Origin of the sequence: Granulicella sp. L56, assembly GCF_009765835.1 — a bacterium.
In the GTDB taxonomy this organism is placed as follows: domain Bacteria; phylum Acidobacteriota; class Terriglobia; order Terriglobales; family Acidobacteriaceae; genus Edaphobacter.
This window is the reverse complement of the sequence record NZ_LMUS01000001.1, coordinates 858,198-973,540: the sequence shown is the minus strand read 5'-3', so window position 1 is coordinate 973,540 and position 115,343 is coordinate 858,198. Positions and strand designations below refer to the sequence as shown.

95 protein-coding genes and 3 tRNA genes (1 of these 98 only partly in view) are annotated in these 115,343 nt (G+C 57.1%); 43 read left to right on the top strand and 55 right to left on the bottom strand.

Features of this window, described 5'->3' with window-relative positions:
* Positions 1–576: the 3' end of a phosphomethylpyrimidine synthase ThiC gene (gene thiC / locus GSQ81_RS03950; protein ID WP_158909387.1), read on the top strand. 909 nt of this gene lie to the left of the window's left edge; 576 of the gene's 1,485 nt are visible here — the last part of the coding sequence; the start codon falls outside the window, past its left edge; the stop codon is at positions 574–576.
* Between the two features lie 88 nt (positions 577–664).
* Here thiC and GSQ81_RS03945 read toward each other — a convergent pair whose 3' ends face one another.
* Entirely contained in the window at positions 665–1,225 is a 561-nt protein-coding gene (locus tag GSQ81_RS03945; protein ID WP_158909386.1) for a hypothetical protein, read from the bottom strand.
* Positions 1,226–1,400: 175 nt separating this feature from the next.
* On the opposite strand from GSQ81_RS03945, the gene GSQ81_RS03940 reads away from it, so the two are divergent.
* On the top strand, positions 1,401–2,555 hold the full coding sequence (locus tag GSQ81_RS03940; RefSeq protein WP_158909385.1) for an acyl-CoA dehydrogenase: 1,155 nt from the start codon (positions 1,401–1,403) through the stop codon (positions 2,553–2,555).
* A 110-nt stretch (positions 2,556–2,665) separates the two neighbouring features.
* Here the strand turns inward: GSQ81_RS03940 and GSQ81_RS19970 are convergent, their stop codons facing one another.
* The 3 genes from GSQ81_RS19970 to GSQ81_RS03925 are packed head-to-tail and all read right to left on the bottom strand — an operon-like array spanning position 2,666 to position 4,173.
* Positions 2,666–3,013, bottom strand: coding sequence for a DUF488 domain-containing protein (locus GSQ81_RS19970; protein WP_254059975.1), 348 nt, complete (start codon positions 3,011–3,013; stop codon positions 2,666–2,668).
* Between the two features lie 17 nt (positions 3,014–3,030).
* Positions 3,031–3,747 carry an FAD-dependent oxidoreductase gene (locus tag GSQ81_RS19965; RefSeq protein WP_158909384.1) on the bottom strand — a complete coding sequence of 239 codons (717 nt, stop codon included), beginning with the start codon at positions 3,745–3,747 and terminating at the stop codon, positions 3,031–3,033.
* Positions 3,748–3,765: 18 nt separating this feature from the next.
* Positions 3,766–4,173 carry a cupin domain-containing protein gene (locus GSQ81_RS03925; protein WP_158909383.1) on the bottom strand — a complete coding sequence of 136 codons (408 nt, stop codon included), beginning with the start codon at positions 4,171–4,173 and terminating at the stop codon, positions 3,766–3,768.
* A gap of 98 nt (positions 4,174–4,271) precedes the next feature.
* On the opposite strand from GSQ81_RS03925, the gene GSQ81_RS03920 reads away from it, so the two are divergent.
* From GSQ81_RS03920 to GSQ81_RS03890, 7 genes are all read left to right on the top strand, one after another.
* Positions 4,272–4,667: a cupin domain-containing protein gene (locus GSQ81_RS03920; protein ID WP_158909382.1), complete on the top strand. Its 396-nt coding sequence runs from the start codon at positions 4,272–4,274 to the stop codon at positions 4,665–4,667.
* A 65-nt stretch (positions 4,668–4,732) separates the two neighbouring features.
* Positions 4,733–6,196, top strand: coding sequence for a dipeptidase (locus GSQ81_RS03915; RefSeq protein ID WP_158909381.1), 1,464 nt, complete (start codon positions 4,733–4,735; stop codon positions 6,194–6,196).
* A gap of 2 nt (positions 6,197–6,198) precedes the next feature.
* Entirely contained in the window at positions 6,199–6,903 is a 705-nt protein-coding gene (locus tag GSQ81_RS03910) for a molybdenum cofactor guanylyltransferase (protein WP_158909380.1), read from the top strand.
* A 243-nt stretch (positions 6,904–7,146) separates the two neighbouring features.
* Entirely contained in the window at positions 7,147–7,974 is an 828-nt protein-coding gene (locus GSQ81_RS03905; RefSeq protein ID WP_174237942.1) for an ABC transporter ATP-binding protein, read from the top strand.
* Positions 7,975–8,280: 306 nt separating this feature from the next.
* Positions 8,281–9,795, top strand: coding sequence for a sugar transferase (locus GSQ81_RS03900; protein ID WP_158909378.1), 1,515 nt, complete (start codon positions 8,281–8,283; stop codon positions 9,793–9,795).
* A 144-nt stretch (positions 9,796–9,939) separates the two neighbouring features.
* Positions 9,940–11,625: an NAD+ synthase gene (locus GSQ81_RS03895; protein WP_158909377.1), complete on the top strand. Its 1,686-nt coding sequence runs from the start codon at positions 9,940–9,942 to the stop codon at positions 11,623–11,625.
* 43 nt (positions 11,626–11,668) lie between these two features.
* Positions 11,669–12,691, top strand: coding sequence for a thioredoxin domain-containing protein (locus GSQ81_RS03890; RefSeq protein WP_254059974.1), 1,023 nt, complete (start codon positions 11,669–11,671; stop codon positions 12,689–12,691).
* 70 nt (positions 12,692–12,761) lie between these two features.
* On the opposite strand, the gene purU is transcribed toward GSQ81_RS03890, so the two are convergent.
* From purU to GSQ81_RS03865, 5 genes are all read right to left on the bottom strand, one after another.
* Positions 12,762–13,649, bottom strand: a complete 888-nt coding sequence (gene purU / locus GSQ81_RS03885; RefSeq protein ID WP_254059973.1) for a formyltetrahydrofolate deformylase — start codon at positions 13,647–13,649, stop codon at positions 12,762–12,764.
* A 615-nt stretch (positions 13,650–14,264) separates the two neighbouring features.
* Positions 14,265–14,744, bottom strand: a complete 480-nt coding sequence (locus GSQ81_RS03880; RefSeq protein WP_158909376.1) for a hypothetical protein — start codon at positions 14,742–14,744, stop codon at positions 14,265–14,267.
* A 132-nt stretch (positions 14,745–14,876) separates the two neighbouring features.
* The gene (locus GSQ81_RS03875; RefSeq protein WP_158909375.1) at positions 14,877–15,245 is read right to left on the bottom strand and encodes a metal-sensitive transcriptional regulator; all 369 of its coding nucleotides are present in this window, start codon (positions 15,243–15,245) and stop codon (positions 14,877–14,879) included.
* Positions 15,242–17,680, bottom strand: coding sequence for a heavy metal translocating P-type ATPase (locus GSQ81_RS03870; RefSeq protein ID WP_371715216.1), 2,439 nt, complete (start codon positions 17,678–17,680; stop codon positions 15,242–15,244). The genes GSQ81_RS03875 and GSQ81_RS03870 overlap by 4 nt, the downstream gene beginning before the upstream one ends.
* 18 nt (positions 17,681–17,698) lie before the next feature.
* Positions 17,699–17,878 carry a heavy-metal-associated domain-containing protein gene (locus GSQ81_RS03865; protein WP_371715223.1) on the bottom strand — a complete coding sequence of 60 codons (180 nt, stop codon included), beginning with the start codon at positions 17,876–17,878 and terminating at the stop codon, positions 17,699–17,701.
* Between the two features lie 332 nt (positions 17,879–18,210).
* On the opposite strand from GSQ81_RS03865, the gene GSQ81_RS03860 reads away from it, so the two are divergent.
* A complete protein-coding gene (locus GSQ81_RS03860; protein ID WP_158909373.1) occupies positions 18,211–20,682 on the top strand; it encodes a beta-L-arabinofuranosidase domain-containing protein in 2,472 nt (823 codons plus the stop codon).
* An 80-nt stretch (positions 20,683–20,762) separates the two neighbouring features.
* Here the strand turns inward: GSQ81_RS03860 and GSQ81_RS03855 are convergent, their stop codons facing one another.
* The 4 genes from GSQ81_RS03855 to GSQ81_RS03840 form a co-directional block, all read right to left on the bottom strand.
* A complete protein-coding gene (locus tag GSQ81_RS03855) occupies positions 20,763–22,316 on the bottom strand; it encodes an esterase family protein (RefSeq protein WP_158909372.1) in 1,554 nt (517 codons plus the stop codon).
* Positions 22,316–22,930, bottom strand: coding sequence for a carboxymuconolactone decarboxylase family protein (locus GSQ81_RS03850; RefSeq protein ID WP_158909371.1), 615 nt, complete (start codon positions 22,928–22,930; stop codon positions 22,316–22,318). The genes GSQ81_RS03855 and GSQ81_RS03850 overlap by 1 nt, the downstream gene beginning before the upstream one ends.
* Positions 22,927–23,559, bottom strand: coding sequence for a carboxymuconolactone decarboxylase family protein (locus GSQ81_RS03845; RefSeq protein WP_158909370.1), 633 nt, complete (start codon positions 23,557–23,559; stop codon positions 22,927–22,929). The genes GSQ81_RS03850 and GSQ81_RS03845 overlap by 4 nt, the downstream gene beginning before the upstream one ends.
* An 87-nt stretch (positions 23,560–23,646) precedes the next feature.
* Positions 23,647–26,832 carry a TonB-dependent receptor gene (locus GSQ81_RS03840; RefSeq protein ID WP_158909369.1) on the bottom strand — a complete coding sequence of 1,062 codons (3,186 nt, stop codon included), beginning with the start codon at positions 26,830–26,832 and terminating at the stop codon, positions 23,647–23,649.
* 257 nt (positions 26,833–27,089) lie between these two features.
* Between GSQ81_RS03840 and GSQ81_RS19955 the strand changes: the two genes are divergently transcribed.
* From GSQ81_RS19955 to GSQ81_RS03825, 3 genes are read left to right on the top strand one after another with little or no spacing between them, the layout of a single operon-like run.
* Entirely contained in the window at positions 27,090–28,415 is a 1,326-nt protein-coding gene (locus tag GSQ81_RS19955) for an APC family permease (RefSeq protein WP_158909368.1), read from the top strand.
* Positions 28,315–29,001 carry a carboxymuconolactone decarboxylase family protein gene (locus tag GSQ81_RS03830; protein WP_256369653.1) on the top strand — a complete coding sequence of 229 codons (687 nt, stop codon included), beginning with the start codon at positions 28,315–28,317 and terminating at the stop codon, positions 28,999–29,001. The genes GSQ81_RS19955 and GSQ81_RS03830 overlap by 101 nt, the downstream gene beginning before the upstream one ends.
* A gap of 55 nt (positions 29,002–29,056) precedes the next feature.
* Complete coding sequence (locus GSQ81_RS03825) at positions 29,057–29,605, top strand: carboxymuconolactone decarboxylase family protein (protein ID WP_158909366.1); 549 nt, start codon at positions 29,057–29,059, stop codon at positions 29,603–29,605.
* A gap of 221 nt (positions 29,606–29,826) precedes the next feature.
* On the opposite strand, the gene GSQ81_RS03820 is transcribed toward GSQ81_RS03825, so the two are convergent.
* The 4 genes from GSQ81_RS03820 to GSQ81_RS03805 form a co-directional block, all read right to left on the bottom strand.
* The gene (locus tag GSQ81_RS03820; protein ID WP_216846377.1) at positions 29,827–31,047 is read right to left on the bottom strand and encodes a tetratricopeptide repeat protein; all 1,221 of its coding nucleotides are present in this window, start codon (positions 31,045–31,047) and stop codon (positions 29,827–29,829) included.
* A 115-nt stretch (positions 31,048–31,162) separates the two neighbouring features.
* Positions 31,163–34,657 carry a TonB-dependent receptor gene (locus GSQ81_RS03815; protein WP_254059971.1) on the bottom strand — a complete coding sequence of 1,165 codons (3,495 nt, stop codon included), beginning with the start codon at positions 34,655–34,657 and terminating at the stop codon, positions 31,163–31,165.
* Positions 34,658–35,252: 595 nt separating this feature from the next.
* Positions 35,253–36,785: an aldehyde dehydrogenase family protein gene (locus GSQ81_RS03810; protein ID WP_158909364.1), complete on the bottom strand. Its 1,533-nt coding sequence runs from the start codon at positions 36,783–36,785 to the stop codon at positions 35,253–35,255.
* A gap of 166 nt (positions 36,786–36,951) precedes the next feature.
* Positions 36,952–37,779 (bottom strand): 2-oxoadipate dioxygenase/decarboxylase family protein, encoded by an 828-nt coding sequence (locus GSQ81_RS03805; RefSeq protein WP_371715215.1) that lies wholly within the window; start codon positions 37,777–37,779, stop codon positions 36,952–36,954.
* Between the two features lie 489 nt (positions 37,780–38,268).
* On the opposite strand from GSQ81_RS03805, the gene GSQ81_RS03800 reads away from it, so the two are divergent.
* The 4 genes from GSQ81_RS03800 (at position 38,269) to GSQ81_RS03785 (ending at position 47,045) form a co-directional block, all read left to right on the top strand.
* Positions 38,269–39,168 carry a LysR family transcriptional regulator gene (locus GSQ81_RS03800; RefSeq protein WP_158909362.1) on the top strand — a complete coding sequence of 300 codons (900 nt, stop codon included), beginning with the start codon at positions 38,269–38,271 and terminating at the stop codon, positions 39,166–39,168.
* A 299-nt stretch (positions 39,169–39,467) separates the two neighbouring features.
* The gene (locus tag GSQ81_RS03795; protein ID WP_158909361.1) at positions 39,468–43,172 is read left to right on the top strand and encodes a TonB-dependent receptor; all 3,705 of its coding nucleotides are present in this window, start codon (positions 39,468–39,470) and stop codon (positions 43,170–43,172) included.
* A gap of 372 nt (positions 43,173–43,544) precedes the next feature.
* Positions 43,545–44,930, top strand: a complete 1,386-nt coding sequence (locus tag GSQ81_RS03790; RefSeq protein WP_158909360.1) for an acetyl ornithine aminotransferase family protein — start codon at positions 43,545–43,547, stop codon at positions 44,928–44,930.
* 546 nt (positions 44,931–45,476) lie between these two features.
* On the top strand, positions 45,477–47,045 hold the full coding sequence (locus GSQ81_RS03785) for a glycoside hydrolase family 32 protein (protein WP_158909359.1): 1,569 nt from the start codon (positions 45,477–45,479) through the stop codon (positions 47,043–47,045).
* Positions 47,046–47,453: 408 nt separating this feature from the next.
* Here GSQ81_RS03785 and GSQ81_RS03780 read toward each other — a convergent pair whose 3' ends face one another.
* Both GSQ81_RS03780 and GSQ81_RS19770 read right to left on the bottom strand, forming a co-directional pair.
* On the bottom strand, positions 47,454–48,485 hold the full coding sequence (locus GSQ81_RS03780; RefSeq protein WP_158909358.1) for an aldo/keto reductase: 1,032 nt from the start codon (positions 48,483–48,485) through the stop codon (positions 47,454–47,456).
* Positions 48,482–48,652, bottom strand: coding sequence for a hypothetical protein (locus tag GSQ81_RS19770; RefSeq protein ID WP_216846376.1), 171 nt, complete (start codon positions 48,650–48,652; stop codon positions 48,482–48,484). The genes GSQ81_RS03780 and GSQ81_RS19770 overlap by 4 nt, the downstream gene beginning before the upstream one ends.
* Positions 48,653–48,722: 70 nt before the next feature.
* On the opposite strand from GSQ81_RS19770, the gene GSQ81_RS03775 reads away from it, so the two are divergent.
* Complete coding sequence (locus GSQ81_RS03775; RefSeq protein ID WP_158909357.1) at positions 48,723–49,628, top strand: LysR family transcriptional regulator; 906 nt, start codon at positions 48,723–48,725, stop codon at positions 49,626–49,628.
* Positions 49,629–49,693: 65 nt separating this feature from the next.
* Here GSQ81_RS03775 and GSQ81_RS03770 read toward each other — a convergent pair whose 3' ends face one another.
* Entirely contained in the window at positions 49,694–50,665 is a 972-nt protein-coding gene (locus GSQ81_RS03770; protein ID WP_158909356.1) for an AraC family transcriptional regulator, read from the bottom strand.
* Between the two features lie 191 nt (positions 50,666–50,856).
* On the opposite strand from GSQ81_RS03770, the gene GSQ81_RS03765 reads away from it, so the two are divergent.
* The 7 genes from GSQ81_RS03765 to GSQ81_RS03735 all read left to right on the top strand — a co-directional run bounded on the left by GSQ81_RS03765 (position 50,857) and on the right by GSQ81_RS03735 (position 56,499).
* On the top strand, positions 50,857–51,747 hold the full coding sequence (locus tag GSQ81_RS03765) for an SDR family oxidoreductase (protein ID WP_158909355.1): 891 nt from the start codon (positions 50,857–50,859) through the stop codon (positions 51,745–51,747).
* A 294-nt stretch (positions 51,748–52,041) separates the two neighbouring features.
* Positions 52,042–52,560, top strand: coding sequence for a MarR family winged helix-turn-helix transcriptional regulator (locus tag GSQ81_RS03760; protein ID WP_254059970.1), 519 nt, complete (start codon positions 52,042–52,044; stop codon positions 52,558–52,560).
* Positions 52,561–52,619: 59 nt separating this feature from the next.
* Complete coding sequence (locus GSQ81_RS03755) at positions 52,620–53,183, top strand: isochorismatase family protein (RefSeq protein ID WP_158909354.1); 564 nt, start codon at positions 52,620–52,622, stop codon at positions 53,181–53,183.
* A gap of 2 nt (positions 53,184–53,185) precedes the next feature.
* Complete coding sequence (locus GSQ81_RS03750) at positions 53,186–53,515, top strand: hypothetical protein (RefSeq protein WP_158909353.1); 330 nt, start codon at positions 53,186–53,188, stop codon at positions 53,513–53,515.
* Positions 53,512–54,747: an MFS transporter gene (locus tag GSQ81_RS03745; protein ID WP_158909352.1), complete on the top strand. Its 1,236-nt coding sequence runs from the start codon at positions 53,512–53,514 to the stop codon at positions 54,745–54,747. The genes GSQ81_RS03750 and GSQ81_RS03745 overlap by 4 nt, the downstream gene beginning before the upstream one ends.
* 191 nt (positions 54,748–54,938) lie before the next feature.
* Complete coding sequence (locus GSQ81_RS03740; protein WP_158909351.1) at positions 54,939–55,721, top strand: hypothetical protein; 783 nt, start codon at positions 54,939–54,941, stop codon at positions 55,719–55,721.
* Positions 55,711–56,499: a tetratricopeptide repeat protein gene (locus GSQ81_RS03735; RefSeq protein WP_158909350.1), complete on the top strand. Its 789-nt coding sequence runs from the start codon at positions 55,711–55,713 to the stop codon at positions 56,497–56,499. The genes GSQ81_RS03740 and GSQ81_RS03735 overlap by 11 nt, the downstream gene beginning before the upstream one ends.
* Positions 56,500–56,677: 178 nt before the next feature.
* Here the strand turns inward: GSQ81_RS03735 and GSQ81_RS03730 are convergent, their stop codons facing one another.
* The gene (locus tag GSQ81_RS03730; protein WP_158909349.1) at positions 56,678–57,544 is read right to left on the bottom strand and encodes a LysR family transcriptional regulator; all 867 of its coding nucleotides are present in this window, start codon (positions 57,542–57,544) and stop codon (positions 56,678–56,680) included.
* A gap of 154 nt (positions 57,545–57,698) precedes the next feature.
* Here GSQ81_RS03730 and katG point away from each other — a divergent pair, with 154 nt between their 5' ends.
* Positions 57,699–59,984 carry a catalase/peroxidase HPI gene (gene katG, locus GSQ81_RS03725; RefSeq protein WP_158909348.1) on the top strand — a complete coding sequence of 762 codons (2,286 nt, stop codon included), beginning with the start codon at positions 57,699–57,701 and terminating at the stop codon, positions 59,982–59,984.
* 316 nt (positions 59,985–60,300) lie between these two features.
* Here the strand turns inward: katG and GSQ81_RS03720 are convergent.
* Positions 60,301–60,375 (bottom strand) — tRNA-Cys (locus GSQ81_RS03720).
* Positions 60,376–60,447: 72 nt separating this feature from the next.
* Positions 60,448–60,522 (bottom strand) — tRNA-Gly (locus tag GSQ81_RS03715).
* A gap of 153 nt (positions 60,523–60,675) precedes the next feature.
* Between GSQ81_RS03715 and GSQ81_RS03710 the strand changes: the two genes are divergently transcribed.
* On the top strand, positions 60,676–62,127 hold the full coding sequence (locus GSQ81_RS03710) for an ATP-binding protein (protein ID WP_254059969.1): 1,452 nt from the start codon (positions 60,676–60,678) through the stop codon (positions 62,125–62,127).
* Here GSQ81_RS03710 and GSQ81_RS03705 read toward each other — a convergent pair.
* The 6 genes from GSQ81_RS03705 to smc form a co-directional block, all read right to left on the bottom strand.
* Positions 62,102–64,024 carry a hypothetical protein gene (locus GSQ81_RS03705; RefSeq protein ID WP_158909346.1) on the bottom strand — a complete coding sequence of 641 codons (1,923 nt, stop codon included), beginning with the start codon at positions 64,022–64,024 and terminating at the stop codon, positions 62,102–62,104. The genes GSQ81_RS03710 and GSQ81_RS03705 overlap by 26 nt on opposite strands.
* Positions 64,025–64,051: 27 nt before the next feature.
* Positions 64,052–64,330: a helix-turn-helix domain-containing protein gene (locus GSQ81_RS03700; protein WP_121472479.1), complete on the bottom strand. Its 279-nt coding sequence runs from the start codon at positions 64,328–64,330 to the stop codon at positions 64,052–64,054.
* A gap of 51 nt (positions 64,331–64,381) precedes the next feature.
* Positions 64,382–64,924, bottom strand: a complete 543-nt coding sequence (locus GSQ81_RS03695) for a CvpA family protein (RefSeq protein ID WP_254059968.1) — start codon at positions 64,922–64,924, stop codon at positions 64,382–64,384.
* On the bottom strand, positions 64,921–65,814 hold the full coding sequence (locus GSQ81_RS03690; protein ID WP_158909345.1) for a phosphoribosylaminoimidazolesuccinocarboxamide synthase: 894 nt from the start codon (positions 65,812–65,814) through the stop codon (positions 64,921–64,923). The genes GSQ81_RS03695 and GSQ81_RS03690 overlap by 4 nt, the downstream gene beginning before the upstream one ends.
* Positions 65,815–65,858: 44 nt before the next feature.
* Positions 65,859–66,491, bottom strand: a complete 633-nt coding sequence (locus tag GSQ81_RS03685; RefSeq protein ID WP_158909344.1) for a hypothetical protein — start codon at positions 66,489–66,491, stop codon at positions 65,859–65,861.
* 147 nt (positions 66,492–66,638) lie between these two features.
* On the bottom strand, positions 66,639–70,502 hold the full coding sequence (gene smc, locus GSQ81_RS03680; RefSeq protein ID WP_158909343.1) for a chromosome segregation protein SMC: 3,864 nt from the start codon (positions 70,500–70,502) through the stop codon (positions 66,639–66,641).
* A gap of 608 nt (positions 70,503–71,110) precedes the next feature.
* Here smc and GSQ81_RS03675 point away from each other — a divergent pair.
* Positions 71,111–72,427 (top strand): hypothetical protein, encoded by a 1,317-nt coding sequence (locus tag GSQ81_RS03675; protein WP_254059967.1) that lies wholly within the window; start codon positions 71,111–71,113, stop codon positions 72,425–72,427.
* 102 nt (positions 72,428–72,529) lie between these two features.
* Here the strand turns inward: GSQ81_RS03675 and GSQ81_RS03670 are convergent, their stop codons facing one another.
* The 5 genes from GSQ81_RS03670 to GSQ81_RS03650 form a co-directional block, all read right to left on the bottom strand.
* Positions 72,530–75,775: a glycoside hydrolase gene (locus GSQ81_RS03670; protein WP_158909341.1), complete on the bottom strand. Its 3,246-nt coding sequence runs from the start codon at positions 75,773–75,775 to the stop codon at positions 72,530–72,532.
* Positions 75,776–75,874: 99 nt separating this feature from the next.
* Positions 75,875–76,192, bottom strand: a complete 318-nt coding sequence (locus tag GSQ81_RS03665; RefSeq protein ID WP_158909340.1) for an ATP synthase F0 subunit C — start codon at positions 76,190–76,192, stop codon at positions 75,875–75,877.
* Positions 76,193–76,320: 128 nt separating this feature from the next.
* Positions 76,321–77,052: a F0F1 ATP synthase subunit A gene (gene atpB / locus GSQ81_RS03660; protein WP_158909339.1), complete on the bottom strand. Its 732-nt coding sequence runs from the start codon at positions 77,050–77,052 to the stop codon at positions 76,321–76,323.
* 54 nt (positions 77,053–77,106) lie between these two features.
* Positions 77,107–77,517 (bottom strand): hypothetical protein, encoded by a 411-nt coding sequence (locus GSQ81_RS03655; protein WP_254059966.1) that lies wholly within the window; start codon positions 77,515–77,517, stop codon positions 77,107–77,109.
* A 20-nt stretch (positions 77,518–77,537) separates the two neighbouring features.
* Complete coding sequence (locus GSQ81_RS03650; RefSeq protein WP_158909338.1) at positions 77,538–77,795, bottom strand: AtpZ/AtpI family protein; 258 nt, start codon at positions 77,793–77,795, stop codon at positions 77,538–77,540.
* Between the two features lie 85 nt (positions 77,796–77,880).
* On the opposite strand from GSQ81_RS03650, the gene GSQ81_RS03645 reads away from it, so the two are divergent.
* Both GSQ81_RS03645 and GSQ81_RS03640 read left to right on the top strand, forming a co-directional pair.
* Positions 77,881–78,243: a lysozyme inhibitor LprI family protein gene (locus tag GSQ81_RS03645; protein ID WP_158909337.1), complete on the top strand. Its 363-nt coding sequence runs from the start codon at positions 77,881–77,883 to the stop codon at positions 78,241–78,243.
* Between the two features lie 78 nt (positions 78,244–78,321).
* The gene (locus GSQ81_RS03640) at positions 78,322–80,232 is read left to right on the top strand and encodes an amino acid--tRNA ligase-related protein (protein WP_158909336.1); all 1,911 of its coding nucleotides are present in this window, start codon (positions 78,322–78,324) and stop codon (positions 80,230–80,232) included.
* 119 nt (positions 80,233–80,351) lie between these two features.
* Here GSQ81_RS03640 and GSQ81_RS03635 read toward each other — a convergent pair whose 3' ends face one another.
* Positions 80,352–80,726 carry an Rrf2 family transcriptional regulator gene (locus GSQ81_RS03635; RefSeq protein ID WP_158909335.1) on the bottom strand — a complete coding sequence of 125 codons (375 nt, stop codon included), beginning with the start codon at positions 80,724–80,726 and terminating at the stop codon, positions 80,352–80,354.
* A 90-nt stretch (positions 80,727–80,816) separates the two neighbouring features.
* Between GSQ81_RS03635 and GSQ81_RS03630 the strand changes: the two genes are divergently transcribed.
* Positions 80,817–81,611: a TIGR00282 family metallophosphoesterase gene (locus GSQ81_RS03630; protein WP_158909334.1), complete on the top strand. Its 795-nt coding sequence runs from the start codon at positions 80,817–80,819 to the stop codon at positions 81,609–81,611.
* A gap of 42 nt (positions 81,612–81,653) precedes the next feature.
* Here GSQ81_RS03630 and GSQ81_RS03625 read toward each other — a convergent pair whose 3' ends face one another.
* From GSQ81_RS03625 to GSQ81_RS03555, 15 genes are all read right to left on the bottom strand, one after another.
* Positions 81,654–83,147 carry an NADH-quinone oxidoreductase subunit N gene (locus GSQ81_RS03625; protein WP_158909333.1) on the bottom strand — a complete coding sequence of 498 codons (1,494 nt, stop codon included), beginning with the start codon at positions 83,145–83,147 and terminating at the stop codon, positions 81,654–81,656.
* Positions 83,147–84,727: a NuoM family protein gene (locus tag GSQ81_RS03620; RefSeq protein ID WP_158909332.1), complete on the bottom strand. Its 1,581-nt coding sequence runs from the start codon at positions 84,725–84,727 to the stop codon at positions 83,147–83,149. Before GSQ81_RS03620 ends, GSQ81_RS03625 begins: the two co-directional genes overlap by 1 nt.
* A gap of 19 nt (positions 84,728–84,746) precedes the next feature.
* Positions 84,747–86,711: an NADH-quinone oxidoreductase subunit L gene (gene nuoL / locus GSQ81_RS03615; protein ID WP_254059965.1), complete on the bottom strand. Its 1,965-nt coding sequence runs from the start codon at positions 86,709–86,711 to the stop codon at positions 84,747–84,749.
* Positions 86,708–87,019, bottom strand: a complete 312-nt coding sequence (gene nuoK / locus GSQ81_RS03610) for an NADH-quinone oxidoreductase subunit NuoK (protein ID WP_158909331.1) — start codon at positions 87,017–87,019, stop codon at positions 86,708–86,710. The genes nuoL and nuoK overlap by 4 nt, the downstream gene beginning before the upstream one ends.
* 4 nt (positions 87,020–87,023) lie before the next feature.
* Positions 87,024–87,533, bottom strand: a complete 510-nt coding sequence (locus GSQ81_RS03605) for an NADH-quinone oxidoreductase subunit J (RefSeq protein ID WP_158909330.1) — start codon at positions 87,531–87,533, stop codon at positions 87,024–87,026.
* A 90-nt stretch (positions 87,534–87,623) separates the two neighbouring features.
* Positions 87,624–88,697, bottom strand: a complete 1,074-nt coding sequence (gene nuoH / locus GSQ81_RS03600) for an NADH-quinone oxidoreductase subunit NuoH (protein WP_158909329.1) — start codon at positions 88,695–88,697, stop codon at positions 87,624–87,626.
* Between the two features lie 17 nt (positions 88,698–88,714).
* A complete protein-coding gene (locus GSQ81_RS03595; protein WP_158909328.1) occupies positions 88,715–91,102 on the bottom strand; it encodes a molybdopterin-dependent oxidoreductase in 2,388 nt (795 codons plus the stop codon).
* Between the two features lie 139 nt (positions 91,103–91,241).
* Positions 91,242–92,561 carry an NADH-quinone oxidoreductase subunit NuoF gene (gene nuoF / locus GSQ81_RS03590; RefSeq protein WP_158909327.1) on the bottom strand — a complete coding sequence of 440 codons (1,320 nt, stop codon included), beginning with the start codon at positions 92,559–92,561 and terminating at the stop codon, positions 91,242–91,244.
* The gene (gene nuoE / locus GSQ81_RS03585; RefSeq protein WP_158909326.1) at positions 92,561–93,070 is read right to left on the bottom strand and encodes an NAD(P)H-dependent oxidoreductase subunit E; all 510 of its coding nucleotides are present in this window, start codon (positions 93,068–93,070) and stop codon (positions 92,561–92,563) included. The genes nuoF and nuoE overlap by 1 nt, the downstream gene beginning before the upstream one ends.
* Positions 93,063–93,365, bottom strand: coding sequence for a transcriptional regulator (locus GSQ81_RS03580; RefSeq protein WP_158909325.1), 303 nt, complete (start codon positions 93,363–93,365; stop codon positions 93,063–93,065). Before GSQ81_RS03580 ends, nuoE begins: the two co-directional genes overlap by 8 nt.
* A gap of 42 nt (positions 93,366–93,407) precedes the next feature.
* Positions 93,408–94,664, bottom strand: a complete 1,257-nt coding sequence (gene nuoD / locus GSQ81_RS03575; protein WP_158909324.1) for an NADH dehydrogenase (quinone) subunit D — start codon at positions 94,662–94,664, stop codon at positions 93,408–93,410.
* Positions 94,664–95,146 (bottom strand): NADH-quinone oxidoreductase subunit C, encoded by a 483-nt coding sequence (locus tag GSQ81_RS03570; protein ID WP_158909323.1) that lies wholly within the window; start codon positions 95,144–95,146, stop codon positions 94,664–94,666. Before GSQ81_RS03570 ends, nuoD begins: the two co-directional genes overlap by 1 nt.
* On the bottom strand, positions 95,146–95,553 hold the full coding sequence (locus GSQ81_RS03565) for an NADH-quinone oxidoreductase subunit A (protein WP_158909899.1): 408 nt from the start codon (positions 95,551–95,553) through the stop codon (positions 95,146–95,148). The genes GSQ81_RS03570 and GSQ81_RS03565 overlap by 1 nt, the downstream gene beginning before the upstream one ends.
* Positions 95,554–95,619: 66 nt before the next feature.
* Positions 95,620–96,540 carry an A24 family peptidase gene (locus GSQ81_RS03560; RefSeq protein ID WP_158909322.1) on the bottom strand — a complete coding sequence of 307 codons (921 nt, stop codon included), beginning with the start codon at positions 96,538–96,540 and terminating at the stop codon, positions 95,620–95,622.
* Between the two features lie 20 nt (positions 96,541–96,560).
* A complete protein-coding gene (locus GSQ81_RS03555) occupies positions 96,561–98,006 on the bottom strand; it encodes a carbohydrate porin (RefSeq protein ID WP_254059964.1) in 1,446 nt (481 codons plus the stop codon).
* A 156-nt stretch (positions 98,007–98,162) separates the two neighbouring features.
* Between GSQ81_RS03555 and GSQ81_RS03550 the strand changes: the two genes are divergently transcribed.
* Positions 98,163–98,435 (top strand): metal/formaldehyde-sensitive transcriptional repressor, encoded by a 273-nt coding sequence (locus GSQ81_RS03550; protein ID WP_158909321.1) that lies wholly within the window; start codon positions 98,163–98,165, stop codon positions 98,433–98,435.
* Between the two features lie 21 nt (positions 98,436–98,456).
* Here GSQ81_RS03550 and GSQ81_RS03545 read toward each other — a convergent pair whose 3' ends face one another.
* Positions 98,457–98,678, bottom strand: a complete 222-nt coding sequence (locus GSQ81_RS03545) for a DUF3185 domain-containing protein (RefSeq protein WP_158909320.1) — start codon at positions 98,676–98,678, stop codon at positions 98,457–98,459.
* Positions 98,679–99,053: 375 nt separating this feature from the next.
* The gene (locus tag GSQ81_RS03540) at positions 99,054–100,364 is read right to left on the bottom strand and encodes an MFS transporter (protein WP_216846375.1); all 1,311 of its coding nucleotides are present in this window, start codon (positions 100,362–100,364) and stop codon (positions 99,054–99,056) included.
* Positions 100,365–100,608: 244 nt separating this feature from the next.
* On the opposite strand from GSQ81_RS03540, the gene GSQ81_RS03535 reads away from it, so the two are divergent.
* The 4 genes from GSQ81_RS03535 (at position 100,609) to GSQ81_RS03520 (ending at position 104,493) form a co-directional block, all read left to right on the top strand.
* Positions 100,609–101,379 (top strand): thiazole synthase, encoded by a 771-nt coding sequence (locus tag GSQ81_RS03535; protein WP_158909319.1) that lies wholly within the window; start codon positions 100,609–100,611, stop codon positions 101,377–101,379.
* A 229-nt stretch (positions 101,380–101,608) separates the two neighbouring features.
* On the top strand, positions 101,609–102,118 hold the full coding sequence (gene ruvC / locus GSQ81_RS03530; protein WP_158909318.1) for a crossover junction endodeoxyribonuclease RuvC: 510 nt from the start codon (positions 101,609–101,611) through the stop codon (positions 102,116–102,118).
* Positions 102,115–102,828 (top strand): hypothetical protein, encoded by a 714-nt coding sequence (locus GSQ81_RS03525; RefSeq protein WP_158909317.1) that lies wholly within the window; start codon positions 102,115–102,117, stop codon positions 102,826–102,828. Before ruvC ends, GSQ81_RS03525 begins: the two co-directional genes overlap by 4 nt.
* Positions 102,829–102,885: 57 nt before the next feature.
* Entirely contained in the window at positions 102,886–104,493 is a 1,608-nt protein-coding gene (locus tag GSQ81_RS03520; RefSeq protein WP_158909316.1) for a FecR family protein, read from the top strand.
* 283 nt (positions 104,494–104,776) lie between these two features.
* On the opposite strand, the gene rsmA is transcribed toward GSQ81_RS03520, so the two are convergent.
* Complete coding sequence (rsmA, locus tag GSQ81_RS03515) at positions 104,777–105,586, bottom strand: 16S rRNA (adenine(1518)-N(6)/adenine(1519)-N(6))-dimethyltransferase RsmA (RefSeq protein WP_158909315.1); 810 nt, start codon at positions 105,584–105,586, stop codon at positions 104,777–104,779.
* A 74-nt stretch (positions 105,587–105,660) separates the two neighbouring features.
* Between rsmA and glgA the strand changes: the two genes are divergently transcribed.
* On the top strand, positions 105,661–107,109 hold the full coding sequence (gene glgA / locus GSQ81_RS03510) for a glycogen synthase GlgA (RefSeq protein WP_158909314.1): 1,449 nt from the start codon (positions 105,661–105,663) through the stop codon (positions 107,107–107,109).
* Positions 107,110–107,354: 245 nt separating this feature from the next.
* On the opposite strand, the gene GSQ81_RS03505 is transcribed toward glgA, so the two are convergent.
* The gene (locus GSQ81_RS03505) at positions 107,355–107,492 is read right to left on the bottom strand and encodes a hypothetical protein (RefSeq protein WP_158909313.1); all 138 of its coding nucleotides are present in this window, start codon (positions 107,490–107,492) and stop codon (positions 107,355–107,357) included.
* A 128-nt stretch (positions 107,493–107,620) separates the two neighbouring features.
* On the opposite strand from GSQ81_RS03505, the gene GSQ81_RS03500 reads away from it, so the two are divergent.
* The 6 genes from GSQ81_RS03500 to GSQ81_RS03475 all read left to right on the top strand — a co-directional run bounded on the left by GSQ81_RS03500 (position 107,621) and on the right by GSQ81_RS03475 (position 112,251).
* The gene (locus GSQ81_RS03500; RefSeq protein WP_158909312.1) at positions 107,621–108,259 is read left to right on the top strand and encodes an IS630 family transposase; all 639 of its coding nucleotides are present in this window, start codon (positions 107,621–107,623) and stop codon (positions 108,257–108,259) included.
* 105 nt (positions 108,260–108,364) lie between these two features.
* Positions 108,365–108,451, top strand: a tRNA-Leu gene (locus tag GSQ81_RS03495).
* A gap of 130 nt (positions 108,452–108,581) precedes the next feature.
* The gene (locus GSQ81_RS03490) at positions 108,582–109,592 is read left to right on the top strand and encodes a site-specific integrase (protein ID WP_158909311.1); all 1,011 of its coding nucleotides are present in this window, start codon (positions 108,582–108,584) and stop codon (positions 109,590–109,592) included.
* Between the two features lie 78 nt (positions 109,593–109,670).
* Positions 109,671–110,009, top strand: a complete 339-nt coding sequence (locus tag GSQ81_RS20320) for a helix-turn-helix domain-containing protein (RefSeq protein WP_371715214.1) — start codon at positions 109,671–109,673, stop codon at positions 110,007–110,009.
* Positions 110,010–110,182: 173 nt separating this feature from the next.
* On the top strand, positions 110,183–111,067 hold the full coding sequence (locus tag GSQ81_RS03480) for a site-specific integrase (protein WP_158909309.1): 885 nt from the start codon (positions 110,183–110,185) through the stop codon (positions 111,065–111,067).
* Positions 111,068–111,084: 17 nt separating this feature from the next.
* Positions 111,085–112,251, top strand: a complete 1,167-nt coding sequence (locus GSQ81_RS03475) for an IS91 family transposase (protein ID WP_158909308.1) — start codon at positions 111,085–111,087, stop codon at positions 112,249–112,251.
* A 426-nt stretch (positions 112,252–112,677) separates the two neighbouring features.
* Here GSQ81_RS03475 and GSQ81_RS03470 read toward each other — a convergent pair whose 3' ends face one another.
* Positions 112,678–114,930 (bottom strand): CHAT domain-containing protein, encoded by a 2,253-nt coding sequence (locus GSQ81_RS03470; protein WP_158909307.1) that lies wholly within the window; start codon positions 114,928–114,930, stop codon positions 112,678–112,680.
* Positions 114,931–115,343 lie beyond the last annotated feature (413 nt).

The following is a 115,343-nucleotide window of genomic DNA, read 5'->3' as shown; positions in this document are numbered from 1 at the left end:
GGGCCGGGGCACGTGCCGCTGGACAAGATCAAGGAGCAGGTGGACAAGGAAGTCGAGCTTTGCGACGGCGCTCCGTTCTATGTGCTGGGGCCGCTGGTGACCGATATCGCTCCGGGCTATGACCACATTACGTCGGCGATTGGCGCGGCGCTTATTGGATGGCATGGCGCGGCGATGCTCTGCTATGTGACTCCGAAGGAGCACCTGGGACTGCCGAATGAGAAGGACGTGAAGGACGGCATCATCGCTTACAAGATTGCTGCTCATGCGGCGGACATTGCGCGGCACCGGCCGGGTGCGCGTGATCGCGACGATGCGATCTCGCATGCTCGTTATACGTTTGATTGGGACAAGCAGTTTGCGTTGTCGCTCGATCCGGATACGGCTCGCGGGATGCACGATGAGACGCTACCGGATGACTACTACAAGGAAGCGGCGTTCTGCTCAATGTGCGGACCGAAGTTCTGCAGCATGAACTGGTCAAGCAAGGTCGACAAGTTCAACGAAGAGCAGCATGGACTGAAGAAGCCTGACCTGACTCAGATTGTCACCGAGCAGATGGCGCTCCGAGGGTAGTTCGCGGTTTCTAATATTGTGAAAAGGCCTAGCGTTCGCGCTGGGCCTTTTTCTTGCTTCCAAAAACTCAGAAGAGAAGGTAGATGCGCTAAGTGCAGTGATCCCAATCGGTGTCGGTGTAGAAATAGACGGCGTACCAGTCGCTCTCCAGTCGCCGGACCTTGAAAATTTCGCAGGGGATGCCGTTGAATCTTCCGTAGGAACGGCTTTTGGCTGCGGCAGCGAGTGAATCCTTCGGGTCGAAGACCAGATACCCCACTGTGTCGCTTCCAGCAAAACCCCATCCGTCCCATTCCACATGCTTGAATTGGCCATTTATGGGGTTTGGGAGAGCAAGTACTTCAGTCTTATACGCTTTCGAATGGACGAGCCAGCGCGCTGTCGTGCGCACGCCATCAGAGGCTCGGAATAAGAGCCAAGACGCGGCGCAGAAAAGCGCGATCATCAACAGAGTCGCCAAACTTTGCTGAGGGAGTGATCGGGTGAGAACAATCAACAAGATCAAAGCGACAATGGCGGCAGTAGGAATCGTGATCAAAAAACCGATGTCTTTGCTGAAGATCATCATCGGAAGTATGGCGACCACCGCTCCCAATACACCATAAAAGGGAAGCCACCAGTTGAACCATGGAGTCGTTCTCTCGACCATTCAAGCAGTGTATGGTTCTGGAGTGTTTATAGGAAACGTTGAGTTCAAGGCTGGCCAATATCACTCAAAAGCAGGCCCTCCGCTGCGCGAAGGATGAGAAGGGTGGAGGGAAGTGCAGAAGTATGCGTGGATGTGATAGCGTGATTAGTTTTAGTTATGGTTTGGAGGTGCGCCGATGTTTGGACTGACCGAGGAACAGGAGCAGTTGCGGAAGGAAGTGCGGGCCTTTGCGGAGCGGGAGATTGCGCCGCATGTCTCGGAGTGGGATGAGAAGAGCCTGTTTCCTGCCGAGGTGGTGAAAAAGCTTGGGCCGATGGGATTGATGGGAGTGATCTTTCCCGAGGCGCTGGGCGGCGCGGGCATGGGCTATGTGGAGTATGTGCTGGCGGTGGAGGAGCTGTCGCGGGTCGATGGAAGCGTGGGGATCATTGTGGCTTCGCATAACTCACTCTGCACCAACCACATTATGCTGGCTGGCAATGATGAGCAGCGGCAGAGGTGGGTCTCGAAGCTGGCGCGCGGGGAGTGGCTGGGAGCCTGGGGACTGACCGAGCCGGGGTCAGGATCGGATGCGGCGGGGGCGCGGACGACGGCGGTGAAGCGTGGGGAGAAGTGGGTGCTGAACGGAAGCAAGACCTTCATTACGAACGGCAGCTATGCGGACTGTACGGTGGTACTGGCGGTGACTGACCACGCGCAGGGGACGCGGGGGATCTCGGCGTTTGTGGTGGAGAAGGGGACGAAGGGTTTTCGCGCGGGGAAGAAGGAGAACAAGCTGGGACTGCGGGCGAGCGATACTTCGGAGCTGATCTTTGAGGAGTGCGAGATTCCGGCGGAGAACCTTGTTGGGAAGTTAGGGGAGGGCTTCAAGGACGCCATGCGGGTGTTGGATGGCGGTCGAATTTCGATTGCGGCGTTGAGTTTGGGAATGGCGCGGGGAGCGCTCGATGCGGCGATGAAGTATGCGCAGCAGCGGCGGCAGTTTGGCAAGGCGATTAGCGAGTTTCAGGCGATCCAGTTCAAGCTGGCAGATATGGCGACCCAGCTTGACGCGGCGTGGCTGCTGACGATGCGTGCGGCGCAGATGAAGGACAAAGGGCTGCGGGTGACGCGGGAGTCGGCGATGGCGAAGCTGTTTGCCAGCGAGGCGGCTTGCCGGATCTGCGACGAGGGGGTGCAGATTCATGGCGGCTATGGGTTTATCAAGGACTATCCGGCGGAGAAGTTTTATCGCGATGTGAAGCTGTGCACGATTGGGGAAGGGACGAGCGAGATTCAGCGGATGGTGATTGCGCGGGAGCTGCTGGGGACGGCTCCCAGCCGGGGGTAAGGGCGGGGGCTGGCGAACGGCTTAACACCGATTTTCACCGATGACACCGATCAAAAGGCGGCAAAGGGCGAAATATAGTTCAATATCTAATAGTTTAGTATCCGAATAGTTTAGTGTTGAACTAATTTTTGGAGGATGACAGCTTCGTTGTGCTGCTCGTCCTTTGCTCCGTAGAGGAGGGTTGTTGGACCCTTCGCTACTTCTTTCCTCAGAAGCGCTACTTGTTCGGGATTATTTTTCAGCTCGGATTTGTAACGGGTCTGAAATTCGTGCCATTTGGCTGGGTCGTGGGCGAACCATTTTCTTAGTTCGGTGCTGGGAGCGACTTCTTTCAGCCAGAGATCCACCTTTGCCTTTTCTTTGGTCAGGGCGCGAGGCCAGAGGCGGTCTACGAGAATGCGGGTGCCGTCTGCTTTGGCGGGAGCTTCGTAGACTCGCTTGAGCTTGATTTTGATCAAGGCTTCTATTTTTGAAATTAATAGCCTGAAAATTCTTCGGCACGGATGTTGGCTTCTTTCACACCGGCGTTTTTGAGAAGCTTTTGCATGGCGGCGACCATCTCGGGTGGCCCGGTGAGGTAGTAGATGGGGCGGCTCAGGTCGGGCAGATGCTTTTTGAGCATGGCTTCGGTGATGTAGCCTGTTTCGCCGCTCCATTGAGCGTTGTTCACCTCTGTCATGGTGGCGATGAGGGTGAAGTTGGGATTCGCTTCCTGTGCTGCGGCCAACTCGTCGAGGAAGGCAGCATCATTCGGGGTTCGATTGGAGTAGAAGGCGAAGAGTGGGTGGGCCAGCTTATCGTGCGCGGCCTGAAGGACGATGCTTCGGACGGGCGTGATGCCGATGCCTCCGGTGAGGAAGACGGCGGGGATGCGAGCGTCGTCGTGGAGGGTGAGTTCGCCCCAGGGTGCTTCGAGATCAAGTTCGGTGCCGAGGTCGATGAGCTTCAGGGAACGCTTGAAGGCAGTGTCGCGCATGCGTGTGGCGATAAAGAGTTCGTTCTCGTAAGGCGCGGCGGCGATCGAGAAGCTGCGCTTGTTGCCTTCGGCGTCGTTCTGAGGTGGATTTGGGAGGGTGAAATCGCCGCATTGACCGGGCTCGAAGGTGAAGCCGTCTGGCTTTTCGAAGTGAAAGGCCATCGTGCCGGAGGCTACTTCGCTGCGACGCTTCAACTTGATCTTATAGGTTGCCACTTGGCGGGTTCCTTTCGGTTAGGTGCCGTAGCCTCGGTGCTTCATGGCTGCGAGTTCTTCATCGCTGGGCCAGGAGATGGTCAGCAGGAAGGCGGAGTCTTCGACAGCTTCGACGTCGTGTCGGATGGAGGCGGCCAGCGTGAAGAGGTTGCCGGGACTGAGATCGTGGGGATGGTTGTTGACGTTGAGACGAATTTTCCCCTTGAGGACCTGAATGGAGATGGTTCCGTCGGCGTGGTGCTCCTTCATCTTCGCGGCTTTTTCAATTGTGATGAGGACGATGCGGAAGTCGTGCTTCTTGAAGAGGGTTTTGGCGTAGAGGCCGGAGGGCCAGGGTTTCTTCTGCTCGGAGTCGGCTATCTCCTTGAGTAGATCGAACTGCGCCTGCTTGTCGATCATGGTGCCGTCTTGCTGGGAAGTGGTCATGTCTCATCTCCCTTCGATGGCTATGTGACTCTTCTACTTCTAACTTGGATGCAGGAATGTTCCTGTGGGGGTAATTCGCTGATGGGTAGAATGTGGGGATGGAGATCAAACGTATTGGTTCGCAGCCCTCAGGGAATGGTCCGGCAGACTGGTTTACCGGCACGGTGCGGATCGACCCTCTCTTTCAAGCGCCCGATCCGGCGATGGTGGCAGGCGCCAGCGTCACGTTTGAGCCGGGAGCACGTACTGCGTGGCACACGCATCCGTTGGGACAGACCTTGATTATTACGGCGGGATGCGGATGGGTTCAACGGGATGGCGGTGCGCTTGAGGAAGTTCATCCTGGAGATGTGGTTTGGTTCTCTCCGGGAGAGAAGCATTGGCACGGAGCTACGCAGACGACGGCCATGAGCCACATCGCTATTCAGGAACGGTTGGACGGCAAGGTTGTGGATTGGATGGAGCATGTCAGCGAGGAGCAATACCGTCGGTGAATCGGTGCAAACTGACCTGTTGCCGGTTGATGCGGGTTTCGAAAGATTGATTTGGGGGTGGAGTGGTGACGACGAATACGACGACGGCGGCGGTTGGGTTTGCGAAGGAAAATCAGGTGCGGTTTGTGGAGGAGCTGAAGGCTTTGTTGCGGATTCCTTCGATCTCCACACTGCCGGAGCATGTGGGGGATGTGCGCCGGGCGGCGGAGTTTGTGGCGGCTGAGTTGAAGCGGATTGGGATGGAGAATGTCCGCCTGATTGAGACGAGCACGCCGGAAGAGATGATTGTGGATGAGGCGGGACAAGCCCGGGTGGTGCCGTTGCGGATTGGGCATCCGCTGGTCTATGCAGATTGGCTCCATGCAGTACCTGCAGCGGATGGGACAGCCGCGACGACTGTGCTTTGTTACGGTCACTACGATGTGCAGCCGCCCGATCCTCTGGATGAGTGGAAGACGCCGCCGTTTGAGCCGACCGAGAGGGATGGGAACATCTATGCGCGTGGGGCGGTGGATGACAAGGGGCAGATGTGGATGCATGTGAAGGCGCTGGAGTCGTTGATGGCGGCAGGGGGTGGAACGCTGCCGGTCAATGTGCGCGTGATTGTCGAGGGCGAGGAAGAGGTCGGCGGTGAGGGGATTGCCGCGTTTGTGCGGAAGCAGGGCGAGGAGTTGAAGGCGGATGTCGCGCTGGTGTCGGATACGGAGATGTTTGCACCGGAGTTGCCTACGCTGTGTGTCGGGCTGCGGGGGATGATCTATACCGAGATTGAGGCGTGGGGGGCACGGACCGATCTGCACTCGGGAATGTATGGCGGGGCGGCTCCGAATCCGTTTGTGGCGCTGGCGCAGGTGATCGCGAAGCTGAAGGATGAGGATGGAAGGATTCTGATTCCGGGATTTTATGACAAGGTGCAGAAGCCCACGGATGCGGAGTTGAAGGCGTGGAAGGCGCTGCCGTTCGATGAGGAACACTATCGCGAGACTGAGGTGGGCTCGGTCGCGCTGACCGGGGAGCCGGGGTATAGCGTGCTGGAGCGGACGTGGGCGCGGCCTACGCTCGATGTGCATGGGATGCCGGGTGGATTTACCGGGGCGGGCGCGAAGACGGTGATTCCGGCGAAGGCCTTGGCGAAGGTGAGCATGCGGCTGGTCCCGGACATGACGCCGGCGGAGAGCTTTATGCAGTACAAGGCTTATGTGGAGTCGATCTGCCCGAAGGGAATTGAGCTTGAGGTGAGGTTGATCCACGCGGGGGATGCCATCGTGGTGAGTACGGACAATGAATATGTTCATGCGGCCACGGAGGCGATGCACGAGGTCTTCGGCAAGGAGACGGTGTTTGTGCGCGGGGGTGGATCGATCCCGATTGTGGGGGACTTTGAACGGGAGTTGAAGATTCCTACGGTGATGATGGGATTTGGGCTGCCCGATGACAATCTTCATGCTCCGAATGAGAAGTTCCATCTGGCGAACTTTCATCGCGGAATCGAATCGATTGTGCGGTTCTTTGCGCGACTGGGAGCCTGAGGGTGAGGACGGCTCCGACTGACTTGAGCGGGTATGTGCTGGCGGGTGGGAAGAGCTCGCGCATGGGACGGGACAAGGCGTTGCTGGAGCTGGCGGGGAAACCGCTGGTGCTGCGCGCGGTGCAGAAGCTAAGGCGGGTTTGTGCGGAGGTTTCTATCCTTGGCAACAGAGAGGAGCTGGAGGCTTATGCTCCGCTGGTTCGGGATTTACATGAAGGGTGTGGGCCTCTGGGTGGAATCGAGGCTGCGCTGGCGCATTCGACCAGGGCGTGGAACCTGTTGATGGCTGTGGATATGCCGTTTTTGCCGGTGGGGTTTCTGGATGCGTGGATCGGGAGCGTAATTGAGCGGCAACATACCCGGGTGGCGTTGTTTACGGTGGATGGGCGGCCACAGCCTGCACTTTGTCTGGTGCACAAAGAGGTTGCGCCGTTTGTGAATGGGGCGATACAGCGAGGGGAGTTCAAGCTATTTCCCGTGTTGATGGATGCCGCGATGCAGTTGGCGGGACGGTTTGGAGTGGAGCTGAATGAGACGCTTTTGAACTTTCCCTGGAGCGGAGATTTGGAGGCCGTTGAAGGTGGCCTGAACGGATGGGTTCCGACGGAGGCGCAGCGGGGTGCAGCGCATCTGTGGTTTGCCAATCTGAATACGCCCGAGGAGTTTGGCGCTGCTGAGTCTTTTGCCGGAGTGCTGGCGGCTGATTAATTCAGGATGAGCTGCATAGCGGTGGGGCGGTCATGCATCTGATAAGACTAAGACAAGAGCCAGCATGGAAGGCAGGGGACGATGGCAGAGCAGGATGACGAGAGAGACCCGCGGAATAAAAATAAGCGGCCCGTCGAAGCGACGGACAGTGAGGGATCGGAACATGTCGCAGACTCTGGGGCTGCGGAGCGGGCGGATGGTGAGGACTCGCTGATTTCGGAGGTGTCGCCGGATGTGGCGCCTATGGTTGAAGAGTTTATGGAGCAGGCGGCGGCGCAGAATGAGGCTGCGGCCGAGGCTGTGCCGGATGTCAGGAATAAGCCGGGGTCTTATATCTCGTTCGAGCATGTGCATAAGTCGTTTGGCGACTTTGTGGTACTGGACGATGTGAGTTTTTGCGTGAATTCGGGAGAGACGCTCTGCATTATGGGACGCAGCGGCGTGGGCAAGTCGGTGTCGCTGCAGATGCTGCTGGGGTTTCTGAAGCCGGATAAGGGAATCATTCGGGTGGCGGGGGAGGATATCTGCGGGCTCAACGAGCGGGAGCTGCAGGTGATCCGGCGGAAGGTGACGATGGTGTTTCAGAATGGGGCGCTGTTCGACTCGGTGACCGTGGGCGAGAATGTCGCGTTTCCGCTGCGAGAGCGGGGAGAGCTGGCGGAGGAACAGATTCTGCAGGTGGTGAAGGGATTGTTGGAAATGGTAGGTGTGGCGGGGATGGAAGATCTGCTGCCCTCGGACCTGTCCACGGGGATGAAGCGGTCGGTGGCGATTGCGCGGGCGCTGGCGGCCCAGCCGGAGGCCATCCTTTACGACGAGCCTACGACCATGGTCGATCCCCTGATGGCCCATTTGTTAGGAAATCTGATCGAGCGGCTGAAGCAGCAGCTTCATCTGACGAGCATTGTCGTGACTCACGATACGCGGTTTGCGAAGAAGCTGGCGGACAGGGTGGTGTTGTTGCATGGAGGGAAGGCGCATTTCTTTGGGACGATGGAGGAGATGGAGCAGAGCGACGACCCCGTGCTGAAGGAGTTTCTTGCAATGGATGAGCTGGTTGTTCCGGCCTAGGGTAGCGAAGAGGACGGCAATAAAAGCAACTTATATCAATAATTTGCGTTAATGATAACGCAAAAGTTTGCAGATTTAGGGTTGCCATGTTGCATGGGGCAACGTATCCTTAAGCCACGGACACGTCGCTTCCGCAGATTTCTGTTTGCTGCTGAATCTAATTGGGTTAGCAGGGATCTGATGTTCTGAACCGTGTTTTTTTTCTTGGAGCAATTGATTTTTTTGATCGTGCAACATGCCTGGGTTATTTCTGGCATCTTACCGACTGTGAAGTCAAAGGGATATCACAGTAAAGAGGCGTTCGCTATGGCGACACCGGATTATCTGCAGCAGGTTATTGTTTCGGCAAAAGCACGGGCTGTTCGAGACAGACGCACTTATTCGACCCGATTTGGATTGTTTCGCCGTCCTTCGATGACCAGCATGGTATGGGCATCGTTGGATCTGTTAACTGTTTTTGTAGCGGTGATTCTGGCACTGCGTGTCCGGGTCGCTTTGCCCCCGCAGGCCCCTGTGCTGCATATGCTGCCGGACCTGATTGAGGCGTCGCCTCGGACACTGTTCTTATATATCGGCTGGTTTGCGGCCTGTCTGATCTTCTTCGCGCGATCGTATGGGCTGTATGGGCCCATCCAGAATCGCAGCGGCCTGCATGAGCAGAGGATGACGGTGCAGGCGGTGCTGGTCTCCGGGCTGCTTCTGTGCGGTGCACTCTACCTGTTCAATGGAGTTGCGGTCTCACGGATTGTTGTCGCGTTGGTGGTCGTGTTTTCCGTGGTCATTCTATGCGTGCGGCGTGCGGTGTGGCGGCGGATGGTTTACAAGCGCTTTCGGGAGGGGATAGAGACGCGCAATGTGCTGATTGTAGGCGCCGGCCGGGTGGGATATGCGTTGCGGAACCATCTGGAGTCGCTGAACCATCTTGGGTTTCGCTTCAAAGGCTTTGTGGCGCTGACGGAACGGGAGGCGGAGTCCGGGGACGCGGAGGTGATTGGCGATGTGCGCAACTGCCTTTCTCTGGCGCGATCGCTCTTCGTGGATGAGATTTTTTTCTCGGTCCCAGCAGATAAGAAGCTGGTGATTGGCATGGTGGAAGAGGCACGGACGGCTGGGATCGATGTCCGGGTCGTGCCGGACATGTATGACGGACTGGCGTGGAATGCGCCGGTCGAATATATCGGCCAGTTTCCGACGATTCCGTTGCACCGGCGGGACTTCCCCATGGGAGCATTTCTGCTGAAACGCGCACTGGACATCGTGCTGGCGTCGTTTGCGCTGCTGGTAACGTCTCCGGTAATGCTTGGCATTGCGATTGCCGTTCGAATGGACTCCAAGGGCTCCATCTTTTATGGCGCGGAGCGTATTGGGCGAAAGGGCCGGACGTTTTCCTGCTATAAATTCCGCACCATGGTGCAGGATGCCGACAAATTGAAGGCCGACCTGGAGCACATGAACGAAAGGGACGGCATTCTCTTCAAGATTGCCAACGATCCTCGCATTACGCGGGTGGGGGCCGTGCTGCGAAAGTATTCGCTGGACGAGTTGCCGCAGTTCTATAACGTGCTGCGCGGGGATATGAGTCTGGTTGGGCCACGGCCGCCGATGGCAGCCGAGGTGGAGCAGTACGATCTGGCCCACCTGCGAAGGCTGGATGTATTGCCGGGAATCACCGGGTTGTGGCAGGTGGAGGCTCGGCAGGACCCCTCGTTCGATAGCTATATCTCTCTGGATACGGCTTATGTGGAGAATTGGAGCCTTTGGCTTGACCTGAAGATCCTGGCGCGGACGGTGCATGTGGTGTTAAGCGGAACCGGCACCTAAGCGGCTCTCCTGCAAGAGCAACGACGAAAGGGGTCTCTCCACTGCGGCGGCAAAAGCGCCGCCTTCGGTCGAGATGACGTTGTTTGAGTTCGAGATGGGCCTTTTAGAGTTTTAGACGGGGTTTCAAGCGGTAGACTTAAGGCTGTGAAGATAGCTCTCGCGCAGATTAATCCGACGGTTGGGGACTTCGCCGGAAATACGAAAAAGATACTTGAATATGCGATGCGCGCTCACGAAAAGGGCGCATCGCTTGTCGTCTTTCCCGAGCTTGCCGTGTGCGGATATCCTCCGGCGGATTTTCTGGAGAAGGCTTCCTTTATCGCCAGGGCTGGCCAGGCGGTGGCTGAGATCGCTGCGTGGACAGCCGGGAGTGGGCGTCCTGCGATTTTGTGCGGGACGGTGATGGCGGCAACGTCGTCCGTGGGCAAGCGGGTGCGCAATGTCGCGGCTCTGCTGCGCGTTGGAGAGGTGAGTTTTGTACAGCAGAAGATGCTGCTTCCGTTCTATGACGTGTTTGACGAGCAGCGCTACTTTGAGCCAGCCGTGGAGCAGGCGCTGACCGCCCTCGATGGACAGCCGCTGGCGATCACGATCTGCGAGGATGCCTGGAATGACAAAGGCTTCTGGCCGAGGCCGATATATCAGGTCGATCCCGTAGAGGCCTTGATGGGGAAGTGGCGGGCGCAGCCGGAAGATCTGGCTGGACGTTCGCGCATCATTTTGAATATTTCGGCTTCGCCATACTGGCAGAGCAAGCCGCAGGTGCGACAGAAGATGCTGGCAGCGCTGGCGGAGCGGCACGGCGCCTATGTGGCCATGGTGAACCAGGTAGGTGGCAATGATGGGTTGGTCTTCGATGGCTCTTCGCTGGTGATTGGCCCGAAGGGACGTGTGGTGGCGCGGGGAGCTTCGTTTGCCGAGGACCTTGTGATCTTCGATACGGAGGCAGTCGATGGAGTGAAAGCTGCGAGCGGCCCTGTGCTGGATGAGGTGGAAGAGGTTTGGAAGGCGCTGGTGTTGGGGACTCGGGATTATGTGCGCAAGTGCGGGTTTTCAAAGGCCGTGGTGGGATTGAGCGGAGGCATCGATTCGGCGCTGGTGGCTGCGATTGCGGTGGAGGCGCTGGGAGCGGAGAACGTGCTTGGGGTGGGAATGCCGAGCGAGTATTCTTCGCTGGGCTCGATCGAAGATGCGCGGGCTCTGGCAAAGAACCTTGGCGTGAGGTTTGAGCTGTTGCCGGTCCATGATGTGTTTGCCCAGTATCAGCAGACGCTGCGGCCTTTGTTTGAAGGCACGCCGTTCGGTCTGGCGGAGGAGAATCTGCAGGCGCGGATACGCGGAGCATTGCTGATGGCGCTGGCGAACAAGTTTGGCTCGCTGGTGTTGACGACCGGCAACAAGAGCGAGATGTCGACGGGATATTGCACGCTGTATGGCGATATGGTGGGCGCGCTGGCGGTGATCGGCGACGTGATGAAGACCAGGGTCTATGCCATCAGTCGATATGTAAACCGTAAGCGCGAGGTGATTCCGTGGGCGACAATCGAGAAGCCGCCTTCGGCGGAGCTTCGGCCGGAGCAGCGGGATACGGACTCGTTGCCTCCGTATGAGGTGCTTGATCCGATTTTGGAGGCTTATGTGGAACGATACTGTTCTGCCGAGCAGATTGCGGAGGAACAGGGCGTGGATGTTGCGCTGGTGAGGTCGATCCTGCAGTTGGTCGAGCGCAGCGAATATAAGCGGCAGCAGGCCGCCCCGGTGCTGAAGGTGACAAAAAAATCGTTCGGAACGGGACGCCGGTTTCCCATAGCGGTCAAGGTTCAGGTGTAATAGAAGTGTTGCGCGCGTAGAGCGGCGGCGGAGGAAGGATTCTTTGAAGATTTCAAAATGGATGTTGGCAGGATTGGCGTCGGTTCTTAGCGTTGCGGTAGTCGCGGGAGCCCAGACAGGGACGACAGATACAGCACCGAAGGCAACAGCGCCTGCTCCGGCGTTGCAGTTGAATGATTTAGGACAGGGGCCTAAAGCAGATCCATTTCCTCCGGCGAATCCGAAGTACTTTACTGCGGCGTCGCCGACGGTCGATACCGTGAATGCTTTTCTAAAAGCGTTGTGGGGATACGATTCCAACCGCATCTGGCGGGTTGAGGCGATTCAGACGACGGCTGCTCCGGGCGTGAACAAGGTGGTGGTCTTTATATCGGACAAGTCGCCGAATGCAAAGGTGCAGACCGCGGCGTTCTTCGTGACGCCGGACGGCAACCATGTCATTGCAGGCGACGGTGTGGTTCCGTTTGGTGCGACCCCGTTTGCAGCGTTGCGCAAGACGCTGGAGGCACAAGCCGATGGCGCAACGCGTGGTGCGGCAGGCAAAGACCTGTTACTGGTTGAGTTCGCCGACCTGGAGTGCCCGCATTGCAAAGAAGCGCAGACGACGATAGACCAGTTGGTGAAAGATTTTCCCAATGCCCGCGTGGTCTTTCAGCCCTTTCCGCTGACGCAGATTCACCCGTTCGCACTCAAGGCGGCAGAGTATGGGTATTGCGTGCAGAAGCATAGCGACGCTGCCTTTTTCACCTATGCTTCGGCGGTGTTCGACACGCAGGCCGGTTTGACCGCGGAGACTGCCGATGCGACGCTGAAGAGCGCTGTCACCAAGGCTGGATTGGATCCGGCTGCGATTGATGCGTGTGCGGCTACACCGGCGATCAAAGCCCAGGTGGATGCTTCGGTTAAGCTGGCCGAGGACTCCGGCGTGAACCAGACTCCGGAGCTAGCTGTAAATGGTCACCTTTTGCCAATTACACAGGTCCCCTATGAGACGCTGAAAAAGATCATTTCTTATCAGGCCCAGTTGGATGGGGTCAGCACGGGTGAGAGTTCGGCTGCGAAGTAGTTTTTTAATATTTCAAAGAAGAGAAGCGCACCCAGATTTGGGTGCGCTTTTTTATGTGCGTCATCCTGCGCTAAGCGAAGATGACTGTTTTGTTCGCGTAGGAGAGGATGCGGTCGCCGAGGTGCCAGCGGACGGCGCGAGAGAGTACCAGGCGCTCGAGGTCGCGCCCCTTCTGGATCAGGTCGGGGAGCTGATCGTTCTGCGAGATGCGGGTGACGTCCTGCTCGATGATGGGCCCTTCATCGAGGACTTCGGTGACGTAATGGCTGGTGGCGCCTATCAGCTTGACTCCTCGGGCGAAGGCGGCGTGGTAGGGGCGGGCTCCGGTGAAGGCAGGCAGAAAAGAGTGGTGCACATTAATGATGCGCTGAGGGTAAGCGCGGACGAATTGTGGCGATAGGACCTGCATGTAGCGAGCGAGGACGGCCAGGTCGATGGAATGATCGCTCAGGAGAGTCATTTGTCTCTGCTCGGCCTCGGCCTTGTTGGCGGCGGTGACGGGCAGGTAGTGGAAAGGGATCTTGTAGAAGTCGGCGAGTGGCTTTGCTGCCTCGTGATTGCTGATGATAAGCGAGAGATTGCAATTCAGCTCACCAGTCTGATGACGGTGGAGCAGGTCGGCCAGGCAGTGGAGATAGTGTGAGACAAAGATGGCGACGTTCTGGGGCGGCGTGGCGAAGGTGAGGCGCCAGTTCATCTTGAACTGCAGGGCCAAGGGAGTGAAGGCAGCACTGAAATTCGATTCGTCGCAATGGGCGTCGTCGGTGGCGAACTCGATGCGCATGAAGAAGAGGCCGAGTTCGGCATCCTGATGCTGGTCGGCATTGAGAATATTGGCGTCGCACTGCTGCACGAGGAAGTTGGCGATGGCTGCGACGAGACCTTTGCGGTCGGGACAGTCGATGAGGAGAACGGCGATCTTGGGCATGGCGCTGATATTGATTAGAGCATTTTTCAAATTAATAGCCACGGCAAATGTAAGAGGGAGAACAGGCAATGGCAATGAGGGAGCTTTGGCTGATTGGATTTCGACTTATATTTAGGGCGGCGATTTCAAGGAGTGCTAATTTTATTAGCTGTCACGGGTGGACTGGGGAAGACACTATGCTGCGAATTGATTTGTCAGTTACACATATATGTCAGAATAACGAGTCGGAAGAGTTCTTCCCGACAGGAGATTTGCAGGATGAAATGCCCGGTTTGCCAACATGCGTCCGTGAGACGCTCGAGGCGGCGGTGGTATGAACGGATTTTGAAGCATTTGGGCATTGGCCCGTTTCGTTGTGATGGTTGCACTGCCCGGTTCTACCGCTCTACCGTCGTAGAAAAATAATCTCGGCCCGATTGACCTTGGCTGAACAGTAGGATTGACTCGCCCCGATACTAAAGGCTTGTATAGGGTTTTGTTGTCCTTTTTAGGAAAGAGAGAGCAGGATGGTATCGCCCGAAGCAGGCGAATGCAAAGGATTTTAGCTAGCGAAGAGCATAAGTCGAGAAGCGGGTTTTGTATCGAAGTGGCTCACGATGATGCTGTGAGCCGCTTCGGCTGAAATGCTCGGAGTTTTTGCATTGCTTAAGCCATGCGCTGAAATGGTCTGGACATTGGCTGCTTTACATGGGTTGCGTTGATGAAGCTTTCGCGCTCAATCTTCTGCCTGCTCTCCGCATTGCGCGCGGCGACCTTAGGCTTTGCGGGACCAGCCCATGACTCGTCTTCAATCATCGCCGCAGTCGCGCGGTCGTAGCCCATGCGCTGAAGGATGGGCATATCGTCCCGGTCGATCACTTCTGCTGCGGGCTTCTCCACTGCTTCGGCAACCTTAGCAACCTCATTTACATTGCTTGAGGACATTACAGACGCAGTGAAGTTGGCGGTGAGACGTTGGGCGCACTTTTGTCCGCACAGATGCTTTACATCCTTTCGGGATTGTTTTGGCGATTCCCATCCGCGCAGCTTCAGCTCTCCGCCTTGCTCATAAGCCACAAACCAGTGACTCGTGGTCTCCTGTTTTTCCGCTCCGCACATATCGCAATTGATCGCCTGCCGGATCATCTCTCTATCTCCCCAAAGCCGCCGTTTTAAGTTGTGCGTTGCGGCACAATACTTTCATCGGCGGAGAAGAGAGAGAGATGAGCGAAAAAGATTGCTGATTGAGTTAGTGGCCCTTGCTTACTGGTCTTAGTTCTAGCGGGCATTCTTGTAGATGATGTCCAGAAGCTCGTCGTACATGGCATGTCTCACCTCATCCGAACCACTACGAATTGCGTGGGTAGCGCAGTGTGTGAGATGGTTTCGCATGAGCGCACGAGCGACGGCCCGCAGCGCCTCCTGCGCTGAAGAGATCTGGGTCAGCGTGTCGGCACAATAGCGATCGTTCTCGACCATGCGCTGTATCCCGCGAATTTGTCCTTCGATGCGGCTTAATCGACGGAGGTTGGAAGCCTTGATCTCGTCATCAACACCTACTGCTTTGCGTTCGAGTGAATGGTTGCCGCGGGGGACAGCGTTGGTTTTAGATAGGGCGGCTTTCGAAGATATTTTTTTTGTTGTCATATTAGTCCTTTAACCAGCTTCAACCGTCGAAGCCGTAAGCTGTTGGCTACTACGCTGAATGAGCTGAGAGCCATCGCGGCGCTTGCCAGTACCGGGCTCAGCAATAGCCCAAAGAATGGATATAGCACCCCTGCTGCGAGTGGAATGCCGATAACGTTGTAGATGAAGGCCCAGAATAGATTCTGGCGTATCACACGCATAGTGCTGCGCGATAGCGTAATGGCCGTGGCCACGGCGGCGAGGTCGTTGCGCATCAGCGTTACGTCTCCCGCATCCATTGCAATGTCGGAGCCATTAGACATGGTGAGACCTATGTTGGCTTGCGCCAGTGCCGGTGCATCATTGACGCCATCTCCAACCATGGCCACAATGCGGTGCTCCCGTTGCAGGCGAATGATGGCATCTACTTTGCCAGCAGGGAGTATCCCCGCAATGACCTCATCGATGCCTACCCTGCGGGCAATGGCGTTTGCTGTGCGTTCATTGTCTCCGGTCAGCATGACTACTCGAAGCCCTTGCGCACGCATCAGCTGAATGGCCTTAGCGGAAGTTGGCTTCACCGTATCCGCGACGGCAATGATACCGGCCAGCTTGCCATTGATCGCAATCCAAAGTGGCGTCTTGCCATCTGCTGCGAGGTGCGTTGCTGATCTTTCTAAGGACCCTGTGTCGATACTGTAATTTTCCATCAACGCGAGATTGCCGATAAGCGTTGCGTTTCCGTCGACAATGCCAATAACGCCGAGCCCAGGCATTGAGTTGAAGGTTTCAGGTTGTGCAAGACTTAGCCGCCGCTCTTGAGCATAACGGATGATTGCTTCGGCCAGAGGATGCTCGCTGGCGCGTTCCAAGGCCGCCGCGAGATTGACGATTCGGTCCTCGTAGTTGGTTGATTCTTCCTGGTTGAGATCATTGCGATCTTGTTCAGCAACGATGACATCTGTAACTTGAGGGGAGCCCGTGGTGATGGTGCCTGTCTTATCGAGTGCAACAGTGTCTACCTTCTCCAGGAGTTGGAGAGCCTCGCCGCCTTTGATGAGAATGCCAAGGGCTGCTCCACGTCCAGTAGCTACCATGACGGCCGTGGGTACAGCCAACCCCATGGCACAGGGACAGGCGATCACAAGAACGGTGACTGCAGCGGCGAAGGCCTGCATGATTCCAGCATGAGGAGCGAAGACTCTCCATGTAAAAAAAGTGACGATGGCGATGCCGAGCACCGTTGGCACGAAGATTGCGCTGACGCGGTCAGCTATTCGCTGGATGGGAGCTCGGGAGCCTTGAGCGTCACGTAATAGCCGGACAATCTGAGAGAGTGCGCTGCTTGTTCCTAACGTTGTTGCGAGATATTGAAACGATCCATTCTGGTTGAGCGTTCCTCCTATTACACGGGACTGCGGCGTCTTCTCGACGGGTAGCGATTCCCCTGTGAGCATGGACTCGTCCACACTGCTTTTGCCTGAAGCAACCAAGCCGTCAGTAGGGATTCGTTCGCCAGGGCGTACCAGAATGAGATCGCCCTTCTGGATAGACTCAAGAGGAAGTTTTGTTTCGATGCCTTCTTTTAATATGGTTGCCGTCTTGGGTTGCAGCTGCACGAGTTTATGCAGGGCAACTGCCGTTTGTCCCTTTGCCCTGCTCTCAAGGGCGTTGCCAGTCAATACCAATCCAATGATCAGTATGACCGCTTCAAAGTAGATGTCGGGAGCAATGCCGTGGGCGATGAAAAATTGAGGAGCGATGGTGCTTGCTGCGGAATAGAGAAATGCAGAACCGGTCCCGAGAGCAACGAGCGTATTCATGTCGGCAGTCTTGTGCAGCAATGCTGACCAGGCTTTGATGTAGAAAGAGCGTCCTGCCCAAAGAATGACGAATGAAGCCAGCGCGAAGAGAAGCCAGCGCATTGTGTTGTCATTAATTTCGTAGATCCAAGGCAGCACGTTGCGCAGGACTGGATCGAGCACCCGCATGCTCCAGCTCGTGAAGGGATCTTTCATGTGCTCCGCTGCTCCGGCATGGCTCATGCTCATGAGCGGCATTGGCAAGACCATTGCCACAATTCCAGCGGTCAGGCTGATCGCAGCCTTCAGGCGAAATTCTTTATATTCATGCAACTGCTCCTGATCGTGCCTTTCCTGCTCTTCGAGCACCGATGCATCGATAAGTGGGACGGCTGCGCCATAGCCGATGCCCTGAACAGTGTCTACCAAGGCTGGAGCAGAAGTAATACTCGGATCAAACGTTACCGTCGCATTGTGCAGCATGAGATTGACGATTGCATCTTTTACTCCGGCCCCGGATGCAAGCGTTCGCTGAATGAAGGACTGGCACGCCGCGCAAGTCATCCCGGTGATGGAGAGGGTGACGCGATCCGATGCCCCCGAATCTTCGATAGCGGCTGTTACGATTTCTTTTTTGATTTTTGTACTCAGCAATGGATGAACTCTTCCGGCTTATTGATCGATATGCGCATGAAAGCCAATGCCGTTTACGACGGCAGCAATGTTGTCTGCGGTGGTTTCTGCTGGATTGAATGCCATTTTCGCTGAACCTACTTCCACTGAATCCAGTTGGAGCCCAACAACCCTCTGAAGCGCATCAGTAACCCTGCGCACGCACGCTGCGCAATGCATTCCATCGATCGATAACATAAGGGGTTCTTTCATCTCGTTCATCTCCTGTGTTGATTATATGCCTATACCCCCTATAGGTATTTAATTGCTTCAATCTTTTTGGGGATCGAGTGGTGGGTTACGTTGATTTTGTCTTTTCTCATGACTGGAACGTATCATTCTGAAAATTGATGGGAGGACATATTGGCGGCTCTCGAATGAAAGCGGATTTGGCAATTCCTTGATGATTTGGTTCGCGCGAATTTTTGAGTGAGTAATGGCTCGTTAAACATTGATGACTCAGGATTAAACAATCAGACGCGGAACCGTCTGGGAGAGACAGGAACAACACGATGAGCTTCACACGACGCAAACTTCTGGCGAACACGACCTATAGTGCTGCGGGACTCCTGGTGGCAGGCGTGGCAAAGCCGGCGATGCTGTGGGCTGACCCCACCTCGTCCACACCGGCGCCCTATTTGACTGGTTTGCGAATGGCGGCAACTCCGGCGACTGCTTATCGTGCGTATCGCTCGAAGCGAGTTGCCAATCCTGACAGCACGACATGGATTCAGTTGGATCTAGGGTCAAGCGTGGCGATCGAGGCAATTCGGCTATTCCCGGCCTCCGAGAAAATGTATCCGGGACGCGATCAGTATTACGGCGGTGAAGGCTTTCCGCTGCGCTTCAAGATTGAGGCGGCAGATGATGAGGGATTTAGCCAGCCGAAGGTGATCGCCGATTTCACGAAGACAGATTTTCCCGATCCGAAGGACAACATCACACAATATCCCGCGCACGGGGTGCAAGGGCGCTACGTGCGCATATCGGCGACCAAGCTGCGGCCTGTAAGAGTGCAACCGCCAAGGGAGTCTGCCGCCGTTGGTGGACAGCTAGTGGACAGCAAGGATTTCACTCTCACGATTGCTAAGGTCGGAGTGTTGTCGGGCGGCCACGATATCGCGCTGGGCTGTAAGGCCACGGCCGATGCGGAGTACGGGAATACGGAAGAAGAGCTGAAGCAACTGACACGGCCGCTCCGGCAGGATGGAGAAGAGATACGCCGTGATAATCCCCATGCGATAACCGACGCTGCAATTTGGAAACCGGCGCAGTTTAAGGCGCGTGTCCCCAAGACGGGAGTAACGCTTGGTGGCGGTGTGTTTGAGACTGCGATGCGAAATAACATCGAGTACCTGTTGAACTCTTACTCCACAGATGATCTTTTGCGTCAGTTCTATGAGCGGACGGGCAAGATTAAGAACTTCAAGGCCACCGGCTCGCAGATTTTTTGGGAAGAAGATCTGGCCGGTTCGAACGCAGGGCGCTTCCTGATGGGCGCGGGAAATACAGTGCGGTGGATCGACCATCCAGAACTTCAACGGCGATTGAATGTTGTCGTTGATGGCATAGAGGAGTGTCGTCAGCCAAACGGCTACATCATGGCCTATCCGGAAGACACGATTTTCTACTCCGAGCGCGCAGCCTACACACGCGCGTGGCTTACACATGGCTTATTGGAAGCTGCATACAGCGGCAACACCAAAGCATTGCCGATGCTCCGCGGTTATTACGATTGGTTCAATCAGCAGGCATTTCTGCCGGAGATGTTGCGCGGCGCAATCCAGGGTGGTCAAGGCATGGTGGCTAATACCCGAGTCGGAGCGAGTCCGATGGGTAAGCCAGCCGATGCTCAGGTGATACAGCGCTATTACCAGGAAGACGCCTGGCTGCATGGTCTTGCAAAATGTGAGAAAGAGCAGGTGTGGCAGTATCCGTATGATCGGCCGCATTGTTATCTGCTGACCAATCTGGAAGCCTACCTCGACATGTATCTCATCACGGGAGATCCGCTCTACTACGATGCTGTTCTAGGTGCCTGGGAACTCTATCGTTCTCACTGGCAGCAGGCTGGTGGCAGCATTTCCATTATTGAATTTGAGAAGGATCCACCCGACAGCAACTATCTGAAACAACCTTTGGGCGAATTGTGCGGCAGCAGCTTTTGGGTTTTTCTGAGCCAGCGCTTCCAGATGTTGCATCCTGACGATGAAAGATTTGCAACTGAAATCGAAAAGTCTATCTATAACGTTGGCATGGCCAACCAGGATGGCGGCGCGGGATTGCGTTATCACACCATCCTTGAAGGAAAGAAAGAAAAATCCACGCACCAGAATACGTGTTGCGAGGGGCAGGGAACGCGGTTGCTCGGCTCTCTGCCAGAACACATCTATTCCATCGCCTCAGATGGGTTGTACGTCCATCTTTACGAGCCCTCGACGATTCGTTGGCAACAGGAACACCAGCCCATGCAGTTGACGATCAAGACGAATTTTCCGATGGAAACGAAGGTCCTCGGCACGATAAAGACTGAGGTCCCCACGCAGGCCAATCTTCGAATCAGGGTCCCTTCCTGGGCCATCAGCGAGATGAAGATTTCGGTCAACGGCAAGTCCGCCGGTGTTGGCAATGCAGGAACCTACGTGGCGCTCAATCGCAAATGGCGTGATGGTGACATCATCGAGTTCACGCTTCCGGCAGCAGTGAAGATCAAGCGCTATACGGGCGCCGATCAAGTTGAGGGCCAGGCGAGGTACTCGTTTGAGTATGGTCCTATCCTGCTTGCGGCTGTCGGGCGATCCAAAATGGAGCTTTCTTTCAACGGCAGCCATGATCTGGAACACATCGCCAGCCAACTGGAACCGATCGAAGGATCTCCCTTGCACTTTGCTGTTAGAGGAGATCCGGAGATGAGATTTATGCCCTACTGGCAGATATCACAGGAGGAGTTCACTTGCTATCCGTGTATCCCTCTCCTGGCGTGATTCTGGCTGGGTGAGATCGAAGTATGCACATTAAATGCCGGGGCTATGCCGTGGAGATTCCCTGATAAACGATCTCGGGTTTATTTCGGTCGAGCGACGGCATACATCTCTGCAGCAATTTGATCGAAGAGCGCGGAGGGGTCGTCTCCCTGACGGTAGAGGTCGAAGTGGGTTCTCGCAGGAATGAACGTGAAGTGACCTTGCCCATCCAGACGTTCCAATAAAGACTGTAGCCGGTGCGCTGCACCATCAAGATAGAACGTGTCGTCGGTGCCGACATAGAGATGGATCTTGCCGCGCAGGTCGGGCTTTAAGGTTGTCCAATTCGTTTCGATGTAGTGCGAGATGTCGTAGTGATCGCGCCAGTATGCGATCACGGCCGGATCGACATCGCCGGTCTGGCGATTGAACATGGGAAGTGGGCGTCCGTCGGGGCCTCGCGGGGAGAAGACCCATTCGAAGGAGCCCATCTGGCCTCCGTAATCTCCGAGGACCGACTCCATATGGGCCATCTGCTCCATCGTTGCGAGAACGGTCTGGTGCATGCGGATGATGGGTTGGGGAGAGCCGTCCGCATGGCGATACATGTTTGCGCCCGGAGCGTAAAGATCGATCGTGCTGAAGGCGTGGAAGTCGCTCGGGTCGGGTGAGGTGGACCAGGTGCCCCCAAAGATTTTGGGGTAGGTGGTCTGGAGCCAGAGCGTGGCCCATCCGCCGGAGGAGTGTCCCTGCAGAAAACGTCCGGAGGTTCGTGCGTCCATGCGATAGTGGGCTTCGAGTGAGGGAATCAGCTCCGTGGTCAGCGCTGTGCCCCATGGGCCGTTGTTGACGCCGTCGGCGAACTCGTGGGTGCCGGTGGGACTGCTCTCATCGAGCAGGACCCATATCATCGGCGGAATCTTGCCGCTCTTCATGCGCTGGTAGAGGACGGAAGCATTGCGCGCGCGCATGGTCGCGAGATCTCCGCCGAAGCCGTGAGTGAAGTAGACGGCCGGGTAGCGGTCGTGCGGATGGTCGCCGTAGCCGGGAGGGAGAAGCACCCAGGCCTTCATCGTGATATCGCGTCCCCAGAATCGTGAAAGTACGGGGCTGACGAAATTGACAGGCTTGAGCGCGGCGTTGACTTCGGGAAGCTCCGCCAGAGGATCGGGCGGTGGTGGTACGACGGTCGATAAAGTCAGAGTGGGGGCGGCGTCTGTCGGTGGGTTCCACGCTTGCAGATCGACAACGGAGCTGATGAGGTCACCGGATTGGCGGCCAGCGTAGTTGTATGTGTGGGCGACATCGAGGACGGCCTGGGCCTGATAGTCGACCTTCGCAGCCTGCGAGAGCGGTGCTGGAAATACGATGTCGTCTGCGTCGATGTCGATGGTCTGGCCGGGCGCGAGGCTCGCAATTTCTTTTGCCGCAATGTAGACACTGGCCGGCGACATCATGTTCATGTCGACAGCTTTTGCTCCATGCCCCGGCGAAACGAAGAGAAGAAGGCGTCCGGATACAGGGTGCTGAAGCTGCGGCGAGAGCGTGACGTGGAAGAAGAGATGTTGCGGTACTGGCGATTGAGCGGCGGCAAGATTAACTGCAAGAAAGAAAGTGGCAGCAGCAATAATTTGGAGGGAATTGAATTTTTTCATCAGCGTGCGTATCCCGTTTTGGCCATGCGTGAGGCGAGTTGTTTAAATGCGTCATCGCTGACAGGGTGAACTCCACTGGCGGAGACCCAGCGGTTGTAGAAGTTGAACAGGGCACACGCGGAGATGGCGTAGAAGATAGCGGCATCGTCCCATCCGGCTGCATTCAGTTCAACAGTGTCGGCTGTTGTGATGGATGCGGGGGCGAGGGTGACCTTGCGAACGAAGCGGAGCAGAGCTTTCTGCTTGTCGTCGATCTTCGACGATTCGAGGTCGTTGAGAACGCTCCACACGAGAGCTTCGTCATGCAGCAGCTCTGCTGCGACCGCGGCGTGTGCTTTCATGCAGAACTCGCATTGATTAAGCGAGGAGGTGTAGGCGGCGATCAACTCGCGGAGGCCGGCGGTGATGGGAGCTTCGTTGTGCATCAGCGTGTGGGAGAGCGCGGCGAGATGATGGGCAGCTTCGGGATCGAAGGCGAGGAGATGCCAGATCTGCCAGTAGTCGCCGCCCGAGGACTTAGCGTTCTCGATAAGGTCGCGATAGACGCTGGGCTTTGGGTCGTTTTCGACTCCGCGAAGAAACATTGGCTGCTGCGAGGGGTGCGTTGTGTTCATGCGTTTTCCTTTGCGGACGAGAGCTGTGTCAGGTCACGATGAAACAGGTGCTGCGAAGGCAGCCCAAAGGCGTTGGCCACTCGGTTGAAGCAGGCAAACAGCGCGGTGATATGGATGGTCTCGGCGATCTGCTGCTGATGCCAGCCGGAGTCTTCGAGTGATTGGATATCGGCAGCGCAGACTTTATAAGACTCGTCGGTTACTTTGGCAACGAAGTTCAGCAGGACGCGGTCTTTGGCGTCGATCGCTGGATCGGCGGAATTTCCGGTAAAGAGCGCGAGCAGCAATTCGTCGCTGCCTCCCTGCTGGTGCAGAAACGACGCGTGGCTATCCAAGCAGTAGGAGCAGGCGTTGAGGGCCGAGACGTGCGTAGCAATCATCTCCTTGGTTCTGCGGTTGAGATGGCCGTCGACGAAGAGAAGGCTGGAGGCCAGCGCGAGCATCTGTTCGAGCAGGGGCGGATGGGTGGCGAAGCACTTAAGAATGCCTGGGACATGCGGGCGTCCAAAGCGAGAACGATAGTCGGCGTAGATAGCGGCCACGGTGCCGGTGGCCCCATCTTCTTCTACGAGGGGAAGGTGGGTGGATTCAAACGGCTCATCGACAATTGCAACTTCCGGCGTACTCAAGGTGAACCTCGTTTCTCCCGTTGGCGCAACAGCGTCGTCTTGCAGACAGATGGAATGTCTATCCCATCTGCCTGCGTCATCTATGCGCTAAAAGGCCAGACGCGCGGCGAACTGGAATGCTCTGGGACCGCCGGAGCCGAAGAAGCCGCCCGCCGTGGTGACGGCAGAGTAGAAGTTGCTCTGGACAGCCTGTGCAGGCTGGCCGTTCTGGGCCACCTGGAAGGGCCCGATGGAGATGTTCCTTCCCGAATAGTTGTTGTTGCTGGTTCCGCGAATGTTGGTCTGGTTCAAGACGTTGAAGGCTTCGCCGATCAGGCTGAGGGTCATGCGGTCTCTGAACAGAAAGTCTTTTTTCAAGCGAAGATCAAGCGAGCTGAAGGGGCTGTAGAAGTTGATGCCGCCAGGAACATGCTGAAGTGTTCCGCCGGCGAGGCAGGGATATGCTCCTGGGCATACAGGCAAGGCGTTCCACTTGTCGATGACGGCGTTGAGCTGGTCGCTGTTTTTGATCTCGCGGCCGATGGAGTTGCGCGCGAGCAGCGGCAGACGCGACCCGGTGGCTCCGTTGATCGCTCCGGTGCCGGGGAGGAAGGTGTCCGCGGGCACGCCGGAGCCGAAGGTGTAGATCGGGGCTGCCGAGATATGCCAGGGGAACTGGGCTTCTCCGTAGAGGGTGAGGCGGCTGCGCTCGTCGGTGACGGCATATCCTTTCTCCAGTTGCGGTTGATTGACTCCCTCAACCAGATTGACCTGCTCGTTGGCGTCGCCGTTGGTGAGCTGATCGTCGTCGGAGTAGTCCAGCGTCTTCGAGAGGGTGTAGCTGACGTTGTACTGATAACCGATGGGGCCAAGCTTCGAGCTTCGATGCTGCAGGCTGACGATGAGGCCGTCGTACCAGGACTTGGCCTTCGACTCGAGGATCGTGATGCTGTCGGAAATGCCGCTCACCGGGTCGGTGATGAGGCAGGGAAGATTATTGCCAGGGCAGGCGACATCGGGCGAGGTTGAATTGGTGGAGCGCAGGAAGTGACCGTTCAACTGGCGGCGCGCGAAGACGTGAAGGCCATCCGCAGAGAGAACCCAGTCGTTACCGAACTGCTGTTGGAGGCCGACGGAGAATTGCTGGTAGATCGGATGATGAGTGTCAGGTCCTGTGGCGATCAGGCCGACTCCACCTGTCTGCCTTGGCCCGCTGAAAGGGGCAAGGAGGCTGGGAGATCCAGGAGCGAAGCTGGCGAGAGGAGCGAAGCAGGCATTGAGGCTGGGCGGTCCAGGGACGTAGGGTGAGATGCAGGCGGAGCCGGAGTACTGCGTTACCGTGAGCGCGCGGTTGTTCTGGACCAGCTCCTTGGAGGCGGCTTCGAGGATGATGCGGTCGTAGTAGATTCCGTAACCGCCGCGGAAGACAGTCCTGCCTCGACCGTAGGGATCGTAGGCGAAGCCGACGCGTGGGCTGAAGTCTTTGCTGTCAGGAGATTTCTTGAGATCGAGAATGTTCGCCATCCAGGTGCAGGGAGTTGAAGGTATCGAGGTGAGATTGGGGCATGGGCCGTGGGCGCTGGAGGTGCCGGTGATGTTGGTGTCGTACTCCCAGCGCAAACCCAGGTTGAGGGTGAGGCGGGGATCGACGCGCCAGTCGTCCTGCACGTAGCCCGCGATGTAGCTGTTGAATACCTGGGGAATAGGCACTGGCGTGACGGGAGCGCTGCTCTTGAGCGCGACGGCGATGGGGAGGTCGAGATCGTTCACCTGGCCATCGCCGTTGAGGTCGGCGAAGGCGAAGTCGACGGGGAGGATGACGGTGCCGCTGCCGAAGACATTAATCTCGCCGGCGGCAGAGTAGTGCTGAAACTCCGCGCCGAGGTGCAGGGTGTGTTTGCCGAGTGCCCAGGAGTAGCCATCGCGGAGCTGAATGCGGTTCATTTGCGTGGCCTGCGGCAGGTTGAAGTTTGCACCATCCGCGAGGTCGGGAAAGATGAGCTCATTGGTGAGGTTGAGTTGCGGATCAGTGGTGGGATCGCTTTGCGGGAAGGGAGGAATTTCGTTGGAAAAATTGTCGTAGTGAAAAGAGAGGCTGTTGACGCGGGTAGGCGAGAGGACCGTGGTGAGAGTGGTCTCGATGGAGTTGAAACGGTTGAGCGAGTTCTGCCGTTCCGCAGCGCTGAAGGAGGGCGTCGTCTCCGAGGGAGTGGCCTCGCCGGTATCGGTAGAGCGGTTGAAGGAATAGCGCACCATGAGGCTGTTGCTTGCGCCGAGCTTCTGATCGTAGCGTGAAGACCAGAGTGCATCGCGCAACGGAGCGGGAGCCGAGGTATTTTGGATGGTCGAGGTCGCGAAGTTGCGTGTCCCGGTCTGGAGCGCGGCATTCTGATCGCGGTATTCAACCGAGCTGAAGATCCACGCGTTATCTTTGCGCAATGGGCCTCCGAACGATGCGCCGTACTGCTCGCGGTCGAAGGGAGGAGTGGGCAGCGTGTGGTCGAAGGTCGCTGGGAGTGCCTGAAGATTGCGGTTGCGCTCGAAGAGGAAGAGCGAGCCATGATAGTCGTTGGTCCCGGACTTGGTGACGATGTTGATGATGCTGTTGCCGGAGCGGCCGACCTCCGCAGTGAACCTTGCCGTGGCGATTTGGAACTCCTGCACCGAATCCTCGGGGAAGTTGGCGAGGGTCCCGCCGACGATCTCGTCGTTATTGTCGCCGCCGTCTACGGTGATGTTGCCGCCTCTTCCAAAGCTTCCTGCGGAGCTGACCTCGAGCGTATTGGTCTTGGTGGGGTCGAAGGTAGGAGCAGGGCGATTGCCGGGGACGAGGTAAGCCAGCTCAAGAAAGTTCCTGCCATTGAGCGGAATGTTTTCGATGGTCTTCGAGGTGATCTGGCCCTGGATCATGGACTGCGAGAGATCGACGCCCTGATTGTCGGCCGTCACATTCACGACTGCGTGCGAGGTTGCGAGCGAGAGCTCCACATCGACGGTCCTCGCTTTGCCGGCTTCAAGGACGACGTCGTGCGTCTCGGTGACGGCGAAGGAGGGACTTTCGACGCGGAGGTCATAGGCCCCCACATTCAGCGAGGAGAAGACATACAACCCCTCCGCATTCGTAACCGTCTGCCGCGAGGTGCCCTGGGCTGTGTTGGTGACGCTGACTCGCGCGCCCGAAACGCTGGCGCCCTGCGGGTCGGTGACTCGTCCATTGATTGTGCCGCTGGGAAGCTGTCCAAAGGCTAGTGTGCTCACTGCCATCCAGAGAAGTGCTGCAAGGGTTTTACGCATTCGTCCACTCCGTTTTCCATGCCCGGGCCGTTGTCGGTGTGCGCAAAAAAGCGGCACTTCGGGGCCGTGGGCTAATGAAAAATTCATGTTGATCTGTATTCGTGCCAACACTACAGTCAGCGGTCGGAGTTGTCGTCGCCCGGAAGATTGAATTGTGGTTCGATCCTTTGATGGAGTAAGGAATTGCCTGAATCTACGGCAATCTCAATCTTTCGATGGATGCCGATTATGGAAGAGGCACGTAGGATGGTGCCTCAATGGAACAGCGTCGTCAGATGGGTTTGGCAGGTACGATCGCCGTCGTCATGGGCGAGTCGATCGCGCTCGGCATCTTCCTTACCCCCGCCGCTATGGCGAAGTCTCTGGGGTCTCCAGCGCTGTTGGCTTCGGTGTGGGGCGGCATGGGGCTGATCGCAATGTGCGGCGCGCTCTGCTACTCGGAGCTTGCGGTTCGCTTTCCTCATGCGGGCGGCGAGTATGTCTATCTGCGCGAAGGCTATGGTGGACGCGTCGCTTTTCTGTACGGCTGGATGTCCGCCGCAGTGATGGATCCAGGTCTCGCAGCGGCTTTAGCAATGGGTGCCACACCGTACATCTTTTCGATGCTGGGAATATCCCAGCGTTCGCGGCTTTGGGTCCCAGCGCTTTTGCTTGTCGCGCTTGCCGGGATCAACTACGTGGGAACGCGCCTTAGCCGTCGCGTGATGTCGGCAGCGAACCTGTTGAAGGTTGGTGTGCTGCTGTGTCTTGTAGCATGGGCGTGGTTCTCCGGACACTCGACCATCGGCAACATACTGCCGCTGGTGCATCGACGCGCGGGGTCGGAACCGATCTTCGGTGCGGTCGCGGGTGCAACGGTTGCCGCGTTTTTCAGCTTCGGAGGATGGTGGGAGGCGGGAAAGATTGCCGGCGAGGTCCGCAATCCACGGCGAAATCTACCGTTGGCATTCACCTGCGGCGTTCTGCTGGTGACGCTAGTCTACCTTCTTGTGAGCTTCGCGTTTCTCTCCGTGGTGCCGCTCGACCGCATCGTCTCCAACACCGCATTCGTGGCCCAGTTCGGCGAGGCACTGTTTGGAAGCCTCGGCGGGCGAGTGCTCTCGGCTTGCGTTTTGCTCTCGGTGCTGGGCGGGATGATGGCGATGACGATGGCCGCGCCGCGCGTCTATTATGCGATGGCGAAGGACGGCGCATTCTTCTCCATCTTCGGACGGCTGCACCCGCGCTTCGGGACGCCTGCGAATGCGGTCCTGTTGCAGATGGGTCTGGCCCTGCTGGTCCTGTGCTTTGGAGCATTCGACCGCATTCTCTCATTCATTATTTTTTCGGCAATCTGCTTTCTTGCGCTCTCTGCCGCTTCTCTCTTCCGCTTGAAGGAGCCGGTGCGGCGATGGTGGTATCCCGCTGCTCCGATTCTCTTCCTCGTTGGTTGCGGCGCAATCAACCTGCTCATCCTGATGCATGATCCGCTTCCAGCTTTGCTTGGCCTGCTCGCCGTGCTGTGCGGAGATCCCATCCGCCACTTCTTCTTCTCTTCGCGGCAATCTGTCACGACGCAGGTTCCAGAACAAACTCTTCCCTGAAAGGACACGACACTCCATGGCACATATCCAATTACCCGAAGGGCTTCCCGGAATCCGAGGCGCAATGGCGTTCCGGCCCGAGACCGCGAAACCGCTTAATGAACTGGTGGAGATTTTGCTGCATGGCCCGAACTCCCTAACGCCCGGCGAACGCGAGTTAATCGCGACCTATGTGTCGACGGAGAACGACTGCTACTACTGCCAGACGATCCACGGCGCCATTGCCGCCGCCAGCCTTGGCGATGACGAGGCACTGGTGAAGAAGGTAAAGGTCGATTTTCGAAACGCTGCGATCTCGGACAAGCTGAAGGCCCTGCTGGTAATCGCGGGGCAAGTGCAGAAGGGCGGCAAGCACGTAACTTCCTCCGCTGTAGCAGACGCGCGAGTGGTGGGCGCGACGGATATGGAGATACACGATACCGTCCTGATCGCCGCGGCTTTCTGCATGTACAACCGCTATGTCGACGGTCTGGACACGGTGCAGCCAAAGGACGAGGCAATGTACAGAGAGCGAGGCAAACGCGTGGCGCGCGACGGATACGTGAGCGTAAGCAAGGAGTACCTGCCCGCGGTCGCGGCACAGTAGAAAATGGTCTGCGCATCATAGTGAGAGATACAACCTAAGCCAGAGAAGGATCGACATGCCACATATATCTTTACCCGAAGGAATTCCCGGGATCAGCAGCGGCTTCGCCTTTCGGCCGGAGACGGCCAAACCAATGCGCGAACTGGCACATGTACTGCTTCATGAACCCAGCACCTTGAGCCCGGCAGAACGGGAGCTGATCGCGACGTATGTCTCCAGTCAAAATGATTGTTATTTCTGCCAGACTAGCCACGGGGCTGCCGCCGCCGCACACCTCAGAGAGAACGCGAGCGCGGTAGACCAGGTGAAGCATGACTTTATGCATGCCGCTGTTTCGGACAAGCTCAAGGCGTTGCTTGTCATTGCCGGACAGGTACAACAGAGCGGCAAGAACGTTTCGCCGGACAGTGTGCAGAAGGCTCGCGAGCTAGGTGCAACCGATCTGGAGATCCACGATACGGTGCTCATTGCCGCGGCTTTCTGCATGTATAACCGCTATGTGGATGGACTTGCGACGTGGCAGCCGCGCGACCCCGCCATGTACGCCGCCATGGGCGAACACCTTGCCGCGCACGGTTATATCGCCCCGTCTATAAAGCCGTAATACCATGGCATGGCATCATCGCTACACGAAAAAGAAAGGCTCGGTAGAAGAAGTCCATCGAGCCTGTGAGGTAAGTGTGGGGTTTTGCAGCACTCACGCTACGACGCATTTAAACAAATGATCGCATCGGAATTGAGCTAACGGAAGGCCTAATCTCTTCCCGGATCAGAGGGCTTTACGATGCCACGAAATACCTGTCATCAACTCCCTTCGGCCAGCTATCAGCGTTTTACAGATTCTGATTTCGAGGGGGCACCGTTTAACTCCCCTGCGACCTTGCCATTTGCGCTCGCCTTCTCAAGTTGTTCGACGAGTGAAGCATCGACTGCCTTGTGCAGATCGCTTGTCTTTTGGAATTCAACCTTTGCGTTAGCGGTTCTGCCCATATCTTTATAAAGTCGCGCCAGTTGCCAATGAGCGTTCATATCATCGGGATTTAGTGTTGCGGCGATCTTAAGTTGCTGCAACGCTTCCTCGCGATAACCCGCAGCAGCCTCAAGAATGCCTAAATCAAGATGAGGGAGTCCCACTGCAGGATCAATTTGAATTGCCTGTGTCAGTAAGGGAAGAGCGGCCTGGGGATGATTCAGATGCATGTCGCAGTCCGCGAGATACGTTAGAGCCTGGACATGGTTGGGAACATTAGCCAGTTCTTCCTGAAATTCGACCGCAGCATTCTCGTATTGTTTCTGCCCCCACAACAGATATCCCAGACCGAAGTGCACGTTTGGCTCCCTGGGATTGGCTTTGACGGCAGCGCGGAACTGCCGCACAGCGCCATCAGGATCTTTCATCTCGTCCAATGCTTCACCGGCAAGCATATCGGCCTCAGCCGATTCGGCATTCAAGGTCAGAATCTCGTGATAGACATCAAGCACACATTGGAACTGCTTTGTCGCGAGACAGCTATGAGCCAGAAGAAGGCGGAAAGGGAGATTTTGCGGTTCGCGAGTGGTTGCCTCTTTTAGATAGGGGATCGCCATCGCGAATTCACCCAGTCCATAGCGAGCCATACCGATAAGAATGGCAACGCGTTGCGCCTCCGGTGAGTTTGGCGGCTGCTCTTTGAGTAATTGGTCGAATACCCGAATCGCCTCCTTCAACTCGTCTCCTTTAAAGAGAGCAAGGCCGAGATTCATCTGCAAACCCGGCATCTTCGGATCGAGGATTAAAGCTCTACGATAGAAGGGGGCAGCGTCTTTGTAGTGTCCCTGGAGAGCTTCGAGAAACCCCAGATGAGCATATGCCTCGGCATTATTGGGCGTTCCTTTTAGAACAGCGTGCCACGCAGTCTCCGCTTCAGCATTTTTGCCCTGCTGCTCCAATGAGAAGGCCAACTGACGTTGACTCACTGTAGCCGCCGTTGCTTGAGCATGGCAGACAGTGGCCAGCGCCCCCAATGCCACCGCGAGGGCAATTGTTAGTTGCAGATTCGGTTTCACGATCATCTCCATTGACATTCTCGCTTGCCGAGGGGGACCACGCAATCGGGGATAAGCGCGCAATAAACTGGGCGCGACAGAGATGCCTGCCGCGCCCAGATTTGAATTTGCAACGTTAGAACTGCAACTTTCCACCCAGTTGCAAAACTCGCGGATCGTAGGCAGATGTTACCTGCCCGAAATTCGCGTCAGCAGAGCCCGCATCTACACCGTTGAATTGCGTATGGTTGAAGGTATTGAAGGACTCAAACCGCAGTTCCAGTCTCGGTCCCTCTGCGGAGGAGGTCAACGCAATGGATTTGAACAAGGACAGATTGAAGTTCAGACGTCCCGGAAGGACAATCGCATCTTTTCCGGCATTGCCGAAGCCTTGGTTTGAACCGCCATTCCAGGGGGCGATTGGCGCAGCAAACGAGTTGGTACTGAACCATTCGGACCGTTTCTTGGGATAGGTGATGTTCGACACCAGGTTTGGACGATTCGTCGTGCCTCCTCCAAGACCGAGAGTATCGGCACCTGTATAGGTGATGTATTGCGGAACTCCCGATTGCACAATCGTAATCCCGGAGATTTCCCAGCCCCCAAGCGTCGTGCGGGCCAGCCCATTGGAACTGTTCCTGAAGAACGGCAAGCTATAAATGTAGTTCGCATTGAAGATATGGCGACGGTCGAGTCCTCCCGAACCACGGTCATAGGCCGCATTGAATGGATTCGAGAGCCCATTCAGGTCGTAGCTCACCTCATCGATCTCATGAGACCAGGTATAGGCCAGTTGAAGAGTCAGACCGTGCCGGTTCTCCATGCGGAGGCCTGCCTGAAGAGAGTTGTAGCTGAAATTAGTCTCGTTCTCTTCCTGGTTTATCGAGCTAAAACCGGGGAAGATGCGATAGAGGTTTGCATTCAGCGTTCCATTCGCAACACCTTCTCGCAGGTCATACGGATTCGCCGCATTGTTAGGATCAGTCAAAGGCAATGTGTTGATTGCCCGGCCATCGCTCTGGTCCCAGCCTAAGGAACCTGCATACTGCAATACAGCAATGATTGAAGGAGCCAGCTCCCGCTGGACCCCAAAGCTGAACATTATCGTTCCGGGTGGCGAGTACTTATACTCCAGATTGGTAAGAACAGAGGGGAAGCTCTGTGTTGTTGTAATTCCAGTCAAAGCACTGGTGTTCGGATTGGAGAAGGAAACATTGGTAGCGGAAGGCTGGTAGGCAAAGGGAGGATTCAAAGCGGCGTTATAGACGTCGTTACCCTGAACTCGCTCATAGAACACTCCAAAGCCACCGCGGACCACTGTCCTTCCGTCATTGGTAGCACTGTAGGCAAATCCAACCCTGGGTTCAAAGGTGTAGTAGCTGTTTTGAACGACTCCGCGAGAGAAGCCATTCGCGCCAGCCTCCTTGATGCCATTGAGATAAAACTGTGCGCCGTTGAAGCTTGTCAGCGAAGCGGGATTGAGCGTGCCATCTGGGTTGAGAGGATTGCCCAAAGACGTGTTGTAAGCCGACGGAACGAAATTCGCAAACTGGTTATATCGTTCGAAGGCATGTGGCATTCCGTCATAACGAAGACCAAGGTTGAGAGTCAACCGCGGCGTAATATGCCAGTTGTCATTGCCATAGAAGCCGTAATTGTTGTTGACCCAATGCTTGCCCGCCAAGTATTGCAGTTGAGTAAAGGTTGCCGCATCTCCCAGCAGGAAGTTGACATACGAATCGCCGGAAAAGCCGCTGGAGTTGAAAGCAGCAGTGCCTTGTGTGTTTGCCTGCAATTGCTGGTTCTTGGGGTCGTGCAGGACGCTGGCGCCAAATTTGAACTGGTGCTTTCCGTGGGTCCAGGAGAGATCGTCCCGGGTCTCATAGCCTTGATATGAGTTCTTCCAGGGAAAGTAGCTCGAACTCCAGTTTGTATTCAGGGGTGAACCTTGCAGATCAATCTCCGGCATGCGGCTGCCGACATTGTTCGCAAGGGGAAAGAAGCTGGTCGCTGTCCATCCAGCGGGTTGCGCAAATGCGGAGTCCGCTCCGGCGACCGGGCTCAGGTGAATCGTATTGCCGCTGTAAAGGAATGCGGTTTCGTTCAGCAATGAAGGTGAATAGGTCTGTGTCAGCTTGATGGTCGCAGACCAGGATGGATTGAGCATGGCCGTGCCGACAGTCGGATAAGTACTATCCCCCCACAGCGGCGGATAATACGTTTGACTGACTGCGTCATGGAGATAATGGCCCATCAACTGCAATTTGCTATTGATGGTATGGTCGATGCGAACTACGTCCTCACGGACATCCGTAGGCTGAGGGATCGAAGAGATGTATTGATTTGTCCCTAGATTCGGCTTCGGGAAGGTTCCCGCGTTCACCTCTAAGACTGCGTTCTGGTCGATCAGGGCTGCGGGGATGACATTATTGGGAAAGGGCTGTCCAATATGCAGGTTGTTGGCTGCATAGATCTGGAGTTTGGCTGGATCTGTGGTGGCAGGAACCACCGGAATAGGCGCCTTGTCTGCAACCGTGTAGGCCAATGACTGATTGGGGGCAGGAAAATTATTAGCCGCAATCGTATTCACGACAGAAGGCGCGCTCCCCTGAATCAGCTTTCTCCACTCTTCATTGACGAAGAAGAATGTTCGGTTGCGTGAATCGTTATAAATATGGGGGATCCAGAGAGGGCCGCCGATATTGCCGCCATAAGTATTCAGCCTGAACTTGGGACGCGATTGTCCTGCCAGATTCGTAAAGTAATTGTTGGCGTCGAAGGCTTCATTTCGGTTGAATTCCCACAGCCCCCCGTGGAACTGGCGAGTGCCTGACTTGATCACCATGAGGATCGTTCCACCAGAACCGATGCCGTAGTCTGGTCCATAGTTACTGCCAAGCGTCTGGAATTCGGCGAGGGCGTCGATAGAAGGCAGAGAACTAAAACAGCCGCCGCAACCGCGATCGTTCAGCTCCCCTCCATCTAACAGATAGATGTTATGGCTGACGCGGGTTCCGTTGAAGCTGATGGAGTTGCTCGAAGTCAGCGCATTCACGCCGCCAAAATCCGATAGGGTATTGGAGACCCCCATGCCCAAAGCTGCAAGCGCTGTTACATTGCGGCCGTTGGTAGCTAATTGGGAGACCTGTTTGCCGCTGATAAGGTTACTGAGTTCATTGGTTTCAGACTGAACCTGCAAAGCGTTCGCTGTCACAGTGACTGTCTGTTCCTGGCTGCCCACGGTAAGAGCGATATTCTCTTCGAGAGTCTGAGCGACATTGACCACGATGCCAGTTTTGACATATTTTTGAAAGCCCGCGACAGAGCTGCTCAGCGTATAACGCCCGACGCCTACGTTTGCAAAACGATACGCTCCCGCATTGTTGGAAGTAACATTCCTTGTTTGAGCGGTTGCATCGTTCCCCAGCGAAACCTGGGCATTCGCGACGATTGCGCCGCTTGAATCCACCACCGTTCCGGTGATGGTGGCGTTGTCCTGAGCCCGCGCCACGGGGACCAGCATCACGAATATGGCGATCAATGCGAGCCATATTTTCAAACAAGTCAATACTGGTAGTTTCAGCGCGAGAATTGACGCACCACGATCATTTTGCATCGCATCGTATTCCATGATCTGCCTCCAAAGTAAATGTTTACTCAACAATCGGAAGGTTCTTCTCAGAAGGGCCTCCCTTCAAAGCATTTGAAGTAAGCGTTTTCTAAGCACACCGATTAGGCTGCTTTATCTTTTAATTGTCAAGAGATTTCTACTTTAGAAGCCAGAATTATTTGTATTTGATGGTATCTATATCCATCGATCAATCGATTTAGGTTATGAATCCTAGAGAGCAGGAAAACGATTGCCAAATAAGATGTATCGACTTCCTAAGTCTTTTAGTCTCGGCATTTGATGGGTTGGGTCGAGCATAAACCTGTCTGGGCTTTGGAGCCAGATTTTGCAGAGGTAGGGATCGATGAGTTTGAGCGGATTATTCGTCTAGAGGAGCTCTCCTCCACATGTAGTTTTGGTGATTCGAGCAAAACGCAGATTCCCTTCGGGAATGACAAACAAAGGAAGCTACACCTGAGAGAAACTAGCTATAGAACTACCGCGTGCGATCGATTTGATATCGTTCGTCGATAAGACAGGATTTTAGACCGATACTTTGACGCCTTCACACGCTGGCTGTTTGCGGATTGGCACATCGTTTTGGCAGCATCCCGTCTTATTCAATCTCAAAACTCACGCCTTGAGCGAGCGGCAGTTCGCTTCCATAGTTGATGGTGTTGGTGGCGCGGCGCATATATTGTTTCCATGCATCGGAGCCTGATTCTCTGCCGCCACCGGTCTCTTTCTCTCCGCCAAATGCTCCGCCAATTTCAGCGCCGGAGGTGCCGATGTTGACGTTGGATATGCCGCAGTCCGATCCGGTGGCGGAGAGAAACTGTTCGGCCTCGCGCAGATTCATGGTGAAGATGGAAGAGGAGAGGCCTTGCGGCACGTCGTTATGCAGAGCAAGGGCATCGGCGAAGTTGCTGTACTTCATGACGTAGAGAATGGGTGCGAAAGTCTCGCGCTTGACGACCTCTGCTTGAGTGGAGATTTCGACCAGTGCGGGACGAACGTAAAAAGCCTGAGAATCGCCGATCGACTTGACTCGTTCTCCACCGGTGATCGTCGCACCCAGACTGCGTGCCCCATCGAGTGCCGCTTGCATAGCGAGGAATGATTGCTCGTCGATAAGGGGCCCAACCAATGTTCCAGTTTCGCGTGGGTCACCGATGACGATGGAGGTGTACACCTTTTTTAGACGAGCGATCAGCGTGGGATAGATTGACTCGTGGACAATCAATCGGCGGAGCGTTGTGCAACGCTGGCCGGCGGTTCCGATGGCAGAGAAGGCGATAGCTCGAAGTGCAAGGTCGAGGTCTGCACTGGGGCAAACGATGGCTGCGTTGTTCCCACCCAACTCGAGGATTGCACGCGCGAAACGTACGGCAAGTCGTGGAGCAACGGCTCGGCCCATTGCGGTCGATCCTGTCGCAGATACCAGAGGAACAAGCGGAGAGTCCACAAGCTGCTGCCCGACCTCCGCATCTCCTATCAAAAGCGTCGTGAGGCCGTGCGGCACTCCACCGAACTTTGCGGCGGCACGCTCAAAGAGTGCCTGCACTGCGAGCGCCGTGAGAGGAGTCTTCTCCGAGGGCTTCCACACTATGGCATCTCCGCACACGAGTGCCAATGCGGCGTTCCATGACCAGACGGCGACGGGAAAGTTGAAAGCGGAGATGATGCCCACTACACCGAGTGGGTGCCACGTCTCCATCATGCGATGTTGAGCGCGCTCTGATGGAAGGGTAAGTCCGGCGAGTTGACGCGAGAGCCCTGCTGCGAAAGTACAGATATCGATCATCTCCTGCACTTCGCCGAAGCCCTCTGAGAGGAGCTTTCCAGTCTCGATGGTTACAAGGCGGCCTAATGCGGGGAGTGCCGCACGCAACTCCTCGCCCAGCAACCGCACCAACTCTCCCCGTTTGGGTGCAGGGATGGTTCGCCACTCAATAAAAGCGGTATGAGCGGCAGAGATTGCTTCAGTTGCTGCAGCAGGACTTGCTTTAGAAACCTGCGCGATGACTTCGCCAGTGATTGGCGTGTAAACAGTGAGGCTTCCACCGGAGTATGCACTGGCCGGTACGCCCAACGAGGCCAGCAGATTGTGGGTCTCCTGCTCAATTAGAACGATAGTGTCGGTAGTCATATCGCATCCCAGCTTTCTGCGTGCCGCAAGATCTCGTGTCCTGCGGTCGACTTGTGAGAGCACTTGAGTCAAGTGTAATCGGCGCGCCGGGACGAAGTGGACGTTGTTATGAACGCAACTTCGATGCGGTGCTTCGAGGCTCCAATATCTTGTGAGGCTTATGAGCCTAAGACTTTGAGGTGGAAGTCATTTTAAAGATAGCCTGTGCGTTGGAGCTGTCGAAGCTCAGGTCCAACCCTTTTTTACCAGAGTCGTCCTCGGGCAGAGGGAGACGCGTGATGAACTCCAGAAAAGAGCCGGGAACTTCTTTCTCCAGGGAACCACCGTTAGGCGCACGAAATGTTCTTGGCACAAGGGCTGCGCGGAATGCAGTCTGGCGCACCCTGCTGGATTGAGAGGTCTCCACCGCAGCCTTCATAGGCTGTCCAAGTGCCTTCTGCTCGGCCGCGAGCTGATCCACATCTTCGACCCGGTCGGTAACGTGGTTGAATGCATTGCCTTCCGTAGCGATCCACGCTGCCTCAGAGGACTCAGCCAACAATTTCTCATAGTCTTCGAGAGTAATCTCGCCGTGCCGGCGGCCAAAGCAAGAGACAAGAACTGGCAAGAGAGCAACAGCCTGATCCTGACTTAAAGATCGTGCAGCCTCCAACTCTTCAAGAAGATTGTGCGCGCCCTGAGTCAGCGGATCGGTCGAAGTTGCCACGATGCGGCTCAGAGCGGCTTGGAATTCGGCGGAGAATCGTTCGGGATGAAGTTCGCTGACAAAAAATTGCGCGATCTCCTCGGGAAAGTCGACCTGGGCGTAGGAGCGGCCTGTCATGCGCAGCCGCTCCAGCGGATAGACTCCATGGAGCGCATAGCCAAGTGGGCGCAGTATCCGTGTGATGGCCTCTTGTCCTGCCGGAAGGTTCCCCATCCCTGCCATGGCGATCGTGCGAACCGCTCCATGATCGTGAAGGATAGTTTTTCCATTGCGAAGACTTTGATCCACGTAAATCTTCGCTGCAGGAACCCGTTCTATCAGGTCCTCAAAGAGGAGCATGTTTAGAGCTTGCGCAAGTTTTGATCTCGAAATTCGCGCCCCTGAATCCTCAAGGAATGCAGGATCTACTACAAGAACGTCAAAGAGACGTTCTGTCCGCTTCGGTCCAATTAAATTATCAAGAGTCGTCTGCAAAATGCCGCCAGGTTTAGGCATCGTATGTCTCCAAGATGTTGGCCGTAGAGGTACGCATCTTCGTTCAGCGAGCATGCCTCAAGCAGCGAACAATTCATCAATATGTAGTCCTGGCCGCTTGAAATGTAAAATGCTATGTTTTCAACACTTGATGAGGTTTCAGCATGATCCCTTTAAAGAGGGGCCCTTTTTAGGGCACTGCTTCTATTCAGGGAGGGCAAGATAATCGTGACTCAGGAATGAAAATGATTTAGTCTCAGACGGTTCATGACGATTAGGTATGACTGTACGGGCAGGTGACTTATGCCGGAACTTCCAACGATTTCATGTCTCCAGGCGTTCGAGAGTGTCGCACGGCACGGAAGCATAACGCGGGCCTCAGTAGAACTGAGCCTGACGCAGAGCGCAGTAAGCCGCCAGATCCACCAATTGGAATCTTTGCTCGACGTGTCTCTCTTTGAAAGAGTGCGTCAGAGGGTTGTCATCACAGACGCAGGGAAGCTCTACCTGAATGACGTGAGTAGAGTGATGTCCGGCCTGAAGGATGCCACGAGCCGGATCATGGCATGCGGAGGAAAGACGAACCTTCTCAATCTGGCTGTCTTGCCGACGTTTGCAACTCGATGGCTCATGCCGAGGCTGAACGATTTTCTTGAGAAGCATCCCGGTGTCACGATCAATCTGGCCACTCGACTCGTCCCATTCGATTTTGGAATGGAGCCGTTTGATGCTGGAATCCACTATGGCTTGCCCGATTGGCCGGGGACGGTGGCGCATCATCTGGTGGACGAAGTCACAGTGCCCGTTTGCAGTCCAAAATTGAAGGAAGCACAACGGATTAGAAAGCCGGTTGATTTAATTCGCACGGTCTTATTGCATCAGACGACTCGTACAGAAGCGTGGACGGAGTGGTTTCAAATGACAGAGGTGGAAAATCCACATGCCCTTCGCGGACCTCGATTTGAGCAGTTCACGATGGTCACGCAAGCAGCAATCTGTGATTTGGGGGTGGCACTGTTGCCTAAGCTTCTCATCGAAGATGAACTTGCTTCGGGAAAGCTAGTTATGCTGTTCGATCGTCCCATTCGAAGCGCAAATGCCTACTATCTCGTGGTGCCTGAGTCGAAGACTTCCTCAATGCTGCCGGCTGCCTTCACTCAATGGATCATCGGTCAGGCGAAAGCAAGCATCGGTAATAAATGACAAAAGACAGTCGTCATGAGAAAGATTCATGAGATATTGATAAAACATTGATATCCAGTATCGCGTCTTGAATGCTAGTGTTTGACTTCATCAGCAGCGTATTTCGTAACGGAAAGCAAATGATAGTGCGCTTCGCTTTTTGTTGAGATTGCAGAGCGTTCTTAGGCACCATGTTTTGTTGACTTCCAGAATAATTCGAAGAGGGTCTCGGCATGCGATTAAGGCTTCTCGTACTGACTTCCTTTTGTAGTCTGTTTCTCCTTGGTCATAACCTAGCCTGGAGCCAGGCAACGACGTCTTTGGGTGGGCACGTAACAGACGCAGGTGGCGCGTCGATTGCCGGAGCAAGTATCAAGCTCACGCGCACCTCGACGACGACAGTTCGCGAGGCCACGACGAATAAAAATGGCGAATACCAGTTCTCGCAGGTTGCTCCTGGGCGCTATGAATTGACGGTCGTTTCGCAGGGATTCGCTACAGCGAAACAGACCGCGATCGATCTTCTGGTAAGTCAACCTGCGACGATCAATGTTTCCCTTGCCGTCGCGACCGTTACCTCGGATGTCACAGTAAGTGCCGCCATCCAGCCGGTTTTGAATACGACCGACGCCACGCTGGGCAATGCGTTCACTGGTCAGCAGATTGAAAATCTTCCGAGCGAGGCCAGGAACGTCCCCGACTTGCTGAGTCTTCAGCCTGGGGTTACATTTCTGGGCCGCACCGACACTGACACCGGTACGCAGTCGAACGGAAATACTAGCACCGACTCGCGCAGCGGTTCTACAAATGGCGGACGATCTGACCAGGCCAACATTACACTGGACGGCATTGACGTCAACGACATCAACAATGGTTATGCTTTTACCAGCGTGCTGCGCGTGTCGCAGGATGCCATTGCCGAGTTTCGCGTGACGACGAGTAATCCGAATGCTGAAGAGGGGCGTTCCTCGGGCGCGCAGATATCCCTGGTCACCAAGAGCGGAACGAACTCACTGCATGGTGTCGTCTACGCTTACAACCGCAATAATCTGTTTCATGCGAATGATTTCTTCAATAAGCAGACGCAAGCTACCGAAGGGCTGCCTAATGTTCCCCTCAAGCTGATTCGCAATGTCTTTGGTGCTTCCGTGGGTGGACCGATTAAGAAGAACACAGCGTTCTTCTTCCTCAACTACGAGGGTCGTCGAGACACGCAAGGCTTTACCTCTAATACTGACATCGTTCCGACTCCGAGCTTTCGGACGGGTAATCTGCAATATCTTTCTGCCAATGGCGTGACTACACTCACGCCCGCCGATCTTCAAAGCATGGACCCGCAGGGAATCGGAGTGAATGCAGCCGTTCTCGCGCTCATGAATACCTACCCCAACGGGAATCTCCCGTCGCAAGGGGATGGGCTCAATACCGAAGGCTACAGCTTCTCCTACAACACACAGCGCAGCTATAACGCCTATACCGGACGACTCGACTGGGACATCACGGGTAGCGGGAAGCATACAATTTTCTGGCGCGGCAATCTGCAGAATGACCACGAGCCAGGAGGACCTCAGTTTCCGGGACAGCCGGGAAGTAACACGCTATTGACGAACAGCAAAGGGTTCGCAGCGGGCTATACGGTCTTGCTCACAAGCAACCTGGTCAATAATCTTGCGTTTGGTCTCACCCGGCAGGGACTGAGCAACGCCGGTCTTTTATCTGGCCCCTATGTGACGCTACAGGAGCTCAGCCCGCTACAGGCCACCACGGACTCTAACTACACCATTGCACCGGTGTACAACCTGACGGACAACCTCTCGTGGACGAAGCATAACCACAATCTGGCGTTTGGAACGAACATCCGCTTCATCGATGACCGGAGCTCGAGCAATGCACTTTCGTATTCCAATGCGACGGGGACGTATCAATACCTCAACCCCGGAACGATAGCTGGTAGTGGCGGAGCTTTTGATCCCGGCACCTATGGTTATCCCGAGGTGGCTGGTTCCAAAACAAATTACAACAGCGCGGTGATGGCGGCTGTTGGAATTATTAACGTCGGAAATATAACGTACAACAGCACAAAAAACGGAACGACGCTGCCTGTCGGTGCTCCTGTGAGCCGTGACTATCGCTGGAATGAGTATGAGCTTTATGCGCAGGACACATGGAAGGCGCTGAAAGACCTGAGCATCACCTATGGATTGCGTTACTCCTATCTTCAGGTACCTGCGGAGACGAGTGGAACGCAGGTGGGAGTATGCCAGATCGTTGGCAATGAGTGCGCGCCCGGCGCGTTTTCGCTGACCAAGTTTGTTAATCAAAGCGCGCAACTGGCGGCATCGGGTCAGTCGGCCAGCGGGGCGGGTGAACTTGGTTTCCCTATCAACGGGCGCTACAACGGTAAGCCGGATTATTGGACGCCGGAGAAAGGAAATCTTGGACCGCGCATTGCCGTGGCTTATTCGCCAACACCAGACTCGGGCTTTCTGAAAAAACTGTTGGGCGAGGGGCAGACCAGCATTCGTGCAGGCTATTCTCTGGTGTACGACCATTTTGGAGCGGCGATCGTAAACAACTTCGACACCGAAGGATCGTTTGGCCTCTCCACGACGCTGCAGACCAGCGCTGGTGCGTTGAAGGCCGGTACGGCGCCACGCTTTACCAGTGTTAATAGCGTTCCACAGAGCTTGTTGCCACCAGCGCCTGCTGTTGGATTCCCCGGTATTCCCGTGAGAAGTGGACCGACGAGTGGTGCGATTTACTGGTCGCAAGACTCCGCCGTCAAGACCCCTTATGCGCATGTAGTCGACTTTTCGATTGCTCGTGAGATCCGCAATGGCTCCTCGCTGGAGGTGACATATGTGGGGCGCTTCGCGCATCGTCTGTTGGAACAGGAAGACGTAGCGATGCCTACCAATCTGGCAGCCGCAGGGACGACTTACTTTGCTGCTGCGAAACAGATGTCACTGCTTGCCCGTCAAAACGGAGGCAACGGTGTCGATGTGTCAACGGTGCAGCCCATTGCCTACTGGGAAACTCTGTTTGGTGCGTTGGGTGGACAAGACATTGGATTTGGCCCCGGATTTACTGCTACACAGAATATCTATCAGCTTTACCAGCAGAATCTCTACAACGAAGCCAACGCGCTGTATGCGCTGGACATGCCGGACACGACTACCGGTGCAGGGATCAATCCCAACCAGCTCTATCCCTCCAACCGTTTCTACCACGACCAGTTTTCCGCGCTCTATGCATGGAGATCGATCGGCAACTCGAACTACAACGCGCTTGAGGTTGTCTATCGCCAACGGTTCGGCCTTGGATTGCAGGCCGATTTCAACTACACCTTCTCGAAGTCTCTGGATGCGACCTCGCAGGCAGAACGGCTAGGCTCCTCGGGTGGTGTCAACAACGCGCAGATCTTTAATACATGGCAGCCTGATCAACTTTATGGCCCCTCGGACTACGATTTGCGGCACCAACTCAACACGAACTACATCTGGGACCTGCCGTTTGGCCGGGGCAAGCGATTCGCGTCTTCGATCGGAAAATTTGCGGATGAATTGATCGGCGGATGGCAGACTACCGGAATCGTTCGCTGGACCAGCGGCTTCCCGTTCTCTGTGAACAATGGAAATAATTTTCCGACCAACTACGACATCCAAGGCCTTGCGACGCAGGTCGCCAAGATTCCGAAGGGCCGCGGAAAACTGAATCAGCAGTTTGCAGATCCCACCGCAGTCTTTGCCGCTTTCGACTTTGCGCTGCCGGGCGAGTCGGGATCGAGAAACGTCCTGCGAGGCGATGGGTATTTTGAAGAAGATGCCGGACTGGGAAAGACGTTTCCTCTTAAGGCCAGCATGCAAGTGAAGGCTGGCGTGGAAGTGTTCAACGTGACCAATAGTGTGCGCTTCGATGCGCATTCGGTCTCTGCGAGGATTGACAATTCCAATGGCTTTGGGACTGCTACGACTGCACTCACGAATCCTCGCCTGGCACAGTTTTATGCGCGCTTTGAATTCTAGGAATGGGAACGTTCAGTTAGCGCTTTGAACATGGAAGACGGCATCCAATGAATGCCGGTATGATGAGTCGGCGTACGAATGGGAGGGATGATGCGAGTGATGATAGCGAATATCCCGGTAGCCGTCTCATTGAGGAATTGGAATGCTTCGATTCTTCAACGCCGTTCCGACACGCTCCAGAGAGCGCACACGCCTTTTCATGTTCTTCCAAGCAGCAACAGGCCCAATCTCTTTTCCGGTGATTAGCAGACGTCTCCTTGCGTGAATGTGTTGGCCCTGTTCGGCGGAAGCGCCTTTCTCCATACGAAGAAAAGCCGTGACTGCGATGGGGCACGAACCACGGACTGCACCGCTGACCGAAGGAGAATTCCCATGAATAGCTCGACGCAAGAGAATCTACGCACTGCGACTGCTGAGACCCATGCCAGGTTCGGTCCGAAACTCACTACCTCTCTACCGGGACCCAATGCACAAAAGATCATTGTTGACGACAATCGCCTGCTCTCGCCAAGCTATACCCGAGGCTACCCCCTTGCTGTAAAGCGGGGACGAGGCTGCAGGATTGAGGATGTTGATGGAAATGAGTTTCTTGACTTCACCGCCGGCATCGCGGTGAACTCGACCGGCCATTGCCACCCCGAGGTGGTTAAGGCGATCCAGGATCAGGCCGCGGAGTTGATCCACATGTCGGGCACGGATTTTTACTACGACCTGATGCCGAAGGTTGCGCAGAGGCTTTCCGCCATCGCGCCCATGCCGGGACCGCATCGTTTCTACTATGGTAACTCGGGCGCAGAGGCAGTCGAGTGCGCGATGAAACTAGCCCGCTACCATACCGGGCGGCAGAACATCATCAGTTTCTTCGGAAGCTTTCATGGGCGAACGATGGGCGCGCTTTCACTAACGGCGTCCAAGCCACAACAGAAGCGCCGTTTTGCCCCGTTCGTTCCCGGAGTCACGCACGTTCGCTATCCCTATGCATATCGGGGATGCAGCGGCGGCCCACAAGCGGAGGAGGAGTTTGGGCTTGGCTGCGCAAGGTTTATCGAGGAGAAGTTATTCAAGACCACGCTGCCACCAGAAGAGGTTGCGGCGATCTTCGTAGAACCGATTCAAGGTGAGGGAGGATACGTCGTGCCGCCAGATATCTTTCTTCACGAAATTCGTCGCATCTGCGATCGACATGGCATTCTCATGGTCGTCGATGAGATTCAGTCGGGCGCGGGCAGGACGGGCAAGTGGTGGGCGATCGAGCATTCAGGTGTCCAACCGGATATCGTTTGCATTGCAAAGGGAATTGCGTCGGGGATGCCGCTCGGTATCTGCATGTCGAAGGCGGAGATTATGGACTGGGTGCCCGGTTCTCATGCGAGCACGTTCGGCGGCAATCCACTCTGTCTGGCTGCGGCGCTAGCGACGATGGATATTATCGAACGCGAAGCGATGTCTAATGCCGCTTCGGTCGGCGCGGAAGCCCTAACGCGATTGAGAACATGGGTAAACAAGCATGAGATTGTCGGTGATGTACGCGGCCGCGGGCTGATGATCGGCATCGAGATCGTAAAGGACAAGCAATCGCGTACGCCGGTTGGGCCAGTGAGAGATCGGATTGTCGAATTGGCGTTCGAGCGTGGACTATTGCTGCTTGGTTGTGGAGAAACAACGATCAGGCTTTGCCCACCGCTCATCGTCAAACAAGAAGAGACCGATGTGGCACTCGATATCCTGGAAGAGTGTATTGCCATGGCTGCTCAGTAAATGGCGTCAGCGTCGGGTAATGTCCCGAAATCCGATCGTTTCAATGGAGTCTATTTCGATTTCTCCTTCTTCCATGCGGTATCGACTGCCGATGCGGCATGGAAGAAGGTCTGATTAGGTCCCCAATGATTCCTTCAGAGGCTAAAGCTTCTTTGCATAAGAATGAAGGGGACGCGACTTCAGTCGCGTCCCTTCAAAACCATGACATAGTCAGAGGTTCCCTAAGAGATTTTGCGTCTACTGAAGTTGCATTGACTGCTTCTGCGGGGAGAGTTACAAAAAAACCGATTTTTCGTGCAGATCAATCCCATTTATGAACGTTGATTGCATATGATAGCGGTGCATAAAAATATGCGATTCGCCATGACCTCAAGAACATCATCCACGGCCATTTCGCTCGTTGTATCTATCGGGTATTCGTCCGCGCTGTGTGGGCAGCGGGCAAAGACGCCGCGGTTACGGCTGCGATTTTACTTTCTCACCTTCTTAGCGATCTCTCTCTGGCTGGTGCCCCCGCTAGTTGCCCAAAGTAGAACCATTCACATCATGGAGCGGTATCTGAATGTGCCGGTAGGTCGTGAAAGTAAGATGCGGGTGTTCCAGATTCGCGTCAAAGGACTTCAGAAACGTGAATTTCCCGCACAGTTGGCAGAGCACTCTATCGACTACTGGATTTTTTTAGACGTCAGCGAATTTAAAGGACAGACCATTACCTTATCTGGTCCTTCCGATCTTTCAGGCCCTGCTGCCCAGACTGCCTTGGATCGTATTTATCAAGCTGATCAGATTGAGGGAGCAGCCACCTTATATAAGGAGCGCAATCGGCCCCAGTTCCACTTCACCGTCAAGCGAGGGTGGAGCAATGACGTGAACGGCCCGATCTTTTATAGAGGACAGTACCATTTGTTCTGGCAGGCTTTCCCATTCGGCGTCACATGGGACACGGATTTCATGTATTGGGGGCACGCCGTCAGTAAGGACCTAATCCATTGGCGGGAGTTGGCGCCCGCACTCATGGTCGACAAACTAGGCTCCCCCTGGTCCGGTACAAGCTTTATCGACCACAACAACGATGGAGGCTGGGGAAAGGATGCGCTCGTATTGGTCTACACGGCCTTTGACCGCGTATCGCATAAGCAGGTACAGTGCATTGCCTACAGCACCGACAATGGGGCCACATTCACGCGGTATGCTGGCAACCCCATTCTGGATAGCAATCGGGAGGTAGGATCAAACGATACTAGAGACCCCAAAGTTTTCTGGTATCAACCAACCAGACACTGGGTGATGGTCCTATTTGAGAAGGATGGTATGTCCTTCTACACGTCTACCGATCTTAAAACCTGGGTACGGAAGAGCCACTTCAAAGGCCTTCATGAATGCCCGGATTTCTTCGAGCTGCCGGTTGATGGAGATGCTAACAACAAAAAGTGGATCCTTCACGGCGGTTCGTCCAGCTATTTTATCGGCAGCTTCGACGGCAATACGTTTACCGCTGAATCTCCCGAGTTGCATTATGCTGAAGGGAAAAATGCGCAGGGTGACGACACCCTCTATGCCGCGCAGTCCTTTGTGAATATGCCAGACAGCAGGCGAGTCCAAATGGCATGGGGAAGAATTCAGCCAGAGGGCATGCCTTTTAACCAGATGATCTTATTCCCCACGGAACTAAAGCTGAAATCTACTGCGGATGGTTTGAGGTTGCAGGCTACTCCGATTGAGGAAATAGGACGACTGCACGGGAAGGCATTTATCGGGGAGAGATTAAATGCTGAGGACACCAATCGAAAGTTAGAGTTAGCTGGATCCGGACCTCTCGACATCAAACTTCAGGTTACGTTGGGCGGAAATGACAAGATGGCGATACGGTATGAGGGAGATACGCTGGCTACGATCTACTCCGCAGACTTCAAGAATAGCGGCGCATCAGTGGAAGTATTGATCGACGAGGGAGTGGCAGAAATCTTTGTAAATGGAGGGGTGCGCTATATCGTTAGAGAGATTCCCACGAATACAAGCGATCATCATCGGCTGGAACTCGAACTGGGGCAGAAAACGAGCATCATCAACCACCTTGAAATCTATCAAATGAAATCGATATGGAAGCCCCAGTGACAAATGGTGTTTATTTTAGGCGATGGAACTATGCGGAAATAGTACTTCCGTTTTCGCTAGAGTGTTGATAGCGCAAAGGTGCCAGGCGCGGTCAGCAGCTCGCTCTTGTTGGCGATGTGTCAATAGATAGCACCGGGACCGGTCGCGAGACGTTCAGACAGCGTGCGGAACGGATCCTCAAGGTGTGTCTCGGCCCAACGCGTCCGAAATTCCGCTTAATTTCTTTACCAACCACCAGCCACCAGCCCGCAAAGTAATCGACCTGCACGCCAGCAAATCGTGCCCGCCGGCGAGCCGGAGGTCAACGCTCACATCCGCCCGCTCGGAGAGAAAATCCTGTGACGGTACAAGCCCTTGGAGTTGACATGTCGACAGCTAGGTGGCCAAGCTCATTTCCCAGTGCTTCGGTCAAGCTGCGGCCCGGTCGGGGAGCGCACGGCGGCGCAAGCTCGCCTGAGTCACCGCCGGCGGCTCATAGAGTGCGCCCATCGGCCCGGCGTCGGTTCCGGGCGCAACCACCTCGTCGATTAGGTTCAGGGTTTCGTCGTCGAGGACGACTTCGGCGCCGTCGAGCAGATCGTCCAGGTGCTGCATCGTGCGTGGCCCGAGGATAGCAGAGGTCACGCCGGGGTGGGCCATCACAAAGGCCATCGCCATGTGCGTCAGCGACAGCCCAGCCTGTTCTGCAATGGGGATGAGCCGCTCGACCGCATCCAGATTGCGCTCGTCGGACATCTGCCTGGGGAGGTATTTGACTCGCAGAGAGTCTGGTAGCGGCTGCCCTTTACGGTAGCGGCCAGTGAGCATGCCTTTCGCCAATGGGCTCCAGACCAGCGCGCCCATCCCATACTTCTGGCAGACGGGCAGAACCTCGTGCTCGATGCTGCGGTTGAGGATCGAGTAGGGCGGCTGCTCGGTGCGGAAACGCGCCAGGCCCCGTCGCTCCGCCACCCATTGCGCCTCCACGATCTCAGAAGCGGGGAAGGTCGATGAACCGATGGCGCGCACCTTGCCCTCGCGCATCAGGTCGGTAAGCACCGACAGCGTCTCCTCAATATCGGTGTCGGGAGAAGGCCGGTGGATCTGGTAAAGGTCGATATGGTCGGTCTGCAGGCGGCGCAGCGACGCCTCCACCGCCTGCGTGATCCAGCGGCGCGAACTGCCCTGCTGGTTCGGGTCCTCGCCCATCGCGCCGTGCACCTTGGTGGCCAGCACGACATTGTGGCGACGGCCCTTCAACGCTTTGCCGACGATCTCCTCCGACTCGCCGTTGCTGTACCTATCGGCGGTGTCGATGAAGTTGATGCCGAAATCCAAGGCCTTGTGGATGATGCGAATGCAGTCGTCGTGATCGGCGTTGGCGATGCCGCCGAACATCATGGCGCCCAGGCAATAGGGGCTGACCTTGATGCCGGTCCGGCCCAGTGTGCGGTATTTCATAGTTGTGTCCTTTCGTCTGTAGGTATCCGGTCAAAGCTGCGTGTAACGGTTCGATGATTGGGACTAGCCGTCACCACAGGATCGTTTCGTCTTGCCAGCGGGTGAACGTTCCGGTCGGACTGTCCGGGCCGAGCAGCGCCACGCGCACCGACGGGTTTGTCTTGCATAGGATTTCTCCTTTACCGATTGGAGTATGCTGACCATGTAGTCGCACCATGCATTGTTGGAATGGAATGTATGCGCCCCGTACAACTCCGAAACATCGATCTAAATCTTCTGGTTCCCCTCAAGGCCCTGCTGCACGAACGGAATGTGACCCGTGCCGCGGAGCGCATCCATCTCAGCCAGTCGGCCATGAGCCGCGCGCTGGATCGCTTGCGCACGGAGCTAGGGGACGAACTGCTCGTGCGGGTGGGACGCAACTACGAGCTGACTCCGAGGGGCAGCGCCCTTCTGGGCGAACTGGGGCAGATTTTGCCCCGTGTGGCACGCCTCTGGGCAGGAGAGTCTTTTTCGCCTGCACAGAGCGAGGGGAACTTTCGTCTTGCCATGACAGACGATGCCAGTAGTGTCGTTCTGCCACCGCTGGCGGAGATCGTTGGACGGCTTGCGCCCGGCATCACGCTTGAGGTTGTTCCATGGCACGAGCGGACTCATGAAGACAATCTGGCGACACAACTCATCCTGAGCCCGCTTGCAGCGCCTTCGACGTTTCGTTTTGAGCCTCTCTTCGAAGACAGCTTCGTTTGCGTGGCTGGCCGGAAGCTCAAGCGCGGCAAGGGCGCGATCTCGATGAAGGAGTACCTCAGCTTCCGTCATGTCGCGATCGAGACACAACCGAACCAGCAGAATCTGATTGATCGCTCCCTTGCTGAAGCTGGATTGCGGCGGCTCGTAGCTGTTCATCTTCCCTATTTCCAGGCTGCAATCAGAGTGCTTGAGGCAACGGACCTGGTGCTGACAATGCCTGCGCGAATCGCAGAACCGACATTGACTGCACTCGATTTCCCATTGCTGAAAGCGCCGAAAGAGCTTCCTCGCATCCGATATTCGATGGTGTGGCACCCGCGATTCGACAGCGATCTGCTGCATGCCTGGATTCGAGAGACCGTGCGCCAGGTCTTCCAGGCTCCTGCTCGGTAGCAAATTAGAAATTCCAGAAGCGCGCTTTTGTGGTCAAGTCGGCCTTCGCAAAAGCACAGAGGCTTCTACGCAGTCACGACAAGTTCCTGTTCTTGATCTTCCGTACTGGGCTTCAGAGGCATCGCGCACAGCGTGGCGGACCGGGTGTACTGTCTTGGAGAGCAGCCCATCACCCGGCGGAAGGCCTTGCCGAAGGCGCTCTCAGACTCGTAGCCGAGCGACCGCGCGATGGCTGAAAGTCCCTCAGAGGAGTTTTTCAAGCGGTCGGCAGCCAGAAGCATGCGCCAGCGGGCGAGATACTCCATCGGCGTGGCGCCGACGATCTCGCGGAAGCGCAGGGCGAAGACAGAGCGCGACATGCCAACGCATTCGGCCAGCGACTGCAGCGTCCAGGGATGACCGGGGGCGTCGTGCATGCTGGCGATGGCGATGCTCATATGCTTGTCAGACAGAGCAGAAAGCCAACTGTGGCGAGCGCTGGCGCCGTCAGCCAGGTGCAGGCGCAGCGCTTGAATGAGCATCGTATAGGCGAGCTGCTGCGCTATTAGCGAACTGCCGGGCTGAGGATCGCGGAGTTCTTCGCGCATGCGTTCGAGCGCCCAGCGCATGGCGGCCTTGTCCGACTCGCGGCGGATGTGGATGATGGGCGGCAGCGAGTGCAGGAGCATCTCGGCGTGGCTGCCTGTAAACCCAAAGAAGCCTCCAGCGATGTACCGCGCGCCTTCGGGGACCGCCTGGACGTCATTGGTCTTGCTGAGGCGACCCCACGCGAGCGTGTAGTGAACCGGTTCGAGCGAGAGATCCGTGGTGAGCTGGAACGGCATCCCGCGCGGCAAAAGAAAACAGTCTCCGGCATCAAGCAGGACGGGGTCTGGGACGCCTTCGACGACCAGCCAGCATTGCCCGGCGAGCATGGCGTAGCACTTAATGCCCTGATGCTTCGGGAAGTGAATGGCCATATCGCCGGGCACCATAAAGCCGCCGGAGGATAAGCTCTGAGGCTTGAGCAGGGCAAGAACCTCGGAGAGCGGATCCATACGCTGAGTCGACGCCAGACCTGGCTGCAAGAACTGAGTCTCTGATCTTGGGGGTTCGGATTTTTGGGGCGACAGGACGATTGGACTGATCATACGGACTTCCAGTATAGATCGTCCGCGGGTTGAGAGCCATCTATTGATCGACGGCGCAAATCGGCCCCGTGTTCGTGAGATCTAAAGGAGACATCGTTATGCGTATCTTTGTAACTGGAGCGCCCGGCTTTATCGGGTCGGAGCTTGTACCGGAGTTGATCAAAGCGGGGCACAGCGTGCTGGGACTGACGCGCTCGGACGTCGGTGCCGAAAAGCTGCGCGCGGCGGGAGCCGAGGTGCTGCATGGAAATATCGAGGACCTCGACAGCCTGCGCAAGGGCGCAGCCGATTCCGATGGCGTGATCCACCTGGCCTTCAACCATGACTTCTCACAGTTTGAGAAGAACGCCGCAGACGAACGCAACGCAATCGCGGCGCTGGGAGAGGTATTGGTGGGGTCGAACCGACCGTTTGTGGTCACCTCGGGTACGGCGATGGCAGCCAATGTGGACGGCAAACCCTCGACGGAGGATGGCCCGTCCGCGTCCTGGAACCCTCGCGCGGCCTCGGAAGCGGTGGTGAAGGAGTTCACTGAGCGCGGCGTGAAGACCTCCATCGTTCGTTTGGCGCAGATTCACGACACACGCAAGCAGGGACTCGTACCGTATGTTACAGCGGCAGCGCGCGCGAAGCGTGTGTCGCCCTACATCGGCGACGGCAGCAATCGCTGGCCCGCGGCGCACGTCTCCGATGTGGCGCGCTTGTACCACCTGGCTTTTGAAAAGGCGGAGCCGGGCGCGATCTACCACGCAGTTGACGAGGAGGGCGTGTCCATGAAGGCCATCGCCGAGGCGTTGGGTCGTGGGCTGAAGGTGCCGGTGGTCAGCATCAAGCCCGAGGAGACGGAAGCGCACTTCGGCTGGCTTGCCCGCTTCGCTGGCCATGATATGCCATCTTCAAGCGCGATTACTCGGCAGAAACTGAACTGGACGCCGACAGGCCCTGGCTTGATCACCGACCTGGACAATATGGACTACACGCAGTCCTAAGTACAAGCGAAAGCGCACCGGCGCTCTGCGGACGCCGGTGCGCTTACTCTTGATAGCAGGTCGATCCGAGAAAAGAGACAGTACTGTGAAGTCAATTGCGAGGCTGGCATCCAATTCGTTCGATTGATGCTTGCAGGCGTCTTCGATAAGTTCCTCGACCTGCAGATCAGCCTGGACCACTGGGGCGAGGTAATTCTCTTTTATTTGGAACGGCTGAATCCCGCTGGAAGGCCGATACGGTTGACTGAACTCTCTCAGAGGGCAGACAGGCTGTGGGTCTAAGCCACGCAATAAATGTTCGTGCTTTATCTGTACAGTCTACCTGTACAGATAAACTGTATTTATGGCATACTGAGTTCTATGAATAATCGGGCGAGTCCTTCTCCGGCCGAGCGAAGCTCTGCACTTGCGGCAGAGCTTCGGGCAATCTTTGGCAAACTCAAGCGGAAGCTGCGTGAACAGGGTGGGCAGAGCGATTTGACGCCTTCGCAAGTCTCCGTTCTGCTTCGTCTTGAGAAAGACGGCCCTGCGGCGGTATCGAGCCTGGCTAGAGCTGAGGGAATGCGTCCTCAGTCGATGAGCGCCATCATCACGTCGTTGTTGGAAGCCGGATTGGTGAGTGACTCTCCGGACCCGAACGACAGACGGCAGACCTTGATGTCACTCTCCCGGAAATGCCAGAAGTTGCTCAGGGATGGTCGTGCCGCGAGACAGGATTGGCTCACAACGACTATTCAGAAGAAACTCTCCTCCCAAGAGCAGGAAAAGCTTGCTGCTGCCGTCAACTTGCTCGCGCGCCTCATTGAAGACTGATGCCTTCGCGTACAACCACTCAACTCTCATTCCATGTCCCTGTCGAGGAGAAGAACCTAATGCCCGTTATAACGCTTGATCAAAAGACCGCCCTTATTGTCGTAGATCTTCAGAAAGGGATTATCAACTCGCCCTTGATCCATCCGATTGCTGGTGTCATTGAGAGAACCTGCGCCTTGCTTGATGCCTTTCGTGAGTATGATCTCCCGGTCGTTCTGGTCAATGTCTCAGGAGGTGCACCAGGTCGGACGGAGCAGCCGCGCCGTTTCTCAACGTTCCCGGAGGGATTCAGCGATCTGATTCCGGAGCTGGATCGCCAGCCCACCGACATCGTGGTAACGAAACGGACATGGGGCGCGTTTGCGAGTACGGACCTGGAAGCGCAACTGAAGGCCAAGGGAGTAACGCAGGTTGTTGTCACGGGCGTGGCAACCGGAACCGGCGTCGAAGCCACTGCTCGACAGGCATACGAGCAGGGATTTAACGTCACGCTTGCCCTCGATGCCATGACCGATGTGCGCCCCGAAGCGCACGAGTACAGCCTTACAAGCGTCTTTCCCCGTCTCGGAGAAACGGGCTCAACCCAGGACATTCTTAACCTGCTGGCGACGAGGAGCGCATGACCATGACCTGGCCTCATCTTGTGTCGTACTTCTTTGGAGGGATTTTCCTGGCCAACTTCGTTCCCCATTTTGTCAGCGGCATGATGGGACGGCCCTTCCAAACTCCCTTCGCAAAGCCGCCCGGCGAAGGCCTTTCCTCGTCTACGGTGAACGTTCTATGGGGCTTCTTTAATGTCGTCGTCGGCTACCTTCTCGTGGTGCGCGTTGGCAACTTTGACCTGAGATCGATAAGTGATGTTCTTGCTCTTGCGGTTGGCGCACTGCTGATCAGCCTTCTCATGGCGCGGCATTTCGGCCAGTTTCATGGAGGCAACGCCCCGGAGCGCCCATGAGGAATCCGCTCTCCAGAACTTTCCGCGCTCTGGAGAACTTCAACTTCCGCTTATGGACGGCAGGCGGTTTGGTATCGAACATCGGAACCTGGATGCAGCGTGTGGCACAAGACTGGATCGTGCTGACGCAACTGACCCACCATGATGCGACTGCCGTCGGCATTGTCACGGGCCTGCAGTTCGCTCCACAGTTGCTGTTGCTGCCCTGGAGCGGTTTGGCAGCGGACCGTTTCAACCAGCGCAAGCTGTTGATGTTGACACAAGCATCCATGGGTGTGCTTGCGACCGCTCTGGGGGGCTTGACGATCCTGGGTTACGTCCGGCTTTGGCATGTGTATGTGTTTGCCTTTGTTTTTGGCACTGCTGCGGCGCTGGATGCACCAGTGCGGCAAACCTTTGTTGGTGAGCTGGTGGGTGACGAACAACTGCCTAATGCCGTCGCACTCAACTCGACCTCGTTCTTCGTCGGCCAGATGATCGGCCCGGCTGTGGCCGGTCTGGTCATCGCAAAGATCGGGACCGGCTGGGCATTTCTCCTAAACGGGCTGTCCTTCGGCGCTGTTCTGCTCTCCATGTATCTGCTGCGCGTCCAGGACCTCAGGACAAATGCAAGAGCTTCCCGCGGATCCGGAGGGTTCATCGAAGGACTCCGTTATGTATGGGATCGGCCTGACCTGCGATCAATCGTAGTTATGCTCTTTCTGATCGGGACATTCGGTTTCAATTTCCCGATCTTCATCTCCACCATGGCGGTGAGTGTTTTCCATACCGATGCGCGCGGATTCGGTTTGCTGTCGTCGATCATGGCGATTGGCACAATGAGCGGGGCGCTTCTGGCTGCCGGACGCGACAAGCCAAATTTTGGGTCGCTCCTCTTCGGTACCGGAGTCTTTGGAATCGGTTGTATGCTTGCTGCGTTCTCTGCTGGATATTGGTGGTTCGCTGCGGCCCTCACGGTGATTGGGGTGGCCGCCCTCACCTTCACGAACGCGACGAACAGTATGATGCAGCTTTCGACCAAGCCCACCATGCGCGGTCGCGTGATGGCGATTCGTGTGGGCGTGGCGCTCGGCGGAACATCGATAGGGGCGCCCATCGTGGGATGGGTGGCAAACCGCTTCGGTCCCCGGTGGGCACTTGGCGTAGGCGCGTCATCAGGCTTTGCCGCGGCCCTGGTTGCGATATATGTCCTGACGCGGCGAACCAGACTGAACCATGCCGATCTCGCCTAAACGCGATACGGGAGTAGGACCGTGCGTGTGCCAAAATCCGAAGCTGGGAGAAGCCAGAACGCATTGCCCCGGAAGTAAGGTTTATACTTGAGTTACCTGGAGATGTCCTGGGAGCTGGTTTAGCGCAAGAGTCGCACTCGTCTGTATAAGCGGAACTCCGCTAAACTAAAACTTCCCTCATGGGAAGCCGCATGCCAGCCGAAATCATTCTCCAGCAAACCTCGGACGCCGCCGCCCTGCTCGACAAGCGCGAGCAACTTGCCACTGTTCGCACCACGCTCGCCGAGCGCGAATCCGAGCTTGCCCAAATCCGCGCCCAGCTCAAGACCTTCGAAGGCCGTTACCTCCGCCAGGTCGGCATCCTCTATGCCGAGCTCGACACCCTCGAAGCGCGCATCGCCGAGCGCGAGGTCGATCTCTACGATTCCGACTCTGCCCGCCGCTACGCCGAGGAGACCCGCCAGCGTGCGCAGGAGACCCATGATGCCGCATTCGGCGAGGCCCGGGAAGCCGAAGAGTTCGACCCGCCGCCCAGCCTCAAGACCCTCTTCCGCGACGTCGCCAAGCGCATTCACCCCGACTTCGCGCGCGACGACGCCGAGCAGAAGCACTTCACCCTGCTGATGGCCCGTGCGAATCAGGCCTACAGCCGCGGCGACACCGAAACCTTGCAGCGTCTGCTTGACGACCACCGCGAAATTAGCGCTTCCATCGCGGGCGAAGGAGTCGTCGCAGAGCTTCTCCGCATCACGCGCCAGATCCAGCACGCCCAGCGCGACATCGCCACCCTCGATGCGGAGCAGTCCACGCTGCTCGCCGGCGAAGTTGCTCAACTGTACCTCGATGTGGAAGCCGCCGCCCGCGAACACCGCGACCTGCTCACCGAACTCGCCACCAGCCTTCGCGAGCAGATCGCCGATGCCGAGCGCCGCTTCGAGCTCATCGACCGCCAGATCAAAGCCCATGGAAGATAAATTCAAAGGCGGCCTGCAGCACATTCCTGCCGTCGGCGCGCTGTCGCTCCATTCCACGCGCTCCAGCATCATCGCCCGCGGCCGCCGCGACGCCGCTAACGTAGCCTCTAACCCGCACTACCGGCAGGCCGTAGCCGACTACAACGTCCACAACTTCATCGAAGCCGCGGCCAGTTTCCGACTCGCCGCCGAGCAAGGACACGCCGAGTCGCAGTATCTCCTCAGCACGATGTACGACGCGGCGCAGGGCGTGCCGCAAGACGACACCCAGGCGGCCTACTGGGAGTGCAAGGCCGCTGAACAGGGCCACGCCTACGCGCAGGCCAACCTCAGCTTCCGTTATTACGCAGCCAACAACTTTACTGAAGCTTTTGCATGGTGCCAGCGCGCTGCCCACAGTAACCTTGCCTGGGCGCAATACAACCTCGGCCTCATGTATCGAAAAGGGGAAGGGGTCCCGCAAAGCGATGCCGAAGCTGCCCACTGGTATCGGCTGGCCGCCACCCAAAATTTTCCCGAAGCCCAGCAGAAGCTAGCCGACCTTTACTACACCGGCCAAGGCGTCCCACTCAGCTACGCGCAGGCTGCCGCGTGGTATCGCAAGGCCGCCGATCACGGCAACGCCGAGGCCCAGTTCCAGATGGGCCACCTCTACGCCATCGGCCAGGGTGTAGAGCACGACTACACTCAGTCCCGCCACTGGACTCGTCAGGCTGCTCTTCAAGGACACGACCAGGCACTCCGCGAACTCAAGCGCCGCGAATACCGCGACCCATAACCCCCACGCCTTAATACTCGATATCGTTCCGCATCATCCGCCAGTGATGTCTCCTTTACCACCACTGCATCTCCATGCCTGTCTTGCACATCGTCTCGATCATCGGATCGAGCAAAATTTTGATCTCAGAGTCGGCATCGTGATCTGCCGTAGTTAGGCTGCGGCTTATTCGATTGCCCTAATTTGTGAGCCCCGACAAAAAGGCCTGCTGGACGCGGTTAAAGCTGCGCCCACGCAGAACGGCGGCTACGATGGTGCGCGTGGCGCGTGTGTCGCTGAGGCGCACATAGCGGCAGGGCGCATTAGGGTCAATTGCCATTTCGGGCACAAGCGAAACACCGATCCCTGCGGCAACCATGCCAAGCAGGCTGCTGAATTGACCACTCTCAAAAACAATGCGCGGAGCGACGCGCGCACGGGCGCAGGCAGCTACGCTAAGATCGCGGAAGCAGTGGCCGTCGCGCAACATGACAAATGGCTCACCGCGAAGGTCTTTGAGGGAGAGCGATTTCTGATAGGCGCGGGGATGGTCTTTCGGCAGCACAGCGAAGAGCGGTTCGGTGCGAAGAGGAAACAACTCAAACTCTTTGTGACGCAACGGCAGGGCAAGAACGGCGAGGTCGATAGAGAGATTGCGCAAACTTTCGACCAGCACGGGCGTGGTCTCTTCGACGATGCGCAGCCGGGCTTCAGGATATTTCTTTGCAAACGATGCCGTATAGCGTGGCAGGAGATAGGGCGCAATGGTGGGAATGACGCCGGCCGCAACGCTTCCGCGTACATCGGTACGCTTGTCTTCAACGCCGGTTCGAGCGGCTTCCATCTGATGCAGGATGGAGCGAGCATGAGGCAGGAAGGCGCGTCCCGCTTCAGTAAGTCGGATGCTGCGACCGAGCCGGTCGAAGAGTTTTGCCCCTAAATCTTCTTCAAGTTTGAGTACCTGCTGCGAGAGCGAAGGCTGCGCTACATGGCAGCGCTCGGCAGCACGGCTGAAACTGCCAGTTTCGGCGATGGCGCAAACGTATCGAAGCTGATTGAATTCCATAGAGAATGCCTATACCCCAAATGGGAACTATGTATTGGAACGATCAGTCTCCATGATGCTACATTGCTGGTGTCGAGACAAACGCGGATATCTGCGCTGTGAGATTTTGGATAACCAACAGCGTGGGCGATGGTCGAACAGATCGAGGAGAAACATGGCAGAGCAAACAAAGACATCAACCGAAGCGAAATGCCCGTTCCATCACGCCGCAGGGGAAGGTACATCGAACCGTGACTGGTGGCCGAGCCAGTTGAACCTGAGGATATTGCATCAGCACTCGTCCCTGTCCGATCCGATGGACAAAAACTTTAACTATGCCGAAGCGTTCAAGAGCCTCGACCTGGCAGCCGTGAAAAAGGACCTTCTTGCGCTCATGACGACCTCGCAGGACTGGTGGCCTGCGGATTTTGGCAGCTACGGGCCTCTGTTTATTCGTATGGCGTGGCACAGCGCCGGAACGTACCGCATCGGCGATGGTCGGGGCGGCGCCGGAGCTGGCCAGCAGCGTTTCGCTCCTCTCAACAGTTGGCCCGACAATGTCAGCCTTGATAAGGCGCGCCGCCTGATCTGGCCGATCAAGCAGAAGTACGGCAATAAAATTTCATGGGCCGACCTGATCGTCCTCACTGGAAACGTTGCGCTGGAATCGATGGGCTTTGCGACCTTCGGTTTCGGCGGAGGACGCGAGGACGTCTGGGAGCCAAACGAGGAAGTCTATTGGGGAACCGAGACCACTTGGCTGGGCGGCGATCTTCGCTACCGTAAAGGAAAGAACGATGACGAAGGTGTCCTGGTTGCCGACGAAGAACTGCATGGCACCGAGAAAGATCGTACCGGAGGGGGCACCAAAGAGCGCAATCTGGAGAATCCGCTTGCCGCAGTGCAAATGGGCCTGATCTACGTGAATCCGGAAGGTCCGGATGGCAACCCGGACCCGATTGCCTCGGCCCACGATATTCGAGAGACCTTTGCTCGCATGGCGATGAATGACGAGGAGACCATTGCTCTGATAGCGGGCGGTCATACCTTCGGCAAGACTCACGGTGCTGGCCCTGCCTCCCATGTGGGGCCTGAGCCCGAAGCCGCCGGACTAGAGGAGCAGGGCCTCGGCTGGAAGAACAGCTTTGGCACTGGCAAGGGCGGAGACGCAATCACAAGCGGCCTGGAAGTTATCTGGACGACCAAGCCGACACAATGGAGCAACGAGTTCTTTGAACACCTGTTTGGCTACGAATGGGAGCTGACCAAGAGCCCGGCCGGGGCAAATCAGTGGAAGCCGAAGGGTGACGGAGGTGTAGGTACTGTGCCTGATCCGCATGACCCGTCAAAGCGCCGCTCGCCGTCAATGCTGACCACGGATCTTGCTCTGCGCTTCGATCCTGATTATGAAAAAATTTCGAGGCGCTTCCACGAGAATCCAGACCAGTTTGCCGATGCCTTCGCCCGCGCATGGTTCAAGCTGACGCACCGCGACATGGGACCGCGCGCGCGCTATCTCGGTCCGGAAATTCCAGCCGAAGTACTCCTCTGGCAAGATCCTGTTCCCGCGGTCGATCACAAGCTGATTGATGAGCAGGACATTGCCGCGCTCAAGGGCAAGGTTCTTGCTTCGGGATTGACGGTCTCGCAACTGGTTTCGACCGCCTGGGCGTCAGCATCCACCTTTCGTGGCTCCGACAAGCGTGGCGGCGCAAACGGCGCCCGTATCCGTCTCGCTCCGCAGAAGGACTGGAAGGTCAACCAACCTGAGCAACTGGAGAAGGTGTTGAAGACGCTCGAAGGTATTCAGAGCGAATTCAACGGAAAGCTGACTGGCGGCAAGAAGATCTCACTCGCCGACCTGATCGTCCTGGCCGGTTGTGCAGGTGTCGAGCAGGCAACCAGGAATGCCGGTCTCAGCGGGACCGTTCCCTTTACGCCGGGACGCACGGACGCCTCGCAGGAGCAGACCGATGTAGACTCCTTCGCTGTGCTCGAGCCGCTCGCGGACGGCTTCCGCAACTATCTCAAAGCCAAATACAGCGTACCGTCCGAGTCGCTGCTGATCGATAAGGCCCAATTACTGACACTGACCGCTCCTGAACTGACAGTACTCATTGGCGGCCTGCGTGTCCTGGATACCAACGTCGGACAGACAAAGCATGGCGTCTTCACCAAGCGGCCGGAGGCGCTGACCAACGACTTCTTCCTCAACCTGCTCGATATGGGAACGGAGTGGAAGCCGGTCTCAGATGCTCAGGACGTCTTTGAAGGACACGACCGTAAAACTGGAGAACTCAAGTGGACCGGCACACGCATCGATCTTCTCTTCGGTTCCAATTCGCAGCTTCGAGCACTTGCCGAAGTCTACGGAAGTTCGGACGCGCACGAGAAGTTCGTCCATGACTTTGTAGCGGTCTGGAACAAGGTGATGAATCTTGATCGTTTCGACCTGGCTTGATCTCGGAAGGTAGGCTGGGAACCTTACACAGCTCAACCTCGACCTGACACCCGGGTTATCCCAGGCCAGGTCGAGGTGCGAGCCGTTTCTGCTTTCGGAAAAGCAATGCCAGGCCAAGGCAGTCCTCCACGCAGCTCTATCGCGACGGACCCGCTGGTTCGTGATGACTGTCCGCAAGTGTCAGGGCAGCTCAATCTTCCAGAGACTCTATTTGTTTGCGGATATTGGAGCACATCTAAAAGCTCGATACTCCCCACAGTTTCCACCACAGTACAAAAGCCCTCCAATTTGGAGGGCTTCTATCTTGCTGAAACTTTGGAGGCGCGGGTCGGGATCGAACCGACGCATAAAGGTTTTGCAGACCTCTCCCTTACCACTTGGGTACCGCGCCTCGAGGTGGGCTATCCGAATTATTGCAGCCCGCTGAATTGTAGGTGAAGTGTACCGCAGACAGGGCTTATTTTGGAGCGGGAGACCGGGGTCGAACCGGCGACATCTTCCTTGGCAAGGAAGCACTCTACCACTGAGCTACTCCCGCTCTCACAAGTTTGAGTATAGCGGGGGAGGCTGCCTGTGGTCAACGCGTTGGCCGATTCGACTTGGAGAAAAAAGCTAGGTGGCCGAATATGAACAGTTTTGCATCTGAACTGGAGACGGGAGCGACTAAAGAAGTATTTATGGGATGGGGCAGATGGCAATAACATCGGAGGATCAGAGGCAGATGCGGCAATGGCAGGCCGTTCTGGATTCGGCGGGAGAGGGTATCTGGGGCCTGGATCTGGAAGGAAGGTGTACCTTCGTCAACCGCATGGCGACGAAGATCATGGGATTTGAGAGCGAAGAATTGTTGGGAGGGGATATTCATGAGTTGGTGCATCATCACGATTCGGAGGCAGGTCGTTTTCCTGTAGGCGAGTGTCCGATTTACGATGCCTTGCGTCGCAACACACCATTGAGCAATCTCTCGGACACCATGTTCCGCAAAGATGGAAGCACATTTGTTGTGGAGATGTCGGCACATCCGGTCTCGGTTGAGGGAGAAGTGCTGGGGATCGTGGTGACGTTTAGCGATGTGACCTCTTCGAGGCAGCAAGAGGAAGATCTGCGGAAAGCCCGTGAGCTGGCGGAGCAGCGGACGGCGGAGTTGAATGCGGTCATTGAAAGCATGCCGCATGGCGTTTACATTGCCACGCCGGATGGAAAGATGCGAACCAATCGCTGGGCGCGGACGATGAGCGGCGAACGTTTTCCTGCGGAGCTGAAGACATTAGAAGGCGCTTTGGCTGGTGAGGCTTCAACCGAAACCGTGCGGACGCCAGGCCGCTGGATTCAAAGCGTGGCGGCGCCTGTTTTGCAGGGTGGCAAGATCACGGGTGGCGTTGCCGTCAATACAGATGTGACCCAGGCGCGGCTGCAGGATGAGGCATTGCGCAAGTCGGAGAAGCTGGCAGCGGTAGGGCAACTCGCATCGTCGATCGCACACGAAATCAACAACCCGCTGGAGTCGATTACTAACCTGCTCTATCTGGTGCAGAAGTCGGATTCGATGGAAGAGATGAAAGAGTATGCTCTGATCGCACAGCAAGAGCTGGCGCGGGTCACCGAGATCACCTTGCAGACGCTTCGTTTTCATCGACAGCAGAGCAAGCCTGTTCAGGTGGATTTGGCCGATCTGCTGCGAACTGTGATGACTCTTTACACGGGGCGGCTGTTAGTTCGACGACTGAGCGTGGAAATAAAACTGGCCGATTCGCCACCAGTGCTGTGCCTGGAAGGCGAGATCAGGCAGGTTTTTAATAATCTGTTGCGCAACGCGCTGGACGCTATGAGCGAGGGTGGCCGCCTATTGGTCCGGCTGCATCGGCAGACCAACTGGGTGAGTGGCCAGAAGGGGATGCGGCTTACAGTGGCGGATACGGGGGAGGGAATCAGCCCGGAGATGGTGCAACATCTGTTTGAGCCATTTCAGACGACGAAAGAGTTGATGGGGACGGGCTTGGGCTTATGGGTGAGCAAAGGCATCGTGGAAAAGCACAACGGGCATATCAGAGCGAGGACGCGACGCGGAGAGAGCCATAGCACGGTTTTTACTGTGTGGCTCCCAGTCGATGGCGGCCCTAATCTGGCTGCTGAGGCAAATTGAGCGCGATACGCGGACCGGCAATGATATTGGGACGTCGACGAATAACATGCGGTGTTATCAGCAGCACCAGATCACTGGAGTCGGTTTCGGCAACTTTATCGGCAGTAGCAGTCTGAAAACCGGGCAACTCGCCAAGCCCGGGAAGACCGCTGACAGCGGCAGACTCTGTTTTACTCAATGAACTAACGAACAAGGCGGCTTTTCCGTCAGTGACTGTGATGTCTGAAGAAAACTGACGGCTGGCGAGGATAGGGATATTGTTCAGGGCCGTGCCCGTCAACGCTTCGATCTTAAGTTCGATGTGCATTCTGACGGTGCCTGATTTCTGTACGGTGGGTATGGCCTTGAGGGTCAGGCCCAGATCTTCATATTGAATCTGTGGAATCGTCACGCCGGTGGAGCTACCAGTCAACTGCGCGAGCAGACTGGCGGCGCTCACCCCATTGACGGTGACTCCGGCAAGAGAGGCTGAGCTTGCAGCTGCGCCGGTACTATAGGTAGACGTAGTGATGGGATAGCGAGTCCCGACGCGAAAATCAGCGGTCTGACCGTCGCCGACACGAACCTGTATATCATCCAGCGCACGGCTGTCGCTCGAATTGAGTGCGAGATTCAAAGTCGGGAAGACGTCGGCGGTGACACCGGCCTGGGTAAGTCCGCCTCCGAATATTCCAAGCGTCGAGGAGAGCAGCGAACTCTGTACGAGGCCAGAGCCGATGAGGGCAAGCGCAATCTCTACATTGCTCGCTCCTGACGGGACCAGGCCCTCCGCAATGGCCTGGTTGACCAGCGTCTGGTTCTGGCTGACGATATTGGACGCCTCTCCTGCGACACTATAGAGCCCTAGTTGCTGGGGCATTTGAAGCCCGATATTGCGCTGACGCGTCTTGTCGATGGAATAGAACTTAACCTCTATCATGATCTGACTGCCGCCATCGATCAGATCGGCAAGGGTAAGATTTACCGCCTTCAAAGTGTCTTCTGGAGCGCGAAGCACGAGGTCGCCAAGGCCTTTTTCAATCGTCAACTGCTTTATCTCAAAAACATTGCGTAGGACATTCCCCAGGTCATTAATATCTGTCGGAGTCATGCCAGGAATGCTGATTGTCTCTTGCAGTTGGCGTTCCAGCCGCTCCCGATTCTCCGGGGTATCTTTGGCGATCAGAATACTTTTGGCGTCCAGAGGAACAGCGAAAAGACCGCACATCTCAAAGAGAACCCGAACAGCCTGTTCATAAGGAACCGATTCGAGATTGAAGTGGATGACTTGATGGGGGAGCGAGTCGTCGAAGACCGGGCGAATCCCGTAGCTGGACATCACCTGCTGTAGAACGGCCTCGCTATCGGCTTGAATGTGGAAGCTCTTCACTCCCGAAGCAGGCTGCAACACAATAGGTCCAGCGATAGAGGCGGCCTCCTTGATCCAGGGCTCCACCTCCGGATGGAACGTGACCGGGAGAGCACCGGCGTCTTGATGCTGGGTGACGATGCGATTCTCCGGGTCGAGCAGCCGGGCCTCTGCCAGCAGCGTCTCCGCTTTCATCGCTTGCCCAAGGAGATGGGCTTTCGCTGCTTCTTGTACTAATTCCGTGACGCGATGCTCGCGGGCAAGCGTAGCCGCTACGGCATAGTCATTGTTGTCGGGGTTAAGCTTTGCCGCCTTCTCAAACTGCTTCAGGGCAGCGGTGAGATCATTGCGTTCGAGCAGGCGTGCGCCCGCAAGGTAGGCTTCTTCCGCCTGGCGGACCTGAGTTTTACTCGGCGTCGAGAGAGCCGGGGGGTGCGCGGGTTTGTCGGACGAAGTCTGCGCCAGGCCTGTAAGAGAGAGGCCAAGGAGTACACAGGCCGTTGTGCCACATGTAATTGCCGTAAGCCGTGACTGGAGAGGAGAGATCATCTACTGCTGGTTAGACGGGGCCAACGGCTAACGGGCGCTGGCGATGCTTTGGATGCGGGGACGCTCGCTGCTGGGGGGACGGCGCATTCCATTACGGATCGCAGCCGTATCAAGATCGAGCTCGGCCAGGGTGCGGCTGAGCGTATTGCGGTGCATGCCAAGTTCTTCTGCGGCCTTGCACTGGTTGCCCTTGTGATGCGCGAGGACTTCGAGGATGTAGCGCTTCTTGAACTGGCGAATGGCGTCCGCATAGGGGATGCCGGCACTGTGCATCTGCGTGATGAGACCGTCCATTTCGCGCTTCAAGATAATGTCCTCGCTTGCAGTTCCAGATTGTGGTGCAGTCTTATTGTCACTCTATTCGTGCCGTTTGATCCAATCGGGTGCGGTGTGCTTGAGTTGTTCCGCGCCGTTCAGAATAAGCTGACGAAGGTCGTGAGGTACAACGAAGGATACAGCATGAGCCCCGGCAAGGAAATAGGGAGTTAAAGAAGATTTTGCGACAGCCGTCGTCGGCGGAAGGAATGCCGTAACCGCCATCAGGATAGCCACGCAGAGCAGGCAGCCCCGAAGATAGCCGAAAACCGCCCCGAGCAGGCGGTCGAAGAAACCCAGCCCAATAGCGTTTGCGGTGTGATGGAGGGCTTTCCCGACAAGAGCGCACAGGATCATCACGACGACGGCGATGAACAGGAAGGCGACGACATTGGCGACAGCTTTCTCTGTAATGACGTGTCCAAGGACGGACGCCACCGCCGGGTAATTCCAGGCGGCAAGCAGAATTCCGGCAATGAGACCTCCCAACCCGAAGAGTTCGAGCAGGAGACCCCGAACAAAGGCCATGATGGTGGACCAGGTCAGGATGGCGATCAAAATCCAGTCAAAGTAGTTCAGATTCATAGGTCAGCGCGCCCGGTAATCAGGCGGAAGGCTTCGAGATATTTGGCTTTTGTCTTTTCGACCACCTCGGGCGGCAGCCCCGGGGCTGGGGCCTGCTTGTTCCAATGAATGGACTCAAGGTAGTCGCGGACGTATTGCTTGTCGAAGGATGGCTGAGCACCTCCCGGGTTGTAGGTTTCAGCGGGCCAGTAGCGCGAGGAGTCGGGAGTAAGAACTTCGTCGGCGAGAGTGATTTCGCCGTTGATAAGCCCAAATTCAAATTTGGTATCAGCAAGAATCAATCCCCGGCTGGCCGCGTGTTTGCTCGCCTTTTCATAGATTTTTAGGGTCAGGGAGCGCAGATCTTCGGCGGCTTTTTGGCCGATAGTATCGACCATCTTCTCGAAGGAGATATTTTCATCGTGGCCGACATTGTTCTTTGCGGCAGGAGTGAAGATAGGCTCGGGAAGCTTGTCCGATTCGCGCAGACCGGTGGGGAGCTTGATGCCGCAGATGGAACCGGTCTGTCGGTAGTCCTTCCAGCCGGACCCCGAAATATAGCCGCGGACAACGCACTCGACAGGGAACATCTCAGCGCGCTTCACCAGCATGCTGCGCCCCGTCAACTGGTCGAGGTATGGCTGACAGGACGAGGGAAACTGTGTGGTATCTGCGGTGATGAGGTGGTTTTTAACGATGTCCTTCAGCAAGTCAAACCAGAACAGCGAGAGTTGGGTGAGGATACGGCCTTTGTCTGTAATGCCCGTGGCGAGCACATGATCAAAGGCGGAGATGCGGTCCGTGGCGACAAAAAGAAGTTGCTGGCTGCCGAGGTCATAGATGTCGCGGACCTTGCCGCGCGCGACAAGGGGAAGGTCCCCGAGGCTGGTCTGGAGAAGGGCTTGGCTCATTGAGATGACGGTATCACTCCTTTGTAGTGATTTTAGGCGGAATTTCAGTAGAGCTTTACTACAAGGCTTCGTGCGGCGTCGGGTTGTTGATTTGGGGCCGCCGGACATGACATCAGAACGTGTTTCCCGTCGGGTTGAAGAGTGGCATAGGCCCGCGAGGCATCGCATTGTCCATTGAAATAGCGGGAGCCCTGTCGACGGTGGCGAAGAAAGTGAGTCCACGAGGGCTGGGAATAAATCACGAGATCGAAGCCAGAGTTGGGCCCGGTTCCAGTGCCCCATGCCACGCGATCGCTGATGAAATTCGGTCCAATGGAAACGGTCGTATGGGGTGCAGGGTTGAAGAGTTCGGCAAGTGGAAGAAAGGGGCTGGCGGAGAGGACAGGGAGCATGAGAACGGCCGCAATGATCGTAGTGAGCCAGCGGGGACGAAGAAGCGTGAAGAGTAAAAGAAAGAACTCGTAGCCCGCGACTGCAGCCCAATAGATCGCTGCATTCAGGTGGTTGGAGGAAGTATCCCAGCCCGTAATAAAGATCAACGAGTAGAGAATAAGCGCCGCACCGGCACAGCCAATGAGGGTCGTTCGCGTTCTTTGAGAGAGCCGAAGCCATCGAAGCCGAAGCAGGAACAGTACTCCAGTCAGGATTGCGAGGGCGGCAAATGTGAGCGGGAGCATGACTTTAGGGTAAGTGTTTTATACAGATTTTTGTGGGGAATGTTTAGCGGTGCAAGGACAGTCCATGGCCGATTTGCGTTTTCGCTCTGAAGCAGAAAAAAGGCGGAGCGGCAGAAACCCGCTCCACCTGCGCAAACTTTATATGCCTCATGCCACAGCGCGGCGGTTCAGGTTGACGCTGACGATCTTGCTGACGCCCGGCTCCTGCATGGTGACACCATAGATCACGTCGGCCTGCGACATGGTCCGTTTGCTATGGGTGATGACAACAAACTGGGTTGTGGTCGACATGTCGGCTATGAGCTTCGCGAACCGGCCCACGTTGGTCTCGTCGAGCGGTGCGTCGACTTCATCGAGAATGCAGAACGGTGCGGGCTGGAACTGGAAGATGCCTACCAGCAGCGAGAGCGCAGTCAGCGCTTTTTCGCCTCCCGAGAGCAAGAGAATATTTTGCAGCTTCTTGCCCGGAGGTGAGGCGAGAATGTCGATACCGCTCTCCGCTGAGTTTTCAGCGTCGGTGAGCCGCATCGAGGCCTGCCCGCCACCAAAAAGCTTGGTGAAGGTAATGCCGAAGTTCTCGTTGATGATCTTGAAAGCCTCATCGAACTTGAGGCGAGAAACATCGTCGATTTCTTTGATGGAGGCCTGAGTGTTCTCGATGGAGTCAAGCAGGTCTTTGCGCTGAGTTTCGAGGAAGCCATGCCGTTGCGTGGTTTCGTTGTACTCTTCGAGCGCCATCATGTTGACCGGGCCCATCGCTTCGAGCTTTTGCTTCAGGGCGCGGGACTCTTCTTCTTCAGTGGCGAGAGCATCGCCTTCGATGCGGACGATGCCTGCATCTTCGCGAAGAGATACGGCTTCGACCGCGAGGTCATTGAGGCAAGTGGCCTCGATGTGCTCGATGTCGGAGGCAAGTTTCGCAGCGCGGGCAGTCAGCCCTGCTCGCTGTTCACGGAGTGCTTCCGTTTCATGGCGCAGAGTGCGTAGCCGTCCGTCAAGCTCTGCCATGGCAGCGCGGAGAGCGTTGGCCTCTTCAGCCAGGCGTGCGACTTCGGCTACGGCTGTGGCACGAAGTTCGGTCAGCTCAGCGTGCTGTGTAGCGAGAGCAGCAGTCTCTTCCTCGCGGCGGAGCTTTTCCGATCCCGCAGAGGCAAGCTGCTGGTCGAGCTGCTGAATGCGCTGGTTCTGGCCGTTGTAGAGCCGGGTTGTCCGATCGAAGTTGGCCTGGGCGTTGCGGCGACGCTCTTCGAGTCCCGCAAGATCGGCTGAGGCTGCGGCCGCTGCCTGCTGCAACTGTTCCCGCTGGCCGCGGAGCTCTTCAAGCTGCGCCTGCAGATCGGATAGCGAAGCCTCCAGCGTTGCGTGTTCGGCCTCGAAAGATGCGGCCTCCTGCTGGCGGCGAGAGATAAGATCCGACTTCTGATTGCGCGCGTCGCGATTGCGCTCACTGGTAAGCGACCAGTCCGCGAGGCGTCGCTCAATGCGCGCGGTCTCGGTCTCCATCTGACGCAGGGCTGCGCCGGAGTTGGCGGACTCCCGCTCAGCTTCGCGGCGCTCATTGGTCTTGTTCTCGATGGTGGCGTTGAGGTCGGCGATCTGGTGTTGCAGATCGGCAGTCAACAGGTCGGTCTGCGCCAACTCCTGCTCCGACTTCTCGATCTTTTGCTGGACCTCGGTCAGTTCGCGCTTCAGGGCCAATGGTCCTTGTGCGCGTGGGCGTCCGCCGGTGACGGTGACGTTATGGAAGGTTTCGCCAGTGGGCGAGAGGAAGAAAGACTGCGGGTTCGATAGTGCAAGCGATCGTGCGGTGTAGGAGTCGGGAGCGACATAGCCCTCGCGAAGCTTGGGAAGGATGACTTCCAGCGATCTGCCGAAGCCATCCAGAACACGCACACAATCCTTGAGCGGAACAACGCCCTCGATGCCTGCGGTATTGGTTTGGGCGGCGCTGGTCATGCCTTCGGAGAAGGGAAAGTTTGCCTGTGCGTCGTTCGGGTGAACCAGGAAGGTGGCGCGTCCACTGACATCGGTCTTGAGCAGGTTCATGCCCGCATCGGCAGCATCCCAGCTCTTGACGACGATGTAGTTCAGCTCGTCACGAAGGAACTCATCGACGACGTTTTCGTATTGCCCATCGACTTCGAGAAAGTCTGCAAGTGTGCCTACGGGAGTTGTCCCGCTGAGTCCCGGATTGCTGGCGTTGTGCTTGAAGATGTTGCGGACGGTGTCCGTAGAATAGCTGTGCTCGCGGATGAGCGCCTCAAGCGAGCTGCGCCGTCCATCAAGGCTTGCCACCTCTCCACGAAGCTGGTCGCCGCGACGTTTGTTCTGCGACTCCTCGGCGCGACGGGCCTCGATCTGCAAACGAAGATCGGCAATCTCGGCTTCGAGCCGTTTGAGCCGCTCCGTGACAGACTCGAAGGACAGCTTAACCTGTCCGCGCTGAAGGCCAAGAGTCTCAAGCTCCTGCCTCGCAACTTCAGACTCAGAGAGTAGCCGCTCCGCTTCACGATCCAGTCCAGCCAGGGATGCCTCGGCTTGTGACTGCTCGTTGCGCGTTTGCCCGATGCGTTGCACTAATTGCATGGTGGTTCTGCGGTTCTGCTCGGCCTGCTGTTCGGCAGAGGCTAAGGAGCGCACGGCTTCCTGTGCCTGCTGCTGGTGAAGCTGTGCGGCCTCACGCGATCCTGTAGATTCGGCGGTGGCATTTTCAAGAAAGCTGCGGTGCTGCTCCAACTCTCCACTCAGCGTGGCGAGCTGTTCGCGAGCCTGCGCAAGATCGTCAGTGCCTGTTGCAAGGCGGCCAGTCAGTTCGGCGATGCGGTCGGCATTCGCTGCGGAACGCGCAGTGATACGCTCGAGTTCGACCGCAGACTGATTAGCCTGTCCTCCGGTCTCGCGGATCTGCTGGTCGAGCGAATAGCCCGTGCGGATGCCCTCGCTATGCTGAGCATCCATCTCCTCGACCGTGGCAGCCTGCGCATCGATCTGCGTGGCCAAAGCTGTGATTTTTTCCGTCGTGGCAGCCTGCTCTGCATCAAGCTGCGACATGCGGCTGGCAAGCACAACGCGAAGTCTTGTGCGAAGTTCGTCTCGAAATGCTCCATAGCGCTCTGCCTTTGCGGCCTGGCGCTTGAGCGTCGTCATCTGCCGTGTCACTTCGTCGAAGATGTCGTTGACGCGCGAGAGGTTCTGCTTTGCAGATTCAAGTCGAAGCTCTGCCAGCCGCTTCTTCGTCTTGAACCGGGTGATGCCAGCCGCCTCTTCAATGATGCCGCGGCGGTCCAGCGGCTTGGAGCTCAGCAATTGGCCGATACGCTCCTGCCCGATGATGGCGTAGGATTCGCCGCCCAGGCCGGTACCCATAAAGATGTCCTGAATATCGCGGAGGCGGCAGATCTTGCCATTGAGAAGATATTCGGAGTCGCCCGACCGAAACAGCCGCCGTGTAATCGTGAGTTCGCCGGCACGAATTGGGGCTCGGCCAAACTTGCGGCGGCGAATTTTAAGAACGACGTTGTTGGCGGCGGCAGAAGCTTCAGCATCGGCATCTGTGGCGGCAGCAACAATCTGTGGCCCTTTAGCTTCACCTTCAATGACGGTTCCCGGTTGCGCCTCGGCTACGGCGTCTTCGGTCTCCTCGGCGTGCTGCTGGCGAAGTCCAGCCTCGTCCCAGTCACCAGGCAGGTTCTCATCAATGGCGATCTCCGGCTCGTCGCCCAAACTCGCTCCGTCATATACCTCGGGATCGACCAACGTGAGCGATACCTCAGCCATGCCCGTCGGTTTACGGTCCCGTGTTCCGGCAAAGATGACGTCTTCCATCTTGATGCCGCGCAGAGACTTCGCCGACTGCTCGCCGAGTACCCATGTGATGGCGTCGGAGATATTCGATTTGCCGCAGCCGTTAGGGCCGACGATGGCAGCAATGCCTTCGCCTGAGAGTTGGACCTCAGTGCGATCGCAGAATGATTTGAAGCCGAGGATCTGGACTTTCTTGAGCTTGAGCAAAGGCACCTCTGTGACGAGAGCGGGGAGTTACGATCAGGTTCTCGTCCCTGTCATTAAGACTGATTCAACTTTAGTCTTGGCAGAAGCCGGAATCAACGGGCACAACACTACTGGTTGTGGATAAGAAGGCCGTAATACCACGAATGGGTAGGTTGGACATCTTTAAGGGCGTTTCCAGTCTCCGAGCGCGATCCCCGAAATACATCTCGATACGCACTTCCGGCGTAAGTTTTTCAGGGTGAATCGCCTGCAAGGCAAAGGGCGGACTTGCCATGCGTACAACGGCGTTTCTATAATCCGCATCATCATCCTTGAAAGCAAAATTCGGACTTCAGCGGAGCTGGCTGTAAAATCAGCCCCAATGAATGATGATGGGTGAATGCGTTGGGATTCGCCAGGGCGCATGTTGTGGGTTATGTTGTATAGACTTGGCCGGACCACCGGTAAACGTTACAGACAAAAAAGACTTATCGAGGAGCATGGGAATGAAGAAGGTAGTCGTTGCGTCTCTCCTGGCAGTTGCTAGCATTGCACTTGGTGGGCAAAGCATGGTTGCGCATGCTCAGGATAATTCTGGTGCCAGTGCACAATCCGGTGGCGGGGTTCAGATGTCCCCTGCCGAATATAAGGCTTATAACGATGCGATCTCACAGACGACGCCCCAGGCAAAGGCCGCGGCGCTTGAGACCTATCTGACGACTTATCCGCAGTCGGCAGTTAAGGCTGCTACCTTGCAGACGCTGATGCAGACCTATAGCGCGTTCGATCCCGTCAAGACCCTCAGCACGGCAGACCGCGTGCTACAGGTGCAGCCAGATAATCTGGTGGCATTGTTTTTCGAGAGTTATTTCCATAGGCAGGATGCGGACAAGGCGACAGATCCTGCGGCGAAGCAGACAGAGCTTGATGCATCGGCTGGTTTTGCGCAAAAGGCACTGGCAGCCGCCAAGCCTGCGGATATGAGCGATGCGGACTTCCAGAAAGTGAAGACAGGAGTAACTCCGGGCTTGTATGGTGCCATCGCAGAGGACGCAGCCGGCAAAAAGGACACGAAGACGGCGGTCACGAACTACGCCGAAGAGTTGAAGGCAGCTCCTCCTGCTTCAACCACAACTCCTGGGCCGGTTTTGCAGGATACCTATCAGTTGGGCTTGGCGTATTACCAGTCGACGCCTCCCGATTATCTGAACTGCACTTGGTTTGCATCGCGTGCCGCGGCCTTTGCTCCGGAGCCCTACAAGACCGAGTTCCTGAAGGTAGCGACCTATTGCTATAAGAAATATCACGGCAACGCGGACGGTTATGATGCTGTGACCACGGCTGTTCAAGCCAATCTTTTCCCACCGCCGACCTGGGCTGCCACCATCAAGCCTGCGCCGTCGCCTGCGGACATTGTTTCTCAGGTGATCGCGAGCACTCCTGATCTCTCGACGCTGGCAATCAGCGACAAGGAGTTCATCCTCCAGAACGGCAAGCCTGAAGATGCCGCCAAGGTTTGGGACACGATCAAGGGCAAGTCAGTTCAACTTCCGGATGTCACGGTAGTCGCCGCGACGGATTCCTCCATTCAGGCATCGGTCTCTGACGATGCGGTGGCGTCAAAGACGGCTGACTTCACCTTCAACGTGAAGGAGCCACTGAAGACGGTTCCCACGCCTGGAACGAAGATCACGCTGTCCGGTACCTATGCCTCCTACACGGTTGGCGGCGTAGCACCTGCTGGTGAGGCTGCTGCAACACCTGCACCGTCTACCGAGGCGACGGCAACCACACCTGCCCCCGCAGCTGCACCTGCTGCCCCTGCTGCTGCACCTGCTGCTCCCGGAGCAACACCTGGTCCAGTGGTAATCGTGATGAGCGATGCGGCGGTCGTTGAACCGAAGAAGGCAGCTGCTCCGGTTCATCGTCGCACGACACGGAAGTAATAAGAAACGTTGTTGTGAAATAGAGGAGGCAGCCTTCGGGCTGCCTCTTCTGCGTTATCAATCATCTCTGAAACCTGTGGATTCAAGAACGAAGGTCCAGCACTACGTTGTCAGCCACGCCAATGCATTTGCGAGAAGGCGTTGTTGCATCACAGGCTGAAGCTCCGGAACACGGTGATAAAGAACCTTCGTCGAGCCCAATCGAGTAGTAAAGGTGCCTGCCCCGATGTTGCGGTCGTGATCGCGGCTGTAGGCTGCAATGATCTCCACCTCTTTTCCATCGACGAGTAATCCATTGGACTGGCGGCCCTTTGCCTGGTAGTGGATGCCCATCACCTGATCGACCGGCAGCCCCTCGTATAGCGGATGCTTCCGCACAAAATACCAGTTGCCCATCCATGGAGCGCGGAAGTCGCCTACGGTGCCGTTATAGGTAAAAGCTTCCGCAGCGGACAGTTCTTTCGCAACGCCGTCTGAAAGAGAATCGGCCTGAGGAATAGCGAACAAAGGTGTCCCCTTGCGGACGGCCTCGATAATTCCGTCGGCAAGAGTCCCAAGCTCAGTCGTGGCCACTGCCTCGCCCGGCTCAAGCTTGCGTCCGGGGATAGCTTTCTTTGCACCGGGCTGTGCCTCCAGCCCTGTCGTGTCGCCTGCGTTTTGTTCAGAAGACGTATGGGCCGTCATGCCGCTGGAGACGATGGCATCGTATCTGCGCCAAGCCGTGAAATCGTGAACGGTAACATCGGGCAGAGCAGCCAGTTGTTCGCGCAAAGAAAGGGGGATGCCAGAGACAGCGATCGAAAGCGGTTTCTTCTGCCGATGTTTCGTATCGGCAACCCAGATATCTTTGCTCTGGGTAGAGAGCGGCTCAGACGACAACGCAAACCTGAACTGGTAGCGTCCTTCCTCGTTCAGCGCAGGCGTTTCAAAGGCCTCCTGAAGCAGATAGCTGAACTGATCAGGAACATGCTGCGGTGCGGGAAGGGAAGTGAGCACAGTGCGTCTGCCGCTGGGCGTAATCATCGTGAAGGTAAGCATCCCAGTGACCGCCTTGGGTGTGTCGTTCAGCAGGTAAAGATCAAAGACAGCACGTTCACCAAGCGGTGTGCAGATGGCCCGCTGCTTGGCCACCGGGCGCACCGGCAGCAGCGTTCCTGAGATAGGCGTGGGGTCCGACTTGAAGTTACGCAGGTTGTCCACAATGCCCGAGTGGTTCTCAATCGCCGTGGACTCCCAGCCCGAGATCGCGGCGAAGTCGAGGTCATCGGAGATGCGGGCGTTTTCAAGGTAGTTCTGCCAGGTGTCGTAGCACTTGGAGCCAATTGAGAGCCAAAGATGCTCGGTAACCGGAAAGGCCTCGCGGAAGTTCCATCTGTCGATAAATTTGTCATAGGCCGCGACGATCTCCTCATGATCTTTCAGGTCGTAGCTGTCGCCGCCGTACTTCTTATAGGTGTCCGTAATCTGATGGATCATCAGCGAGTGATTGTCCGGCGTAGCGCAGCCTTCCATCTCGCCAAACTCCGATAGCTGCGCATGGACCGGCGAGCGGTACGTGAACTCGGTAGGCGACTTGTAGAACTCGTCGTACCATTGGTCTCCCGCTCCCTGGTGCTGATTCCACCAGCCTCCCCACGGCTCCTCATCGGAACGATGAAGCTTCGGGTTATACGGCTCAAACCAGGCCTGCGCGGCGCGTCTGGGAGGAGCCACAAAGCCGTCGTTGAGCACGATGCAGCGGCTGGGGTCTTCGGCGCGCATGGCCTCCAGCACGGCGATGGTGTCGGGATTTTTGAGATCGGCTCCAATCTCATTCTGCAGGCAATATTCAATCACGCTGGGATGCGAACGATAGGCCTTCACCATCTCCACGCATTTGACGAACATATAGCGCTGCGCGAATTTATCTGCCACACTGACAGGCTTCTCCATCACGATGCTAGCCGCATTGGCCTGTACATTCGACGGCAGTTTGCCAATGGCCATCTTGCCCGCTCCCGGCTCCATGTAGCGCAGCAGGCCAAGCTGGTCGTGGACGCGCAGCACCTCTTCCTTGGCGAGGTTGCGATGAAAGTTCAGGCAGTTCAGATTGAGCTTCTTGGCCTGTTTCACCTCTTTTTCAGCCAGTTCAGGAACAGGGAACATCCCATTCAGTCCCCAATATCCCCACGAGATCGAGGTATAGATCTTGATGCGCCGTCCATTGAGCCGAAAGATGGCGTGCGTGCCAAGGCCGGAGGGCGCAAACCAGCGGAACCCGAAGGCGATCGTGCGGGTATCGGTATGACCGTCGAAGCCTTTTATGGTTAGTCGAAGGTGATAAAGCACTGGGGTTTCCAGTTCCCATTGCTTTGCGGAGGCGCATGTAATCAATACCGACGACTGCCGCCCGACCAATCCATCATGCTTAACGGAGATGTCCATGACTTCACCGTTTCTCGGATTTATTACTTCATATTTCGGTGCGACAGGTGCACCGCCGGGACAATCACCACTACAACGTAGTTCAGGTACATTCGGACGGAAATCAAAGAGAACCCGCACAGTCTTCTCTTGTGGAGTATTCAGAACCCAAAGATCAGTAATGCGTACTGCGCCATCATGAGCCGAGATCGTCATGCCGCGATCGAGCGCCCCAAACCCATGTGAGCGATACAGCTTCACCGCTCCCCACTGAGCGTTCAGCCCATCGACCCAATCGAAACGCCCAAAAGGATTGGTGATGCGGATGGCGATGATATTTAGTCCGCCGGGGTCTGCTGCGTTCGTAAGATCGCACTCAAAGGGAAGCTCCTCCATGATCGAGTAGCCAACCAGCTTCTTGTTGAGATAGACCTCGGCGCGAAGATGCGCTCCGCGAATGTGCAGAAAGATCCGCTTCCCCCGCATCGAAGCCGGAATGTCGATCTCGCGGTACCACCACGACACCCCAAAGTAAGCTCCATTCTGCGGGATAGGATCATCCGCGGCGTAGCGATACTCATCCGGTGTGTACGAGCGATCCCTGAACTTTCCCCAGAAGTGCTGCTCCACGCTCGTAGGCAGCACGACCTCTTTCCCTGTTGTCGGAGCCAACACCTCCCAGCCGCCGGTAGGTGCATTGACGGGCAACTTGTCCAGCCGAACATCCTCAGGCAAAAAGATGGCGTCATTCTTCCACTCGGCCTGTTCATCAATCCAAAGATGCCAGCCCTCATCGGGAATGAGCACGCCGTTTTCGGGATAAGCTTCGGTTGCCGATTTTCCCGGTTCCGCGAATGCCGGAAGCGCGGAGAGAAGGCTGGCAGCGGCAGCAGTGGAGGCCGTGGTCTGGAGAAATTGGCGTCGTGAGAGTTTATTTTCGAGCATAAGTGGTCCGGCCAATTCTAACGCATCGCTGGCTACTAAAACAGCAAAGCCTCCGCGAGTGCGGAGGCTTTGCCTTATAACCGAACAGGCCCAAAAAACTTAAGCGTGGACCTTGAGGAAGATGATGACGAAGGTGAACAACGCGAGCGACTCGATGAACGCCAGGCCAAGAATTAGGAAGATAAAGATTCCAGGGCGAGCACCCGGGTTGCGCGCCAGAGCCTCGGTTGCCGAGGCCGTCGCCTTACCCTGACCGAGACCGCAAAGACCAGCGGCAAGGGCCATGCCCAGACCGGCAGCCAGCGGAACCCACTGTCCAGCAGGCGAACCGCCATTAACCGCCGCATCAGCAGCAAAAGCCGGTGTTGCAAGCAGCAACGCGGCCAATGACATAAACAGATATTGCAACTTCTGCATGGTATTACTCCTGTCTCCCGTCAGATGCGCCGCCAGTGGGTGGTTGATGCTCACCGTGCTGGCACCCTCACGCTATGCGGCGTTGTTACCTGCCGCGAAGAGGGAGGCCCTTCGCGGCAAACTCAAAACTAATGGTCCTGTGCAACCGCCAGCGAAAGATAGATCGCCGCAAGCAGGAAGAACACGTAAGCCTGAACCACGGCCACGCCAAGGTGCAGGCCCAGAAACACCAGCGGAACGCCGATAGGCACCAGCGAAAAGAACGCGATAGTGAGCAAGTCACCGGCAAACATATTGGCGTACAGACGGACAGTCAGGGAAAGAATGCGCGCAAAGTGCGAGATGATCTCAATCGGCAGCAGCAGCGGATACAGCCACCACACTGGCCCCAGAAACTGCTTGACGTACGAAAAGCCATGCGCCCGCACACCGTGGTAGTGGTAGTAGACAAACGTGACCAGCGCAAATCCCAGCGGCACCACGACGTTCGCCGTAGGCGACTCCAACCCCGGAATCAGGCCCAGCAGGTTGCATAGCAGGATGAACAGCAGCAGCACCGTCAGGTAGCCGGTAAACCGCTCCGATCCGTGTCCAATGATCTGGTCGCCCTGCTCCGACACGAACTCATGCGTCATCTCGGCAAGGTGTTGCAGCGACGCGGGCTTCTCGACGTTGAGCGTCAGCCGCACTACGATGAAGTAGGCCAGCAGCACCGCGAAGACCAGCAGCTCCATCGCAAACTCGTTCGTAATCGGCTTGGCGGGATACTGCGGCTGGATATGCAATGCATGAAGCAGCGAATCGACCGGGCCGGCAAAGTGCGCGTTGAGAGTTCTGGTAATCAGTAATTGTGTTGGCATATAGAAAAATAAGGAAAATCTTGTGTTTTACAGATCCGAGCCCGAACCGCTGGTCTAGACTGTCCACGCCTTCATAAGCCTCAGCCCCTCCACCGCGAGTGAAAATACCCCCAGCGCAAGGCCTGCGGCGAGCGCATAGACCGAACCATTCAGATACTTTAGGCTAACATAAAGCACCACCACTGCGACCCCCAGCCGCAGGAAGAATCCCACCAAAACCATCGCCATCGGCCGCGCCGTCTGGCCGCCGTCCATCCGTACCATCACGGCCGACATCAGCCGCAGCCACTCAAACAGCCCCGACCCCGAGATTGCTGCTCCCACGACCAGCAGCGCCGCGCTCGGCCAGCCCCCCTTCCACCAGACCAGCGGCGCCGCCACCACGGTAATGATCGTCAGCAGTCGTAGCGCGCTCCATATCGTCCGCTTGAAATCAGCGTCGGTATAGCTATTGATTCCCGTCACACAATCGTCCTCATCCGTCTCTATTTGCTGTTCTTCAAAAAGCGCGAAGCGGTCGTAAAAATCTGCACAAACCCTGCCACCGCGCCCAACACAATCCCGGCAATCGAGATCCAGTCCTGGTGAAAGTGCTTATCCAGCCACGCGCCAATCAGCCAGCCGATCAGGCACCCAGCCGGCAGCGCAATCGCCAGCTGAATCATCGATTCGGCCTTTACCAGGTCGCCGAGGGGGCCCTTGGCGCCGCCGCCTTTGCCGTTTTGTGCTCCGTCATCCGCCATCGCCCACCTATTACATCACGCAAACGCAGCCAAAGACAGCCTCGACCTCTCCGCGTTACTCTGTCACCACAAAGGAGAAGCCACGATGATGCTCCGCTCGACCTCCTTGTTGCAACCTTTAGTGCCTGTTGCTTTCCTGTTTTTGTTCGTTCCACAGGGATTTGCCCTGCCCATCAATTGTGCCAAAGCTGCTACCCCAAACGAAAAGACCATCTGCTCCGACCCCACGCTCATCCAGGCCGACGCACGCATGGACACGCTTTACAACATCTCACTTCACTTCGTCGCCATGGGCACCCGCGGCGACCTGCAGGAGCAGCAGCCTATCTGGGTACGCCAGCGTGAAGCCTGCGGCACAAACAAAACCTGCATACGCGCCGCATACAAAAAGCGCACCGCCGTCTTCGAGGCCATCATTAAACGCGTCGCAACCTTCGGCCCTTTTTGATACGCGCCACAGGGCTTCGTTGCTGCTCATCGCCGCTATACTTAAACTTCAACGACATCAAGCTGCAAAGGAAACCCCGTGTTCGAGTCCGAGTTCGAAAAAAACCTCTACGCCCTCCGTCGCGATAAGCTCGCGCAGATCGCCGCTCTCGGCCACGCCACCTACCCAAACTCCTATGCCGCCACCCATACCATTCCCGAGTTGCGCGCCGCCTACGACGAGCAGACCGCCGAGCAGCTCGAAGCAACCACACCGATCACGGTCAGCATCGCAGGCCGCATCATGGCCATCCGCGTCCAGGGCAAGGCGGGCTTTGCCCAGCTCCAGCAGAACGGCCAGCGCCTCCAGATCTACGTCCGGAAGGACGACGTTGGTGAAGCTGCCTTCGCCCTCTACAAGCTGCTCGACCTCGGCGACCACGTCGGCGTCCAGGGCCGCCTCTTCCGCACCCGCACCAACGAGCTGACAGTCCACGTCACCCAGCTCACCTTCCTCGCCAAGGCCATGCTCGCCCTGCCCGACAAGTACCACGGCCTCGAAGACACCGAGCTACGCTACCGCCAGCGCTACGTCGACCTCTTCATGAACACGGGCCACAGCCCCAAGCAAGCCGCCACAGAACCGGGTACGAAACTGGGTGCCCCAGGTCTGGCCGTTGCAGACCTGGGTGAAGCGGCAAAATCTTCGGTAGACACCACCGAACCCGAGACCCGCAACGTCCGCGAGGTCTTCGTCAAGCGCGCCGCCATCCTCCGCGCCCTGCGCACCTTCTTCGACGAGCGCGGCTACCTCGAAGTCGAAACCCCGATGATGCACACCATCGCCGGAGGAGCTGCAGCCAAGCCCTTCCGCACCCATCACAACGCGCTCGACCTTGACCTCTCCCTGCGCATCGCACCAGAGCTGTATCTGAAGCGGCTCGTCGTCGGCGGCCTCGACCGCGTCTACGAGATCAACCGCAACTTCCGCAACGAGGGCATCAGCACCCAGCACAACCCCGAGTTCACTATGCTGGAGTTCTACCAGGCCTACGCCAACTACCACGACCTCATGCGCCTGACCGAAGAACTCATCGTCTTCGTAGCGCAAGAGGTAAACGGCCACACCCTCACCAACTTCAATGGCGTAGAGATCGACCTCAGCAAGTGGACAAAACTCTCCATGCGCGAAGCCATCATCAAGTTCTGGCCAGAAGGCTTTGGAAATCCACCTCGTTACGAAGATTTCATGTCAGAGGATCGATTCGCGAAGTTCCTCGAAGGTGCAGTCCTGCACCTGAAATCGGAGTACCCGCAGATCAGCATTCCTACGGCAGAGGTGACCGGTGTCGACGTTGAACGCCATCGATACAGAAGAAGTTTGTTGGTTATATTCAACGGCCACAGAACGTTGCTGTCGTCGGATCGAACTGAAACGTCTAACACGTTCTTTCGAGCGATGGGCTTACCAGAGATAAGTGGTCCTGTAACATCCAAACCCGAACCTGTTGGTAAGGCTATTGCGAGTGTGTTCGAAGCAGTAGCCGAAACCCACCTCATTCAGCCCACCATCATCTACGACTTCCCGCTAGCCGTCTCGCCCCTCTCCAAGCAGAAGCCCGACGAGCCCGACTGGGTCGAGCGCTTCGAGTTCTACATCGGCGGCTTCGAAGTCGGCAACGCCTTCAGCGAATTGAACGACCCCGACGACCAGCGCCGTCGCTTCGAGCAACAGCTTCTCGAAAAAGAACGCGGCGACGACGAAGCCCACGAGATGGACGAGGACTACGTCCGCGCTCTAGGCTACGGCCTGCCCCCCACCGGAGGCGAAGGCATCGGCATCGACCGCCTCACCATGATCCTCACCGGCTCAAAATCCATTCGCGATGTCATCCTGTTTCCGCTGCTTCGCCCGCAGGTCAAAAAGCAGCAGCCAGCCGTCGACCAGCCCCACGGAGAATCCGCCGAACAGCGCTATGTCCTTCCGGACGAGAGCGATACCTGCCGATAATCAGGATTCAAAAGTGAATGCGTTAGCAGCGCCAACGGCGCGTCTTATACCAGCATGGGGTGAAGCCCCATGGTTCTATCAGAGCCGAAAAACGAGGGTTAAAGGCCCGGCCTATCGCTTTACGCCTTCTTCAACCGCTTTACAACGCCGGACAGCGAGTGCTCATTCATCGCTGCCACCGCGTCGCCCCGAACCTTCTTCATCAGGCCGTCCAGCGCTTTGTCTTCGACCGCCAGCCACTCTCCGGCGGCAGCGTCAAACACATCGCCAAGGCCGATCTGCTTAGCCGGAACCTTCAGCTTCGCGCCGCCGTTCGGCCCCTTGCGCTGCACGATCAGCCCGGCCTTGTGCAGCAGCAGAAATGTCCTGCGCACCATGACGGCGCTCTCCTTGAGAGCTTCTGCAATCGCCGCCGAGGTGTGCATCGCATCCGGCTCTGTCGCCAGCACCGCCAAAACCCGCAGACTCAAAGCAAAACGCGCATTCTGTGCCATAACAAAAAAGCTACCACAACCTGCCTGCCGCAATATTGCACATCTTCCGCAAACGATCCCCCGTAACCCCGCGCCGTGTAAACTTTTTGAGTGAATATCCTTTTTGTCGGCGACGTCTTCGGCTCGGCCGGCCGCCATATCGTCCGCGAACACCTGCCCCACGTCCTCGAAACCAATGCCGTCGATCTGCTGGTCATCAACGGCGAAAACGCAGCTGGCGGCTTCGGCATCACTCCTTCCATCGCCGAAGAGCTGTTCGACCTCGGCGCTCACGTCATCACTACCGGAAACCATATCTGGGACAAAAAAGAGATCTTCGAGTACATGGCCGTTCCGGCGGACTCGCACTCGCGCAACCGCCGCATCATTCGCCCCGCTAACTACGCTGCGGGAACGCCCGGCTTCGGTGTCTACCAGGGCGAGCTAGGCAATGGGCAGAGCTACGCCGTCCTGAATCTGCAGGGCAGGGTCTTCATGTCCTCCTGCGACGACCCCTTCCGCAAGGCCGACGAAATTATCTCGAAGCTCACCGCCAAGGTGATCCTCCTCGACCTGCACGCCGAGACCACCAGCGAGAAGGTAGCGATGGGCTGGTATCTTGATGGCCGCGTCACGGCTGTCCTTGGAACGCATACCCACATCCCCACCGCCGACGAGCGTGTCCTCCCCGGTGGCACAGCCTATCAAACAGACGTAGGCATGTCCGGCCCCTACGACTCCGTCATCGGAGTCGAAAAAGAGCTTGTCCTTAGCCGCTTCCTTACCGGAATGCCTGGCAAGTTCGAGGCGGCTAAGGGGAATCCGAAGATGTGCGCCGCGCTGATTGCGTGCGACGGAGCTACGGGAAGGGCACAATGCATTCAGCGCATCATGCTCGGTGAATAGAGCGTGATGCGCTGAAGAGGCGATTGGGCAGAAAAGGAAAGTCTACTGCTGTGAAATTACAACCCGTGCTGCTGCGGGAACCGGTGCCGACTGTGTGCTGGCGCTGGCGCGCTGGGCGAGATTGAGGAAGTGCCCCGGAAGGATTCCGAGCACCAGGGTAGCCGCGGCGGCAAGGGTCAATCCCACACCAGCCGGAATGCTGAGGCTGCGGCCCTCGGTGGGTTGTGCGGTCTCGGTGACAGGACGGGAGTAGAGCGCGACCAGCAGGCGGAGATAATAGAAGCAGGCGACGCCGCTGTTGAGCAGGCCGATGACGGCGAGCCATACGTGGTTGGCGTGGATGGCGGCGGAGAAGACGTAGAACTTGCCGAAGAAGCCGCCGGTAAAGGGAATTCCGATCAGCGAGATCAGGAACAGGGCAAGGAACGCAGCCAGGATCGGACGGCGCAGGCCAAGGCCAGTGTAGTCGTCGGTGGTGCGAATCTGCTCGTTGTAGCCGGTGACCTGGGTGATGACGGCAAAGGCGCCAATCTGCATGGCGGCGTAGCTGGCGGTGTAGAAGCAGGCTGCGGCGATGCCGTCCGCTCGAAGCGCAGTGAAGGCGACGAGGATGTACCCGGCGTGGGCGATGCTGGAGTAGGCCAGCATGCGCTTGACGTCGCGCTGAAGCAATGCGCCGAGGTTGCCGACGGTCATCGACAGAGCAGCGAGAATCCACAACAGGACGGCCCAACGATGCTCCATGGAGCCGAAGGCGGAGAAGGTAATGCGCAGCAGAACAGCGAACGCGGCTGCCTTGGGCGCGGTGGACATAAAGCCGACGATCGGGGAGGGCGCTCCCTGGTAGACGTCAGGCGTCCATACATGGAAGGGCGCGGCGGAGACCTTGAAGCCAAGACCGATAAGGATCATGGCAAGGGCAAGGAAGGCCATGCGCGGCGTGGTCGTGGTGCCGAGACCCTGAGCGATTGCAGCGATTGAGGTGGAACCCGTGGCGCCGAAGGCCAGCGCGATGCCGTAGAGGAAGAAGGCCGTGGCAAAGGAGCCGAGCAGGAAGTACTTGATCGACGACTCCGCGCCTGCCGCACTGCCTTTACGGAAGCCGCACATGATGTAGGTCGCGATCGACGAGATCTCGAGGCCGACGAAGACGACAAGCAGCTCTGTCGCGCAGGTCATCAGCATCATGCCAACGGCGCTGAACACGATGAGCGCGAAGTACTCGCCGGAGTGGCTGGCGTTGCCTTCAAAGTAGTCGAGCGAGATCAGCAGCGTGACCAGAACGATAGCCGAGATAAGCAGATGGAAGAAGACGGAGAAGGCGTCGATCTGGATGCTGTTGGAGAAGGCTGTGATGGTACCGAGGTGGAGCTGATACCAACCAGCAAAGCCGGCGCCCAGCGTACCCAGGATGGCGAGCCAGCCCAGCGGCTTGCGGCTTACGCCTGGGGGAAGCAAGGGCTCGGCGAGCATGATCAGCACGCCGACGATGGTGAGGATGTACTCAGGCAGAAGAGCAACGATATTCGGGGACATTATTTGGCCTCCGTGCTGGCCGAGGCCCTCGTGATTTGTACGTGGGGCTGAGCTTGCAGTGTCTGGGTTTCGGTGCTGGCTTGAGAAGATTGTGTAGCGGCAATACGGGTTCCGGCTGCATCGATGGCGCGGAGCCAGATGGGAGATGAGACGCCCATGATGAGGAAGAGAATGACCAGAGGCCACATCGCGAGATGCTCGCGGGCATCGAGGTCCCAGCCCTTTACGTTCTCAGACTTGATGCCGAGGTCGCCGTAGAACACGCGCTGGATCATCCAGAGCATATAGGACGCGCTAAGGATGACGCCGGTCGTGGCGAGGACCGTCCACACCATGTGGTGCGCGAAGACGGATTGCATGGAGCCGGAGAGAATGAGAAACTCGCCGACGAAGCCGTTGAGCATTGGCAGGCCAACCAGCGAGAGCGTGGTGATGACGAACATCGTCACCATCCAGGGGAGCTTACCGGCGAGGCCGCCGTACTCGCGCATGTCGTAGGTTCCGTAGCGCTCGTAGAGGATGCCCAGCAGCATGAAGAAGGCTGCGCCGGAGAGGCTCTCACTGAGAATGTGGAAGATGCCGCCGTCGAGGCCGGAGATGGTGAAGCTGAAGATGCCGAGGACGATGAAAGCGACAGCGCTGAGCGTAGCGTAGGCAGCGAGGCGCTTGAGGTCCTTCTGGACCAGCGCAAGCAGCGCCCCATAGACGATGCCGATGGCTCCTAAGGCAAGCATCAGGGGAGCGATGCGGTGCGACTGCTCGGGGAAGATGCTGAAGGAGAACCGCAGGATGGAGTAGAGGCCGAGCTTACCGGCGAGCACCATGACTGCGGCGGTCGGGGCTTCAGAGACGGCGTCGGAGAGCCAGCCGTGCAATGGGAAGACCGGGACCTTGACCGCGAACGCGACCAGGAAGGCCAGCGAGCAGAGCCAGAGTGCGCTGGAGTTGCCGGAGATGCTGTGCGCGGCGGCAAGCTGCGTCAGCCGCGGCAGATCGAATGTGCCGGTGCGGGCATAGAGCCACAGGATGCCTACAAGCAGAATCGCCGAGGGAATGAAGGCGTAGAGGAAGAACTTGATCGCGGCGCGGCGGCGGTTTTCAGTGCGGCCGAAGGTGGCGATCAAGAGCGTCATCGGGATGAGCGAGAGCTCCCAGAAGCCGTAGTAGAGGAAGAGGTCGAGCGAGACAAAGACGCCGATCATAGCGACCTGCTGCAGCAGGAAGAGGACGTAGAAGGTCTTCTTGCGAGTGTCGATGGCGCGCCACGAGACGAGGACACCAAGCGGGGCGAGAATGCCGGTGAGCACCACCAGCCACATCGAAAGGCCATCGACGCCGAGGTGGTAGCGGATGGCAGGAGACGTGATCCAAGGAACATTGGTCGCGAACTGAAAGGTCCCCGATGCTGCGCCGTAGTCGTAGTGGAAGGGAAGATGCAGCGTAAGCAGGAAAGTGATGAGCGTGATGGCGAGGGCGCCCCACTGCATCAGCTTGCCCTTGTCCGGCAGCAGCGCCAGCAGGATCGCGCCGGCGAGCGGGACGAGGATGAGGATGGTCAGGATGGAGTGGTCTATGTTCATCGGGTTTTAATCGTTTCCTTTAGTGCACCCAGAGCGAGCGTCCGAAGATCATGACGGCGAGGACGGCGGCGGCGCCTAGCGCGAGCCATCCGGCATAGGAGCGAATGTTGCCGGACTGAACCCGGCGGGTAACTGTGCTGAGGCCTCGGGTGGTAGCTCCTGCGAGCGCTCCCGAACCGTTAACCAGACCAGTATCGACAAGGCCAGCCAGAATCATGCGTGTAAACATAAGCAGGCCAGTGACGATGAAGCCATAGAACTCGTCGACCCAATACTTGTTCTCAACCAGCGAATAGAGCGGCTTGACCTTGAGGGCAAGCGCTCCGGCGGTGCCGGGCTTCTTATAATAAAAGAACCACGCGAAGAAGAACCCGGTGGCTACGACCAGCAATGAGATAGCGACCAGGGTAAGTTCGAGGCCGTGGCTCGCCGCCGTGGCGGCTTCAACCGGAACTCCGAAGACGGGATCGAGGAAGTTGCCGAACGCGACGTGACCCCATCCGCCCACCAGCGAGAGAATGCCCAGAACGACCAGCGGAAGCAGCATGACCCAGGGCGATTCGTGAACCCCGTGGGAGGCGTGACTATCGTGGCCATGCGCGTCGTGCGGTGCCTCTTTAAATCGCTCTTCGCCGAAGAAGGTCTTGAACCAGAGACGGAACATGTAGAACGATGTCATGCCTGCAGTGACGAGACCGACGAGCCACAACAGCTTGCCGATGGGGTTGTCAGAGATGAAGGTTTGGTACAGAATCTCATCCTTCGAAAAGAACCCTGCGAAGGGCCAGATTCCGGCGATGGCGAAGACGCCCGAGGTCATCGTCCAAAAGGTGACGGGGATGCGCTTACGCAGGCCGCCCATATTGCGCATGTCCTGCTCGCCTGAGAGAGCGTGAATCACCGAACCGGCAGCGAGGAAGAGCAGCGCCTTGAAGAAGGCATGCGTGAGCAGATGAAAGATGCCAGCAGCATAAGCTCCGACTCCGCAGGCGAGGAACATATAGCCGAGCTGCGAGACAGTGGAGTAGGCGAGCACGCGCTTGATGTCGTGCTGCACCATGCCGATCGAGGCGGCTACGATCGCCGTCGCTGCACCGATGATAGCGACTACAGTGAGCGCATAGGGAGAACGATCAAACAACGTGTGGCAGCGGGCGACCATGTAAATGCCGGCCGTGACCATCGTTGCAGCGTGAATGAGTGCGGAGACTGGCGTTGGGCCTTCCATCGCGTCAGGCAACCAGATGTAGAGAGGAATCTGCGCTGACTTTCCGGTGGCTCCGACTACAAGCAGAAGCGCGATGGCGGTGAGGAAGCCACCGTGCCACTCGGGATGCTGGGAGATGGAAGCGAAGACATCCGTGAAGTTGAGGTTGCCGAAGTGGGCGACGATCAGGAACATCGCCAGAAGAAAGCCGAAGTCGCCGATGCGGTTGACGATGAACGCTTTTTTACCGGCGTTAGCTGCCGAGTCTTTCTTGAAGTAGAAGCCGATGAGCAGGTAAGAAGCGAGACCGACACCTTCCCAGCCGACGAAGAGCAGAAGGAAGCTGCTCGAGAGCACCAGCACCGACATGAAGAACATGAAAAGGTTGAGGTAGGCGAAGAAGCGCCAGTAACCCTCTTCGTGCGCCATGTATCCGGCGGAGTAAAGATGGATCAGGAAGCCGACACCAGTGATGACGCCGAGCATGATCAGCGTAAGGTGGTCGACGGTGAAGTCGAAGTTGACCTGAAAGCCCGAGATCGCGATCCACGGACGGCTTACGGCATGAATCGCCTCCGGAGCATTGGCAGACGTCATGACCGACCACAGCCACGCGACGATGGCAGCGGGAATTGCAGTGAAGAACAGCGCAACGGCGGTAACGGCGGCGCGCGGCAGCTTGCGGCCAAGGGTTCCGTTGATCAGGAAGCCAATGAAGGGAAGCAGCGGAATCAGCCAGAGATAGCAGGCGGGAATCATGGAAGTCTGAGGGCTCATAGTTTCATCAGGTCGATCTGGTCGACGTTCAGCGTCTGGCGGGTACGGAAGATGGCGATGATGATGGCAAGGCCAACGGCGGCTTCAGCGGCGGCGACGACCATCACGAAGAAGACGAAGATCTGGCCGCTGATCTGGTGCCATTGGTGCGCAAAGGCGACAAAGGTTAAGTTGACAGCGTTGAGCATCAACTCAATCGAAATAAAGATGGTGATAATGTTGCGCTTGATGAGAAAAGAGCCAACGCCGATAGAAAAGAGGATGGCGGCGAGAACAAGGTAATAGGCGGTGGGAACTTGTGCGGCCATAGGCTTATTGCTCCTCCTTGCGCGCTAGAACGACGGCGCCGAGAATGGCGACGAGGATGAGGATCGAGGTCACTTCGAAGGGAAGAAGCTGTTTCGTGAACAGCACCTGGCTGATCTCGGCGATGTTGTTGAGGCCGTTGTCGAGATGACCGCCAAGATTGGCCACGCCGAGCGCCTTCTGCTCCGACAGGAAGACGAAGCTGAGCAGGCAGAAGATGGCGGCAGCGCCAGGGATGCCGACGATATAGGCTGCCCGACTGCCGTTGGTGCGTTCTTCTTCGCCCGCGTTGAGCAGCATGATGACGAAGACGAAGAGCACCATGACGGCGCCGGAGTAGACGATGACCTGCGCGGCAGCGAGGAACTCGGCCCCGAGTGACCAGTAAAGGACGGCGAGCGACATCATCACAACGACGAGCGACAGAGCGCTGTTGATGGGGTGACGTTGCAGCAGGAGATTGAGTGCTCCCGCTACGGCCAGCGCGCCAAAGATTATGAAAAGTGCCAGTTGCATGATGAACCGCTCAAGTCTTTCCTGAATCACTAGATAACAGAGCAGAAGCTTTTGGCTACCTGCCGATTGTAAAGCTGCACGACGGTGAGACTAGCCGTGCAGCGCAAGGACGAGACTGGTGATGATAATGTTCGCCATCGCCAGAGGAAGCAGAAATTTCCAGCCAAAACTCATGAGCTGGTCGTAACGGAAACGAGGAAGCGTGCCGCGTACCCAGATGTAAAGTAGAAGGAACGCGAAGACCTTGGCGACGAACCAGAGAACAGGAAAGATCGCTGTAAGGATTGGGCCGCCGAAGTTCGCGGGAAGCAGATGACCGAGCGGGCTGGACGCGCCGCCGAAGAACATGAGCGTGGCCACGCAGCTTACGGTAATCATGTTGGCGTACTCGGCCATGAAGAACATGGCGAACTTCATGGAGCTGTACTCGGTGTGATACCCGGCGACCAGCTCCGACTCTGCTTCAGGAAGGTCGAAAGGAGAGCGGTTGGTCTCGGCGTATGCCGCCATCAGGTAGATGAAGAAGGCCACGAACTGGAAGCCGCCGAAGAAGTTCCACGAAAGCAGACCGTGTGCGGACTGACTGTCGACGATGGTGCGCAGGTTCAGTGACTGGGCGCGAAGAACCACGCCGACCAGCGAAAGGCCGAGGGCAAGCTCGTAGCTGATGACCTGCGAGGTAGCGCGCAGAGAACCAAGCAGCGAAAATTTATTGTTCGACGACCAACCCGAGAGCGCGATGCCATAGACACCGATAGAGGTAATGCCGAGGATGACAAGCAGCCCGATGTTAATGTTGGAGATGTCGAACATATCCACGCCGATGCCGTTGGCATAGATATGGTGGGCCGCGCCGAAGGGGACGACGGCGATCGAGACCAGCGCACAGGTCAGCGCGATGATGGGCGCGACGATGAACAGAGGACGCTCCGCCGCCATGGGCAGCAGGTCTTCCTTGAGGAAGAGTTTGATGCCGTCGGCGAGCGGCTGCAGAAGGCCAAACGGTCCAACGCGGGAAGGACCCCAGCGGTTCTGCATGTGGCCGAGAACCTTGCGCTCCAGCAGCACCGTGTAGGCCACCGCCGTCAGTGTGATGACGAAGACGACGAGGACCTTAACGATGCTGAGCAGCAGAAATGTCTGGAACGGACTGAGATGGCTCACGGTGTCGGGTTGCGCTCCTAGTCGGCGGCTTGAATTTGAATGAGGGGCTGGTTGGCCTGGAATTGTTGCACATCGTTCAGCATGGCGGAGTAGCGGCCAAGCGTTCCGGAGGTGAAGAGGGTGTCGTTTGCGGGCAGGACCAGATCGCGGCGGGCTGTCTGGATTCCGATCTGAACCAGCCCCGATGCAGCAGGCTGCAGATGCTGATCGTTGCCCGAGAGAAGCTGGAGACGCAGCAGGTTGTAGCCGGGAACGAGACGCTGAATCTCATCGAGAATAGCGTAGGAATCAAACGGGCTGAGCTTGGGCTCGAGGTTGTTGGCCGTCAGCCATACTGCGTGACGGTCTGCCTCGCCCGACTGCGCGCCGCGAGACTGGCCCATGTCGGCGCGAAGACCTTTGCCGAAAGGAACAAGCTTGCGCATCTCCGCGCCCATCTTGTCGGCGATGCGAACGATCATCTCGAAGTCGCTGCGAACGCCGGCGCGGTCGCCGGCCTTCTTGACCTGCTGCAGATCGCCATAGCTGTTGGTGACAGAGCCGGACTTCTCGTAGAGGTTCGCGGCGGGAAGGATGACGTCTGCGAGCGCGGCGGTCTCGGTGAGGAACATCTCCTGCACCACGACGAAGGTGTTCTTGAGCGCGGCAGGATCGACGCTGTAGCGTGCCACCGGGTTGGAGCCGACGACATAGAGTGCAGAGAGTTCGCCGCGACCAGCTGCGTCGAAGATCTCGACCATGTCGAGGCCAGCCTCTGCGGGAGCGTTGTACTCGGCGAAGGTACTGTTGCCCGCCACCGCAGTGTAGCCGGGAAGCATATCCGGTAGCAGGCCCATGTCTGCCGCGCCGCGTGAGTTCGCATAATCGGAGAGCAGGGCGAACTTCGCGCCAGGAATGCTGAGGCCGAAATTGATGAGCTTCTTCAACTCTGTACCGCGCAGCTCGGAACCTATAAGGATCAGCAGGTTCTCTTCTGCCTTGACGGTGTCGCGGAAGGCACTCAGAGCATTCACATCGGAGACGGCGCTCGATCCTGCCGCATTGTCTCCTGCGAGATAGCCAGCCAGTGCGCCATAGCCGAACGGAGCGAGCCGCACAAAAGCTTTAGCCTGTCGGCGCAGCTTGATCTCAGCCGAGTTGACGACGTAGAGCCGCGCCCGGTTATTGCGAACGTTGGTGCGAATATTCCACGCCGTTCCCGGAGCCTGATTCGTCGGATCGCCTCCTACCAGCAGAATCGCGGGAGCGGTGAGCGTATCGCGCAGGGAAGCGGTGCGATTCGTCTGTTCCACAAGCGCCTGGGCGAAGGATACATAATCGGCCGTGCGGTGATGATCGATGTTGTTTGTGCCGAGAACAGTACGGGCAAACTTCTGGAGAAGGTAAGCTTCCTCGTTGGTCAGGCGGTTGCCGCCGATAACGCCGATGCTCTTGCCGCCGCGCGTATCGCGAAGTTCGCGGAGGCGCTTGCCGACGTGGTCGAATGCCTCTTCCCAGCTAACCGGCTTGAACTCTCCGTTCGACTGGCGAACCAGCGGCTGGGTGATGCGGTCGTCGTTGTTGGCGAAGTCGAAGGCATAGCGGCCCTTGTTGCAGAGGAAGTCGCCGTTGATGCCGCTCTTATCGCGGTTATCGCCGCGCACAATCTCCGAGCCGTCGGACGTGCTGCGAACGCCAAGCGTCGTCTTGCAGCCATCGCCGCAGTGGGTGCAGGTGGTGGCGACGTGGTTCATCTCCCACGGACGCGTCTTATAGCGATAGGTTCCGCTGGTCAGCGCGCCGACGGGGCAGGCGTCGATGCACATGCCGCACTGCTCGCAATCGACATGGGCGAGATCATCGGGCGACATATGAGCGGGAAGATTGGGAGCGATGACTGAGGAGCTGCCACGGTTCTGGATGCCGAGCGCGAAGACGTCCATGCCCTCGCCGCACATGCGCACGCAGCGATAGCAGAGGATGCAGCGCGGGCGGTCAAAGTAAACGACCGGCGACCACTTCTGCTCCTCGCGGTGGTTCTTGGGCTCGGCGTAAAAGCTGTCAGCCGCGCCGTACTTGAAGGTCATGTCCTGCAGCTCGCACTCGCCACCGGCATCGCAGACAGGGCAGTCGAGCGGGTGGTTGCCGAGCAGCAGTTGCAGAGTGGCCTTGCGCGCCTGCGCGATCTCAGGTGTCTCGGTGGCGACGATCATGCCCTCGGCTACGGGCGTGGTGCAGGCGGTCTGCAGCTTGGGCACCTTCTCGATGCGTACGACGCACATGCGGCAGGCAGCCTGAAGCGAGAGACCGGGATAGTAACAGAAGGCGGGAATCTCGATGCCGGCAGACTTGCAGGCATCGATGAGCAATGTGCCTGCTGGTGCGGTGAGCTTCTTGCCGTCTACGGTAAAAGTTACGTCAGCCATCTTCAATTCCTCTGCTTTGACTTCTCAATCAAAATCTTCTGATCTGCGCTCCGGTGTGAGCCAGTCATTACTATTCTCAGAACTCCGACCAAAAGTACCAGCACGACGAGTACCCAGATCAGTTGCGGTAACCGCTTGTTCAATGTCCTGCTCCCACCAACTCCTGCACGGTGATGATGGGGGTTCCGGCCTTGTGGCCTTCGATATAGTCTTCAAATTCCTTGCGGAACTTCTTCACGAATCCAAGTGTCGGCATCGCTGCAGCATCACCAAGCGGGCAGAAGGTGCGGCCCATCATGTTTTCGGCGAGATACTGCACGTTATCGACGTCTTTCTTGTTGCCGCCGCCGTTGTAGACGCGGGTCAATGTCTTCTTGATCCAGTCCGTGCCTTCGCGGCAGGGAATGCACCATCCGCAGGATTCATGCTGATAGAAGGCGATGGTGCGAAGCGCGAATTCCACGATGGAGACACTCTCATCGAGGACGACGATTCCGCCCGATCCAAGCATGGTCCCGGCCTTCGCCATCTGGTCGAAGTCGAGGCCCACATCAATCTCGTCTGCGGTGAGAACCGGGCACGAAGCTCCTCCGGGAACGACGGCCTTCAACTTCTTGCCGTCCTTGATGCCGCCCGCGACCTCATAGATCGCCTTGCGAAGGCTATAGCCCATAGGCAGTTCATAGACGCCGGGACGCTCGACATGCCCGCTGATCCCGAAGAGGCGCGTGCCGCCATTGCGCTCGGTGCCGAGTTTCGCAAACGCCTCGCCGCCCATCAGAAGAATGTGCGGGGCATTGGCAATGGTCTCGGCATTATTGATGACCGTTGGTCCGCCATAGAGACCGACGACAGCAGGGAAGGGAGGCTTGATGCGCGGAACGCCGCGCTTGCCTTCGAGCGACTCCATCAGGGCCGACTCTTCGCCGACCTCGTATGCGCCCGCGCCTGTCTGCGTGATGATGTCGAAGTCGACGCCGGTGCCGAAGATGTTCTTGCCCAGGAAGCCGCGAGCGTAGGCGTCAGCGACTGCCTTCTCGACGATCTTGAGCAGATAGCGGTACTCCCCGCGAAGATAGATGAATCCAAGCTTTGAGCCGATGGCCAACCCGGCGATCATGGTGCCTTCGATGACGGCATGAGGATCTTCGCGGAAGATCACATGGTCTTTGCAGGTGCCGGGCTCGGACTCGTCGCCATTGACCAGAACATACTTAGGCTTCTCCGACTGCTTGGGCACAAACGACCACTTCAGGCCGGTAGGGAAGCCCGCGCCGCCGCGTCCACGGAGGCCCGAGGCCTTCATCGTGTTGATGATCCACTCCGGGCCTTCGTCAATCGCCTGCTGGACGGCCTTGTAGCCATCGAGTTCAAGGTACTTGTCGATATTGGCTGCGCCCTGGCCGAAACGGCGGGAGATTACCTTGACTTCATCGGGATGAGAGACGAGGGTAGGCATTATTTGACGTCCTTTCCCAGGCCCGCGCGATAGGTTTCGATGATCTCGTCGACCTTGATGGTGGTGAGGTTCTCGTGAAAGTCGTAGTTGACCTGCATGGCGGGAGCCCAGCAGCAGGCACCGATGCACTCGACCTCTTCCAGCGAGAAGACACCATCGGGTGTGACCTCTTTGTGTCCAATGCCGAGCTTGGCCCTGCAGTGGTCGAGAATCTCGTAGCCGCCGCGCAACATGCAGCTGATGTTGGTGCAGACCTGCAAGTTGTACTTGCCTGCGGGCTTGGTGCGCAGCATCGAGTAGTAGCTGAGCACGTTGCGAACTTCGAGTTCCAGCAACCCAATGCGCTGCGCTATCTCGGTGACGACGGCGTCCGAGATAGCGCCGATCTCGTCCTGCGCGTAAAGCAGCATAGGGACGAGCGCCGAACGCCGCATCGGATAAATGGTGACGAGGTGGTCGAAGCGCGCTGCCAGCTCCGGGGAAAAAATCGTATTGGCGACTTCACTCACTTTGCATCATCTCCCGCGCCAGCCTTTCGGCGGCAAGGTCCATCTCTTCGGTTACTTCACCGATCGTGGCGGTCCCATCATGGTTCAGACGGAACGGCACCGTGCGGTTGTTGTCTTCGATCATCTCGCTGGGCGTGAAGCGTAGCCAGCGTGTTCCGACGCGAAGCAGGATGAGGTCACTCCCCACTTCAACGACTGCCTGGTGGCGGCTGTTCAGCCCGTGTGCCGCTCCATAGCTTCTGATCAGTGATGCGAACGATGTCCAGAGTTCCCTGTCGATACGTTCGTTGGTCAAAACTTACCTCAATACAAAAAGCAAACTTGCTGAAACGCTTTCTTATCGGTCAATCTCTCCAAGAACAATGTCGATGGAGCCGATAACTGCCACAACGTCGGCAAGCAATCTGCCTTTGCACATCGTCTCGAGGGCCTGCAATGTAGCGTAAGAAGGATTGCGCATGTGGACGCGATAAGGCTTGGCCGTGCCGTCCGAAACGACGTAGTAGCCCATCTCGCCGCGCGGCGATTCGACAGCCTGAAAGACCTCGCCAGCCGGAACGCCAAAGCCTTCGGTGACGATCTTGAAATGATGGATCAACGCCTCCATCTGCGTCTTCATCTGTTCGCGGTCAGGCAGGATAATCTTCGGCGCGTCAGCAACGATGCGGCCTTCGGGCAGACCATCGAGCGCCTGCTGGCAGATCTTCACCGACTCGTACATCTCTTCCATGCGGACGACATAACGTGCCCACACATCGCAGTCGTTCGAGACCGGAACCTTGAACTGAAATTTCTCGTAGCCGCTGTATGGCATGTCGCGGCGCAGGTCCCAATCGACGCCGGAGGCGCGCAGCGGAGGCCCGGTCACTCCCAACGCGATCGCGTCGGCTGCCGAGAGATGGCCGATGCCCTTGAGGCGTCCCATCCAGATAGGATTGCCGGTCAGCAGATCTTCGTACTGCTTGATCCTGCCGGGCATGATGTTCAGGAAGTCCTGAACCTGTTTGTAGAAGTCCAGCGGCGGTTCCAGGCTGAGGCCGCCGATGCGGAAGTAGCTGGTCATCATGCGCTGGCCGGACACGCTCTCAAAGATGCGGAGAATGTCCTCGCGCTCGCGGAAACAGTAAAGGAAGACGGTGAGCGCACCAATGTCCATGGCGTGGGTACCAAGCCAGACCAGATGCGATTGGATGCGGGTGAGTTCGTTAAGCAGAACGCGGAGATACTGCGCGCGCTCAGGAATTTCGAGACCAAGCAACTTCTCTACAGCGAGGCAGTAGGCGAGGTTGTTGGTCATGGGACAGAGATAGTCGATGCGGTCGGTCAGCGGCACGACCTGTTGATAGAACTTGGCCTCGCAGGTCTTCTCGATGCCGGTGTGCAGGTAGCCAATATCCGGCGCCAGCGAGACGACGGACTCGCCATCGATCTCCAGCACCAGACGAAGCACGCCATGCGTCGAAGGATGCTGCGGCCCCATGTTGATAACCATGGTCTGGTCCTGCGGAGGGGGCACGCCCTGGTGGCGATTTCTATCGGCGACAACGTCTTCAACGCCGGGGTTCAGCATGTCGGGAGCAGCAACGGGAGCCATTAGCGATATCCCTCCACGGGATAGTCCTTACGCAGCGGATGCCCCTGCCAGTCTTCGGGCATCATGATGCGGCGGAGGTTGGGGTGGCCGCTGAAGCGGACGCCGAAGAGGTCGAAGACTTCGCGCTCATAGAAGTTGGCCGAAGGCCATACGCCAACGATGCTGTCGATCACCGCATCACTCTCACTGAGGCCGACAACAAGGCGAACACGAGCCTTCAGCGACATCGACAGGATGTGATACGTGATCTGGAAGCGCGGCTCCGAGGGATACCAGTCGACGGCGGTTACATCTTCGAGGAAGGTGTAACCCGCCTGCCTGACGGCTTTGCACGCAGCGATGACGTTCTCGCGCGCAACCGTAATCGTAAGTTCTTCGCGATCGAATTTAGCGTCTGTCGCAAGATCCGACAGTGCCTTGACCGCCGCGTTATCGGCATGGGCCGCAAATACGGCCTCGGTGCCATTCAGTACGGCGTCCATTAGAGATCTCCCTTATCGTTGGACCAGTCCAGAACGCCCTTCTTCCAGACGTAGAAGAGGCCGACACCTACAAAGCCGATATAAACCAGCATCTCGTAGAAGCCGAACATGCGCGAGCCGGTAATCGCCGGAAGTTTGCGAAAGATGACCGCCCAGGGAAGCATGAAGACCGCTTCGACATCGAACAGGATGAAGAGCATCGCGACCATGTAGAAGCGGACCGAGAAGCGTCCGCGTGCATCGCCTATGGGGTCCATGCCGCACTCGTAAGCGCCGGCTTTGGTACGTGAATTTTTATGTTTGCCGATGAGGAATGAAACCCCAACCATGCCACAGGCAACACCCAGCGCGACCAGGATCTGCAGCGCCAGGGGAAGGTAATTCCATATGTAGGGGTAACTTTGCATGGCCATCTTCGACTCTAAGATTGCGACGGTCAAGTGTCAAGTTGTTGACGGTATTCGGTTGCACATTTAGAGCAGTGTTTTGTATGCATTAATCAGCTTTTCGCCGTAAAGCGCCGCAATCAATCCGCCCGCTGCAAGGAAGCTCCCAAAGGCAAGTTTCGACGCTCCTCTAGCCTTGCCTCGCGCCAGCAGAACGACAGCATAGGCACTCGCCAGGAGTGCCCCCAAAAACAGCGCAAGCGTAGCTGGCCAGAAGCCGAGAAACGCAGCCAGCAAACCATACAGCTTTACATCACCCAGCCCCATGCCTTCGCGGTGTCGTAGCACCCGGTACAGCCAGCGGACGACTAACAGAATCACCACAGCCACGGAAACCGCCAGCAGCCACTCTCCCAGCAATCTCTCTGGCCCGGTGAGAAACACATTTCCCTGTCCAGCCGAGCTCCCCGGGCTGCTGATCTGAATCTGCTGATTGTGCAGAATCACGTCGTCCTCGTTTGGCGCGAGAAAGATCGCCCGCGTACAGGTCAGCAGGAACGAAACCGCGATGCCCCCCAGCGTAAAGACATCGGGAAGCAACTGCGTCTGCCAGTCCATCACCATCAACCCGATCAGCAGAAACCCAAGCAACGCAACGCCAACATGCACAATCACATCCGACACCAGATCATGCGATTTGGAAAAATAAAGCAGCATGTAAATATCCGCCGCCTGCGCCATAAACCACAACCCCAGTCCAATCTCCACCAGCGGATAGTGCAGCGCAATCGCGTGCTTGCAGTCGCGGCAGCGGCCACGCAACAGCAGCCAGCTCAACACCGGAACATTGTCGTACCAGCGAATCTCAGCTCCGCAATTGGGACACTGTGAGCGTGGATGGACGACCGACTTGCCCTGTGGAAGACGTGCAATGCAGACATTCAAAAAGCTGCCAAAGATCAGGCCCAGGAAAAATCCCACGGCTTCGTACGCGATAAGTGGAGTCACGCCAGAAGTATACGGCGAGTCTAAAAATCCACATGCATCCGCAACGCCGACACCAGCACCGGCCCCCGGTCCTTGTTGTAGCCCGGATGGTCGATAAACTGCGTATCCAGCGCGTAATAAACGCCTCTCCACGCATGAACGTTGTAGTAGCCCTCCAGAATGTCCTCGCGAGCGTAGTTCAGGTTGCCATCGCCAAGCAGAAAACCCAGACCGCCGAGGCGCAGATAATTCTGGTGGTCGCGCTTGATCGCATTGCTTACAAACGCAAGGCCGATCTTGTCGTTCGGCCGTGCCCACGCCCTTCCCGAGTAATCTCCGCCGAACTCCACTGTCTGGTCGACCTCGGTATAGGCAAACGACTCATGTTGACCCTCGTTCCATCCAACGCGAGTAAAGACGCGCAGATTCTGCGTCAACTCCTGCTCTGCATTCAATCCAAAGCCGTACTTAACCTCGCCATCTTTCTCATGCAGCGTGATCGTGGGCTTCTTGTCGATGCCATCGAGATAAGCCTTCACGGCATCGCGATAAAGCCCCATGTGGGCATGATTCACAAAGCTCAGCACGCGGATCGTCCCTTTGCGGTCCGGGCTGACCAGTCTACCCAGCAGCGACTTCCGCAGCTCAAACTCCATATTCTGTCCGCTGGCCCGGCGCAGGCTCCAATCGAGATCGACGCCGTTAGCTACCTTTGGCATCAGCGCTACGCCATAGCGCGCCGACCAGGCTTTGTCGTCATACTCGGCCACGGCGGCATAGGTGTAGCCGCGCGTGTCGGCGGCATAGTCCCAGCTTCCGCTGTTATCGACAGTCCAGTTGAGGAACTGCAGATGGCTGTCGCTCCCAATGCTGTTGATATCGAAGTAGTCGGGCAGGCTCATCGAGCCCACGTGGAACTCCAACCTCCGCTCCGGCACCTCGGTCGCCAGCGAGAACTGCGTCCGGTCGGCGTCCACGAGCTTATTGCTCAGCCCAACGGTCTGGTGCAGTTGAACCCGTGCAATATAAGGCGTCGAGCCCAGGTTCGGATTCCTCACAACATCCAAATTCGTAAAACCAGCCAACCCTAGAGCTTCGCTGTCGCCGCGGCCGCCTGACGATTCGACATCGAGAATCACGTCGGTATCGCTCTTCGGGTTTTTGTTGAGCTGCGCCCCCAGAAACAGCGTTCCCAGCAGCGAGATCTTATACTCGCCCCGGCTCAGAAAGCTGTTCGTCCCTTCATACGTCGAGTGGAACGGCCCATGTCCCTGAAAGATGATGTTCGCCTGACCGGAGATCAGGTAGCGCGAGTGGTCCGAGTGTGGAAACAGAGTGGGCGCATTCGCAGGGGCAGGCGTGACATCCCGCTGCGGAGCAGGCTCGGAGGGCAGCAGTGCAGCCGCTTGCTGGGCCACAACGTCACGCGCAGCAGTGATCAGCAGCAATCCCAGAAGCAGGAAACTCAAAGTAAACTTTCGCGCCATTGAAGTTCGATCTTCAAGCCTGTCCATGAATGGAGTGCGAATCACCATGTAAATTGTCTTTTTCCTATCCGAAGGTGTGTTTTCGCTCTGGAAGAGCTTGCCGGAAGCGGCGCAACCCAGATAGTATACCCCCTTAGGGTATTTAGGAGAACGAACGTGGCGGAAATTTCAAGAGAACGGACGAAATTGTTGAACCGCGTCAAGCGCATTCGAGGGCAGATGGATGCAGTGGAGCGAACCCTCGTTGCCGAGGACAACTGCACGGACGTGCTGATGTTGCTGGCCGCCGCCCGTGGTGGTATCAACGGACTGATGGCCGAGGTGCTCGAAGACCACATCCGTCTGCATCTTCTGCAAGACGGACGTGCTCCCCTGACACCGGATTTAGGCGAAGAGTTAATCGACCTGGTCCGCGCATACCTAAAATGAACCTTTGAAGCGAGCCTGCAACTATTTAGCTTTGGCTCCCACTACAACCAGACCAACGCCTGCAATCAGTGAAATAGTGCTGAGGATCGGCGAGATTGGAACGGTTTCTTTCGATTGATGCGAGATCTGGAGTGGACCCATGTCCACATCCTTCTTCGTGTGGGTGAAGCTGACGCCGCCGACGGCGAAGCCGATGACTCCAAGGATAATCAGGAGAATTCCTACAATCGTTGCAGCTTTCATGCGCAACACCTTTCACTACAAATATTTATGCAACGTCTTTACGATGCCTCCATGGCCGCCGCCAGATGTACGAAAGACTCCGATTTGATTCCGTTTCCATCCAGGAGTAGCCTCAACCTACACGGGAAAGGAGGATGATCTAGCCTATGAAAATTGACAGTAATAGTTGCATCAACGTACGTGAGGTGACTGAGGCTTAGAGCGTCCTTTGCTCTAGTCCTGGCGTTTGCAGTAACCAGCAGTTCCGCCGAGGCCCAATGTCCGAGTAAGTGGACGCCTCAAGTCAATCTCAACAGATCACCCAAACGGCCTGCTGCTCCTCTTTCGAGCGCGGGCCGTTTTGTCATTTGAACCGTAGCGTAGCCAATGACAGTTTCACATTGCGCTTTTAGCTGTGCGGCGATTTTTCCCTAGTGCGATCAAACCCGCGTTTAAAATCGTAAGTCCGGCCAGAAGATACAAGCCTGCATGTTGTGAGACAAAATACTCATCGGCCCAAATTTTCAGGTTGGGTGCAAGAAATCCGCCCAGATTGCCCATTCCTATCAGTGCGATACCGCCTGCCGCTGCGCGGTCGGCCAGATGTTCCGTTGGAAACATCCAGAAAAGCGGTTGCACGGCAATAAAGCCAGCCACCGCAAGCGAAAGTGTGACAAGTCCTATGCGCGGCCCGGCAGTGGGAAATGCAAAACTTGCGCACCCCGCAATCAGCATGGTCAGCGATGCGAACTGACGATGCTTGTGGAACCTATCGGCAGCTCGCGGCAGGAGATAGACCGCGGCCAGCGTGCAGATCCAGGGTATGGCCGAAACCAGGCCGACTTCAATCCCCACGGGCTTATGCAGAAGGGCCGAGATCTCCGCAGGAATATAGAAAATTGCCCCGTAGGTACTGGTCTGAATGAGCGTATAGATCAGCAGGAATTGCATAACTCGAAGATCGCGGAACATGGGGAGAAGCTTCGCAGGCCCGGCGGAGCGCCGCTCCTCTTCCTCGAGCGCCAATGCATCCGCCAGCGCTTGTTTCTCCTCAACTGGCAGCCATGAGGCATTCGACGGCCTGTTATCCAGATACCAAAATGCAGCCAGCCCGAGAACGACTGCCATGAAGCCTTCCACCAGAAACATCCACTGCCAGCTTTGAAGCCCGAACAGCGGGCGCATCTCAAGCAGCAGACCCGAGAGCGGTCCGCCCACTATGAGCGCAAGCGGAACACCCAGGTAGAACAGTCCAAGAACGCGCCCACGAACCTTGTTGGGGAACCAATAGGTCAGGTAGAGAATTGCGCCGGGAAAAAACCCTGCTTCCAACACTCCGAGCAACAGCCGTAACAGGTAAAACGAAGTAGCGCCGCTCACGAACATGGTGGCCATCGACACGATTCCCCAGCCCACCATCAGGAGAGCAAGCCACCTTTTCGCCCCCACCTTATGAAGGATCAGGTTGCTGGGAAATCCGCATAACGAATAGCTGATGAAGAACAGACCCGCGCCTAATGCGTAGACACTTTCTGAGATGCCTTCCGATTTCTCCAGCGCCTGTTTTGCAAAACCGATATTCGAGCGGTCGAGAAATGAGACGACGTACATAAGCATCAGGCACGGTGCCAGCCGTCTGATAGTTCGCGAGATCGCACGATTTAAGGCCGAATCAGATGTACTGAGGACTACAGGCGGTAAATTCAATGCCGACCTTATCCCTTCCTGTGACTGATTATTTTAGAAATCTGCGGGCGGATGCACGTCTTAGCCGAAGTCGTTGCAATCTTATTTCATTGACCGGTTTTTATGCCCCCCAGAAAGATACCGCCAAATCATCTGCGAACCACACAGGAAGGTCATCGATAGCGCCATAAGTTATCTATCTGACCAAAAAGGGATTATCTCGAACGCTTGCCTCTCCTTCGCAGCGCGGCTTTAGAATAGACATATGAACCCCCTCGTCATCGCTGGCAGAGCCTTTCAGTCTCGTCTTATCGTCGGTACCGGAAAATACAAGGATGGCCCGGAGACGCAGGCAGCCATCGAGGCTTCAGGCGCCGAGATGGTGACGGTCGCGGTGCGTCGCGTCAACCTCGATCGCTCCAGCGAGTCGCTGCTGGACTTCATCGATCCGCAACGCTATTTCCTTCTGCCTAACACCGCCGGTTGCTACACCGCCGACGAGGCCATCCGCGCCGCGCGTCTAGGCCGCGAGGTCGGACTCTCCGACTGGGTCAAGATCGAGGTCATCGGCGACCAGCAGACCCTCTATCCCGACATTCAGGCGACGCTCGACGCAACCCGCGTTTTGGTGAAGGAAGGCTTTACAGTTCTCCCCTATACTTCTGATGATATTGTCTTTGCTAAACGTTTGATCGATGCCGGTGCAGCCGCAGTGATGCCTCTCGGCGCGCCCATCGGCAGCGGTCTCGGGTTGCAAAATACGGCCAACCTGCGCATCCTCCGCGAGCTCATCACCGAGGTTCCTCTGATAGTCGACGCCGGTGTCGGCACGGCATCGGACGCCACGGTAGCCATGGAGTTGGGCTTTGACGGCGTGCTGATGAATACGGCCATCGCCCAGGCAAAAGACCCTTTGTTGATGGCGGAGGCAATGCAGCACGCAGTGCTGGCAGGGAGGCAGGCGTTCCTCTCCGGTCGAATGCCGCGCAAACTATACGCCACAGCCAGCTCGCCTCTCGAGGGAATCTCTCGATAACGTTCGGCCTATTGGATCATTCCTGTCGGAAGCAGGAAGTTCAGACTTGAATAGTTGAAACACTAAATAGTTGAGTGACTAAATAGTTTAGTACTTAACTAAATAAAGGATGCCTGCCCAATTGCTGGCTTGGTTGATGAAATCTTTCGCGGGCATCAGGCGTGGGGCGACAGTCATCGACTCAACCTCGATAGCTGGCGGGTAAGTGAAAATGCAGTAAACTTCGCCCATGCGGGTGTTTGGGATCGATTGCGGCACGCAGTTTACCGGCTATGGCGTGGTAGAGGTGGACTGCGACGCTCGGATGCCCAGGTTGGTTCACCTTGCCGCTGGAACCATTCGGCTGAACAAGAAAGAGAAGACCCCGCTACGGCTGGCGCAGGTCTATAGCGAACTGACAGGGCTGATAGCTCTACATCAACCTGAGATCGTCGCCATCGAAGAGGTGTTCTTCTCCGCTAATGCGAAGTCGGCGCTGAAGCTGGGGCAGGTGAGGGGAGTGGCCATGCTGGCCGCCGCGACCTGCGGTCTTCCGGTGGCCGAGTACGCTCCGCTGTCGATTAAAAGCTCCGTCGTCGGCTATGGGCTGGCGGCGAAAGAGCAGGTGCAGTTCATGGTGAAACGGCTGCTTGAGATCGACTACGAGCTCGATTCTGCGGATGCTGCCGACGCGCTGGCGATTGCGATCTGTCACATCCATACGGCACAGACGCTGCTGCTGCAGGGAGTGCGTCGATGAGGCTTGCCATACGGGCGATCGTCGGGGTTGGGCTGGCGATCTCTTCCGGGCTTGCCCTTGCCGCTCAATCGACTGGGACGGAGGTCGCGGTCGCTGCAAAGCCAGCCGAGGTCAGCTTTCAGTTTGAGCGAGTGGGGCTGCCCGTGCCGCGCTTTACGCTTCTGGTCAATGAGGATGGGACCGGCAGCTATCAGGCGGATGAGGCGGAAAGCCCTGCGGACAGGGGGGCGGTGCAGTATGCCTCGCCGAAGCACATTGACCGCCCACTGAAGCTGACCGCGCCGACGGTTGAGAAGATCTTCAAAGCCGCACGGGACCTATCCCATTTTGATATGGCTTGCGAGGCGAAGGCGAAGAATATTGCGAACACAGGCAAGAAGACGTTGAGTTATGCGGGAGCGGATGGCGCAGGATCGTGCACCTACAACTACTCCGATAACAAAGAAGTAAGTGGGCTGACAGACACCTTTCTTTTTATCGCTTTCACTCTGGACGAGGGGCGCAGGCTGGAGTTTCTGCATCGCTACGACCGGCTGGGGTTGGATGAGGAGATGAACGGACTGGTGCAGGCGGTCAAGATGGGACATGCGTTAGAGTTAGGGACGATTGCACCGGTACTGACCTCGATTGCCGGGGATGGGGCAGTGATGCAGCGGGTTCGGTCACAGGCAACCAAATTGCTGGAGCAGGCTGAAAGCAACAAGATATGAAGCTTTGGGTTAAGAAAGAATGTCTAACCTTAGGCTGAAGGTTGTCTGGAGGTTGTCATGGACAAGCGTAGACGGTACATGGGCTGGGTGGTAATGGTGGCGGCGTTCTGCCTGCTGTTTGCGGGAGGTATGGCAGAGGCCCGAGCGGACAATCCTCAGGTCCGCGCGGCCAGGCTGAGCTTCCTGCAGGGCACCGTCAATATCGACCATATCGACAACACGGGCAGCGATCCGGCACAGGTCAATATGCCGCTGCCGCAAGGCGTAAGGGTATCGACGGGCCAGGATGGGCAGGCCGAGATCGAGTTCGAAGACGGCAGCGTGGTGCGCCTGACGCCGAATACCTCGCTGGAACTGACGACGCTGACCGCGGATGCGAACGGTAATCTGACCACCGGCCTTACCTTGGCGAATGGGCTGATGTACGCCGAACTGCGCGCAGCGCAGAAATTCGCCTACAGCATCAACGCGGGTGGAGTACAGATTTCGCCGGTCGCGGACGCGACGGTTCGCATCGACATGGATAAACCGCCGGCGGTGGTATCGGTGCTGGACGGAACGGCGCAGGTGGACGGTGGTTCGGCGAGTGGAGAAGGCTATAAGACGAATCTGAACTCAGGTGAGACCTTGACCGGAGATGCCGCCGACGCTGGACGCTACCAGTTGACGCAACAGATTTCGCCAAGCTCTTGGGACAAGTGGAACGATGACCGCGACACCGCCGCAGCGAGTGAAACGGCGGACCAGACCGATGTGCGCGGCGGCTATGCGGGCGAGGCTGGCTATGGCTGGTCCGATCTGGATGCGAATGGAAGTTGGTACAACGTTCCCGGTCAGGGCGAGGTATGGCAGCCGAATGTAGCGATGGACGCCAGCTTTGACCCTTATGGCTACGGGAGTTGGGTGTGGTATCCGGGCAGCGGCTATGTGTGGGCTTCTGGCTATGACTGGGGATGGACGCCGTATCGCTGCGGCAATTGGTCGTACTGGGATGATTTTGGATGGGGATGGCAGCCGGGAATCGGTTGCGGCGGCTTTGGCGGCTGGGGCTTCGGCGGCGGAGGCTATGCGATCAACATCGTGAACTTCCCGCGAAACTATCGCATCCGGTCTATACCGGTGCATGCTCCGGGCAGAGCGCACCCGATCCATGTGGGCCACCCGATCGAGAACCCGGTGCATGTGCGTCCGGTACAGGGGATGCGGACCATTGCAGGACGTATGGTGGAGCCGATACGTCCGGTTCAAGGTGCTTCGGCAGCTTTCAGAGGAACAACGCGTCCGGTTGGCGCATCGTTACGGCGAGACTTTCCGGTGAACGGAGCGAGTGTTCGCTCTGGGTCGGGCAACGGCGCTGCGCCTGAGAGGGGAACCCCAGCGATGGGAATGAGACCGGGAGAAATACAGCGGCCTCAGCCGTCGGGAGAGCAGCGCTCGGTTCGCCCGCAGCAGGAGATGAGGCAGGGGACACCGCAGCAGCAGGGGCGTCCGGCAGAGCCGCATTATGTCCAGCCGCAGCAGCCTCGGTACACGCAGCCTTCGCAGCCGCACTATGCTCCTCAGCCTCATTACGCTCCACCGCCTCAGCAGCCGCACTATTCTTCTCCGTCACCTGCTCCGGCTTCGCATTCGGCACCGAGTGCTCCGGCAGCTTCGCATAAATAGCGGGGCTGCAAGGAACCTGTTTAAAGCTGTCAGAAGATCAGGCAACGACAAGAAGAAGGGCGAAATACAGGGGTCTCTCCACTTTGCTTCGCTTCGGTCGAGATGACGTGCGGTTGGGGTGGGGTGGGACTAGACAGTGTCTGACGAATCCATTGGCTGCTGATGCTGCCGTAAAGAAGACATACCCCAGGGGGCTGAAGCCCCGCTTTTTGGGTGACTTTGAGAGACCCAAGGCTGAAGCCTTGGGGTACCCAGAAGCAAATACGGATTGATCAGATACAGCCTAGTGAGTTTTCATCTGTGACAGCGTCTTATAGAGCTGGGCCAGTGACTCCAGCGGCAGCGCCTCTGCGCGTGACAGCGGAGGAATACTGGCTGGCCATGCTGTGGCGAGCTGTTCGGTAGAGTATCCGGCGGCACGGAGATTGTTCTGCAGCGTCTTGCGCTTCTGCGCGAAGGTCTGCTTCAGGAAGGCATCGAAGCCCGGAGCATCGACACCCAACTCGGCAAAACGCGGCGCGAAGTGAAGGCGCAGCACCGTGGAGTAGACGTCGGGCGGCGGCGAGAAGGCTGAGGGCGGCAGCGTGAAGAGGTGTTCTACCTGCGCGTTCATCTGCGCCGTGGCGGAGAGCAGGCCGTAGTCCCGGACTCCCGGTGCGGCGGAGACGCGGTCGGCGACCTCTCGCTGCATCATGACAACGGCTCGGGCGATGATGCCCGCGCTGCCCGCGGCGAAGAGCTTCAACAGGATGTCGGAGGTGATGTAGTAGGGCAGGTTTCCGATGACGTCCGCCGTCTCGCCTTCGGGGAGGAGAGCGCGGAGGTCGGCTTTGAGGACATCGACCTGGATGATCTGCACCTGTGGCTGATTGCGGAAGCGGAAGGTCAATTCGGCAGCGAGAGCAGGGTCCAGCTCGAGCGCGATGAGACGGTGGCAGCGGTCCGCGAGGATCTCGGTGATGGAGCCGTGGCCGGGGCCGATTTCGATGACCGTGCGGTTGCGGAGATCGCCGAGGGCATCGACGATAGCATGGCGGGCGGTGTCGTCGATGAGGAAATTCTGGCCGAATTTTGGTTTACGTTTCATGTGCATCCAAGGAAGAGTGTCTGACCACGCCGGTCTTTGTATAGACTAACGGTTTGGCGGCGAAGATAAAGGAAGACTGAATGCATATCGTATTTGCAGCATCGGAGTGCGCTCCCTGGGCGAAGACTGGCGGACTTGCAGACGTGGTGAGCGCGTTGCCACGTACCCTGGTGAAGCTGGGCCACAAAGTCAGCGTGTTTATTCCGTACTACCGGCAGGTGGCGAAGGCCGTGCCGCGCGCTGCGGTGGTTCTGCACAGCGTGACCATTCCGTATCCGTCGTACAACCGCTTTGTCCGCGTTCTCGATGGGGGAGTGACGGAGGGCGTGCAGATGTACTTTGTCGACTGCCCGGAGTTTTTCGATCGCGAGAGTTTTTATTCGACTCCCTCGGGCGACTATCCAGATAATGCCGAGCGGTTTGGACTTTTGAGCCGCGCTGTGATCGAGGCATCGAAGGTGTTGGGCATCCCGGACGTCTTCCATGTGCACGACTGGCAGACGGCGATGCTGGCGGTGCTGCTGCGCTCGACCTATTATTTCGATCCGGTGCTGCGGCATGTTCCCGCATTGCTGACCATTCATAATGCGGGCTATCAGGGTTGGTTTCCGCCGCGGACGATGGAGACGCTGCTGCTGCCGTGGGATATGTTCACCTTCGAAAAGCTTGAGCAGGACGACAAGGTCAATTTTCTAAAAGGTGGCATCGTTTATTCTGACGCCGTGACGACAGTCAGCCGCACGTATGCGGAAGAGATTAAGACGCCGGAGTTCGGCAACGGACTGGAGGGTGTTTTACAGCAACGGAGTGGCGATCTCTTTGGCATTCTCAACGGAGTCGACTATGAAGAGTGGGACCCTGCTATCGATCCGAACATCGCTGGTCACTACACTGCCGACGATCTGGCAGGGAAGAAAGAGTGCAGGCGTGACCTGCTCCATGCCTTTGGACTGCGGGACGTAGGAGATGAGACTGCCGTGATTGGAGTGGTCTCGCGCTTTGCTACGCAGAAAGGCTTCGACTTTATCGTCGAAATCATGGACAAGCTAGTAGAGGAAGATATGGTTCTGGTGATGCTTGGCAACGGCGAAGAGTATTACGAGCGTCTGCTGACTGAGATGGCAGAGCGCTACCCTTCCAAGGTGCGGGTGCAGGTGAAGTACGACAATGTCATCGCTCACAAAGTGGAGGCGGGTTCAGACATGTTCCTGATGCCTTCGCGCTACGAGCCTTGCGGGCTGAACCAGATTTATAGCCTGAAGTACGGCACGGTTCCTGTCGTCCGCGCCACGGGTGGACTCGAAGACACAATCGACGAACAGCCGGATGGCGGAGGCAATGGCTTCAAGTTCTGGGGGTATAGCGCCGATGCGTTGCTGGACGCTCTGCAACGAGCTTTGACAGTCTTTCGCGACAAGGATGCATGGACAAAAATGATGCAGCGCGGAATGGCGCAGGACTTCGCCTGGGACAAACCGGCCCAGGAGTATCTCCGGATTTATGAGCGGATCATCCAAAATCGAAGCTAGCGTGTTGAATCTGAAATTCGTGGCCTATTTGTATGGTGCTGAGATGCTCCCGTCTTGCAGAAAATGCAGGTCCTTCGACTCGCTTTGCTCGCTCAGGATGACAGGAGTTATGTAATGAACGTTAGATTCGGGACACTAGAGCGTATTCCTTATAGGTATACAGCTTGATTCTTTGCAGCGGCTGGGTTTGGGGGCAGGCTGGAAGGATGGCTCGTGCTTACAGTGATGATCTGCGGAGGAAGTTGTTAGAGGCCCATGCGGCGGGTAAGGGAACGTTGCGCGAACTCGCGGAGCGATTCGGCGTAAGCGTGTGGTGGGCGTGGAAAGTATCGGCTGCGCACCAGCGTGGCGGTGCGATGGAGCGTGCTCCGCAGAGCAGGCATGGGCGTCCAAGCCGTGTGGATCGGGTGCAGGTGAAGGCGTTGCTGAAGGCCAAGCCGGACCTGGTTCTTCGTGAACTGCGTGAGGAACTAGAGCGCACAACCGGGGTGACGATTAGCCAGACACAGATGTGGCGGGTGGTTCGGGAACTGGGTCTGCGGCTGAAAAAAAGTCGCTCCCCGCCGTCGAGCGCGACACCGAAGAGAACCGCAAGCGGCGCGAAGTCTTCCTCGGCCGGCTCCGGTCGATCGCGCCGGAACAGTTGATCTTCCTCGATGAAAGCGGCGTCTCAACCCAGATGACCCGGCGCTATGCGCGAGCGCCGCGCGGTGTTCGCGTGCATGAAACCACGCCAGAGGGAAACTGGAAGATTTTTACCATCCTCGGTGCGATGAGCCTCAACGGCATGATCGCCACCATGACCATCGAGGCGGCCACTGACGCCGAGATCTTCCTTGCTTACCTCGACCATGTTCTCTGCCCCGCACTCAGACCAGGCGATGTGGTGGTCATGGACAACCTCAGTTCGCATAAGGTAACCGGTGTTCGCGAACGAATCGCAGCCGTCGGAGCCGAAGTGCTCTACTTGCCGCCCTACTCACCCGACCTCAACCCGAATGAGAAAGCATGGGCCAAACTCAAACATCTGCTCCGCACCGCCAAAGCAAGAACAGCGGAGGCGCTCGAACAAGCCATCGCCGACCTTCTTCCATACATCCGGCCACAAGACGCTCATGCCGGGTTCAGGCTCCCCTTCAATGCTCTATAGCAAAGAGGAATACGCTCTAGTTATTTATTTCCTAAGCGCGATGGAGAAAATGGCTGTTGAAGGAATGAGTGCAGTTAAAAACTCTATATAATAAAAGTGAATCCAGCCGGGATGGCGGAACTGGCAGACGCAGCGGACTCAAAATCCGCCGAGGGCAACCTCGTGGGGGTTCGACCCCCCCTCCCGGCACCACTCCAACATGTTGATAATGAATAGCTTCCAATGACCAAAGCCTCTCACCTTGAGAGGTTTTTTCATGTCCAAATTGTGCTGGTGATACTTCTGGTGATACTTTGCTACCTTGTTGTCAGAGGGCTCGTTTATGCCGAGAAAAGACGAGAAGAAGGTACGAGGCGTCTGGGAACGTGAACCTGGAAGCAAGATCTACTGGATTCGTTATCGGGTCGATGGAGTTCTGAAGCGCGAGAAGGTTGGAACCAAGAAAGCCGCTGGCGATCTCCTTATCAAACGTAAGAACGAAATCCGAGAAGGAATCAAGATGCCGGAGAACATGCGGCATACTTCGATCCGTTTCAAGACGCTCTGTGACGACATCCTCGTCTTCAGCAAAAAGCATCATCGCGACTTCCGAAGCGTAGAGATCAGAGTCAAGAAGATTGTGGAGGCCTTCGGCGAAACACCAGTCGACAAGATCAAGCCTGCCGACATCGACGCCTGGCTCACACGCGCCACAAAGACACCTGCGACTTCAAACCGCTACCGCGCATTGTTCTCGCTCATCTTTCGAGAGGCTCTTCGAAATGGCAAGGTCGCCAGCAACCCGGCCCGGCTTGTTCGCCAACGAGCCGAAAATAACGGCCGTATTCGATTCCTCACGGAGGCCGAGGAAACAAAGCTCCGCGATGCCATCCGAGAACGATTCCCTGAACATGAGGCGGAACTAAGCATCTCGCTTGGCACGGGGATGCGGCTCTCGGAGCAGTACACGCTCGCATGGAAGAACATCGACTTTGAGCGTCGCGAGATCAATCTTGATCGAACGAAAAATGGCTCTCCGCGCATGATTCCCATGAATGATGCAGTCATGAAGGCGATGGAGGAGTTCGCTCGCCGATCGAAGTCCACGAGCCGGGATGCTCTGGTGTTCCCGATTAAGAATCCGAAGGACTGGTTCAAGCCCGCGATGGAGGATGCCAAGATCGTGAACTACCGATGGCACGACAACCGGCACACGTTCTGCTCTCGCTTAGCGATGCGCGGCGAAAATCTGAAGGTAATTCAACAGCTCGCAGGACACAAGACGATCCAAATGAGCGCGAGATACGCGCATCTGGGCGAGAAGTCTCTTCATGCGGCCGTTAGTGGCTTGTGACAGCGGGTTCTGGCGTATCAAATTTCCGACTGCGGCCCGCCGTGTAACGAGCAATAAAAAGCATGATGCCAGGCGTCTATGTCCGCGATAATGCTTGTTATGGGAAGAACGACACCATCACTCCTTCCGAGAGTCTCCCGCTTGCTCGGCGATTTCGGAGTTCGTCTAAAGCTTGCACGCCTTCGACGTAAATACTCAGCGGAGATTGTTGCGCAACGCGCAGGAATCAGTCTGCGCACTTTTTCTAAAGCTGAGCGGGGAGACCCCGCCGTTGCGTTGGGAGTCTATGTTCGGATCATGCAAGCATTGCGATTGGAAGGGGATTTCACACTTCTGGCAAAGGACGACGAACTTGGTCGAAAGCTACAGGACGCGGGAATCGTCGCCAAACTGAGGGCACCCAAACGATCTCAGTAGAAAACGCTGCGGTCTATTCTTTGGTGTCTCATAGACGTGCATCTCATTGCCGAGGACACTACTGACGATAAGCCGACTTGAACGAAGCCGCTGTGCGGCGGACGCGTTCGCGTGCGTTGGGCCAGCAGTTGAGGTGATGATCTAGCGTTTGTCGCAGAGAAGGAGGATTCTCTGTGACCCATCTACGTCAGATCATGCTGGAAGAGTTGGAGCGCCGCAACTACGCTCCGTCCACGATTCGCGCTTACATCCGCACCGTCGAGCACTACTCGCAGCACTTTCATTGTCCACCCGATCAGCTCGGCTTGGATCACATCCGGGAGTATCAGGCAGCCATGTTCCGTACCTGGAAGCTTGCTCCCAACACGGTCACGCAACGGCTGGCTGCATTGCGCTTTCTCTACATCCAGGTACTAAAGCGAGGTTGGAGCGCCGCCGAGACGCCCTATCCGAAGAAGGTGCTGCACCTTCCGGAGATCCTTAGCCAGCAGGAAGTTGCTCGCCTGATCGATGCGACCGAGACCCCGTTCCAACGCGTTCTCGTCATGACGCTCTATGCCACAGGAGCGCGACGGGCAGAGGTGGCTCGACTGAAGGTGGCCGACATCGACAGCCAGCGGATGGTGGTTCACATTCGCGGAGGCAAGGGACGCAAGGACCGCGACGTCATGCTGAGTCCGGCGCTGCTCGAAGCGTTGCGCAACTACTGGCGCGGGCTTCGCCACAAGCCGAGCGAGTGGCTGTTTCCCGGCAACCGGTGGCATACATCGAGCCGCCCAGTAACGACCAAGGTGCTCTGGACCGCGTGCCAGCAGGCCGCGCTCCGCGCCGGCCTCGAGCATAAGCACATCCACCCGCATACCCTGCGCCACTGCTTCGCGACGCACCTGCTGGAAGCCGGCGCCGACCTACGCACCATCCAGGTCCTGCTCGGGCATCGCGATCTTGAAGAGACCACCATCTACCTGCACCTCTCGAAGAAGCATTTGAGCGCGACCGCAAGTCCCCTCGACATGCTTCAGCTTGGAACATCAGGAGAAGCCATACGCAGCGTCTAAGCCGATCTCCACTGGAGATGGCCGACATCATTCGCTACGCAGGACAGGGTTTCATCGACCGCAGCCGCAGATGGATCAACGGACAGCATGAGAAGGTGCTGACTGCCATCACGCGTTGCCGCACCGCCGCTCTCGGTGCCCATCGCGATCAGTGCTTGGCCTGCGGACATCATGCCATCTCCTATAACTCGTGCCGCAATCGGCACTGCCCGAAGTGCCGGGGCAACGCCCGCATCCGCTGGCTCCAGCAGCGCGAACAGGAGTTGCTGCCCACGCGCTACGTCCATGCCGTGTTCACGTTGCCGCGCGAACTCGCTCCGCTGGCACTCCAGAACAAGCGGCTGATTTATGGCCTGCTGTTCCGCGTCAGTGCTGCTGCGCTGCTCGAAGTCGCACGCGATCCTCGACACCTTGGAGCCGAGATCGGTTTCTTCAGCGTGCTCCACACCTGGGACCAGCGATTGCAGCATCATCCGCACGTTCACTGCGTCATCGCCGCCGGCGGTCTCGCACCTGGCCACACCGAGTGGATCTCGTCACGCCGCACCTTCTTCCTTCCGGTCAAGGTGCTCGGACGTGTCTTCCGCGGCAAGTTCATCGCCGGTCTCAAGGCCGCGTTCCAACAAGGCAAGCTCGAGTTCCACGGTCAACTTGCATCGCTCGCCGAGCCACGCAGCTTCGCTGCCTGGCTCAGAGTCCTGTTCCGTCACGACTGGGTTGTCTACTCCAAGCGACCGTTCGGCGGACCGGAACATGCCCTGCGCTATCTGGGCGCTTACACCCATCGTGTCGGCATCGCCAACAGCAGGCTGGTCACCCTCTCCGACGGCCAGGTCAGCTTCCGCTGGCGAGACTCCGCCCACGGCAACAAGAAGCGCGTCATGAGCCTGCCGGTCGACGAGTTCCTTCGCCGCTTCCTTCTGCACCTGCTGCCACGCGGCTTCGTGCGCATCCGCAATTTCGGTTTCCTTGCTAACCGCCAACGTGCCACACTGCTGCCGCTCTGCTTCAGGCTGCTTGGCAGTCCACCCGATCGATCAACCCAGGCTCCTCAACAACCTGCCCGGTCGGTAGACCTTCCCAAGTGCCCGCTCTGCGGTGGAACGATGCGCGTCATCGAACGGCTCAAAGCCGCGCAACTGCTGTCTCGCTCTCCACCCTACGCACACAGACAAGCCGCATGAACCTCCGACTCCAGCCTCGCTCCAACCTCATGCTTGCGCGTGCACAACCGGCTCGCGTCTTCAGCGACTCTCGCAGCTGCCGCCTGCTCTTGTCGCCACTCTCAGCCAACATGCTGAAGTTCGTCCGCTGCTACCAACGCCCGGGTACAGCACTCTCTACACACGACAGCCCACTGCCCCCAGACCACCAGAACCACTCCAACTGCATTCAACTCCCATAGATCAGCAACCCCGGAAAAGCGGCTTCCTTCAAGTCGCTGTATGCGAACCGCCCTCACAGCAGGCGTCACTCCACGCGTCGGAAACGGGCGGTCCACATACAGCACTAAGACTTGTCGGTACCAATCCGGATCGGTGAGTGCATTGGCGATTTCGCGTCAACTCAGACGGCTCGCTGACGGGAAAGGCTGTCTATGCTCGACGCCGTCATTCGGGACCAACAAAGATATGTTCCGGGCTCCCCAAATGCACATGGCGAAGCGTCTCTGTGAAATAACAGGTGTCTCGCCATCGCTCGGTGACTTTCGCCAACGGTTCGTTTGTCTTCTTCGCGATCCCTTCCAGCAGTTTCTCAAACCACGCCGGATCGTTCATGGTAATTGCCATGTTCGCGGTCATTTGCACGTCCCGCAGGCTCCCGGGCCTCATACCGTGCAGCTCTTCAAATTTGAACAGAAGGTCCGTCGCATAGCTCATCCGTAGCATGCCCGTCACGACCTCCGTCCAGTTCATCGCGCCCGGAAGAGCAGGCAAGAAGGCTTCGAGGCGAAACAGGAATCTCGCGATGAGCATCGCGGACGCCCGGGCATCGACAGGTGCCAGCGTACCAAGTACAGACCACGCGCCCATAAACAGTAGGGCACTTGCCACGCTGGATTCAATGCCCCCGAGCGAATGCGTCTCGCAGGCGCTCAGAAGCACGATTGCGGGCAACCTCACCTTTCCGTAGAACTGGAAGGGATTGATCTTCACCGAGCCGACCGACAGCACTCCCTGCGCATCTTCCGGAGACTGCGTTCCATGGCCGTCGAAGATAGCGATCTTTCCGTCGAAGTTATTGAAAGCTTGCGCGAACTCTTCTTCTGTGGAGACATCGACGAACTTCACCCTCACCTTGCTGCCGGCCGGGAGGCAGACCTTGATCGAGACCTCCAGAAGATTCCGGATTGGATCGTCAGGAGCGAACGAGCGGACCACCAGAACATCGTGGAAATCTTTGGGATGCAGAAACGATGGCTTTCGCATTAGCGAGTGACGCATCATCAGGTTGCCGGGAAGTGTCGGGAGGCGCGACACACTGCACCTCAGCGACAACGGAAGCCCACCGATGGAAAGCAGCTCCAGTGGAACGTCGCCAATCAGCTTCACGCCCCTATCCGCATACGTATCGAGCTTGGTCAGGAGGACAGTCGGAATCGATGACCGGAGCGAATCTCCGATTCGAATCGCGATCTGGTTCCGGCGCCTCTGCGTCGCGTTGCCTTTCCGCGACAGGATGGCGAGCCCAAGCAGCAGGTCGCGCACCCGGTCTACCTGCGGTGGAAGGCGCAAGACGGGGCAGCACAGACTGCACGCGGAAACAGTCAGCGCCGCTGTGTATAGATAAAGCTCTTTCGCTCGCATTGCCATGACCGACTGCGCCACAGGAGATTCCATGATCAGTTTCAATTCTTCTGGGGTTGCCCGATACGCGATGTACTGAGCCTGGCGCAACACCGCCTTCAAGACGCGGCGCAACTCCTTTTCCGTCATCTTCTCGGCGATCTTCGGCTTCAAATGACGAAAGACCGAGGGGACGGTAACGATGACGCTTGGTACGCCCTGTGGCCTCTCTGAGCTCTCCGTGAGTTCGCTTAACTGGGTCTCTAACGCATTGGCCTGCGTCACGAGAGCGCTCGCGAAGGCTTCGTCCTCGTGACCGGCGAGTCTGTCATCTGGTAGATCGAAGGAGTAACCAAGCGAAAGGAACACGCTCTCGGTTGGCGTCACAATGTTGTGCCCACGACTTGCCAGCGAAAGAACACTCGTCTCGCGAAGGACAACCGGCTTGAAATCACCATCCTGCAGGTCTGCCTGCTGCGTTTGCGCCATGTGCCCCTTCACCACCTCCTTGGCCCAGTCATGAAAGTACCCCCGGTCCAGTTCCCAAAGTTTCGATTCCGTCGTGGGCGCTTCCATCGTAGTGACGTGCCGCCAATGGGGATCATTGCGGGCCCCAATCGCAGCGGCAACACGCTCGCGATTGTCTTTGTTGGAGATCACACACACAAAGCCAGGAAGAGCCGGAAACTCCGCTAGGAACTCCTCGTCGAGAAGAAGAATCGCATACCCGGATCGTCCACCCATGCGTGCCCGCGCGGTATCCGCTCGCTCCTGGAACAACTCTTCGCTGTGTGCGGGCAGTTCGCAGATGTGCCGGAGGGTTCCCGCGGCGCTCAGCGCGTTGTCGCTAAAACCCTGGAAGAACGTGAACTCTCCTGCGTGCTCTTTATCCAAGACAACCACATACAGAATCGTTCCAGCCGTGTAGACATCGTCAAGCCGCCACCGGGGCTCCTTGCGTCTGGACGCTCTCTTGATCACCTCCGGCTTCGGGATGGCAGCCCGTTCCATGCTGCCTCCGATCCGTTGAATCGCTTTTTGCAGCATTGGTCGCGTTATCTTCTTGGTTTTTGCCATATCACCAGACGCTCCGCAAATTTATGGCAACCGATGGTCGATCAGTTCCAGTAAGTTCCATGCTAATCGGCGGGGGAGGAGGTTTCCTTCTTAGCTCCAGCCGGCGCGTCTTTCGCACCTTCCTCAGCGGGCTGTTCCCGCCAGCCACCCTATAGGTTAGAACCACGAAAAAGCATTCCTCCTCAGTTGCCGAAAAGTCGTGCTTCTCGGACAGGTGAATGATTCTTCAACTGTTGATAACAGGCCGATGCGCTCATTGAGCGCTGGCTAAGCGGTACGACGGGATTAGTACCGTGAAACGCCGTTAGCAGAAGTTAGCGATCACTTCCGACAAGCCGACTTGAACGAAGCCGCTGTGCGGCGGACGCGTTCGCGTGTGGGTGATCGGGCTGTTGTGGCTTTGATTTAGGTTG

What these genes read in the sequence shown, in the direction of transcription:
- GSQ81_RS03555 (WP_254059964.1), bottom strand. Translation starts at nt 98,006, where the DNA reads ATGGCGCGAAAGTTTACTTTGAGTTTCCTGCTTCTGGGATTGCTGCTG.
- GSQ81_RS03470 (WP_158909307.1), bottom strand. Translation starts at nt 114,930, where the DNA reads ATGGCAAAAACCAAGAAGATAACGCGACCAATGCTGCAAAAAGCGATT.
- GSQ81_RS03545 (WP_158909320.1), bottom strand. Translation starts at nt 98,678, where the DNA reads ATGAAAGCTGCAACGATTGTAGGAATTCTCCTGATTATCCTTGGAGTC.
- GSQ81_RS03740 (WP_158909351.1), top strand. Translation starts at nt 54,939, where the DNA reads ATGCCAGCCGAAATCATTCTCCAGCAAACCTCGGACGCCGCCGCCCTG.
- GSQ81_RS03815 (WP_254059971.1), bottom strand. Translation starts at nt 34,657, where the DNA reads ATGGAATACGATGCGATGCAAAATGATCGTGGTGCGTCAATTCTCGCG.
- GSQ81_RS03505 (WP_158909313.1), bottom strand. Translation starts at nt 107,492, where the DNA reads ATGCCTGCTCTGCGGAGCACGCTCCATCGCACCGCCACGCTGGTGCGC.
- GSQ81_RS03940 (WP_158909385.1), top strand. Translation starts at nt 1,401, where the DNA reads ATGTTTGGACTGACCGAGGAACAGGAGCAGTTGCGGAAGGAAGTGCGG.
- GSQ81_RS19770 (WP_216846376.1), bottom strand. Translation starts at nt 48,652, where the DNA reads ATGCAAGACAAACCCGTCGGTGCGCGTGGCGCTGCTCGGCCCGGACAG.
- GSQ81_RS03785 (WP_158909359.1), top strand. Translation starts at nt 45,477, where the DNA reads ATGGAGCGGTATCTGAATGTGCCGGTAGGTCGTGAAAGTAAGATGCGG.
- GSQ81_RS03735 (WP_158909350.1), top strand. Translation starts at nt 55,711, where the DNA reads ATGGAAGATAAATTCAAAGGCGGCCTGCAGCACATTCCTGCCGTCGGC.
- GSQ81_RS03620 (WP_158909332.1), bottom strand. Translation starts at nt 84,727, where the DNA reads ATGAACATAGACCACTCCATCCTGACCATCCTCATCCTCGTCCCGCTC.
- katG (WP_158909348.1), top strand. Translation starts at nt 57,699, where the DNA reads ATGGCAGAGCAAACAAAGACATCAACCGAAGCGAAATGCCCGTTCCAT.
- nuoL (WP_254059965.1), bottom strand. Translation starts at nt 86,711, where the DNA reads ATGAGCCCTCAGACTTCCATGATTCCCGCCTGCTATCTCTGGCTGATT.
- GSQ81_RS03855 (WP_158909372.1), bottom strand. Translation starts at nt 22,316, where the DNA reads ATGAAAAAATTCAATTCCCTCCAAATTATTGCTGCTGCCACTTTCTTT.
- GSQ81_RS03710 (WP_254059969.1), top strand. Translation starts at nt 60,676, where the DNA reads ATGGCAATAACATCGGAGGATCAGAGGCAGATGCGGCAATGGCAGGCC.
- GSQ81_RS03650 (WP_158909338.1), bottom strand. Translation starts at nt 77,795, where the DNA reads ATGGCGGATGACGGAGCACAAAACGGCAAAGGCGGCGGCGCCAAGGGC.
- GSQ81_RS03810 (WP_158909364.1), bottom strand. Translation starts at nt 36,785, where the DNA reads ATGACTACCGACACTATCGTTCTAATTGAGCAGGAGACCCACAATCTG.
- GSQ81_RS03685 (WP_158909344.1), bottom strand. Translation starts at nt 66,491, where the DNA reads ATGCTCCCGCTCACATTTGCCGCCCTCGCAATCCTGACTGGAGTACTG.
- GSQ81_RS03825 (WP_158909366.1), top strand. Translation starts at nt 29,057, where the DNA reads ATGCCACATATATCTTTACCCGAAGGAATTCCCGGGATCAGCAGCGGC.
- rsmA (WP_158909315.1), bottom strand. Translation starts at nt 105,586, where the DNA reads ATGCACATGAAACGTAAACCAAAATTCGGCCAGAATTTCCTCATCGAC.
- GSQ81_RS03625 (WP_158909333.1), bottom strand. Translation starts at nt 83,147, where the DNA reads ATGTCCCCGAATATCGTTGCTCTTCTGCCTGAGTACATCCTCACCATC.
- GSQ81_RS03900 (WP_158909378.1), top strand. Translation starts at nt 8,281, where the DNA reads ATGGCGACACCGGATTATCTGCAGCAGGTTATTGTTTCGGCAAAAGCA.
- GSQ81_RS03675 (WP_254059967.1), top strand. Translation starts at nt 71,111, where the DNA reads ATGTCCCCTGCCGAATATAAGGCTTATAACGATGCGATCTCACAGACG.
- GSQ81_RS03860 (WP_158909373.1), top strand. Translation starts at nt 18,211, where the DNA reads ATGAGCTTCACACGACGCAAACTTCTGGCGAACACGACCTATAGTGCT.
- GSQ81_RS03880 (WP_158909376.1), bottom strand. Translation starts at nt 14,744, where the DNA reads ATGATCCGGCAGGCGATCAATTGCGATATGTGCGGAGCGGAAAAACAG.
- GSQ81_RS03925 (WP_158909383.1), bottom strand. Translation starts at nt 4,173, where the DNA reads ATGACCACTTCCCAGCAAGACGGCACCATGATCGACAAGCAGGCGCAG.
- GSQ81_RS03800 (WP_158909362.1), top strand. Translation starts at nt 38,269, where the DNA reads ATGCCGGAACTTCCAACGATTTCATGTCTCCAGGCGTTCGAGAGTGTC.
- GSQ81_RS03875 (WP_158909375.1), bottom strand. Translation starts at nt 15,245, where the DNA reads ATGACAACAAAAAAAATATCTTCGAAAGCCGCCCTATCTAAAACCAAC.
- GSQ81_RS03520 (WP_158909316.1), top strand. Translation starts at nt 102,886, where the DNA reads ATGGACAAGCGTAGACGGTACATGGGCTGGGTGGTAATGGTGGCGGCG.
- GSQ81_RS03595 (WP_158909328.1), bottom strand. Translation starts at nt 91,102, where the DNA reads ATGGCTGACGTAACTTTTACCGTAGACGGCAAGAAGCTCACCGCACCA.
- GSQ81_RS03840 (WP_158909369.1), bottom strand. Translation starts at nt 26,832, where the DNA reads ATGCGTAAAACCCTTGCAGCACTTCTCTGGATGGCAGTGAGCACACTA.
- GSQ81_RS03705 (WP_158909346.1), bottom strand. Translation starts at nt 64,024, where the DNA reads ATGATCTCTCCTCTCCAGTCACGGCTTACGGCAATTACATGTGGCACA.
- GSQ81_RS19955 (WP_158909368.1), top strand. Translation starts at nt 27,090, where the DNA reads ATGGAACAGCGTCGTCAGATGGGTTTGGCAGGTACGATCGCCGTCGTC.
- nuoF (WP_158909327.1), bottom strand. Translation starts at nt 92,561, where the DNA reads ATGCCTACCCTCGTCTCTCATCCCGATGAAGTCAAGGTAATCTCCCGC.
- GSQ81_RS03605 (WP_158909330.1), bottom strand. Translation starts at nt 87,533, where the DNA reads ATGCAACTGGCACTTTTCATAATCTTTGGCGCGCTGGCCGTAGCGGGA.
- GSQ81_RS03780 (WP_158909358.1), bottom strand. Translation starts at nt 48,485, where the DNA reads ATGAAATACCGCACACTGGGCCGGACCGGCATCAAGGTCAGCCCCTAT.
- GSQ81_RS03770 (WP_158909356.1), bottom strand. Translation starts at nt 50,665, where the DNA reads ATGGATCCGCTCTCCGAGGTTCTTGCCCTGCTCAAGCCTCAGAGCTTA.
- GSQ81_RS03690 (WP_158909345.1), bottom strand. Translation starts at nt 65,814, where the DNA reads ATGAGCCAAGCCCTTCTCCAGACCAGCCTCGGGGACCTTCCCCTTGTC.
- glgA (WP_158909314.1), top strand. Translation starts at nt 105,661, where the DNA reads ATGCATATCGTATTTGCAGCATCGGAGTGCGCTCCCTGGGCGAAGACT.
- GSQ81_RS03920 (WP_158909382.1), top strand. Translation starts at nt 4,272, where the DNA reads ATGGAGATCAAACGTATTGGTTCGCAGCCCTCAGGGAATGGTCCGGCA.
- GSQ81_RS03755 (WP_158909354.1), top strand. Translation starts at nt 52,620, where the DNA reads ATGCCCGTTATAACGCTTGATCAAAAGACCGCCCTTATTGTCGTAGAT.
- GSQ81_RS03635 (WP_158909335.1), bottom strand. Translation starts at nt 80,726, where the DNA reads ATGGCACAGAATGCGCGTTTTGCTTTGAGTCTGCGGGTTTTGGCGGTG.
- GSQ81_RS03645 (WP_158909337.1), top strand. Translation starts at nt 77,881, where the DNA reads ATGATGCTCCGCTCGACCTCCTTGTTGCAACCTTTAGTGCCTGTTGCT.
- GSQ81_RS03695 (WP_254059968.1), bottom strand. Translation starts at nt 64,924, where the DNA reads ATGAATCTGAACTACTTTGACTGGATTTTGATCGCCATCCTGACCTGG.
- atpB (WP_158909339.1), bottom strand. Translation starts at nt 77,052, where the DNA reads ATGCCAACACAATTACTGATTACCAGAACTCTCAACGCGCACTTTGCC.
- GSQ81_RS03525 (WP_158909317.1), top strand. Translation starts at nt 102,115, where the DNA reads ATGAGGCTTGCCATACGGGCGATCGTCGGGGTTGGGCTGGCGATCTCT.
- ruvC (WP_158909318.1), top strand. Translation starts at nt 101,609, where the DNA reads ATGCGGGTGTTTGGGATCGATTGCGGCACGCAGTTTACCGGCTATGGC.
- GSQ81_RS03730 (WP_158909349.1), bottom strand. Translation starts at nt 57,544, where the DNA reads ATGGAATTCAATCAGCTTCGATACGTTTGCGCCATCGCCGAAACTGGC.
- GSQ81_RS03865 (WP_371715223.1), bottom strand. Translation starts at nt 17,878, where the DNA reads ATGCATTGCGCAGCGTGCGTGCGCAGGGTTACTGATGCGCTTCAGAGG.
- GSQ81_RS03670 (WP_158909341.1), bottom strand. Translation starts at nt 75,775, where the DNA reads ATGCTCGAAAATAAACTCTCACGACGCCAATTTCTCCAGACCACGGCC.
- GSQ81_RS03850 (WP_158909371.1), bottom strand. Translation starts at nt 22,930, where the DNA reads ATGAACACAACGCACCCCTCGCAGCAGCCAATGTTTCTTCGCGGAGTC.
- GSQ81_RS03790 (WP_158909360.1), top strand. Translation starts at nt 43,545, where the DNA reads ATGAATAGCTCGACGCAAGAGAATCTACGCACTGCGACTGCTGAGACC.
- GSQ81_RS03570 (WP_158909323.1), bottom strand. Translation starts at nt 95,146, where the DNA reads ATGGACGCCGTACTGAATGGCACCGAGGCCGTATTTGCGGCCCATGCC.
- GSQ81_RS03565 (WP_158909899.1), bottom strand. Translation starts at nt 95,553, where the DNA reads ATGCAAAGTTACCCCTACATATGGAATTACCTTCCCCTGGCGCTGCAG.
- GSQ81_RS03905 (WP_174237942.1), top strand. Translation starts at nt 7,147, where the DNA reads ATGGTTGAAGAGTTTATGGAGCAGGCGGCGGCGCAGAATGAGGCTGCG.
- GSQ81_RS03535 (WP_158909319.1), top strand. Translation starts at nt 100,609, where the DNA reads ATGAACCCCCTCGTCATCGCTGGCAGAGCCTTTCAGTCTCGTCTTATC.
- nuoK (WP_158909331.1), bottom strand. Translation starts at nt 87,019, where the DNA reads ATGGCCGCACAAGTTCCCACCGCCTATTACCTTGTTCTCGCCGCCATC.
- GSQ81_RS03475 (WP_158909308.1), top strand. Translation starts at nt 111,085, where the DNA reads ATGGCCGACATCATTCGCTACGCAGGACAGGGTTTCATCGACCGCAGC.
- GSQ81_RS03760 (WP_254059970.1), top strand. Translation starts at nt 52,042, where the DNA reads ATGTTCGTGCTTTATCTGTACAGTCTACCTGTACAGATAAACTGTATT.
- GSQ81_RS20320 (WP_371715214.1), top strand. Translation starts at nt 109,671, where the DNA reads ATGTCCGCGATAATGCTTGTTATGGGAAGAACGACACCATCACTCCTT.
- GSQ81_RS03945 (WP_158909386.1), bottom strand. Translation starts at nt 1,225, where the DNA reads ATGGTCGAGAGAACGACTCCATGGTTCAACTGGTGGCTTCCCTTTTAT.
- GSQ81_RS03775 (WP_158909357.1), top strand. Translation starts at nt 48,723, where the DNA reads ATGCGCCCCGTACAACTCCGAAACATCGATCTAAATCTTCTGGTTCCC.
- GSQ81_RS03750 (WP_158909353.1), top strand. Translation starts at nt 53,186, where the DNA reads ATGACCTGGCCTCATCTTGTGTCGTACTTCTTTGGAGGGATTTTCCTG.
- nuoD (WP_158909324.1), bottom strand. Translation starts at nt 94,664, where the DNA reads ATGGCTCCCGTTGCTGCTCCCGACATGCTGAACCCCGGCGTTGAAGAC.
- GSQ81_RS03745 (WP_158909352.1), top strand. Translation starts at nt 53,512, where the DNA reads ATGAGGAATCCGCTCTCCAGAACTTTCCGCGCTCTGGAGAACTTCAAC.
- GSQ81_RS03765 (WP_158909355.1), top strand. Translation starts at nt 50,857, where the DNA reads ATGCGTATCTTTGTAACTGGAGCGCCCGGCTTTATCGGGTCGGAGCTT.
- GSQ81_RS03665 (WP_158909340.1), bottom strand. Translation starts at nt 76,192, where the DNA reads ATGCAGAAGTTGCAATATCTGTTTATGTCATTGGCCGCGTTGCTGCTT.
- GSQ81_RS03490 (WP_158909311.1), top strand. Translation starts at nt 108,582, where the DNA reads ATGCCGAGAAAAGACGAGAAGAAGGTACGAGGCGTCTGGGAACGTGAA.